Below are 108,392 nucleotides of genomic sequence, written 5' to 3'. Positions count from 1 at the left end.
AAACCCAATAGCGCCGGCCTGGACAAGATCCCCACGATCAACCGCACGGTGATCGATACCATCGCCCGCGTGGGCCATGGCCAGAGCCTGCTGATCGGCGGCATCTACCGCGACGAACTGAGCCAGAGCCAGCGCAAGGTACCCTGGCTCGGCGACATTCCCTATCTCGGCGCGCTGTTCCGCACTACCGCGGACACCGTGCGCCGCTCGGTGCGGCTGTTCCTCATCGAGCCGCGGCTGATCGACGATGGCGTCGGCCATTACCTGGCGCTGAACAACCGTCGCGACCTGCGCGGCGGCCTGCTTGAAATCGACGAGTTGTCGAACCAGAGCCTGTCGTTGCGCAAGCTGCTCGGTAGCGCCCGCTGCCAGGCGCTGGCGCCGGCCAGGGCCGAACAGGAGCGCTTGCGCCAGGCCGGCCAGGGTTCGTTCCTCACGCCCTGCCGGATGGGTGCGCAGGAGGGCTGGCGGGTGACCGACGGCGCCTGTCCCAAGGACGGCGCCTGGTGCGTCGGCGCGGAGCGCGGGAATTAGCATGGCCTGGAAGATCCGCTTCTACAGCGGGCTGAACCAGGGCGCCGAAGTCTCGCTCGGAGAGGGCCGGGTGGCGCTTGGCAGCGATCCGTTGCAGGCCGACCTGGTGTTGCTCGACGAGGGCATCGCGGCAGTCCACCTGGTGCTCGAGGTCGATGCCCAGGGCGTGCGCCTGCTGGAATGGGCGGAGGGCTGCGAGCCTCGCCAGGACGGCCAGGCGCAAGTCGCCGGAGCGATCCTGCAGGCGCTTGCCGGGCAGACCTGCGGCCCGCTGCGCTGGGCATTCTGCGACCCGCAGCGGAGTTTTCCCGAGCGTTTCCCCGAAGCCGAGGTGCAGACCGCGCCAGTGCGCCGCAAGTCGTCCGCCCGTGCCGGCGGGGCCTGGCTGCTCGGCGTCAGCCTGGCGCTGGCGCTGTGTCTGCTGGGCATGCTCGTCGAACCCTGGTCGGCCCGCCAGCACGGCATGGCCGGCGAGGAGCCCCTGGCGAAGGTGCGCGCCTACCTGCGCGAGCAGGGCATGAGCGAGGTGGATGTGCAGCGCCAGGGCGACAGTCTCCTGCTCGGCGGCTACCTGGAGGACAACGCCCGGCGCCTGGCGCTACAGCGCTACCTCGATGGCAGCGGCGTGGACTACCGACTGGAAGCACGGAGCATGGAAGACATTCGCCAGGGCGTGGATTTCATCCTGCAGAAATTCGGCTATCGGCAGATCCTCAGCAGCAACGCGGACAAGCCTGGCTGGGTCCGGCTCAACGGCGAACTGGCGGAACAGGACGAACGCTGGGCGCGGATCGACGCATTGCTGGAGTCCGAGGTGCCGGGCCTGCTCGGGGTGGAAAACCAGGTCCGGGTGGCCGGCTCGCACCTGCGCCGCCTCGAGCGCCTGCTGGCGGACGCCGGCCTCGACCGGCAACTGAGTTTCCGCGAGCGCGGCGAACGCATCGAGTTGAGCGGCACGCTCGACGAGGTCCAGCTCAGCGCCTTCTACCGCCTGCAGCGCGAGTTCCAGCAGGAATTCGGCAACCGCCCGAGCCTGGAGCTGCTCAGTCGCGGCAAGCGCGCCAGCGGCGACGAACTGGAGTTCACGATTCGCTCGGTGTCGCTGGGGCGGGTGCCCTATGTAGTGCTCGGCGACGGCCAGAAATACCCGGTGGGCGCCTCGACATCCCGCGGTGTGCGAATCCTCGCCATCGAGCCGGAGTCGATCCTGGTGGCCCGCGGCAAGCAGCGTTTCATCATCAATCTCAAAGGGGAGGTGCTCCATGATGACAGCCTTGGAAACGCGACTGTCGGTCGCTGACGGCACGCATGCCGCAGCGCTCCGGCAGCGTCTGCAGGCGGCGCTGGCGGAGTGTCGCCGGGAACTGGCCAGAGGCGCCGGCCCGGAGCGTTTCCAGTTCCTGCAACAGCAGGCCCGGGCCCTCGAAGGCGGTCTCGGCATTCTTTCGCAGCTCACAGAGGACTAAGCATGGCGCAGATATTCAACCCCAACCCGGGGAATACCCTCGATACCGTGGCCAATGCCCTGAAGGAGCAGGCCAACGCAGCGAACAAGGACGTCAACGACGCGATCAAGGCCTTGCAGGGGACCGACAATGCCGATAACCCGGCGCTGCTGGCCGAGCTGCAACACAAGATCAACAAGTGGTCGGTCATCTACAACATCAACTCGACGGTGACCCGTGCGCTGCGCGACCTGATGCAAGGCATCCTGCAGAAGATCTGAACATGGACACTTCACTGATACGCGAATTGGCGGAACTGGCGCTGGCCGGCAGCGGGCAGCACTGCCACGAAGAGGCGCTGTGCATCGCCGAGTGGCTGGAGCGCCTCGGACAGGACGAAGCGGCGCGGCTGATCCGGATTTCCAGCCTGGCCAACCAGGGGCGCTATCAGGAAGCCCTGGCCTTCGCCCATGGCAATCCCTGGCCGGCGCTGGAGCCCTGGTTCGCCTTGTGCGAGTGGCACCTGGGGCTGGGCGCCGCGCTGGACCGCAGGCTGGCCGGGCTGGGCGGCAGCAGCGATCCTGCCCTGGCCGACTTCGCCGCCGGCATGCGCGCCCAGGTGCGGACATGAGCCGCATCGACACGCCGCCGGGATTCGCCGTCTATCCGTCGGCCAGTCCAAAGGCGGCGAACCTGCCGGCTGTCGATCAGGTGCTGGCTTTCGAGCAGGCCCTCGGCGGCGAGCCGCCGGCGGCCGGACGCCGCCTGGCCGGGTTGGAGAACGGCGCTCTCAGCGAGCGCCTGCTGCAGCGCTTTGCCCAGCCGCTGCAAGGGTTGGAGGCGGACCGCCTGGAGCTGAAGGCGATGCTCCGTGCGGAACTGCCGCTGGGGCGCCAGCAGCAAACCTTTCTCCTCCAGTTGCTCGGTGCAGTCGAGCATGCGCCGGGCGGCGAATACCTGGCGCAACTGGCGCGTCGCGAATTGCAGGTGCTGATCCCGCTCAACGGCATGCTCGACAACCTCGTGCGCAACAGCCACAAACTCGACCTGGAGTCATGATGGATATCTCTCGGATGGGCGCCCAGGCGCAGATCACCAGTCTCGAAGAACTCTCCGGCGGCCCGGCCGGCGCGGCCCACGTCGCCGAGTTCGAACGGGCGATGGGCGGTGCCGGCAGCCTGGGCGGCGACCTGCTCAGCGAACTGGGGCAGATCAGGGAGCGTTTCAGCCAGGCCAAGCAGGAGTTGCAGGTGGAGCTGTCGACGCCCGGCGACGATCCCAACAGCCTGATGCAGATGCAGTGGTCGCTGATTCGCATCACCATGCAGGAAGAGCTGATCGCCAAGACCGTCGGGCGCATGAGCCAGAACGTCGAAACCCTGATGAAGACCCAATGAGGCGAACGGTGAAAGGTCTGTCGTGCATGGCGCTCCTGGCACTGGTCCTGGCGTTGGGCGGGTGCAAGGTCGAACTCTATACCGGGATCAGCCAGAAGGAAGGTAACGAGATGCTGGCGCTGTTGCGTTCGGAGGGCGTTTCCGCGGACAAGCAGGCGGACAAGGATGGCACCGTGCGCCTGCTGGTGGAGGAATCGGATATCGCCGAGGCGGTGGAGGTGCTCAAGCGCAAGGGCTATCCGCGGGAGAACTTCTCCACGCTGAAGGATGTGTTTCCCAAGGACGGGCTGATTTCCTCGCCCATCGAAGAGCGCGCGCGGCTCAACTACGCCAAGGCCCAGGAGATTTCCCATACCCTTTCCGAGATCGATGGCGTGCTGGTGGCTCGGGTCCATGTGGTGCTGCCAGAGGAGCGCGACGGACTGGGCAGGAAGTCCTCGCCGGCATCGGCCTCGGTGTTCATCAAGCACGCCGCCGACGTGCAACTGGATGCCTACGTGCCGCAGATCAAGCAACTGGTGAACAACGGCATCGAAGGACTCAGCTACGACCGCATCAGCGTGGTGCTGGTGCCGTCGGCCGGGGTCCGCCAGGTCCCGCTGGCGCCACGCTTCGAGAGTGTCTTCTCGATCCAGGTGGCGGAGCACTCGCGCGGACGCCTGCTCGGCCTGTTCGGCCTGCTGCTGGCGTTGCTGCTGGCGAGCAACCTGGCGCAGTTCTTCTGGCACCGGCAACGGGGCTGAGCGGCGCGATGCCATTGACGGCCTACCAGTTGCGCTTCTGCCCGGCCCGCTACATCCACGAGTCGCACCTACCCGCGGTATTGCTGCGGTTGCTGCCGGCGCTGCCGGACTGGCGGCGACAGAGCGTTCTCAACGCCTGGCTGCTGGAGCAACTGGAATTGGACTGCGCGTTCCGCATGCCCGCGCAACTGGGCGGGCTGGCCCTTTACCCGCAGGCGGCGCTGGAACGGACCCTGGGCTGGCTCGGCGCGCTGTTGCACGGCCAGGCCTTGCGGCAGGTGCTGGACGGTGCGCGGGTACGGCGCATCCGCGCGCAGATCGGCGAACAGGGCCAGCGTTTCTGCCTGGAGCAGCTCGACCTGCTCATCGGTCGCTGGCCGCCCGGCTGGCAGCGGGCCTTGCCGGAAAACCCGGAAGAAGGCTATTTCCGGCGCTGCGGCCTGGCTTTCTGGCTGGCCGCCTGTAGCGATGCCGACTGCGGTTTCTCGCGGCGCCTGCGCCTGCGCCTGGAGGCCATGCCGGCCCCGGCGGACTGGACCTTCGACGAACAACGGCGATCCCTGGCGCGGACCCTGTGCCTGAAGGTCGCCCGACAAGCGAGCGATGAATGCTTCCATTTGTTGAACTAGACGCCAGTCGCGTACGGCTGGCCCCCGGGCAGGCCCTGTTGCGCGCCCGCGACTACCAGGACTACCTCAGCGCCAACCGCCTGGTGGAAGCGGCCCGCGAGCGTGCCGCCGAAATCGAGCGCGAGGCCCACGAGGTTTACCAGGAGCAGAAGCGCCTGGGCTGGGAGGCCGGACTGGAGGAGGCGCGTCTGCGCCAGGCCGGGCTGATCCAGGAAACGCTACTGCGCTGCAATCGCTACTACCGGCAGGTCGATCGCCAGCTTGGCGAGGTGGTGCTGCAGGCGGTGCGCAAGGTGTTGCGCCACTACGACGCTGTCGAGCTGACCCTGGCGGCCACGCGCGAGGCACTGGCATTGGTGAGCAACCAGAAGCAGGTGATCCTGCACGTCCAGCCGGAACAACTGGCCGCGGTGCGCGAGCAGGTCGCCCGGGTGCTCAAGGATTTCCCCGAGGTGGGCTACCTGGAAGTGGTCGGCGATGCCCGGTTGGACCAGGGCGGTTGCATCCTGGAAACCGAGATCGGGATCATCGACGCTTCGCTCGACAGCCAGTTGGCGGCGTTGCAGGCCGCATTGACGGAGAGCGTGGCGCGGAGCGGCGAGGAGGAAGGGGACGCCGGTTGAGGGAACCAGGCGCCGCCCCCGGCCCGGGCGTTGGCTCCGGGCCGAGGGCTGAGACGCTGCCGTTCGCCCGCGGCGGCGACGCTGGCGGTGCGGTCGGCGCCTTCAGAGCAGGGTGAAGCTGCGGCTTTCGGTTTGCGCCGAATCCAGGCCGACGAAGACCTTGAACTCGCCCGGCTCGGCCGTGTGCCTGAGCTGGCTGTCGTAGAACTTCAGGTCTGCCTCGCCGAGGCGGAAGACGATCTCCCGCGATTCGCCGGGCTCCAGCATCACCTTGCGGAACCCGCGCAGTTCCTTCACCGGACGGCTGAGGCTGGCGACCGGGTCCTGCAGATAAAGCTGGACCACCGTGGCGCCGGCGCGCTTGCCGCTGTTGCTGAGCGTGACCCGCGCTTCCAGGGTAGCGCCGCGGGCCAGCCGTTCGCTGGACAGGCGCAGGGGCGAGAGACTGAACTCGGTGTAGCTGAGGCCGTAGCCGAACGGGTAGAGCGGGCCGTTGGCTTCGTCGAAATAGCGCGAGGTGTATTTGCCGGGGTTGTCGTGGTCCATCGGCCGGCCGGTGTTCAGGTGGTTGTAGTAGACCGGAACCTGGCCCACCGAGCGCGGGAAGGACATGGTCAGCTTGCCGCTGGGGTTGTGCTCGCCGAACAGCACGTCGGCGATGGCGTTGCCGCCTTCGGTGCCACTGAACCAGGTTTCCAGGATCGCGTCGGCGTTTTCCTGCTCCCAGCCCAGCGACAGCGGTCGGCCGTTCATCAGCACCAGCACCAGCGGCTTGCCGGTGGCCTTCAGTGCCTTCAGCAGCCGCCGCTGGCTGGCCGGGATGCGCAGGTCGGTGCGACTGGAGGCCTCGTGGGCCATGCCCTGCGATTCGCCGACCACGGCGACCACCAGGTCGGCGTCGCGCGCGGTGCGCAAGGCCTCCTCGAGCATCGCCTCGGCGGAGCGCGGATCGACCTCGACTTCCGGGTTGTAGCTGTTCAGGTAGTCGAGGATCGCCTGGTCGCCACTGACGTTGGCACCCTTGGCGTAGAGCAGGGTGGCACGCTCGCCGACGGCATTGGCCAGGCCCTGGTAGACGGTTACCGCCTGGCGTGGCACGCCGGCTGCCGACCAACTGCCGATGACGTCGCGCTGGCTCTTGGCCAGGGGGCCGATCACGGCGATCCGCCCCTGTTTCTTCAGCGGCAGCAGACCGTCGCGGTTCTTCAGCAGGACCAGTCCTTCGCGAGCCACCTCGCGGGCGGCCTGGCGGTGCAGGCGGCTCTCGGCGTTGGTGTCGAACGGCGGGTCGTCCGGCTTGCCCAGGCGCCGGTAGGGATCGGCGAACAGGCCGAGGTCGTACTTCGCCGCCAGCACGTCGCGGCAGGCGCGATCGATGTCGGCCTGGTCGATCTCGCCGGCCGCCAGCAGCTTCGGTAGCCAGGTCGAGTAGAGATCGTCGTTCATGTTCATGTCGACACCGGCCTGGATCGCCAGGCGCGTGGCGTCCCGCTCGTTGCCGGCGAGGCCGTGCTTGATCAGTTCCTTCACCGCGCCGTGGTCACTGATGGTCAGCCCCTTGAAGCCCCACTGCTGGCGCAACAGGTCGGTCAGCAGCCAGCGGTTGGCGGTGGCGGGCACGCCGTTGATGGTGTTCAGCGAGACCATCACCGCGCCGGCGCCGGCGTCCACCGCGGCCTTGTAGGGCGGCAGGTAGTCCTGGAACATGCGCGGCAGGCTCATGTCCACGGTGTTGTAGTCGCGGCCGCCTTCGGCCGCGCCGTACAGGGCGAAGTGCTTGACCGCCGCCATGATGCTGTCCGGGGCGGCCAGGTTGGAGCCCTGGTAGGCACGGACCATCACGCCGGACAGCAGCGAGGTCAGGTAGGTGTCTTCGCCGAAGCCTTCCGAGACCCGCCCCCAGCGCGCGTCGCGGGTGATGTCGACCATAGGCGAGAAGCTCATGTCGAGCCCGTCGGCGCTGGCTTCGAGGGCGGAGATCCGCGCGCTGCGGGCGACCACCTCGGGGTCCCAGCTGGCGGCCAGGCCGAGGCTGATGGGAAAGATGGTGCGGTGCCCGTGGGCCACGTCGTAGGCATGGAACAGCGGGATCTTCAGGCGGCTATGGCGGACCTGGTCCTGCATGGCGCGAATGTCCGGGCGGGTCACGGTATTGAATATGGCGCCGACCTTGCCGGCGCGGATATCCGCCATCAGCGCTTCCTTGGGATGGTCGGCGCCGACGCTGACCAGGCGTAGCTGGCCGATCTTTTCCGCGTTGCTCATGCGAGCCATCAGGCTGGCGATGAAACGCTCCTTGTCGGTGGCCGGCGGATTGCCGGATTCGCCCTGGCCAGCCGCCAGTGCCGGGCTCCCGCTCAGCCCGATGAGAAGCCCCAGTACACACAGCCTGTTCATGCATGTTTTCTCGTTATTGGATAGACGCTCGTCGTGGCGGCGTGACATGTCGCGGCATGCCGCCCGGCGGGCGCGACATAAGGTGTTCGCAGCGCGGGCGGAAGTCAACGAGACGGCGATGGGCGAATCTGCCGGTTCTGACAGGTCCCGTGGCGCGCCGCTGGCGGCGCTCAGGCGACGCTGGCGAGCAACTGCTCGGCCGGCATCGGCCTGCCGAGCAGGAAGCCTTGCAGCGAATTGCAGCCGAGGCGGGTCAGGAACTCCTGCTGGGCCTCGGTTTCCACGCCCTCGGCGACGATCTTCAGGTTCAGCGTGCGGCCGAGGGCGACGATCGCCGAGACGATCGCGGCGTCGTCGCTGTCGTGGGCCAGCTCGTTGATGAAGCCACGGTCGATCTTCAGTTCGCTCGCCGGCAGGCGTTTGAGATACAGCAGGCTGGAGTAGCCGGTGCCGAAGTCGTCGATGGAGATGCCGACGCCCATCGCCGACAACTGCTCGAGGATCACCAGGCTGGCATCGGCATCGCGCATGGCGGTCGATTCGGTCACCTCGAGGATCAGGTGGCTGGGCTCCAGGCTGTGGCGCAGGAGTGCGTTGCGTACCGAGTCGACCAGGCCGGCATGGGCGAACTGCAGGGCCGAAAGGTTCACCGCGATGTTCCAGTCCGCATGTCCGCCGTCCAGCCAGAGGCGCATCTGCCGACAGGCTTCGTCGAGCACCCACTCGCCTATCTGCACGATCAGGCCGGTCTTTTCCGCCAGCGGCAGGAACTGGCCGGGGGTGATCAGCCCGTGTTGCGGATGCTCCCAGCGCAGCAGCGCTTCCACGCCGATCATCGGTCCGTTCGGCGCCAGTACCTTGGGCTGGTAGTGCAAGACCAGTTGCCGGCGCTCCAGGGCCTGGCGCAGGTCATGCAGTAGTTGCAACTGTTCCTGGGCGTTGGCGTTCATCGAACTCTCGAAGAAGCAGTAGCCGTTCCGTCCCTGGTCCTTGGCGTGATACATCGCCGCGTCGGCATTGATCATCAGCTCGTGGCGGGTCTGCCCGTCGCCGGGGTAGAGCGCGATGCCGATGCTCGCCGAGATCCGCACCTCGTGGCGGGATATCTGGTACGGCTGGCTGATCCGCTTCACCAGCTTCTCGGCCAGGGTCGCGGCGTCGGCGGGCTCTCGGGCCTCGATCAGCAGGACGAACTCGTCGCCGCCGAGGCGGGCGATGGTGTCCTGGGCGCGGACGTTGGCGCGGATACGCTCGGCGACTTCGATCAGCAACAGGTCGCCGAGGTGATGGCCGTAGGCATCGTTGACCGCCTTGAAGCCGTCCAGGTCCATGAACAGCACGGCGAACCGGCGATCGTCGCGGATCGCCTGCTGGATCGCCTGCTCCAGGCGGTCGTCGAGGAGCATGCGGTTGGGCAGCTTGGTCAGGTTGTCGTGCAGGGCCAACTGGATCAGCTCGCGGTTGGCTCGTGCGAGGGAGGTGGCGAGCACCGAGGTACGTGCCTCCAGGCGCGAGTCCAGCACCGAGACGATCAGGGCGATGGCGATCACCGCCAGGGTGATCACGATGACCAGCACCGCCAGCCAGCCGTTGTCGATGCCTCGGCCGGCGGCGCCGCAGAAGCTGCCCAGGGGGAACTGCGCGGCGGCCATCCCGGTGTAGTGCATGCCGACGATGGCGCAGCCCATCACCAGGGCGGCGCCGGCGCGGACCAGGACGATGCGCCGGCTGCCATGGCGCAGGCGGAAGGCGATCCACAGCGCGGCGCCGGAGGCGATCACCGCGATCAGGATGGAGAGGCCGAGCCACAGCGGGTCGTAGACGATCCCCGGCATCATCAGCAGGGCGGCCATCCCGGTGTAGTGCATGGCGGCGATGCCGCTGCCCATCAGCAGGGCGCCCAGCGCCAGGCGTTGCCAGGGGAGTTCCGCCTGGCACACCAGCCAGAGGGCGAAGGCCGAACTGCCGACGGCCAGCAGCAGCGACAGCAGGGTCAGGCCCAGGTCGTAGCCGAGCGGGATCGGCAGGCTGAAGGCGAGCATTCCGACGAAATGCATCGACCAGATGCCGAAGCCCATGGCGAAAGCGCCGCCGATCAGCCAGGAGAGCGCCTCGCGGCCTTTCGCCAGGGTCACCCGGCCGGCCATGTCGAGAGCGGTGTAGGACGCCAGGATGGCCACAATCAGGGAAAAGGCGACAAGAACCTGGTTGTAGCTGCTGATAAGCATGAAAGCGTCCGAACGGGATAGCGGGAGAGAAGTGGTTGATATCAACCTGATATTATTGCACGAGTCGCTTTCGCCAATGCCATCGGGCAGGACCAACGGTCGCCGGCGCAGGCGGAATCTTGCTCAACGGCCGGGCCTTTTGTACAGCGCTTTGTCTGCCGCCGGTCGCCGCCCGCCGGGGCAGGCGGCGGAAAGCTCGGCAGCGCTGGCAGGTTGACGCTACCCTGAAAGAAGCCATGGTCGTCCGATCTTCCTCTGGCTTGATCAAAAAACTCTCATGATCGCCGACGATGGCTTCAGCTGAATGGGGAATCGGTGAACTTTCTGAATGTCTCGACAGGAGGTGCGTCTCATGGAAAAGCCCTTCTCGGATGATGTCAGCGTGAATGTCCTGCGTCGCATGAAAGAAGGCGGCTTCGACTTCGCGCGCATCCATCCCATCGACTTCTTCGCCATCTTTCCCAGTGAGCGGGAGGCCCGCCAGGCAGCGGGCCAGTTTCGCGGCGAATCCCTCAGGGCCCAGGTCGTCGCTCGCGACGATGGCTCCTGGAACCTGCAGGTCAGCAAGGTGATGTATGCCACCCATGCCGCCATCGGTGCCTTCGAACACGACCTGGAGGAAGTCGTGGTGCCGCTGGGCGGCGTGCTGGACGGGTGGGGCGTGACCCAGGAGGTCACTTCGCTGCGTCCGTGACGGCGGCGGGACCCCGGCCGCGATCCCGGGCCGGGGCTCCTGCGTCGGGCTTTCCTTCCTCGAAGGCTTTCCTTCAGACTGGGGAAGGAGGTAAGCCATGAGCGATATTCTGATCCTGACCCATGCCGAGTTCTGTCCGCCAGGCCATCTGGGTGCCGTGCTGGCGGCGCGCGGCCTGGACTTCCGCGTGATCCGCGCCGACCTCGGCGAACTCGCCGGTCTCGACGCCGAACGCCCGCGAGCGGTGGCGATCATGGGTGGGCCGATGAGCGTCAACGACGACCTGCCCTGGTTGCGCGACGAACTGGCGCTGCTGCGTCGCTTCATCGAGCGGCGCATCCCGCTGATCGGCCATTGCCTCGGCGGCCAGTTGCTGGCCCGCGCCCTGGGCGCGACGGTGCGGCAACAGCCCTACACCGAAATGGGCTGGCAGCCCATGCAGCGGGAAAGCCGCGACAGTCCATGGCTGGCCGGGCTGCCGGAGCGCTTCTCGATCTTCCAGTGGCATGGCGATGCCTTCGACCTGCCGCAGGGCGCCGAGCGCCTGCTGTCCAGCCCGTGGTGCGAGAACCAGGGGTTTTCCTGGGGTGGTCACGTACTCGGCCTGCAAGGCCATCCGGAAATGACCGAGGAACTGGTGCGGCGCTGGATCGCCGGCTGGCCGCACCTGCTCGATCCCTCCCAGCCCAGCCAGCAATCCGCCGAGGACATGCTGGCCGGGTTGCCTGCCAGGATTGCCGGGCTGAATCGGGTGGCCGAGGGTTTCTACCGTCATTGGCTGTCGCTGATCGATTGACCTTCCCGGCCGCGGGCGCCCCCCTGGCACTACCGCCGGTCCGCTTTATCGCTCGTTCGAGCGAGACGGCTGTCTGCATGGAAGGGAGGGGATAAGCCGTCTCCCTTCCGGGTCTGTTCTAGACTTATCGGTCCCACAGGTCGCTTCGCGATCGGCAGGTCGATGCCGGTCCGTGGCCGCGGGGCGCGCATGCCGTCGAACGGGGCGCCCTTCCTCTCCTTGTGGGCAGGATGCACCAGACTGGGGCGAACCCGCCGCGCCGACCCTGCGAATCGCCGACGAGCCGTGATCCGCGCGCTGGCACGGGCTTTGCGAGTTCCCCATCGTTCGTGACGACAAGGAGTCCGGCATGGCACGCATGTTTTACGACGAGATGCACGATGCTGGCGGCGAATGCCGCTCGCATTATCGGGAATTCGCTCGCTGGCTGGCCGACACCCCTGAAGAGCAACTGCTGCAACGCCGGCGTGAAGCCGACCTGCTGTTCCACCGCGCCGGCATCACCTTCACCCTGTACGGCGACGAGCAGGGCACCGAGCGCCTGATCCCCTTCGACACCATCCCGCGCAGCATTCCCGCGGCGGAGTGGGCGCACATCGAGGCCGGCTGCATCCAGCGCGTCCAGGCGCTGAACCTGTTCCTCGCCGACCTCTACCACGAACAGCGCATCCTCAAGGCCGGGGTGATTCCTGCCGAGCAGGTCCTGGCCAACGACCAGTACCAACTGGCGATGCAGGGACTGGACCTGCCGGGCAACGTCTACGCGCACATTGCCGGGGTCGACCTGGTCCGCGACGGCAGCGGCAACTACTACGTGCTGGAGGACAACCTGCGCACGCCCAGCGGTGTTTCCTACATGCTGGAAAATCGCAAGATGATGATGCGCCTGTTCCCCGAGCTGTTCGTCCGCCAGCGCGTGGCGCCGATCGACCACTACCCGGACCTGCTGCTCGACACCCTAAAGCGGGCCAGTGACGTCGAATCGCCGAGCGTGGTGGTATTGACGCCGGGACGTTTCAACAGCGCCTACTTCGAACACGCCTTCCTCGCCCGCGAGATGGGCGTGGAACTGGTCGAAGGCGCCGATCTGTTCGTCCGCGACGAGCGGGTCTACATGCGCACGACGGCCGGACCGCAACCGGTGGACGTGATCTACCGAAGGATCGACGACGCCTTCCTCGACCCGCTGGCGTTCAACCCGGATTCGCTGCTCGGCGTGCCCGGCCTGCTGGCCGCCTACCGGGCCGGCAACCTGGTGCTGGCCAACGCGATCGGTACCGGGGTGGCCGACGACAAGTCGATCTATCCCTACGTGCCGGACATGATCCGCTTCTACCTCGGCGAAGACCCGCTGCTGCACAACGTGCCGACCTGGCAATGTCGCAAGCCGAAGGAACTGGCGCACGTCCTGGCGCACCTGCCGGAGCTGGTGGTGAAGGAGACCCAGGGTTCCGGCGGCTACGGCATGCTGGTCGGACCGGCGGCCAGCCGGGAGGAAATCGAGCTGTTCCGCGAGCGCCTGAAGGCTCGCCCGGAGGCCTATATCGCGCAACCGACGCTGTCCCTGTCGACCTGTCCGACCTTCGTCGAGAGCGGCGTCGCGCCACGCCATATCGACCTGCGGCCGTTCGTCCTGTCGGCGCCGGATCGGGTTCGCCTGGTGCCTGGCGGGCTGACCCGGGTGGCGTTGCGCGAAGGCTCGCTGGTGGTCAACTCGTCCCAGGGCGGCGGCACCAAGGACACCTGGGTGGTGGAGGAATAAGCATGCTCAGCCGGACCGCTTCCGACCTGTACTGGATGTCGCGCTACCTGGAACGCGCGGAGAACCTCGCCCGCATGCTCGACGTCAGCTACTCGTTGTCGCTGTTGCCGCAGGACCGCAACGGTGGCGGCCTGGACGAACTGGCCATGCCGCTGCTGATCACCGGCACCCTCGACGCCTACCTGGAGCGCCACGGCGAACTGGCCGCCGAGCGCCTGCTGAGTTTCTTCGCCCTCGACCCGGACAACCCGGCGAGCATCTACAGCTGCCTGGCCGCAGCGCGCGCCAGTGCCCATGCGGTACGCGGGCGGATCACCCTGGACATGTGGGAGAACATCAACGCCACCTGGCTGGAAATGCGCGGCATCGCCGCCGAGGGCATCCTGCGCTATGGCATCAGTCGTTTCTGCGAATGGGTGAAGGACCGCTCGCACCTGTTCCGCGGCGCGACCTTCGCCACCAGCATGCGCAACGATGCGTTCCGCTTCATCCGTCTCGGAACCTTCATCGAACGCGCCGACAATACCTTGCGCCTGCTCGATGCGCGCTACCAGACCCAGGGCGAAGCGGCGCTCGCCGGGGCGGACGAGGGCACCGCGCGCGGCTACTACCAGTGGAGCGCGCTGCTGCGGGCGCTATCCGCCTTCGAGGGCTACACCGAGCTGTACCGCGCCTCGCCCAACGCGCGCAACATCGCCGAATTGCTGCTGTTGCGCGAGGACGTGCCACGTTCGCTGCTGTCCTGCATCGAGGAACTGAGCGAGATCCTTTCCGGCCTGCCCGGCGTCAACGGCCGGCCGGCGCAGCGCCTGGCCGCCGAGCTGGAGGCGCGGGTGCGCTACACCGGCATCGACGAGGTGCTGGAACAGGGCCTGCATACCTGGATCACCGACTACATCCTGCTGGTTCGCCAGTTGGCCAACGCCATTCACAGCTCCTACCTGGAGGCCGCATGAGACTCTCGATCACCCACGACACCACCTATCGCTACGAAGACCGGGTGCGCGCCAGCATCCAGTACCTGCGCCTGACCCCGCAGGACAGCGAGCGCCAGCACGTGGTCGATTGGCGCCTGGACCTGCCGCGCCCGGCGCGGCCGCTGCGCGATCCGTACGGCAACATCCTGCACGTCCTGACCCTGGACGAACCGCATGAGTCGGTCCTGATCGCCGCCCACGGCCTGGTCGAGATCGACGAGGAGCGCGAGGTGGAGCACGATCGCCAGTCGCCGTTGCCGTTCCTGCGCAGCACCCGCCTGACCGGCGCCGATGCCGAGATGCGCGCCTTCGCCGAACGCGCCATGGGCGGCCGCAAGGACCGCGGCGGCCTGCTCGACCTGATGCATGCGCTGCACGAGCATATCCTCTACCAGCCGGGGGCGACCCGCGTCGACAGCACCGCCATCGAGGCTTTCGGCGCACGCGCCGGGGTCTGCCAGGACCATGCGCATGCCTTCCTCGCCTGCGTCCGCAGCCAGGGCGTGCCGGGGCGCTACGTCTCCGGCTACCTCTACACCGAGGACGATACGCACCTGGCCAGCCATGCCTGGGCCGAGGCCTGGCTCGGCGACGGCTGGTACAGCTTCGACGTGACCAACCGGCTCGGCCGTCCGGAGCGCCATCTCAAGCTGGCCGTCGGCCTCGACTACCTGGATGCCTGCCCGGTGCGCGGCTTGCGCCGTGGCGGCGGTTGCGAGCAGATGCATGCGAGGGTGCTGGTCAGCGCGCCGCTGCTGCAGGTGCAGCAACAGTGACGATCCATTGCGCGCCTGGCGTTATCGGCGATTGCCTTTACGCTTGAGGGGCGGGGACGGACGGAATAAGGAAGATTCGAGATGACCTACTGTGTCGCGATGCACCTGGCCGACGGCTTGGTGTTCGCCTCCGATTCGCGGACCAACGCCGGGATCGACCATATCGCCACCTTCCGCAAGCTGTTCACCTTCGGCACGCCCGGCGAGCGCCTGCTGGTGGTGCAGACGGCCGGCAACCTGGCGACCTCGCAATCGGTGATCAACCTGCTGCAGCAGCGCATCCGCCGGGACGGCGCCAGCCTGCTCAACGTGCCCTCGGTCTACGACGCCACGGCGCTGATCGCCGAGACCACCCGCGAGGTGATGGCCCGCGACGGCGGCAATCTGGCCGGCAATACCGACCTGAGCTGTTCCTTCCTGGTCGGCGGGCAGATCGCCGGCGGACCGCCGGCGCTGTACAGCATCTACCCCCAGGGCAACTTCATCCAGGCCACGCCGGACACGCCTTTCCTGCAACTGGGCGAAAGCAAGTACGGCAAGCCGATCCTCGACCGCAACCTGACTTTCGACACGCCGCTGGAGCAGGCCCTGCGCTGCGCGCTGGTGTCGTTCGACTCGACCATCCGCAGCAACCTCTCGGTGGGCATGCCGCTGGACCTGCTGGTCTACCACCGCGACAGCCTGATCCTGCCGGAGGGCTACCGGGTCACCGAGGACGACGCCTATTTCAGCGCCATCCGCCGCCAGTGGAGCGCCGGCCTGCACGACTTGCTGGAGCGCCTGCCGTCGCCGCCCTCGGCGTACAACATCTGACGCCGCTTCAGCCGGCCGCGCCCGCTTTGCGGCCGGCCATGTGGCGCAGGTAGCCGATCAGCTGGCGCAACTCCTGGTCGTCGATCACCCGTTCCGGGAACGCCGGCATTTTCGCCTGTGGCCATTGCCGCAGCGCCTGCGGGTCGCGGATGTAGCGGGCGAGGAATTGCGGCTGGAAGTACTCGGTGGGGTTGTACGGCAGGTTCAGGTCCGGGCCGAACTGGGCGTCGCCGGCACCGTTGAGACGGTGGCAGGCCAGGCAGTTCTTCTGGAACACGGCGAAGCCGGCGCGCACCTCCGCGCTGGCGTCGGCGGCCGGCAGCAGGGCCGGGAAGCGTTCGGCCAGAGGGGACTGGTAGCGGATGCGGACGACCTGGAAGGGCCATTGCTCCGGACCGATGCGTTTTTCCTCGGGTTTGCTCCAGACCAGATAGAACGGCCCGGCGGACGGCTTGCCGGCGCCCAGCGGCGGCCAGGGGCGCTGCGGATCCTCTATCGCCAGCCAGGCTTGCGAGCCCTGTTCGGCGAGCAGCGGGGCGGCCGGCAACTCGGCGGCGAAGCCGTCGCTGGCCACGGCCTGCAAATGGTCTTCGGGATGCACGCCTTTCAACAACGCCGCCAGTGGCACGGCGCGGTAGCGCATGTTCCGGCGGTAGGCGACGTCGGCCGGGATGTCCAGGTCGCGGGCCTGCGGATGCCTGAGCAGTTCTTCGCTGCTCCAGGTCTGCGTGCCCCCCGGCAGTTCCAGGCGGAGCTCGGCGGCCCAGGCGGCAGCCACAGGGAAGAGCAGGGCACCTAGCAACGCCAGGCGCGGGAGAGTGACAGGCATGCGGGTTCCTCGTGCATCCGCCGGTTATGGCATGGAGCGAGAGATTGGCACGGAACGGGGGCCTCGCGGTAGCATGCGGGCCATTGCATAGCTGGCTAACCAAGGGGTTCCCGTGCTCGCCGAGTTGTTCGCCGTGATGGCGCCCGTGCTGTTCGGCGCCGGTGTCGGTTACGTCTGGGTCCGTCTCGGACACGCCTATCCGACCGAGTTCGTTTCGCGCATCGTGTTCAACATCGGTTCGCCATGCCTGATCCTCGCCACCCTGGCGCATACCCGGGTGGACCTGCACAGTTTCGGCCGGATGGCCCTGGCCAGCGCGCTGATCTGCGTCTGCATGGCTGCGCTGGGCTGGGCGGCGGCGCGCCTCGGGCGCCAGGAGTGGCAGGTGCTGGTGCCGGCCTACAGCTTCCCGAATGTCGGCAACATGGGCCTGCCGGTGTGCCTGTATGCGTTCGGCGAGGCGGGGATGACCCTGGCGGTGGCGTTCTACCTGATCATGTCGATCGGCAACTTCAGCCTCGGCGTGTTCTGGATGAGCGGCGAGCGCTCCTGGCGCTCGCTGCTGGGCAATCCGATCCTGCTCAGCGTGCTGCTGGCCTTGTTGTTGATGGGGCTCGACCTGCAACTGCCACGCTGGATGGCGAATACCGTCGACCTGATGGCCGGGCTGACCATTCCGCTGATGCTGATCACCCTCGGCGTGTCCCTGGCCAGCATCCGCCCGCGGCAACTGGGCAATGGCTTCTTCTATGGCGGCCTGCGTCTTCTGCTGGGGGCGCTGGTGGGCTGGTCGGTGGCGCTGGCGTTGCAATTGCCGCCGCTGGCGCAGGGGGTGCTGGTGGTGCAGTCGTCGATGCCGGTGGCGGTGTTCAACTATCTCTACGCCTTGCGCGGCAATCGTTCGCCGGATCAGGTCGCCAGCCTGGTGCTGTGTTCGACCCTGCTGTCGTTCGCCTTCATTCCGCTGCTGCTGACCTGGTGGCTGCCTGCGCTGCGCTGACCGCGAGGCGGTGCGCAGCGTGCAGGCAGCAGGTGCCCTAGCGGATCAGACTGTTAAGGTTGGGAAGGATCAGGATGACTGTGGTGGCGAAGACGATGAGGCTCGCTTGCCGCCATCTTTTTGGCTGCTCGTTCAACATGGCCTGTCTGCCTTTCTTGTTGTCGGGTGGCTGCCTGCTCCGCGCTACGGCCCGGCGGAACGGCTTGCCACGCAGTGGCGTACTCTTCGGTCGGCCCGGCATCCCCGGCGTCGACCTCCCTTTCGAACGCTTGCATGAATCAGTCTAAGCCCCGGCCTGCGCGGGCTTAGACCACTTGGATACAAGCTGCTGCGGTCTAGTCATATTCCCTCTATATGACAGCGTGGTGACGGCTCTGGCGTGCGTCTCGACCGTTCGTCCGGTGTCCGGGTTTCCGGTCGAAAGATGGCACGGTGCTATCTTCCCGGCGTTGCAGGCTGAGCTGGGTGGTCAATCAGCCTGAGCGGTTCGGTCATTGTCCCGCCGGCGAGCCTGTTTAAGGTAGGCGGAGGCCCGCTCGGCCGGACGAGAACAGGATAAGAGAGACCGCCATGACCGACGCATTCATTTACGACGCCGTGCGTACTCCCCGCGGCAAGGGCAAGAAGGATGGCGCGCTGCACAGCGTCAAGCCGGTGAACCTGATGGCCGGGCTGTTGCGCGCGGTCCAGCGGCGCAACGACCTGGATACCGCCCAGGTCGACGATATCGTGCTCGGCTGCGTGACGCCGGTGGGCGACCAGGGCGCCGATATCGCCAAGACCGCGGCGCTGGTGGCCGACTGGGACGAACAGGTTGCCGGCGTGCAGATCAACCGTTTCTGCGCCTCCGGCCTGGAGGCGGTGAACCTGGGGGCGATGAAGGTACGCTCCGGCTTCGAGGACCTGGTCCTGGTCGGTGGCGTCGAGTCCATGTCACGCGTGCCGATGGGCTCCGACGGCGGCGCCTGGGCACTGGATCCGGAAACCAACCTGCACACCAGCTTCGTCCCGCAAGGGATCGGCGCCGACCTGATCGCCACCCTGGAAGGCTTCAGTCGCGCCGATGTCGATGCCTTCGCCCTGCGCTCCCAGCAGAAGGCCGCCAAGGCCCGCGCCGAAGGGCTGTTCGGCAAGTCGCTGGTGCCGGTCGCCGACCAGAATGGCATCGTCCTGCTCGACCACGATGAGTTCATTCGCGCCGACTCCACCCTGGAAGGGCTCGCCGCGCTCAAACCGAGTTTCGAGATGATGGGGCAGATGGGCTTCGACGCCACCGCGCTGCGCAAGTACAGCCAGGTCGAGCGCATCGAGCACGTGCATACGCCGGGCAACAGCTCGGGGATCGTCGACGGCGCCAGCGCCATGCTCATTGGCTCCGAGGCCAAGGGCCGCGAACTGGGCCTGAAGGCGCGGGCGCGGATCGTCGCTACCGCGGTGACCTCCACCGACCCCACCATCATGCTTACCGGCCCCGCGCCGGCGACCCGCAAGGCCCTGGCCAAGGCCGGCCTGAAGGTGGAAGACATCGACCTGTTCGAAGTCAACGAGGCGTTCGCTTCGGTGGTGATGAAGTTCATGAAGGACATGGGCGTGGCGGAAAGCAAGGTCAACGTCAACGGCGGCGCCATCGCCATGGGCCACCCGCTCGGCGCCACCGGCTGCATCATCCTCGGCACGCTGCTCGACGAACTGGAGCGGCGCAACCTGCGCTACGGCCTGGCCACCCTCTGCGTAGGCGGCGGCATGGGCATCGCCACCATCATCGAGCGCGTGTGAAGGGAGAACCGGAATGACTGACGCTATCCGTTACGAAAAAGGCCAGGACAACGTCGTCGTCCTGACCATGGACATGCCCGGGCAGAGCGCCAACACCATGAACGGTGTCTACCGCGAGGCGATGGCGAAGACCATCGCACGGCTGGAGGCGGAGAAAGAGGGGATCGCCGGCGTGGTGCTGACCTCGGCGAAGAAGACCTTCTTCGCCGGCGGCGATCTCAACGAGCTGATCAAGGTCACCAAGGCCGACGCCCCGGCCTTCTACCAGGGCATCCTCGAACTCAAGGGCCAACTGCGGCGCCTGGAGACCCTCGGCAAGCCGGTGGTCGCCGCGATCAACGGCGCTGCGCTGGGCGGCGGCTGGGAGATCTGCCTGGCCTGCCACCACCGCATCGCCCTGGACAATCCCGGCGTGCAGCTCGGCCTGCCGGAGGTGACTCTCGGCCTGTTGCCGGGCGGCGGCGGGGTGGTACGTATGGTGCGCCTGCTTGGCCTGGAGAAAGCCCTGCCGTACCTCGCCGAAGGCAAGAAGGTGCGTCCGGCGGAAGCGCTCAAGGCCGGGCTGATCCACGAACTGGCCGACAGCCCCGAGGAAATGCTGGAGAAGGCCCGCGCCTGGATCCTCGCCAACCCGGCGGCGAAGCAGCCCTGGGACAGCGCCGGCTACAAGATTCCCGGCGGTACGCCTGCCAGTCCCAACGTGGCGCAGATGCTGGCCATCGCACCGTCGGTGCTGCGCGACAAGACCAAGGGTTGCTTCCCGGCGCCCGAGAAGATCATGTGCGCGGCAGTGGAGGGCGCCCAGGTCGATTTCGACACCGCGCAACTGATCGAGGCGCGCTATTTCACCGAGCTGACCACCGGCCAGGTGGCGAAGAACATGATCGGCACCTTCTGGTTCCAGCTCAACGAGATCAACGCCGGCAAGTCGCGGCCGCAGGGGTATCCGGTGCGGGCGACGAAAAAGGTCGGCGTGCTCGGCGCCGGGATGATGGGCGCGGGCATCGCCTACGTATCGGCGGCGGCCGGCATCGAGGTGGTGCTCAAGGACGTCTCGCTGGAAGCGGCGGAGAAGGGCAAGGCTTATTCGGCCAGGCTGCTGGACAAGAAAGTTGCGCGCGGGCACCTGTCCGCCGAGAAGCGCGACGCCTTCCTCGCGCGGATCGTGCCGAGCGTCAGCGAAGCCGACTTCGAAGGCTGCGACCTGATCATCGAGGCGGTCTTCGAGGACCGCGCGCTGAAAGGCAAGGTCACCGCCGAGGCCGAGAAACATGCCCTGGCCGATGCGGTGGTGGCGTCCAATACCTCGACCCTGCCGATCACCGGGCTGGCCCAGGCGGTGGCGCGGCCGGAGAAGTTCATCGGCCTGCACTTCTTCAGCCCGGTGGACAAGATGCCGCTGGTGGAGATCATCCGTGGCGAAAAGACCAGCGACGAAACCCTGGCACGCGGTTTCGACTACGTGCTGCAGATCAAGAAAACGCCGATCGTGGTCAACGACAGCCGCGGCTTCTTCACCTCGCGGGTATTCGGCACCTTCACCAACGAAGGCATCGCCATGCTCGGCGAAGGCGTGAGCGCCGCGATGATCGACAACCAGGCGCGCCAGGCCGGTATGCCGGTGGGGCCGCTGGCGATTTCCGACGAAGTCTCGCTGAGCCTGATGACCCACATCCGCAACCAGACCGCCCGCGACCTCGAGGCCGAGGGCAAGGCTCTGCCGACGCATCCTGCGTTCGCCGTGATCGACCTGATGGTCAATGAGTACAAGCGCCCGGGCAAGGCGGCCGGCGCCGGCTTCTACGACTACCCGGCGAACGGCAGGAAACATCTCTGGGCGGAACTCAAGAGCCGCTTCGAGAAGCCCGATGCGCAAATATCCGCCGAGGACGTACGCGACCGCCTGCTGTTCATCCAGGCTATCGAGACCGTGCGTTGCGTGGAGGAGGGGGTATTGCACTCCACCGCCGACGCGAACATCGGCTCGATCTTCGGTATCGGTTTCGCCGCCTGGAGCGGGGGCGCCTTGCAGTTCATCAACCAGTACGGCCTGAAGGACTTCATCGCCCGCGCCCAATACCTGGTCGAACAGTACGGCGAGCGCTTCGAGCCGCCGGCGCTGTTGCTGGAGAAGGCGGCGAAGGGCGAGCTGTTCTGAGTCCTGGCGTCGCATGGAGAGCCGGCCTTCGGGCCGGCTTTCTCGTGGTCGCGTACCGCGGCGGATGACGCCACCCCGGTATCCTCTGGTTCTTGCCAGCCAGGCCGCCACGGGTAGGGCGAATAGCGCCATGGGCGCTATCCGCCGATATGCCGAGGTTCGGCGGATAACCGCGATGCGGTTATCCGCCCTACGCCGCGCGTCGGTACAGGCCCTTGCCTCCAGGCCGCCACGGGCGCTTCCGCCGATGTGCCTACGCGGGACCTGGGTGTTCCTCGCCGGGGTAGCGCAGCAGGTCGATCACGGCGCTCAACGCCGCCGGGTGGTTGCGGCGGTTCGGATAATAGAGATGGAAACCGGGAAAGGGGGCGCACCAATCCGCCAGGACCCGTTCCAGGCGGCCGGCGGCGAGGTGCTCGGCGACTTCCTCCTCGATGGCGAAGGCAATCCCGACATCGGCCAGCGCCGCCTGTAGCATCAGGCGCGGGTCGTCGAGGACCAGCGGTCCGCTCACGGCCACCGAAAGCGCTTTCGTGCCCTTGCTGAATTGCCATTTGTACAGCTCTCCGGAAGACACCTTGCGCCAGCCGATGCAACGGTGGCCGAGCAATTCCTCCGGGCTACCCGGCCTGCCTTGCCGTCGGAAGTAGGCCGGGGTCGCGACGATGGCCAAGCGCAGGTCCGGGCCGACCCGCACGGCGCGCATGCCGTGCTGGAGGTCTTCGCCGAGGCGGATGCCGGCGTCGAAACCGGCTTCGACGATATTGGCGAAACCCTCGTCCGCCACCACTTCCAGGGTGATGCCGGGATAGTCGCGGGCCAGTTCGCCGAAACGTGGCGCGAGGACGAGACCGATGGCGTTTCGCGGTGCGTTGATTCGTACCAGGCCGTGAGGCGTTTCGCGAAAGCGGTTAAGGCTGTCCAGCGCGGCGGCGATGTCTTCGAACGCCGGGTCCAGGTGTGCCAGCAGGTGCTCGCCGGCCTCGGTCGGCGAGACGTTGCGAGTGGTGCGGTTGAGCAGGCGGATGCCGAGCTGGGTTTCCAGTTCGCGCAGGGTGTGGCTGAGCGTCGGCGGGGTTACGCCGAGGGTGGCGGCGGCGCGACGGAAACTGCGTTCGCGAGCGATGGCGACGAAGGCGGCGAGACCGGCGAGATCGGGCTTCTTCATTGGATTATTAAAATAACTCGATCAATGAAAGAGATTTTTCCAGGATAGTTAGCTATTCGGCAGCAATATAGCATCGTCGGGAAACCTGGCTCATGAACAGGGTGGGGCCGGGGAAACCGCTCTTTTCAGAGCCTTTCGACGAGGTCGTACGATGCAGCATGTCCGTCTTGGCAATAGCGGCCTGAAAGTCTCCCGACTCTGCCTGGGGTGCATGACCTATGGCGATCCGGCGTGGCGTCCGTGGGTGCTGGACGAGGAACGGGCGCGTCCGTTCATTCGCGAGGCGCTGGAAGCCGGGATCGACTTCTTCGACAGTGCCGATATCTATTCCACCGGCGAGAGCGAGCGGATCCTCGGACGCGCGCTCAGGGACTTCGCGCAGCGCGAGGACCTGGTAATCGCCACCAAGGCGTTCTTTCCCATGAGCGACAGGCCCAACGCCTGCGGCTTGTCGCGTAAGCACCTGCTTGCCAGCGTGGATGCCTCGCTGCGGCGGTTGGGTACGGACTACCTGGATCTCTTCGTGATCCATCGCTTCGATCCGGACACCCCGATCGCGGAAACCTGCGAAACCCTCGACAGCCTGGTGCGTGTCGGCAAGGTCCGTTACCTCGGCGCCTCGTCGATGCCGGCCTGGCGCTTCATGAAGATGCTCGCCTTCCAGCGCCACCACGGCCTGGCGCAATTCATCTCGATGCAGAGCCAGTACAACCTGATCGTTCGCGAGGACGAGGAGGACCTCGTGCCGCTGTGCCGGGAAGAGGGGATCGCGTTGACGCCCTGGTCGCCGCTGGCGCGTGGGCTGCTGGCCGGAGCGCGAAGCGCCGGCACGCTGCGGACCCGGACGGACGAACAGGCCCCGCGCTGGTACGGCGGCAGGGAGGAAGTCGAGTCGACCCTCGGCGCGTTGGAGAAACTCGCCGCAGCCCGCGGGCTTCCACCGGCGCAACTCGCCCTGGCCTGGCTGCTTGGCCGGAACGGTGTCGCCGCGCCGATAGTCGGCCTGTCCAGGCCGCATCACCTCGAGGATGCCCTCGCGGCGCTGACGCTGGACCTCGCCGAAGAGGAGTGCGCCACGCTGGAGGCGCCGCTCACGGTGCGCGCCCGGACCCCGCGCTGGTAGGGCGCACATCGACGGAGAAAGCATGATGAGACGACAGGCTTCCGTGTTGCTGCTGGTATCCATGGTATCGGCGACCGTCTTGCCGGTTTTCGCCCGTGCGCCGGGCGAGCGCGAGCCGTCCTGCGCCGCGACGAGCATCGTCCTGCCAGCGGGGGCCCGGTATCCCAACGGCATCGCCCATGCCGCCGATGGAACGCTGTACGTCGGTCTGGTCACCAGCGGGCGCATCCTGCGCAAGCCTCCCGGGGGCGAGTGGGAAACCTTCTTCGCCGGCAGCCCGGCGATCTTCGCTGCCACCGCGCTGCGGCTGGACGAGCCGCGTGGCCTGCTCTGGGGCAATTCGCCGGACTTCCTACCCGCTGGCCGGCGCCGGCCGCATGGGGTGTTCGCCCTGGATCTCGCGACCGGTGCCGTGCGCCGATATCTGACCCTGCCCGGCGACGGGATGGGTAACGATCTCGCGGTGGCGCCGGACGGAACGGTCTACCTGAGCGAAACCCGGGATGGCAGCCTGATGCGGCTGCGGCCCGGGGAACCGGCGTTCCAGGTATTGCTGCGCGACAGCCGCCTGGCCGGCCCCGGCGGCCTGGGCGCGGCGGGCATCGTCCGGGTGGACGACGACACCCTGCTGGTCGGCAACTTCGGTAGCGGGGCGATCCATGTCGTCGAAGGGGTCGCCACGCGTCCGCGGCTGCGCGAGATGGAGCTGCCCCGAACGCTGGAGAATCCGGACGGCATGGCGCTGGCTCCGGACGGCTCGCTGATCGTGCTGGAGAACGCCATCCGCAGCGGCGCCGGCAAGGTGCTGCGGATCGCCGAGCCGCTCGCTCCAGGGCGGCGCGGCATCGAAGTGATACGCGAGGGCCTGGAGTCGCCGGTCAACCTGACCGTCACCGGACAGGGTTGCGCCTATGTCAGCGAGTCCCGCATTCGCCACCGCCTGTTGCCGGGGCGCGAGGGCGAGGTGCCGGCGCGTTTCCTGATCCACCGGCTGCCCCTGGACGCGGCCGGGGGCCGTTGATCGGCCGCTCAGGCGTTGGCGAAACGACCTTCCAGATAGGCGATGATCTCGCTGGATTCGTACATCCAGCGCACCTGGCCGTTTTCCTCGATGCGCAGGCACGGCACCTTGACCTTCCCGCCGCCTTCCAGCAAAGCCTGGCGGGCCTGCGGATCGTTCATGGCGTCCTTGAGTTGCATCGGCAGGTTCAGCCGGTGCATGGCGCGGCGTGTCTTCACGCAGAACGGACAGGCGCGGAACTGGTAGAGCGACAGGTTCCGCAGCGCCCGCTCGACCTCGGCCTGGGCCTCGGCGCTGCGCTGCAGCTTGCGGGGGCGGCTGACGAAGTCGGCGAGGATAATCGCCTGACCCAGTCCGTTACGTACTGCCTTGAGCAACATGGCGTGTGCCTCGCGGGAAAACCGCCAGTTTACGTGGCGGTTCCGGGCATGGGGAGTCCTTCCGTCTCCTGTGCAGATTTCTTTACGGCTGGGCGTCTCGGGAATCTTTCTGCCGGCTGCTTGTTTTTTGGCGAATCGTCCGGATATTCCTTTCGAGGCCAGGGCGACGGTTCCCTTGCCCGCGCTCCTGTGTTAATTAAATCAAACGAAAACGACAATAACCCCACTTCTTCAGAGAGTCTTTATGTCGCTCCGCATCTGTATCCTGGAAACCGATATCCTTCGTCCCGAGCTGATCGAGCGCTACGAAGGCTACGGCCGGATGTTCCAGCAACTGTTCGCCAAGCAACCGATCGCCGCCGAATTCGTCATCTACAACGTGGTGGAGGGGCGCTATCCGGCGGACGACGAGCGCTTCGACGCCTACCTGGTGACCGGCAGCAAGGCCGACTCCTTCGGTCCCGACCCGTGGATCCAGACCCTGAAGACCTTCCTCCTGGACCGCTACGAGCGCGGCGACAAGCTCCTCGGCGTGTGTTTCGGCCACCAGTTGCTGGCCCTGCTGCTCGGTGGCAAGGCCGAGCGCGCCAGCCAGGGCTGGGGCATGGGCATCCACCAGTACCAGTTGAACGAACGGGCCGACTGGATGAGCCCGGCGCTGCCGGACCTGACCCTGTTGATCAGCCACCAGGACCAGGTCACCCGGCTGCCGGAAAACGCGCGGGTGATCGCTTCCAGCGACTTCTGTCCCTATGCCGCCTACGCCATCGGCGACCAGGTGCTGTGCTTCCAGGGGCATCCCGAGTTCGTCCACGACTACTCCCGCGAACTGCTCGAACTGCGCCAGCAGCACCTGGGCGAGGAACTCTATCGCAAGGGGGTCGATAGCCTGGCGGGGGACCACCAGGGCGCCGTCGTCGCCGAATGGATGATGCGTTTCGTCGCGCGCCAGCCGACCGGCGCCTGAGCCGGCCCCGCGCCATGCGAGCGCCGCCAGCCTCCCGGGGTTGGCGGCGTTTTCGTTTCAGGCCGGGCAGTCGAGGATGAAGCGCTCCGGGATCCAGCGCTGCGGGCGTGCCGGCGGGGTGCCGCTCTGCAGCTTCAGCGCCAGGTTGGCCGCCAGCGCGCGGACCATCGCCTGGTTGCATTCGATGGTGCGCGCCAGTGCGCCTGCCGAGCCTTGGGCGAGGCCGAGTAGCGAGTAGCCATTGGTCAATATCGCCAGGGCGGCGACGATCCAGAATTTCCGTGTTTGCCTTCTCATGCTGTTTCCCGGGAAAGAAGCCGGCGTTCAACCGGCGCGTCGACTGTTCAACCCCGAGAGCAGGCCTGGCAGGGCCTGGCCGATCTGGTTGGAGAAGGTCGTGGCGGTGTCGTTGTCCGGTGTGGCGTTCCTGGCGCTTTCGGCGCCGGCGACGAGGCTCAACACGACCAGCATGAGGATGGCGTACAGACCCAGGGTGGCCAGGGCGGTGTTGCGGGCGTAATGGCGTGGGCTGCGACGTTTCATGGCGGCTTCCGTGATCGATACCTCGGATGGGCATAGGATCGCGGAGAAGAATTCGATTGGATAACGAATTGTCGCGCTATTAACTATCGACAGAAATGATGCTTTGGCCGAACGACCGGTACGGGTTGCGGGGCCCGGGTTCGGGCCCGATGGATCAGGACGAAGTCGGCGCGAGCAGGCGATCGACCACCTGCCGGGCTCGCTCGAAGGAGGGGTAGCCGCTGCGCGCGACCGGCAGCTCGGCGTAGGCCTGGCGATAGGTCTCGGCCTTGGGAATGTCGGCGCGCGGCAACAGGAAGGGCTCGGCGTAGATCTTGTAGAGCATCGCGTTGGCCAGCGGGTAGCGTCGCTCGGCGGAACGTTCGAGGAGGCGGGTGATGCGCTCGCAATCGCTGGCCTGGCCGTCGCGGCGAGCGATCAGCACGGCCTGGTAGAAGTCCGCCTCGCCGCTGCGGTCGTCGCGCGCCGCGCGCTCCAGCAGGGCCTGGGCCAGCGGCAGGCGATCGCGGTCGTTGGCGACGATGATCAGTTTCGCCTGAAGCATGTCGTTCTCGTACAGCAGTTTTTCCCTGTCGCTGTCCTGGCGGCAGGTGGCGCAGCTTGCCAACAGCGGGATCAGGCAAAGTGCAATCCATTTCGGCATGGCGGTTGTTTCCTTGTCATGGATGAGACGGCACGAGGCTGGAATCCAATGGAGAGGCGAGGCGCCTCCAAGGTTCCCTCGCATGCAGTCTAGTCGGCCCGTAGCGGATGGGACCGGCCGTCTTTGATACGCATCAACTGGCGCCGGCGGGCAAGGCGTACGGTGAAAGATGCAGGGCGGCGCACGAAGCGCCTGTCCCGAAGCCAAGAAGGAAACGCTCATGATTCGTGAAGTTGAAGGTGACATTCTGCTTTCCGGGGCCCAGGTGATCGCCCACGGCATCGCGCCCCAGGACCATTTCGACAGCGGCCTGGCCCTCGCCTTGCGCGAACGCTGGCCGTCGATGGTTCGCGACTACCGGCATGCCGCCCATGCCAGGGCGCCCGAGCCGGGCGGCATCTGGGTCTGGGCCGGGGTCGACGAGCAGGGCAAGACCCAGTGCATCGTCAACCTGATCACCCAGGGCATGCTGCACAGCGGTCGCAGCGCCAAGCCGGGCAAGGCGAGCCTGGAGGATGTCGGCCATGCCCTGCGCGAGCTGGCCCGCTATGTGCGCAGCGAAGGGGTGAGCAGCCTGGCTCTGCCCTGCGTGGCGACGGGAGTGGGCGGGCTGGACTGGTCCGAGGTCAAGCCGCTGGTGGTTCGCCACCTGGGCGACCTGGAGATCCCGGTGATTCTCTACGAGGTCTATCGCAAGGGCGTGGCGGCCGAGGAAAAGCTGGCCTGAACGAGAAGCCCGGCGTGAGCCGGGCTTTTCAGGGTTGCGGGGAAAAGAAAAACGTTCCTGGCAGGCGGCGTTCAACCCTGCGCATCGGTGTCGCTCGCGGTTGGCGCCGTGGCCTGTTGCTGCTGGGCCTGCTCGATGGCGTGCTGGTTCAGTTGGACCATGCGGTTTTCCATCAGGCTGGATTCGTCGGCGAAGCTGGCTTGCACTGCGAGGGTGGTAGCCATGCCGAGGAGAATGGCGGTGAAGACGTTGCGTTTCATGATGACCTCCGGTTTTCCTTGGGAATGTCACCAGGATAATCCGTAATAATTTTTTAAAAATAGCAGTTAGGGAGAGTTACCTTTGCGTAATAAGTAATTATTGGGCGCAAAAAAGCCCGGTACCAACCGGGCTTTCGCTGGCGCGGGCCTTAGCCCAGGTGCTTCTTGTCCAGCTCGATCGCCTGGTCGAGGGTTTCCAGCAGTGCCTTGCGCACCTTGAGCTTGGTATTGCGATGCGCGGTCATGTTGAGTTTCTTCAACTGCTGGGCCGCTGCACGCGCGCTTTCCTGCAACTGGTCGGCGCTGACCAGGGTGTCGAGGAAGCCGGCATCCACCGCAGCGGCCGGACTGAACATCTCGGCATTGATGACCGAGCGGGTGAACGCCGACTTGCGCAGGCGATCGCGGGCCAGTTCGATGCCGACATGGTGCATGGTCATGCCGATGGCGACTTCGTTCAGGCCGATCTGGAACGGCCCGTCGACGCCGATCCGGTAGTCGGCCGAGAGCAGCAGGAAGGCGCCCTTGGCTACCGCGTGCCCGGGGCAGGCGACGATCACCGGATAGGGATGGGAGAGCAGGCGGCGAGCCAGGGTCGAGCCGGCGGCGACCAGGTTGACGGCATTCTCCGGGCCGGAGGTCATGACCTTCAGGTCGTAGCCACCGGAGAGGATGCCCGGCTGGCCGGTGACGATGACCACGGCCTTGTCCTGCAGGGCCTGGTCGAGAGCCTGGTTGAAGGCGTCGATCACCGCCGGGGAGATGGCGTTCACCTTGCCGTTGTTGAGGGTCAGGGTGGCGATGCCGTCTTCGAACTGGTAGCTGATCAACTCGCTCATGGCAGGATTCCTTTTGGTGGAGTGGCGCAGACCTTACTGATGGGCGTCGTCGGCGTAAAGCGCTTTGGCTGACCCGCGGGTCATGCGCGATTGTGCTTGCGCGGGCCTCCCGAGCAGGGCTCCAGTGACGCCTGCGCGTTCCTGGCAGAAGAAACGGTTGAGTCTGGCCGGGGAAGACAGCAATATGGGCCCTATCGTTAGTCCGGCCTTGCATGCGGTGCAGGTCACCCGTTTCGAGGATGTCCGCCAGGCGCGCTCAGCCGCCGGGACGAGAACGGACGAAGTTATCCGGCGGCCTGCTGAAGGCCGGCACGCGGGGGCATCCTCGCGAGGAACCCTATCAATCAGGCGCGGGTCGGGTTACGAACCCGTTGAGGAGATCCAAAGTGAGCGAGTCCCTGTCCATCCATCATGACGTGGGCGGCCATCAGTTCGAGACGACGGTGGATGGCCATCGTGCCTATCTGGCGTATATGGACCTGGGCAAGCAGACGCTGGACATCTACCGGACCTTCGTACCGGATTCGCTGCGGGGTCGCGGTATCGCCGCCGCGCTGACCGAACACGCCCTGCAGTACGCCGACCGCATGGGCTACAGCGTGATCCCGTCCTGCTCCTACGTGGAGCGTTACATCGAGCGTCGCCAGCGTCAGGCCGATCCGGCCGCCTGAGCAGGTGCGCAATGAAAAACGCCGGGCATCAGCCCGGCGTTTTCGTTTCCGCCTCGCTCAGCCGCGCTGGCGTTTCGGCAGCACGTCCTTGAGCTTGGCGTGCATGCTGCGGATGCTCTTCTCGGTGGTCGCCCAGTCGATGCATGCATCGGTGATGGAGACGCCGTACTGAAGTTGGTCGAGATCCTTCGGAATCGGCTGGCTGCCCCAGCCCAGGTGGCTTTCCACCATCAGGCCGACGATCGAGTTGTTGCCTTCGACGATCTGGTTGCTGACGTTGTCCATCACCAGCGGTTGCAGGGCCGGGTCCTTGTTGGAGTTGGCGTGGCTGCAGTCGACCATGATGTTCAGCGGGATTTTCGCCTTGTTCAGGTCCTGCTCGCAGAGCGCGACGCTGACCGAATCGTAGTTCGGCTTGCCGTTGCCGCCGCGCAACACCACGTGACCATAGCGGTTGCCCTTGGTGGTGACGATGGATACGCCGCCCTGCTGGTTGATGCCGAGGAAGCGATGCGGGCTGGAGACCGACTGCAGGGCATTGATCGCCACGGTCAGGCTGCCATCGGTGCCGTTCTTGAAGCCGACCGCGGAAGACAGGCCGGAGGCCATCTCGCGGTGGGTCTGCGATTCGGTGGTACGGGCGCCGATCGCCGACCAGCTGATCAGGTCCTGCAGGTACTGCGGGGAAATCGGGTCGAGCGCTTCGGTGGCGGTGGGCAAGCCTTTCTCGGCGAGGTCGCGGAGCAGTTGGCGACCGATGTGCAGGCCATCCTGGATCTTGAACGAGTCGTCCAGGTACGGATCGTTGATCAGGCCTTTCCAGCCCACCGTGGTACGCGGCTTCTCGAAGTACACGCGCATCACCAGGAACAGCGTATCCGCCACTTCGGCCGCGAGCGCCTTGAGGCGGTCGGCGTATTCGTGGGCGGCCTTGATGTCGTGGATGGAGCAGGGGCCGATCACCACGAACAGACGGTGGTCCTTGCCATCCAGGATGTCGCGCACCACCTGGCGACCATGGGCCACGGTCTGCAGGGCCTTGTCGGTCAGGGGAATTTCACGCTTGAGCTGCTCCGGCGTGATCAGGGTCTCGTTGGAGGCAACGTTAAGGTCGTCGATCTGTAAATCAGCCATCGTGGTACTCAATCAGGTCACGGGCGCCGGCCGCCGGGAGGCCCCCTGCGAAAGGGCGCAGGCATGAAGTTCGCAAACGGGGAGACGAACCTTAACGTGTCGGGCCGGGCCTAGACAATGGGCGGGACGCGGTTCGCCGGTGTTTTCCCCGCTCTGCGCACGTTTTCTTCGTTGCTCCGGGCCAAGGCTGCCAGCGGAGTTGCAGGCGAGGCCGCCGCGGACGATATTGTGCAGGTGCTGCGGAGGGGCGCGCCTTGCGCGTATCCGCTGGCCGAGGAGGGCGCCAGCGCTATCGCAGGAGCCGAAGCATACGGATGATGGTCGGGCCCCATTTCTTCCTTTCTATCGAGGTCAGCAGCGTGCCGTCCCTGGAACTCACCGATCTGGACGCCGACCGGCAGTTGCTTGCCCTGGAAGGGGTTTCGCTGTTGGTATTCACCAGCGAAGGCTGCGCGTCGTGCCGCTGGGCCCGGCGCCATCTCCCCGCGATGGACCTGCCCATCGAGCGCCTGTGCTGGGTGGACGCCGGCCGCAATGGCGGCCTGGTGGAACGCTACGGCGTCTTTCATCTGCCGGCCCTGTTCATGGTCCGCGACGGCCGCTTCCATGGCGCACTGAACGTTCCGCTGCACCAGGAAGCCTTGCGGGGTGCGGTGCTGGCGGGGTCGACCGCTTTACCTGAGGAGTTGCCCTGATGGATTTCAAGCAGCAACGGATCGGCGTCATCGGTACGGGAGCCATCGGCGGCTTCTATGGACTGATGCTGGCGCATGCCGGTCACGACGTGCATTTTCTCCTGCGCAGCGAGTTCGAGGCGGTCAATCGCGCCGGACTCAGCCTGAATAGTGCGGTGCATGGCTCCCGGCGCCTGGCGCCGGTCCAGGCCTACCATTCGGCGCAGGACATGCCGCCCTGCGACTGGTTGCTGGTGGGCGCCAAGACCACCGGCAATCACGAACTGGCACCCCTGATCCGCGCAGCGGCGGCGCCGGGTGCCAAGGTTTTGCTGCTGCAGAACGGTCTGGGCGTGGAGGAGCGGCTGCGGCCGTTGCTGCCGGAAAGCCTGCATCTGCTGGGCGGCCTCTGCTTCATCTGTGTGCATCGCGGCGAACCGGGCGTGATCGAGCACCAGGCCTACGGCGGAGTGAATCTCGGCTATCATTCCGGACCGGCCGACGAGCGACGCCGGCGCGAGATCGTCGAGGAGGGTGCCGCGCTGTTCCGCGAGTCCGGGCTGGAGTCCACGGCGATGCCCGACCTGGAGCAGGCGCGCTGGCAGAAGCTGGTCTGGAACATCCCCTACAACGGGCTGTCGGTATTGCTGAAGAGCAGCACCGCGCCGCTGATGGCCAACGCGGACAGTCGGTCGCTGATCGAGGCGATCATGGAGGAAGTCATCGGTGCTGCCGGCGCCTGCGGCTTCATCCTGCCTGAGGGCTATGCGGACCAACTGCTGGCGGCGACCGAGCGGATGCCCGACTATCGGCCGAGCATGTACCACGACTTCGCCCATGGGCGGCCACTGGAGCTGGCGGCGATCTATGCCGCGCCCCTGGCCCGCGCTGCTGCTGCGGGCTACCGGATGCCCAGGGTCGAGGCGCTGTACCAGGCGTTGCGCTTCCTCGAAGCACAACCGCGCTGAAGGGCCGAGCGCGGCGACCAGCCGGCGCCGCGCTCGCAGGGAGAAAAGGGATTTACCCCAACGGGCCGGAAAAAGCCCGAAACAGCAGGGAACGCTAGGAGAATGGATGCTTGCTGCTAATCTGCTAATGAGGCCCGCCGCGCAGGCTGTCGAGGAGGCCGCATGATTCGTTCGATTCTCTACGCCACCGATCTGGGGCTCTATGCTCCCTATGTCCTGCAACACGCCCTGTCGCTGACCCGCGCCTACAACGCCGAGCTCTATGTCGTCCATGTGGTGGAGCCCCTCGGGCTGTTCGCCGAGTCGGTCCTGCAGACCTACCTTGACACCGAGCGTCTCCAGGACCTGCGGGCGCAAGGGCTGGACAACGTCATGGAAAGCATCGAGAAGCGGGTCCTGGAAGGGTTTCGCGATGAACTCGGCGAGTTGCCCCAGGATGCGGCGCTGGTCAAGAGCGTGCGGGTGGTGCAGGGCGACCCGCCGCAGATGATCCTCGATGAGGCGGAAAAGCTGGCCGTGGACCTGATCGTCGCCGGCAGCCATAGCCACGGCACCCAGCTCGACACGCCGCTGGGCCGGACTGCCGCGCGTCTGGTGCAACTGGCGGAGGTACCGGTGTACCTGGTGCCGATGTTGCAGCACCGTAGTCGCGACCTGTAGGCCAGCGGTCGGCTGGTGAAAAAGCGTGCAAAATCAAAAAAAACGTCTAATTTTATTCCTCAAACCATTAATATGGTTATATACCTTCGGTTCTTGATCGCCGGTCGCGACAACCTTTTCGAGGAATCTCCATGAAGCTTCAGCAATTGCGCTATATCTGGGAGGTTGCGCACCACGACCTCAACGTCTCCGCCACGGCGCAGAGCCTCTATACTTCGCAGCCGGGCATCAGCAAGCAGATCCGCCTGCTGGAGGACGAACTGGGCGTCGAGGTGTTCGCTCGCAGCGGCAAGCACCTGACCCGTGTGACGCCGGCGGGGGAGCGGATCATCCATACCGCCGGCGAGATCCTGCGCAAGGTCGAGAGCATCAAGCAGATCGCCCAGGAATTCTCCAACGAGAAGAAGGGCACGCTGTCCATCGCCACTACCCACACCCAGGCGCGCTATGCGCTGCCCAACGTGATCAGCGGCTTCATCAAGCAGTACCCGGACGTCTCCCTGCACATGCACCAAGGCACGCCGATGCAGATCGCCGAAATGGCCGCCGACGGCACCGTCGACTTCGCCATCGCCACCGAGGCGCTGGAGTTGTTCGGCGACCTGATCATGATGCCCTGCTACCGCTGGAATCGCTGCGTCATCGTGCCCCACGGGCATCCGCTGACCAAGCTGCCGAAACTGACCCTGGAAGCCCTGGCCGAGCAGCCGATCGTCACCTACGTGTTCGGCTTCACCGGCCGCTCCAAGCTCGACGAAGCCTTCAGCCAGCGCGGCCTGGTGCCCAAGGTGGTATTCACCGCGGCCGATGCCGACGTGATCAAGACCTACGTGCGGTTGGGCCTGGGGGTCGGCATCGTGGCGCACATGGCGGTCGATCCGAAGCTCGACAACGACCTGGTGATCCTCGACGCCAGCCACCTGTTCGAGTCCAGCGTGACCAAGATCGGCTTCCGCCGCGGCACCTTCCTGCGCGGCTTCATGTGCGACTTCATCGAGAAATTCGCTCCGCACCTGACCCGCGAGCTGCTGGCCAAGGCCGTGCAATGCCACAACAAGGCCGAGCTGGACGAGTTGTTCGACGGCATCGAACTGCCGGTCTACTGATCGCCTCGGCCCATGAAAAAGCCCGGCCTGGTGCCGGGCTTTTTCATGGCTGGCCCTCAGAGCATGTCGAGATTGTCGCGACCGGCCAGCCTGGCCAGCGCTTCGCGATCAGCGTCCGCGGACTGCTCGGCTCGCGGTTCGAGGACTTCATGGAGGAAGCTCATGAACACGGTGTAGACCTGTTCGCGCCCGTCGTCGTGGCGAACCACGAAGAACGGCGCGGTCTCTACGCCATATTGGGCGGCGACCATCCAGCCTGCGCTGTTCGGGTCGCGTTCGTCGGCCACCAGGGTGCGATGGATGCGCGGCAGGTAGCCGCCTTGTTCCAGGCGTTGCCGGACTTCCTTGCACTTGCGGCAGTCCTCGCCGTTGGCGAGGACTTTCTTGACCATGGTGATGCGCATGCTGGGTCTCCGCTCGGGGTTCGACCTGCACTTTACCCCGATTGCATACGCTCTATCGACGGTTTCAGGCCTTGCTGATCAGGTTGCCGGCGTGCAGCCCGCACTCCTTGTGGGTGGCTTCCTCCCACCACCAGCGGCCCTCGCGCTCGTGCTGGTTGGGCAGCACCGGACGGGTGCAGGGTTCGCAGCCGATGCTGATATAGCCGCGTTCGTGCAGGCTGTTGTAGGGCAGTTCGAGCATGCGGATATAGCCCCAGACCTCCTCGCTGGTCATGGACGACAGCGGGTTGAATTTGTACAGCGGCTTTTCCGGCGTGGAAAAGGCACCGTCGATTTCCAGCACCGCCACCTGGCTGCGCGTGCCGGGGCTCTGGTCGCGGCGTTGGCCGGTGGCCCAGGCGCGCACGCCGGCGAGCTTGCGCTTGAGCGGTTCGATCTTGCGGATGCCGCAGCACTCGCCGTGGCCGTCCCGGTAGAAGCTGAACAGGCCCTTTTCCTTCACCAGGGGTTCGAGCAGGCGCGGGTCGGGGGAAAGCACGTCGATGGCGATGCCGTAGTGTTCGCGGACCTGGTCGATGAAACGATAGGTTTCCGGGTGCAGACGACCGGTGTCGAGGCTGAACACCTTCACGTTGCGGTTGAGCTTCCAGGCCATGTCTACCAGGACGACGTCCTCGGCGCCGCTGAAGGAGATCCACAGCTTGTCGCCGAAGTGCTCGAAGGCGGCTTTCAGGATGTCCTGGGGGGATTTGTCGGCAAGGCTGGAGGCGAGGGCGGGAAGGTCGAAAGGCTGGCTCATCGGGCTGGGGTCCTGGTGCTGGGCGGCGCTGTTGCGCTCTGTGGCGGGAATGGTAGCAAAGGGCGGCATATGGCCCTAAATAACCATTTACCCCTGTCGACCTTGATTCCAGGAATAAGCCGGCGTTGCCTTGCCCTCGGCGAGGGGCTAGAGTGCCGCGTCCGTCGTCACCCCATCGTTCAGAAAATTTCGAGGAGAGTCCTGTGGAAATTGCCTGTCTTGACCTGGAAGGCGTGCTGGTTCCGGAAATCTGGATCGCGTTCGCGGAAAAAACCGGTATCGACGCCTTGAAGGCGACCACCCGGGACATTCCGGACTACGACGTGCTGATGAAGCAGCGCCTGCGCATCCTCGACGAACATGGCCTGAAGCTGGGCGATATCCAGGAGGTGATCGCCACCCTGAAGCCGCTGGAGGGGGCGGTGGAATTCGTCGACTGGCTGCGCGAGCGCTTCCAGGTGGTGATTCTCTCCGACACCTTCTACGAGTTCTCCCAGCCGCTGATGCGCCAGTTGGGCTTCCCGACCCTGTTGTGCCACAAGCTGGAGATCGACGACAGCGACCGGGTGGTCGGCTATCAATTGCGCCAGAAGGATCCCAAGCGGCAGTCGGTGATCGCCTTCAAGAGCCTCTACTATCGGGTGATCGCCGCCGGCGATTCCTACAACGACACCACCATGCTTTCCGAGGCCCACGCCGGCATCCTGTTCCATGCCCCGGAAAACGTGATCCGCGAGTTTCCCCAGTTCCCCGCGGTGCATACCTACGAAGACCTCAAGCGCGAGTTCCTCAAGGCTTCCAGCCGTTCGCTGAGCCTGTAGCCGCGCCGCCGATGAAAGAGCCCGCGGAACGCGGGCTCTTTTCTATTCCGGGGACGCTGTCCCGGCCATTCCTTCCAGGGTTTCCAGCAGCACCCGGACCTTGTCCAGGGTTTCCTGGTACTCGTCCTCCCAGTGCGAGTCGGCGACGATGCCGCCGCCGCCCCAGCAACTGACCTGGCCGTCCCTGACCAGCAGGGTGCGGATGGCGATCGAGCTGTCCATCTCGCCGCGCACGTCGAGGTAGAACAGGCTGCCGCAGTAGATGCCGCGTCGGCTCGGTTCCAGCTCGTCGATGATCTGCATGGCGCGAATCTTCGGCGCGCCGGTGATCGAGCCGCCGGGGAAGCTGCCTTCCAGCAGGTCGAGGGCGTCCTTGCCCGGCGCCAGTTCGCCGGTGACGCTGCTCACCAGGTGATGCACGTTGGGATAGCTTTCCAGGGCAAACAGCTCCGGTACCCGTACGCTGCCAGGTTGGCAACTGCGTCCGATGTCGTTGCGCAGCAGGTCGACGATCATCAGGTTTTCCGCGCGGTCCTTGGGGCTGGCCAGCAGCGACGCCGCCAGCGCCATGTCCTCCTCGGGCGTCTTGCCGCGCGGGCGGGTGCCCTTGATCGGCCGGGTTTCCACCTTGCCCTTGCCGAGCTTGAGGAAGCGCTCCGGCGACAGGCTGAGGATCGCGCCGTCGGCCAGTCGCAGGTAGCCGGAGAACGGCGTCGGGCAGGCCTCGCGCAGGGCGCGATAGGCCGGCCACGGCGAGCCGCTGCAAGCGGCCTGGAAGCGCTGGCTATAGTTCACCTGGTAGCAGTCGCCTGCCTGGATGTAGTCCTGGATGCGGCGGATCGCCTGCCGATAGTCGGATGCGCTGATGCTCCGTCGGAATTTTCCCAGAAGCTTGAAGTTGCCGGCCGTGCCTTGCGTTTCCTCGCTGAACAAGGCGATCAGGCGCTGGCGTTCGCGCTCGTCCAATCGCGGGTGGAATACCAGTTGGCTGGTGCCGGCCTGGTGGTCGCTGATCAGCGCCCAGGCATACAGGCCGACGGAGGCCAGCGGCAGGCCCAGGTCATCGCGGGCGTGTTCGCCGATGCGCTCGATGCGCCGACCCAGGTCGTAGGATAAATAGCCCAGCAGACCGCCGGCGAAGGGCAGTTCGTACGGCGCTGGCAGCTGCGCGGGGCCCAGGCTTCCGGCCGCTTCGCGTAGGCGGGCGAAGAAGCGGTTGGCCGATTCGTCGGGCAGCGGCGCCAGTTCTGCCAATGGCCAGGCGCTCATAAGGTCATAGCGTCCACGGGTAGCGATGGGGCGACCCGAATCGAGCATCACCGCACCGGGCGCCTCATGGATGATGGCAAAGAGACAGCTTGGGTCGCTATGGTAGGGCAGGGGGTGAACATGACAACTGGGCATGGAAAGTGGGGGTAGTGGGACAGTCAGGAATTCTAGTTCGCCGGAATCGTCGATCCTAGAGCCATTTCTTCAGTTTACGTAAGAAGGGTGATCTGCTAATTATGGAAATATCCCACGGAGATTTGGCTCCGTACCACAATGATAATGACACAGGGATACAGGCCGTGGATGCAGTACAGGATCCAGCAGCCGGCAGCCTTTCGCGCTCCAGAATAGTGCCGCCTCAGGTGCCAGCCGAATATTCTCTTCGCCCCGCGATCCGCAACCTGCTGGATCGCAATCCCCATTCACGCGTTCTGATGTTTTCCGCACCTGCCGGCTTCGGCAAGACCTGCGCGCTCGCCGCCCTGGCCAGGGAGCGCACTGTAGCAGACCAGGCGGTGGCCTGGCTGTCGCTGGCCGAAGAAGACGACGACCCCGCCCGTTTCTGCCGGCAGCTCATCGAGGCGCTGGGCGAAGCCGTGCCGCAGCTTGGCGACGACGCCCAGACCTACCTGCAGAACACCATGCGGGTCCCGGTGGTGGCGGTGATCGAAAGCCTGCTCGGCGATCTCGATCGCTATGCGCGGCCGTTGCTGCTGGTGCTGGACGACCTGCACCTGGTTAGCAACCCGGACATCTTCACCGGCCTCAACCGCCTGGTGCAGTACGCACCGCCCGGGCTGGTCCTGGCCCTGGGCACGCGTTCGCAGCCGGCGCTGAGCCTGGCTACCTGGCGGGCCAAGGGACTGTTGCTGGAAATCGGCCTCGAGGAGCTGCGCCTCGGCTTCGAGGAAACCCGCGAATACCTCGAGCGCAGCGGTCTCTATCTGGACGAGCCCTGCCTGAAGGCGCTCTATGGCCAGACCGAAGGCTGGGTGGTGGGCGTGCATCTCGTCAGCCTGTGGCTGCGCCAGCAACCGCAGGTGCAGGAAATGGCCCTGCTCGACGGCGACAAGCAGGCGGTCAGCGCCTATCTGCTGGCGGCGGTCTTCGAACGCTTGCCTGGCGACCTGCAGGAAGCGCTGCTGGCCCTTGGCGTTGCCAGCCAATTGAGCGGCGACCTGGCCAACGCCCTGACCGGGCGCCAGGACGGCCAGGCGCTGCTGGAGCGCCTGGAGTCCATGCAATTGTTCCTCCTGCCGCTGGATCGCGAACGCCAGTGGTATCGCTTCCACCTGCTGTTCGCCGACTTCCTCCGCAACCGCCTGCGCGACTCCGATCCGGACCGTTTCAAGCAACTGCATTTCAACGCCAGCCTGTGGTTCACCAACCACCACATGCCGACGTTCGCCATCGAGCATGCCTGTGCGGCGGAAGACCCGGAGATGATCGCCGCGCTGGTCGACGGATGCGGACTGGAGCTGATCAACCGCGGCCAGCTCAGCCTGATCTACCGTTGGCGCAAGCATGTGCCGGACGAAATCGCCGAGCGCTATCCGATCCTGGTCCTTACCGATGTCTGGTCGCGGGCCAGCGACCTCAGCCTGGGCGAGGCCAACCGGATCATCGACGAACTGCTGGCGCGCTGGGGGGAGAGCCGCGGCGATGGGCCGATGGGCGACCAGTACCTCTCCGCGCTGGCGGTGAAGGCGGTGGTGGCGTTGCAGAAGGACGATCTGGAACTGTGCATCGCCCTGGCTCGCCGGGTCGAGGTCCAGCTCGGGCAGAACGCTGCCTTCCTCGAAGTGGCGGTGTTGATCACCGCCGCGCTGGCCCAGGTGGTCCGTGGCCAGGGCGACCAGGCGCGGCGCCTGCTGGGACTGGCGCAGCAGCGCAATCATTTCCTCGAAGGGCGCTACCTGGACATGCAACTGGCCAACGTCGAGGTGATCCTCGCACTCGAGCAGGGCCAGGTGAAGCAGGCGCAACTGCTCATCGAGCGGCTCCGCCAGCGTGCCCGGCCGCTGTTCGAGAAGTCCAGGAGCGCGCTGGCGCTGCCGACCATCACCGAGGCCCTGACCGCCTACTACAGGATCGAGCTGGACGGGCTGGAAGAGCGCCTGGGCTGGGCGCTCGGGCATGTGGATGTGATCAATCCGATCGATTTCTATGCCCAGGGGCAGATCTGCCTGGCGCGCACCCAGCGCTTGCTGGGACGGCCGAAGGAGGCGCTGGCCAGCCTGGCGACGATGCAGGCCCTGGCCTCGCGCAATCAGTCGTGGCGCTTCTTCGCCCAGGCCATGGCCGAAGAGATCAACCTGATCCTCCAGGACAGCGGCCCCGACCGCCTGAAGCGCGCCGAGCAGCGGTTGAAGAGCGTGGACTGGAACAAGATGGCGGCACACTACCGCAACATGGCCTTCAACCCGGTCAACTGGTCGCTGGGCGTGAGCCGCGTGCGCCTGTTGCAGGGGCGAGGACATTTCAGCGAGGCGCTGCACGAGATCACTCAGTTGCGCGGCACCTTGCAGCCCGGCTGGCACGGCCTGCAGCGCCTGCGCCTGGATATCCTGGCGGCGCTCAGCTATCAGCGCCTGGGCTACCAGGAACGGGCCAACAGCCTGCTCGGCGAATGCCTGATTAATGCCGAACGGGAAGGGGTGCGCAGCCTCTTCATCGAGGAAGGCGACGGTATTCGCCAGTTGCTCCAGCAACTCGAATCCACCGAGCGCCAGCCGGCGCTACAGACCTTCATTCGCGGCCTGCTCGGCATCTGGCCCGGGCAGGGCGTGCGCAAGCCCCAGGATGCGCTCGAGGAAGGCCTGACGGAGCGCGAGCGCGAAGTGGTCTGCCTGGCCGCACAGGGCCTATCCAACGAAGAAATCGGCCAGCGCCTGTCGCTGGCCCTGGGGACCGTCAAATGGCATCTGCACAACATCTACGAAAAGCTCAAGGTGCGCAATCGCACCCAGGCGATCCGGCGAGCCCGCGAGCTGAGCCTGCTCTGACCATGGGCCATCGCGACGGGGTTCCCGCCAGCACCATCCCGCTGTTGCAGACCAAGCTGTTCCCGCCAGGCGCCGGAGGGCTGCCGCTGCTGCCCCGCCAGGCGCTGATCGACCGCCTGTACGAGGCCCGCGGGCGACGCGCGATGGTGCTCAGCGCGCCGGCCGGCTTCGGCAAGAGCACCATCCTCTGCCAGTTGCGCCTGCGCCTGCTGGAGCAGGGCGCGGCGGTGGCATGGTTGTCCTGCGACGAGACCGACAGCGAACCGCAGCGTCTGATCCAGTACCTGCTGGCGAGCATCCAGCGAGTGGTCCCGGCATTCGGCGGCAATACCGCCAATCTGCTCGGCACCGACGTCGCGGTGCCGCTGGAGGGCATCCTGGATGCCTTCCTCGCCGACCTGCGTCGCCTGGAAGGCCCCTTGTACCTGTTCCTCGACGATTTCCACCGCATCCGCCACGCCGCCTTGCCGCATGGGGTTCGCTACCTGATCGAGAACCTGCCCGATCACGTGCGGGTGGTGGCCTCGACCCGCTTCCGCCCGCGCTTCCTGGTCGACGAACCGACCCTCAAGCCCTGGACCTTCTGCCTGAGCGCGGAAGACCTGCGACTTTCGCGCGAGGAGAGCGATGCGTTTCTCCTCGACCTCAAGGGGCTGGAGCTGGGCGAGCGCGAGCTGAAGCTGCTGTTCAAGCGCACCGAAGGCTGGATCACGGCGTTGCACCTGGCGGCCCTGGCCCTCAGTCGCAATACCGACCGGGAAGGTTTCCTCCGCGGGCTCTCCGGGACCGAACGGAACATCGCCGACTACCTGGCGGAAGACGTGCTGGCCAGCCTGCCCGCCGACCTGCAGCTGTTCCTCGACCAGACCTCGGTGCTCGATGAGTTCAATGCGGAACTGTGCAATGCGCTGACCGGGCGTCGCGACGGCCTGGACATGCTCATGCGCCTGCAGAACGAGCAGTTGTTCGTCATCGCCCTGGACGACCAGCGCGAATGGTTCCGCTACCACCATCTGTTCGCCGAGTTCCTCCAGGGGCGGCTGTCCCGGCATGCCGATCCGACCCCGTTGCTGCATGCGGCGGCGCGCTGGTGTGAGGGGCGCGACCTGGCCGACCGGGCGATCAAGTACGCCCTTCGCGCCCGCGACTACCTGTTCGCCGCCGAGTTGCTGGAGCGCCAGGGCGCGCGCCTGATCGCCGGTAACCGGGTGTACGGCATCCTCGGCATGCTCAACGGCATTCCCGCCGAGGTGATCCGCGAGCATCCGGTGTTCCAGATCTTCTACGCCTGGCAACTGGCGTTCGAGCAACGCTTCGCCGAGGCCGAGGCGTTGATCGAGGAGGTCAGCCACCGTCTCTTGCAGGGGCGCGGCAAGGTCATGCACTTCGGGCTCGGCGAGTTGCTCGCCGCCGCCCAGGTGCTCAAGGCCCTGGTGTTGCTCTACCAGGACAAGCTCGAAGCCTGCCTGAAGGTCGCCCGTCACTGGCTGTCCATGGTCCCGAGCAACCAGCCGGTGTTCCGCGCCAGCCTGCTCTGCGTGCAGGCTTCGGCGCATGCGCTGCTCGGCGACTACGCCGAGGCCGCCGGCGCCATCGGTTCCGCGCGGGAGGACCTGAAAGTCGCCGACAGCGAGTACCTGCAGGTGGTGACCAGCCTGATCGAATCCCTGATCTGCAAGGAGAGTGGCGACCTGGAGCGGGGCAGGGCGATCGCCGAGTCGGCGCGCAACCGGGTCGAGCAGGTATTCGGCCGGCGCAGCCGGGTCGGCGGACCCTTGTCGCTGGCCTATGCCGACCTGCTCTACGAGCAGGACCGGCATGCCGGCGTGCTCGCCGAACTACCGCTGGCGACGGTCTGGCGGGATGTCGCGACGCCGGTGGAACTGCTCAGTCGCGGCCAGTTGGTCATGGCCAAGGCGCGCTTCTTCTCCGGCGCCGCCGAGCAGGGGCTGGCGCAACTCGACGAATGGCTGAGCGGTCTGCTCTCGCCCGGCTACGAGCGTGTCTATGCTCACGCCATGAGCTGCAAGGTGCAGTTCCTGCTGTGGCTGCGCCGTCCGAACGAAGCCGAACGGGTCTGCCTGCAACTGGAGCGGCATCTTGCCGGGCTCTCCGGCGAGCGGCATGCCGACGCACAGACCGCCCTGGTCCTGGCGGAGGCTCGGCTGGCATTGTCCGAGCGTCACGCGGAACGCGCGCAGAGCAAGCTGGAAAGCTGTCTGGCCGGCTACTCTTCCGCTTACCAGAGGGATCGGCGGCTGCGTTTGTCCTTGTTACTTTCTGTGGCGTATTGGCAGAAAGGTAACAGCGAAAAAGCCATCGGCCTGTTCCTCGCCACGCTCGAGGAAGCCTGGAATCTCGGCTACCGCCGGCTGTTCCAGGACGACGCGTTGTGGCTGTTGCCGATGTGGGAAAGCTGGAGGGAAGCGGAACCCAAGCGTGCCGCGGCCTGGCAGGGGCTGGCCGACCTGCTCCGCGAGCAGTGCCGGAAGCTCTCCGTGGACCCGGAAAGTTTCGATGAAAATCAGGATGTTAGCCATCGCGAACGGGAAATCCTGCGGCTGGTGGCGGCGGGCTTGTCGAACCGCGATATCGCGCAGGCGGTGCACCTGTCGGAAGCTACCATCAAGTGGCACCTGCACAACCTGTTCGCCAAGCTGGGTGTGAAGAGCAGAACGCAGGCCGTACTAAAGGGTAAAAGCCTGGGACTGCTGAGCGAGGCGTGAGCGGCAGCCGCCATCGCTCCATCCCTTGGATGGGCTGGCGGCGGAAGGGGTGGCCCAGTAGCTTGGAATCCAGGACGAGAGAGCATGAGGCTCTACCGAATCCATGTCCGGGACACCTAGGGAAGCAGTACCGGACCTGGAGACCGGCGAGATGCCGGTCGATCTGCCGGGGACAGGATGCAAACGGCAGTGCCCTGGGGCAAACCACACCTGAACACTGGAGAAATAACAATGAAAAAGCACCTGTTCCTTGCAACTGCTGTTCTGGCTGCTCCCTTGCTGGCGCATGCCGACCTGAAAGCCATGGACGATGGCGCGCTGTCCGACGTGACCGGCCAGGCAGGCATCAGCATTTCCGGTACTTTCCAGGGCTCCGTCGGGGCCGTGACCTACACCGATACCGACACCAACGGCGGCTCCCTGCGGCTGGAGAACATCAGCCTGCCGGCGCTGACCATCGACGATACCAAGCCGCTGACCATCGACGTCGTCACCACCGATATCGGCGGCAAGTCGACCCAGCAACTGGCCATCGGCCTGCCGGCCATCACCGGCGACGTGACCGTTGGCGCCATCAAGGTGGGCGACACCAGCGCCGCCAGCATCGGCTCGCTGACCGTCTCCGGGCTGAACATGGCCGGTTCCACCATCAAGGTCTGGGGTCACTGATCCAGGAACCGAGTCGAGACGCGAAGACCTCGCCGAGGCATCGGCGGGGTCTTTCTCCGAAAGAGGTACGACGGGGCGATGTTCGAGATTTTGCTGGGAAGTCTGATCGGGCTGTTCGGGTTCACCCAGACGGTCGATACCAAGCCGCAACCGCAGGGCACGGTCAACCTCAGCCAGCCTCTGACCCCCAATGGACCCTACCGCGAATCGGTGCAGCTGGAGCCGATGAGCCAGTTGCAGTTCCGCAACGTCATCCGCCAGGCCTATGACTACAGCTGCGGCTCGGCGGCGCTTACCACGCTGCTGGACTACTACCTCGGGCGCAACCTCGAGGAACGCCAGGTCATGGAAGGGCTGCTGCGCTATGGCGAGGCCGATAAGATCGTGCAGCGCCGCGGTTTCTCGCTGCTCGACATGAAGCGCTACGCCGCTGCGCTGGGCTACAAGAGCGGTGGTTTTCGCGCCGAGTTCAGCGACCTGGACGCTCTCGAGCATCCGGCGCTGGTCCCCATCCACTATGCCGGCTTCAAGCATTTCGTGGTGGTGCGCGATGTCTACAACGATCACGTCTTCGTCGCCGATCCGGCCTTGGGCAACATCAGCTTCACCCGGACGCGCTTCGAGGAAATCTGGGACCAGAACGTCCTGTTCGTGATCTTCCCGAGTGGGCAGGAGCCCCGCAACGCGCTGGCGCTGAACGATCGCGACATGCGCCTGGTGGACGACCGCACCGTCAGCCTGCTGGCGTTCCGCGAGTTTCCGCAGATCAACAAGATCACTGAAAACCAGGTCCGTGAGCTGGGCACTGGTGGCGACGTCATACACCTGCGCACCAAGTAGCAGATACCCAAAAACAAGAACAATCTCTGGGGATAGCGCCATGAGAATCAGGGGGTACACATGCGCGGCGGCGCTGATGCTGTCTATCAGCGGTTTGTCCGTTGCCGAGGAAGCCTCGGTCGACCAGGCCCGTGACGCGCTGGCCAAGAAGAATGACGATGCCGACAGCGCCAAGGCGCTGGAGGAGGTCTTCCAGGCCGCCGAGAAGAGCTACACCTTGCTGAAGAAGGGCGAGCGGACCCTGACCTACGGTTTCGACTACGCGCTGGTGCGCGACCAGCGGCTGACCCTGGTGCCGCTGACCAAGACCAGCGGCGGCACGCAGATCTACGGCCTCGCCGGCCGGCAGAGCCAGTCCCAGCACACCTTCACCAACTCCTTCACCTTCGACTACGGGATCTGGGACAACCTCACCTTCAGTTTCCGCCTGCCGCTGGTAGCCAAGTACGACACCGAGATGGATACCCACGCCTACAGCCTCGGCGACGTTTCCGCGACCTTGCGCTGGCAGCCCTGGGCGGCGGTGCGCGGGCGGCCGGTCACCACGCTGTATACCACCATCGGCCTGCCGACCGGCGACAGTCCCTACAAGACCAACCTGGACAAGGACATCTCCACCGGCAACGGCTACTACAGCCTGGGCTTCGGCGCGAACATGTCCTATGTGATCGACCCGGTGGTCCTCTACGGCTCGCTCGGCTACACCTGGAACCTGCCGGTGGACGACGTGCACCAGACCCTGGCCGACAACTCCCAGCTGGAGAAGGTCTCGCCCGGCAACACGATCAACTTCAACATGGGCATGGCCTACGCGCTGTCCTACGACGTCTCGCTGGCGACTTCGTACCAGATGGCCTACACGCTGAAGAACCGCTACCACACCACTGCCGGTACGTTCGAGTCGTCCGAACAGACCAGTAGCATCATGAACTTCTCGCTCGGCTTGCGGACGTCACCGGACTACATCGTCAACGTCAACGCCGGTTTCGGCCTCACGGAAGACTCGCCGGATGTACTGCTGGGGTTATCCGTACCCCTCGATATCAAAGGGCTGAAGGCCCAGTAACCCGCGAGCGAGGCCTGTTATGAAGATGCGCATTGCGCCGCTCTGGCTGGCGCTGGCAGGGGTGTGCCTGGCCTGGATTCCGCCGGCCGGCGCGCAGATGGCCAACGACCTGACCATCGGCAACCCGAAAGCCATGGCCCTCGGCAACGCCGTGACCGCCGACGAGACCGGCATCGATTCGGTGCACTACAACCCGGCGGCGCTGACCAGGATGAAGGGCCGCCAGGCGACCGTGAAGCTGCTCACCGGGGTGATGGACATCCGCGCCGGCTTCAAGGCGCCGCCGAACTACGGCGAAGGCACCTTCGGCCTGCGCGACGACCCGGTCGCCAACAGCCACAGCCGGACCCTGACCCCGACCATGTACCTGCCCGGTCTCGGCGGCATGACCGACGTGCCGTTGCTGGTGGCGCCGCTGGCCGGGATCTCGATCAACCCGCCGGGCTCCAAGTTCACCTTCGCCACCAACGTCTACACCCCGCAAGCGCTGGGCTACAGCCGCGATTCCGATAGCGATCCGGCGCGCTACCAGGGACGCGAGGTGTCGTTGCAGCGGCTCACCTACTTCTCGCCGACCCTGGCCTACCAGGTCAACGACGAGCTGTCGGTCGGCCTGTCGGTGGGTTTCTCCCACCAGGCAGTAGCGTTGAACGAGGATTTCCGGGCGCCGAACCAGTTGCTCGGGCTGTTGCAGCAGACCAAGGAGATCGGTTGCCTGCCGGGAATGCAGGAGATCCTCGAGGTGTTCTTCAACGTCTGCGGCGGCAACATCGGCCCGTTCCAGAACCTGGCCAATATCGACCTGGACATGCAGCAGTCGCTGTCGCCCAGCTTCAACCTCGGCGTGCTCTGGGAGCCCACCGACTGGTTCGCCTGGGGCGCGACCTATCAGAGCGAGTCGCGGATGAGGCTCAAGGGCAAGTACCGGGTCGACTACGGCCAGGGCTGGCAGGGTTTCTGGACCGGGGTGCACAAGTCGCTCGGCGGTGCGATCCTCGGCCAGATGTTCCCTTACGGGAACGTCGATGAAGAGCATGGCAACGCCACGATGAACATGGTCTATCCGGATGCCTTCTCCACCGGCGTGAAGCTGCGCCCGTTCAAGAAGTGGCAATTCAACTTCGACCTGAAATGGAACGGCTACAGCGACTGGAACGAGTTCAAGATCGAGTTCGACCGCGAGCTTGACCTGCTGCGCATCGCCAAGTACCTCGACTCGAAGGACGCCACCAGCCACAGCATCACCCTCGACCGCGGCTACCGCGATACCTGGAGCTGGGCCATGGGCGTGCAGTACGACGTCAACGACCGTTTGCAGCTGCGCGCCGGCTACGAATACCGGCCTTCGGCGATCCCCAAGGGCCAGGCGGACATCCTGGTGCCGATCGGCGATGCCAATCTCTACGGCCTGGGGCTGGGCTACCAGTGGGACAAGGACACGGTGATCGATGTCGGTTTCAACTACTTCGTCACCAAGCAGAGCGTCAAGGCCGATACCAGCTGCAACCTGAACTGCACCGGGCTCGACAACCTGGTGTACAACCCCTACGCGGGACTGGACGTGGACACCACGGTGAAGGCCTATATTTTCGCCATGACCTACCGTACGACCTTCTGAGGGCTGGAGCATGATGCGCGCATCCATCGTACTTTGCGTCTTCTCCCTGGCGCTGCCGGCATCTTCGCCGGGCTGGGCCTCCGGCGGGCGCTACCTGACCTGGGTGGACGACAATGGCGGGGTGCACAACACCTTCGTCGACGGCCAGTTCGACCGCCAGCAGCGCCAGGCGCGGCAGCGCATCGGCCAGAGCGACCAGGCGCGGGTGCTGAACAAGGCGGACAACGCCACGCAGTGGCCGGGGAACAGCAGCGGAGGGGAGAGCAAGCGTCGCTACTACACCTGGATCGATGCCAACGGCAACGTGCAGAACAGCTTCTATGCCGGCGCCCAGGTCGCCGGCCAGCGCGCCGACTACGTCCTGCCCAACGGCGAGCACTCCGCCGAATACATCGATGCCGAGGCCTTCGAGGGCAAGGGTTTCGTTCGCAGCGAGAACGGCAGTCCCTACTACACCTGGGTGGACGAGAAGGGCCGCATGCACAACTCGCAGATCCCGCCCGAGGAGCGCGCGGCGCGCTTCAAGCGGGAGGCCGCACCTTCGTCGCAGATCGCCTTCACCGAGGGCCGGCAGATCGAGTTCAAGCAGCGTCCGGCGGCGTTGCCCGGCCTGGATGGCGCCGGCCAGCAGAGCGATGCGCTGAAGGCTTTGCTCAAGGGCACCGAGATGACCATCGACGATCTCTACCAGGACCTGCAACGGCGCTGCTGCGAGCAGATCGCCGAGAGCGACTTCACCGAACTGGATGCCGACGAACCGCGCTACGAGGAGTTGAACCGCTTCTCGCCGAGCTTCGACTTTCCCATGGGCAGGAGCTTCTACGCGGCGATCCGGCTGCCGCGCTCCCAGGGGGTCTACGGCCTGCGCATCCGCAGTTTCGCCAACCGCCAGGTGGTCTACCCGTCGCTGCTGTTCCTCGACGAGCAGAAGCGTCCGACCCGGCTGGTCAGCGACGCGGTGTACAAGCTGAACCCGGAAACCTGGTATCGCTACGCTTTCATCGAGGGTACGGTGCCGGTGCGAGCCAATCGCGGCGAGCGCTACGTGCTGCTGCTGACTACCGACGAGGACCGCTCGCTGCAAACCCTCGACAACAAGCCGTTCAAGCGTCCGCTGCAGGACCTGGCGGTGAACGAGGCGGGTATGCAGGTGCATGAGCACGCCCGGCAGGGCGGCTTCGAGCTGGCCGTGGTGCGTTGAAATCCGAGACATGAAAAAGCCCGGCCGGAGCCGGGCTTCTTCATACCGGAAGCACGTCAGCCCTGGTGCTGCTGGACGTGGCCGAACAGCTGCTGGGAGAAGCGTACGCGCTCTTCCGCGGACTCTTCGATGCCTTTCGCCTTGAGTTCTTCCAGTCGCGCCTCGACGGCGTGGCAGCGGTGCACCAGGCCGCTGTCGTTGGCGATCTGGATGTTCAGGCCCGGGCGGGCGTTGAGTTCGAGGATCAGCGGGCCTTTCTCCTGGTCGAGAACCATGTCCACGCCGATGTAGCCGAGGCCCGACAACTCGTAGCAACCGGCCGCCAGCTTCATGAAGCCGTCCCAGTTCGGCAGTTGCACGCCGTCCACCGCGTTGGTGGTGTCCGGGTGCTTGGCGATCTTGTTGTTCAGCCAGGTGCCGCGCAGGGTGACACCGGTGGCCAGGTCGACGCCCACGCCGATGGCGCCCTGGTGCAGGTTGGCCTTGCCGCCCGACTGCCGGGTCGGCAGGCGCAGCATGGCCATTACCGGGTAGCCCATCAGTACGATGATGCGGATGTCCGGCACACCTTCGTAGCTGATGCTCTTGAAGATCTGGTCGGGGGTCACCCGGTACTCGATCAGTACGCGGTCGCGATGGCCGCCGAGGGAGTAGAGGCCGGAGAGGATGCTCGAGATGTGGTGCTCGATCTCCTCGTGGCTGACGATCTTCCCCGATACGGTCTTGTAGCGGCCCTCGAAGCGGTCGGCGATCACCATGATGCCGTCGCCGCCGGCGCCCTGCGCCGGCTTGATGACGAAATCGTTGTGCTCGCCGATGATCTCGTTGAGCTTGTCGATGCCTTTCTCGGTCTCGATGATGCCGTACATCTCCGGCACGTGGATGCCGGCCTCGAGCGCGCGTTCCTTGGTGATGATCTTGTCGTCCACCACCGGATACAGGTGCCGCTTGTTGTACTTCAGGACGTAATCGGCATTGCGTCGGTTGATGCCCATCACGCCTTTCGCGGTCAGGTCTTTCCAGGTCTTCCAGATCGACATGGTTCAGTCCTTGAGCAGGGCCTTGAAGCGGAACAGCTCGGTCAGGCGGTAGCCGCGGTAGCGGCCCATGGCGAGCATGAAGGCGACCAGGATCAGCAGCACGGCCGGGAAGGTGAAGATGAAGTACACCAGTTCCGGGATGCGCATGAGGATGTGCGCCAGCGATGCCGCGAACAGGGTGCCGATGGCCACCTTCATCGCATGGCCGCCGCCGCGCTCTTCCCAGGTGATCGACAGGCGTTCGATGGTCATGGTCAGGATCACCATCGGGAACAGGGCGATCGACAGGCCGCTCTCGAAGCCGAGCTTGTGGCTGAACAGGCTGATCACCGCGATCATCACCACCACGAAGGTCAGCACCACCGAGAGGCGCGGCAGCATCTGCAGCTTCAGGTGCTCGAGATAGGAGCGCAGCGACAGGCCCAGGGCGGTGATCACGGTGAACAGGGCGATACCCCATTGCAGGCCGGTCTCGCGGAAGGCCAGGGCGATCAGAACCGGGGTGAAGGTGCCAAGGGTCTGCAGGCCGATCAGGTTGCGCAGGATCAGGATCACCAGCACGCCGATCGGGATCATGATCATGATCTGGAAGGTCTGCTGGGTGGACAGCGGCAGGCCGTACAGGGAGTACTCGAGGAAGGCCGCCTCGGTGTTCTCGTCGGACAGCTTGGCCAGGCGGATGGCGTTCATCTCGCTGCTGTTCAGGCTGAAGCTGACCTGGGCCTTCTTGCCGCCGTCGATGGTCATCAGCGGCTCATCGCCAAGCCACCAGATCAGGCGATCGGAGGGCAGGCCCTGTTCGCCGGTGACCACGTTGAAATACAGCCAGTTCTCGCCGTTGAAGCTGCGCAGCCACAGTTCCGGGCTCTGTTGCAGGTCGGCGACCAGGCGGATGGTATGGACCCGCTCCATCGGCACGTGGGCGATGGACAGCAGGGTTTCGACGATATGCGCTTTCTTTTCCAGGCTGGTGTCGCCGGCCATCAGCAGCTTGACGTTGTCGTCGTTGCCGTTGTTGGCGCGCTTGATGGCTTCGCTGACGAAGGTCTCGACGTCGGCCGAGTGCTGGCGAATGGGGGCCAGCAGGGCTTCTGCGGCGATCTTCTCCGGGCCTTCCAGGGGCAGGCTGTCGCGGAAGATCGGGCCTTTCTCCTTAGTCTTCTCGCCGGTGTAGCGCTTGGTCAGCACCAGGCGGTAGTACAGGGTCTGCTTGCCGTTGGCGCGGCGGGCGGACCAGGTCACCTTGCGATTGCCGTCGGCGCGATTGATGCTGACGCCGTAATTGTTGGAGACGAAGCTTTCGTTGAGGCTGACGTAGTCCTGGCTCAACGGCGGAACGAACATCTGCACCTTGACCGGGGTTTTCGGCGTGGCGACGAAGTCGACCTTGGCATCGATGTTCCAGAGGTCATCGGTTTCGGCTTCGGTAACGGGAATACCCTGGACGAAAATCTGATAGGCGGTGATCGCCACACCCAGGGTCAGCAGGATGGCGATCAGGACTTTCAGATGCAGGTTGAGAGAGCGCATGTCGTTTACTCAGCAGGTTTTGCATCAGGTTTGCAGCCGGGTTTCCCGGCCGAGTATTTCAAGCTCGGATCGACCAGTGCGTCGAATTTCTTCAAGGCCTCCGAGCCGATCAAAAGCGGGTATTGGAATGCACTTCGGTCGGTCAGGTTCACTTCGATGGTGCGAATCGCCTTGCCCATGCAGACCTGCAGCTCGATCACCGGACGGGCGGTATAGGCCTTGCCCTCGTCGGGGTTGAAGTCGCCATGGCGGCGCTTGATCTTGCTGATCCGCGCCAGGGGCTTCTCGATCGGGGTGTCGTCGGCGTTGTCGGTGGCCAGGTAGAAGCGCACCCAGGTTTCGCCGTCGCGCTTGAAACGCTTGATGTCGCGGGCGCTGAGGGAGGCGGTCTTGGCGCCGGTGTCGAGCTTGGCGGCCAGCTGGATGTCCGGGTCGTTGATGCGCGCGTATTCGTTCAGGCCGTAGACCGTCTTTTCGGCGGCTACGCTCAGGCCTGGTACGGCGATGAATAGGCAGAGCAGGGGAGCTAAGGGCTTGAGTTTCATAAGTCCTGGTTGGTGTCGCGTTCGGCGGGTCGATCTTGCGATCGCTGTCCAGTCCGTGACGGAAAACCCTGCGTCATCGACCTGCGCTCGGCAGGCCGGGCATGCCGGGCGCCCCGCCAGGCGCATGCGGGCCGCATTCTATCACGCGGTTTTTCGGCAGCGACAGCCGCTTATACCACTTGGTCGGGGTTTTGCCCCTGGGATGAAACGAAATTCCATCCTGGGGCTCGAAGCGTTACCGGAAGCGGGCAAGGGACCTTGGCGGTGCCGAGCCGCTGGCCCCGGAGCGGTTATTTGAAGCGCCGTTCCACGCCTTTTTCGACGAGGATCTTTGCGGAAATCTCCTCCACCGAGAAATGCGTGGAGTTGATGTAGGCGATGTTTTCGCGGCGGAACAGGCTTTCGACCTCGCGTACCTCGAATTCGCACTGGGCGAAGCTGGCGTAGCGACTGTTGGGCTTGCGCTCGTTGCGAATCGCGGTGAGGCGATCGGGGTCGATGGTCAGGCCGAACAGCTTGTGCTTGTACTGCTTGAGGGCGTTCGGCAGTTGCAGGCGCTCCATGTCCTCTTCCGTCAACGGGTAGTTGGCGGCGCGGATGCCATACTGCAGGGCCATGTACAGGCAGGTGGGCGTCTTGCCGCAGCGCGAGACGCCGACCAGGATCAGGTCGGCCTTGTCGTAGTAGTGGGTGCGGGCGCCGTCGTCGTTGTCGAGGGCGAAGTTCACCGCCTCGATGCGATCCATGTAGTTGGAGTTGTGGCCGATGGAGTGGGACTTGCCGACCGAATAGGACGAGTCGGCCGAAAGCTCCTGTTCCAGAGGCGAAAGAAAGGTGGCGAAGATATCGATCATGAAACCGTTGGATTGCGCCAGGACCGCCCGGATGTCGCGGTTCACGATGGTATCGAAGATGATCGGGCGGGCCCCGTCCGACTCGGCAGCATTATTGATTTGCTGTACCATGGCGCGCGCTTTTTCTTCGGTATCGATGTACGGTCTCGTCAGTTTGACGAAGCTGATGTTCTCGAACTGTGCCAGAAGGCTTTGGCCCAGGGTTTCGGCGGTGATACCGGTGCCGTCCGAGATGAAGAATGCGGTTCGTTTCATTTGCACCGAAAGCCTTAAGGTAGGAACGATTCTTGGCTATGATAGGCCGCGCGTTGTCAGAGGCCTTTCTGTCGCAGCATTGTCACTTATTTCTAAGGGCCAGGCCAGAATCCAGCGGAGCTGCTCCTGGCCCCGCTTGAGCTTTTCCAATTCAATAGTGGAGAGATCACCTTGGTAGAGTACGTAGTTTCCCTCGATAAGCTCGGCGTCCATGATGTAGAGCATGTGGGGGGCAAGAACGCATCCCTCGGCGAGATGATCAGCAACCTGGCCGGTGCCGGCGTTTCCGTACCCGGCGGATTTGCCACCACCGCCCAGGCCTACCGTGACTTCCTCGAGCAGAGTGGCCTCAACGACCGTATCCACGCGGCCCTGGACGCCCTGGACGTCGACGACGTCAACGCCCTGGCCAAGACCGGCGCGCAGATCCGCCAGTGGGTGATGGAAGCCGAGTTCCCGGCCCGTCTCGACAGCGAGATCCGCCAGGCCTTCGCCGCCCTGGCCAACGGCAACGACAACCTCGCCGTGGCAGTGCGTTCCTCCGCTACCGCCGAAGACCTTCCGGACGCCTCGTTCGCCGGCCAGCAGGAAACCTTCCTCAATATCCGCGGCGTGGACAATGTGATCCGCGCAGCAAAAGAGGTCTTTGCCTCCCTGTTCAACGACCGCGCCATCGCCTACCGCGTGCACCAGGGCTTCGATCACAAGCTGGTCGCCTTGTCCGCCGGCGTGCAGCGCATGGTCCGCTCGGAAACCGGCACCGCCGGGGTGATGTTCACCCTGGACACCGAATCCGGCTTCCGCGACGTGGTCTTCATCACCGGTGCCTACGGCCTGGGCGAGACCGTGGTTCAGGGCGCGGTGAACCCCGACGAGTTCTACGTCCACAAGCCGACCCTGGAAGCCGGGCGTCCGGCCATCCTGCGCCGCAACCTGGGTAGCAAGGCGATCAAGATGATCTACGGCGACGAAGCCAAGGCCGGTCGCTCGGTCAAGGTGGTGGACGTCGATCGTGCCGATCGCGCCCGCTTCGCCCTGAGCGACGCCGAGGTCACCGAGCTGGCCAAGCAGGCCATGATCATCGAGAAGCACTATGGCCGCCCGATGGACATCGAATGGGCCAAGGACGGTGACGACGGCAAGCTGTACATCGTCCAGGCACGCCCGGAAACCGTGAAGAGCCGCGCCAGCGCCACGGTCATGGAGCGCTACCTGCTGAAAGAGAAGGGGACCGTCCTGGTGGAAGGGCGTGCCATCGGCCAGCGCATCGGTGCCGGTCCGGTCAAAGTGATCAACGACGTGTCGGAAATGGACAAGGTCCAACCGGGTGACGTCCTGGTCTCCGACATGACCGACCCGGACTGGGAGCCAGTGATGAAGCGCGCCAGCGCCATCGTCACCAACCGCGGCGGGCGCACCTGCCACGCGGCGATCATCGCTCGCGAACTGGGCATCCCGGCGGTGGTCGGTTGCGGCAACGCCACCCAGATCCTGCAGGATGGCCAGGGGGTGACCGTTTCCTGTGCCGAAGGCGATACCGGCTTCATCTTCGAAGGCGAACTCGGTTTCGATGTGCGCAAGAACTCGGTCGACGCCATGCCCGACCTTCCGTTCAAGATCATGATGAACGTCGGCAATCCCGATCGCGCTTTCGATTTCGCCCAGTTGCCGAACGAAGGCGTGGGCCTGGCCCGCCTCGAATTCATCATCAACCGCATGATCGGCGTGCATCCCAAGGCGTTGCTGAACTTCGCCGGCCTGCCGGCGGACATCAAGGAAAGCGTGGAGAAGCGCATCGCCGGCTATCCCGACCCGGTCGGCTTCTACGTCGAGAAGCTGGTGGAGGGCATCAGCACCCTGGCCGCGGCGTTCTGGCCGAAGAAGGTCATCGTGCGCCTGTCCGACTTCAAGTCCAATGAGTACGCCAACCTGATCGGCGGCAAGCTCTACGAGCCGGAAGAAGAGAACCCGATGCTCGGCTTCCGTGGCGCCTCGCGCTACATCAGCGAGTCGTTCCGCGACTGCTTCGAGCTGGAGTGCCGTGCGCTGAAGAAGGTCCGCAACGAAATGGGCCTGACCAACGTCGAGATCATGGTGCCCTTCGTGCGCACCCTGGGCGAGGCGAGCCAGGTGGTCGAGCTGCTGGCCGGGAACGGCCTGAAGCGCGGCGAGAACGGCCTTAAGGTCATCATGATGTGCGAACTGCCGTCGAACGCCCTGCTGGCCGACGAGTTCCTCGAGTTCTTCGATGGCTTCTCCATCGGTTCCAACGACCTGACCCAGCTGACCCTGGGCCTGGATCGCGATTCCGGCATCGTTGCCCACCTGTTTGACGAGCGCAATCCGGCGGTGAAGAAGCTGCTGGCCAACGCCATCGCTGCCTGCAACAAGGCCGGCAAGTACATCGGCATCTGCGGCCAGGGTCCGTCGGACCACCCGGACCTGGCCCGCTGGCTGATGGAGCAGGGCATCGAGAGCGTCTCGCTGAACCCCGACTCGGTGCTGGATACCTGGTTCTTCCTTGCCGAGGGGCAAGACCAGGCCTGATCGGTCCTCGCTGTATCCGGAAAGGGCGGGTAACACCGCCCTTTTTCGTGCCTCCTGTACAAGACAAGCATGCAAAGCAGTAGTCGCCTCTTTCCTGTCGCCCTGGTCAGCGCCGAGTTGCGCGCCGACCTTACCGAAGACATCTACCGCCTGAAGCCCGGCAACAGCCCCGATGCCAGCGTCGAGCTGGTCGTAACCCGGCTTGGACAGCAGGCCGCCGGCGAGCGGCGCGGACCGCCTGTGATCCTCCTGCACGGGAGTTTTTCCAACCGCCGCTTCTGGTACTCGCCGCGTGCGCTCGGACTAGGTCCTTACCTGGCGCGGGCGGGGTTCGATGTCTGGCTGCCGGAAATGCGCGGCCATGGCCTGTCGATTCGCAACGATGGTTACCGGGACAACCGGGTCGCCGACTACGCGCGCTACGACCTGCCGGCGCTGGCCTCCTTCATCCACGAGCAGTGCGGGCAGCCGGCGCACTGGATTGGCCACTCCCTCGGTGGGGTGGTGCTGGCGGCGGGACTGGGCGGGGGCTACCTGGACCAGGCGCGGATCGCTTCCGTGGCGTTGTTCGGTAGCCAGGTCAGCACCGCGCACTGGCTGTTCAGGTTGCCCATGGCAGGCATCCTCGCGCGCCTGCTGCTGCGCCGCGTCGATGCGCTGTCCGGAAGCCGTTGGCGGCAGGGGCCGGAAGACGAGCCGGTCGGCCTGGCGCTGGAGGTCCTGCGTTGGCATGGGCTGTTCGGCCGCTTCGGCGAGCCGGGCAACGACTGGTGGAAGGGGCTCGCCGCAGTCGACGTACCGCTATTGGCGGTCGCCGGGGCTGGGGACCGGCAGGACCCGTCCTGGGCCTGTCGCAAGTTGTTCGAGCAGTTCGCCTCGTCCGAGCGCGAATACCTGTTGCTCGGACACGAGGCTGGCTACGCCGAGGACTACGGGCATATCGAGATGCTGATCGGCAAGGCGGCCCAGCTAGAGGTCTGGCCCTTGGTGGAGCGCTGGCTGCGCCAGCGATCGCCGGCGGGCGACGAATCCGCGTGGAGCGAGGCGCTAGACGTATCGGAAGCCGGAATCAGCGGCTAACATGTGACGCAAATGGCGGCTCCGGTCACGCCGGCGCCGCCGGGGCGGGCGGCCGATGTTCCTCCGGAGCTGCCCGAGCCGATCCCTTCACCCACAGGAGCTTCCCATGCATTACGTCACTCCCGATCTGTGCGATGCCTATCCTGAGCTGGTCCAGGTCGTCGAACCCATGTTCAGCAACTTCGGCGGCCGCGACTCCTTCGGCGGCGAGATCGTCACCATCAAGTGCTTCGAAGACAACTCGTTGGTCAAGGAGCAGGTCGACAAGGACGGCAAGGGCAAGGTCCTGGTCGTCGATGGCGGTGGTTCGCTGCGCCGCGCCCTGCTGGGCGACATGCTGGCCGAGAAAGCGGCGAAGAACGGCTGGGAAGGGATCGTCGTGTATGGCTGCATCCGTGACGTCGACGTGATCGCCCAGACCGACCTTGGCGTCCAGGCCCTGGCCAGTCATCCGCTGAAGACCGACAAGCGCGGCATCGGCGATCTGAACGTCGCCGTGACCTTCGGCGGCGTCACCTTCCGCCCCGGCGAGTTCGTGTATGCCGACAACAACGGCATCATCGTTTCTCCGCAGGCCTTGAAGATGCCCGAATAGGGCTTTTTAACAGCCGTTCCGGCCCCGGTGACGCAGGCAGCGTCCCGGGGCTTTTTGCTGGAATGAACCCGGGGTGCGCATACGGGTCTCAGGACTGGCTTTAAGGTTGTGCCGCAAGTCCATGAATTGACTGGTACCGGACTTGTGTTTTTACTGTCGAAATGGTCGTTTTACCAAGGGAAGCGCAATGCAAGCGTACGAGTCGGGTGACGAGCGCGGCCTGATCTATGGCTACGTCCTCAACGGGCGCGGCGGCGGACGCCGTGTCGGACGCAACCAGATAGCGGTGCTCGACCTGCTGCCGGAGGAAAGTCTTTGGCTGCACTGGGACCGCGGCGTACCGGAGGCACAGGCCTGGCTGCGGGATTCCGCGGGGCTCAGCGAGTTCGCCTGCGATCTGCTGCTGGAGGAGGCGACCCGCCCCCGTTTGCTCGATCTCGGGGCCGAAAGCCTGCTGGTGTTCCTCCGTGGAGTGAACCTGAATCCGGGCGCGGAGCCGGAAGACATGGTTTCGCTGCGGGTATTCGCCGACGCGCGCCGGGTGATCTCGCTGCGCCTGCGGCCGCTGAAGGCGGTGGCCGATCTGCTCGAGGACCTGGAGGCGGGGAAAGGGCCGAAGACAGCATCCGAGGTCGTGTACTACCTCGCGCACTACCTGACCGATCGCGTCGACACGCTGATCAGCGGGATAGCCGACCAGCTCGATGCTGTCGAGGAGCTGGTCGAGGCGGACGAGCGCGCCAGTCCCGACCAGCACCAGTTGCGTACCCTGCGCCGCCGGTCGGCGGGGTTGCGGCGCTACCTGGCGCCGCAGCGGGACATCTACTCGCAACTGGCGCGCTACAAGCTGTCCTGGTTCGTCGAGGACGACGCCGATTACTGGAACGAGCTGAACAACCGGCTGACGCGGAATCTCGAAGAACTCGAGTTGATACGGGAGCGCATCAGCGTCCTGCAGGAAGCCGAGTCGCGGCGAATCACCGAACGGATGAACCGCACCATGTATCTCCTTGGTATAATCACCGGCTTTTTCCTGCCGATGAGCTTCGTCACCGGCCTGCTGGGAATCAATGTCGGCGGCATTCCAGGGGCGGATGCACCGCATGGGTTCTGGCTGGCCTGCCTGCTGATCGGCGGGGTCGCCACCTTCCAGTGGTGGGTATTTCGTCGGCTGCGCTGGCTCTGACGTGACCTGGAGTGAGGAGAGGGCGTCACTCCCTCGTACAGACATGAGGTGCGCATGCACGATCCGTTCGAAGAGTCCCTGCGGGACCTGCTCAAGGCTTCGGCTCCCCAGCCGGACGACGACGCGCGTCTGGGACGGGTGCTGAAGACCGCCAATCGCCAGGTCGGCGCCGGTGACCTGTTCAGCCTCATGGGGCACTGGCTGCAGGCGCTGATGATCGGCATCAACAACGGTTCGCCGCATCTGGCGCCGGTTTCCCGTATTTCCGCGAAAAACGCATCTTCTGCTGACAAGGCTGAGTGAACATGCAATTCGATATCTGGACCCAGAGCTTGCTGACCGCGATGAACACCCTGTGGGGCAAGCTGGCAGGCTTCATCCCCAACCTGCTCGGCGCCCTGGTGGTCGTTCTGCTCGGCTTCGTCATCGCCAAGCTGCTCGATGCGCTGCTTTCCAAGCTGCTGGCCAAGCTGGGCCTGGACCGGCTGATGGGTGGCACCGGCCTGACCAAGCTGCTGGCCCGGGTCGGCATCCAGGTTCCGGTCTCGACGCTGGTCGGCAAGATCGTCTACTGGTTCGTACTGCTCGTCTTCCTCGTATCCGCCGCCGAGTCGCTCGGCCTGCAGCGGGTATCCGCCACGCTGGACGTCCTCGCCCTGTACCTGCCCAAGGTGTTCGGCGCGGCCCTGGTGCTGATCGTCGGCGTGCTCCTGGCGCAACTGGTGAACAGCGTCGTGCGCGGCGCGGCGGACGGCGTCGGCCTCGAATACGCGAACGGCCTGGGGCGGATCGCCCAGTGGCTGGTCATCATCATCAGCATCTCGGTGGCGGTGGGGCAGCTCGAGGTCAAGACCGACCTGCTCAACTACATCATCGCCATCGTCCTGATCACCGTCGGCCTGGCCGCTGCGCTGGCCCTGGGCCTGGGCAGCCGCGAGGTCGCCGGGCAGATCATTGCAGGAATCTACGTCCGCGAGCTGTATCAGGTCGGACAACAGGTGAAAGTGGGTGACGTTGAAGGCACTATTGAAGAGATAGGTACGGTAAAGACCATCCTGCTGACGGAAGAGGGAGAGCTTGTGTCGCTGGCCAACCGTCTACTGCTCGATCAGCGAGTTACCAGCCGCTGATCCGGGAGAGATAATGGACGTGGCTGCTCTGCAGGGCGGCCCGGCTTACGATATGACTGGCCTGATCTCACTTGAATAAGCCTCACCCCCTGTCACAGCGGTATGACCCACGCCAGCTTTCCGATGAAGAGCTGGTCGAGCGTGCGCACTCGGAGCTGTTCCACGTGACGCGCGCCTATGAAGAATTGATGCGGCGTTACCAGCGCACGCTGTTCAACGTCTGTGCCCGCTACCTGGGCAACGACCGCGACGCGGACGACGTGTGCCAGGAGGTGATGCTGAAAGTCTTGTACGGGTTGAAGAACTTTGAGGGCAAGTCGAAGTTCAAAACGTGGCTATATAGCATCACGTACAACGAGTGCATCACGCAGTACCGCAAGGAGCGCCGCAAGCGCCGATTGATGGATGCGCTCAGCCTCGACCCGCTGGAGGAGGCTTCCGAGGAGAAGTCGCCGAAGGTTGAGGAGCGGGGCGGATTGGATCGTTGGCTCGTCCATGTCAATCCGATAGATCGGGAGATTCTGGTTCTTCGCTTCGTCGCGGAACTGGAGTTTCAGGAGATAGCGGATATCATGCACATGGGTCTGAGTGCGACGAAAATGCGCTACAAGCGGGCACTGGACCGCCTGCGCGAAAAGTTTTCAGATGCGACCGAAACATAGTTGGGTAAATATTGTCTCTCTATGCGGGAAGTTCTGATAAACTTGCCACCCAAGTTGTGCGGCTGATTGTTGGACAACTAACTGACCATCAAGATGGGGATTTAACGGATGAAACTGAAGAACACCTTAGGCGTTGTCATCGGCTCGCTGGTTGCCGCTTCGGCAATGAACGCCTTTGCCCAGGGCCAGAACTCGGTAGAGATCGAAGCCTTCGGCAAGCGCTACTTCACCGACAGCGTTCGCAACATGAAGAACGCGGACCTGTACGGCGGCTCGATCGGTTACTTCCTGACCGACGACGTCGAGCTGGCGCTGTCCTACGGTGAGTACCATGACGTTCGTGGCACCTACGAAACCGGCAACAAGAAGGTCCACGGCAACCTGACCTCCCTGGACGCCATCTACCACTTCGGTACCCCGGGCGTAGGTCTGCGTCCGTACGTGTCGGCTGGTCTGGCTCACCAGAACATCACCAACATCAACAGCGACAGCCAAGGCCGTCAGCAGATGACCATGGCCAACATCGGCGCTGGTCTGAAGTACTACTTCACCGAGAACTTCTTCGCCAAGGCCAGCCTCGACGGCCAGTACGGTCTGGAGAAGCGTGACAACGGTCACCAGGGCGAGTGGATGGCTGGCCTGGGCGTCGGCTTCAACTTCGGTGGTTCGAAAGCCGCTCCGGCTCCGGAACCGGTTGCCGACGTTTGCTCCGACTCCGACAACGACGGCGTTTGCGACAACGTCGACAAGTGCCCGGATACCCCGGCCAACGTCACCGTTGACGCCAACGGCTGCCCGGCTGTCGCCGAAGTCGTACGCGTACAGCTGGACGTGAAGTTCGACTTCGACAAGTCCAAGGTCAAAGAGAACAGCTACGCTGACATCAAGAACCTGGCTGACTTCATGAAGCAGTACCCGTCCACTTCCACCACCGTTGAAGGTCACACCGACTCCGTCGGCACCGACGCTTACAACCAGAAGCTGTCCGAGCGTCGTGCCAACGCCGTTCGTGACGTACTGGTCAACGAGTACGGTGTAGAAGGTGGTCGCGTGAACGCTGTTGGTTACGGCGAGTCCCGCCCGGTTGCCGACAACGCCACCGCTGAAGGCCGCGCTATCAACCGTCGCGTTGAAGCCGAAGTAGAAGCTGAAGCCAAGTAATCGGCTGAGCCTCTAAGGAAAAACCCGGCTCAGGCCGGGTTTTTCTTTGCCTGGAAAAAGACCGCTCGTCAGGCGCTCAGGGAAATCGGTTGCGACACGATGTCGCGGGTTACTTCGCCGATCACCAGGATCGCCGGGCTTTTCAAGGCGAAACGTCCGGCGTCCCGCAGTAGCTCGCCGAGGTTGCTGCGGCATTCGCGCTGGTTGCCCAGGGTGGCGTTCTCGATCATCGCCAGCGGCGTATCCTCGGCCATGCCTCCAGCCAGCAGCCCGGCCTGGATCTCTGCGAGACGGGCGACGCCCATGTAGACCACCAGCGTGGTACCGCTGCGTGCCAGGGCTTCCCAGGCCAGTGGGCTGTCGTCCTGGGTATGCGCGGTCACCAGGGTCACGCCACGGCTGATGCCGCGGTAGGTCAGCGGTATGCCGCAGGCAGTGGCGCCAGCCAGCCCGGCGGTGATGCCGTTCACTATCTCGCTGTCTATCCCGTGCCGGGCCAGCCATTCGGCTTCTTCGCCGGCGCGGCCGAAGATGCATGGATCGCCGCCTTTCAGGCGCACCACGCTGCGTCCCTGGCGGGCATGCCGCAGCATCAGGCGCTGGATGAAGTCCTGCGGTGTGGAGCGGCAGCCGCCGCGTTTGCCGACCCGGACCAGCCGGGCGGACGGACAGTGCTCCAGTATGCTCGGGTTGACCAGATCGTCGACCATCACCACATCCGCGTCCTGCAGGGCGCGAACTGCCTTCAGGGTCAACAGTTCCGGATCGCCGGGACCCGCACCCACCAGCCAGACCTTACCGCTCATCGTCGTTCTCCTCAGGCATTCGCCGCCATGGGCCGGGGGGCCGCCAGCAGTCTCTTGATTTCCGGTACGCAGGAGCCGCAGCCGGTGCCGCAGCCGAACTCGCGCTTCAATCCGTCCAGGTCCAATCCGCGGGCGATGCCGCCGAGCACCGTTTGCTGGCTGACGTTCTGGCAACTGCACAGGGTCTTGCCGCCCGCACCCTGGCTGGGTCGTCCCGGTGCCGCGCCGAGTGGGGCGAGCAGCCAGCGGCGTAGCTCGCTATCGGCCCGGCCGGTAAGCCAGAGCTCTTTCAACCAGTCTCGGGCGAGGGTTTCGCCGGCGAGCCGGACGGCGACGATGCGCCCGTCTTCGAGGCGCACGCGCTTGCCGATGGCGCGCCGTGGGTCGTCGTAGGCGAGGATCGGCCCGTCGAGCAATTCGAGTTGGCGATCTATCCGCTCCAGCAGGTCTGCGCCAGGTGCCTCATGGTGTGCGGCGCTGACCAGCAGGGCGGGGCGCTCGCGTCCGGCGAGACTGAAGCTGGCGTGGTCGAAGACTTCGCACAGCGCACGGAGGGCCTCGAAACGCGCCTGGATATCGGTTTCCACCAGCGCGAACAGGCGCCAGGGCAGTTCGACGGACTCGACCTGAACCCCGGCGTGCTTGAGTTCGGGTTGTTTCGACAGGGGGTCGAACGCCGGCAGGGTCAGGACATTGCAGCCCAGGCCCTTGAGGAAGCGATCGCCCCAGTGCATCGGCAGGAAGGCCTGGCCGGGGCGCACCGAGTCGTCTGCGCTCACCGGCAGGACCAGGGCGCCACGCCGGCTCTTCAGGCGCACGAGCTGCCCGTCCCGCAGTTGGCTGCGGCGCAGTTCCTCGGGATGCAGGTGCACCAGGGCCTCCTCTTCATGGCCGAACAGGCGTGCGCAGGTGCCGGTCCGGCTCATGCCGTGCCACTGGTCGCGCAAGCGTCCGGTATTGAGGGTCAGCGGGTAGCGCGCGTCGCGTTTTTCCTGGGCGGCGCGGTAGGGTTCGGCGACCAGTTGCGCGCGTCCCGAGGCGGTAGGGAAGCGGCCGTCTGCATAGAGCCGTGCGGTGCCTTGCTCCGCGCCAGTGGGAAATGGCCATTGCTGCGGCCCCAGGCGGTCGAGCAGTGCGTAGCTGAGGCCGGAAAGATCGAGGTCGCGCCCGGCGGTGAGCAGCTTGTATTCGTCGAACAGGCTGCGGCTGTCGGCAAAGGCGAACAGGCCGGGTTTAGCGGGCCGCAGGTGCCCTTCCAGGCGGCGCGCGAAGTCGCAGACGATGTTCCAGTCCTGGCGTGCTTCCCCGGGGGGCGGAACGGCCCGACGGACATGACTGACCCGCCGTTCCGAATTGGTCACGGAGCCTTCCTTTTCTCCCCAGGATGCGGCTGGAAGCAAAAGGTCGGCGTATTGGCAGGTTTCCGTGCCGGCGAAGGCTTCCTGGACCACCACGAAGGGACAGCGGGCAAGGGCCTCGTGGATCTTGCGCTGGTCCGGCAGCGATTGCGCGGGGTTGGTACAGGCGATCCAGAGCGCCTTGATCCGGCCGTCGTGGACCGCATCGAACAGCTCGATGGCGCTGAGACCGGGGGACGTGGGCAACTGTTCCACACCCCAGTAGTGCGCCACCTCGGCGCGATGGCCGGGATCGGCGGCTTCGCGGTGGCCGGGCAGCAGGTTGGCCAGGCTGCCGGTCTCGCGACCGCCCATGGCGTTCGGCTGGCCGGTGAGGGAAAACGGCCCGCATCCGGCGCGGCCGATCTTGCCGGTGGCCAGGTGCAGGTTGATCAGCGCGCTGTTCTTGGCGCTGCCGGCGCTGGACTGGTTGAGCCCCATGCACCAGAGCGAAAGGAAGCGCGGCGAACGGCCGATCCATTCGGCGCAGCGCTGCAGGTCGGCGCGGTCGATGCCGCAGATGTCGGCGACGGCGGCCGGGGTGTAGTCGCGCACCAGTTCCTTCAGGTCGGCGAAACCTTCGGTATGCTCGGCGATGAACGAACGGTCGATCCAGTCCTCCCAGAGCAGGATATGCAGGATGCCGTGGAACAGTGCGACGTCGGTGCCGGGCAGCAGCGCCAGGTGCAGGTCGGCCAGCTCGCAGGTGTCGGTGCGCCGCGGGTCGATCACGACGATGCGCATCTCCGGCCGAGCGGCCTTGGCGGCCTCCAGGCGACGGAACAGGACCGGGTGGGCGAAGGCCATGTTGCTGCCGGCGATCAGCACGCAATCGGCGCAGTCGAGGTCTTCGTAGCTGCAGGGCGGTGCGTCGGCGCCCAGGCTGCGCTTGTAGCCAACCACCGCCGAGGACATGCACAGGCGCGAATTGCTGTCGATGTTGTTGGTGCCGACCAGGGCCCGCGCCAGCTTGTTGAAGGCGTAGTAGTCCTCGGTCAGCAACTGGCCGGATATATAGAAGGCCACGCTGTCCGGCCCGTGTTCGCGAATGGTCTCGGCGAAACGCCCGGCGGCATGTTCCAGGGCACTCTCCCAGTCGCTGCGAGCCCGCGCCAGTTGCTTGCCGAGGCGCAGTTGGGGGTACAGCGCGCGGGCCTGGAGGTCGCCGGTCAGGTGCAGGCTGGCGCCTTTGCTGCACAGTCTGCCGAAGTTGGCCGGGTGCCGAGGATCGCCTTGCACGCCGAGGATGCGTTCGCCGTCGTGTTCGATCAGGACGCCACAACCCACGCCGCAATAGCAGCAGGTCGAAGCGGTGGTGCGCAGCGGGGAATCTGTCGACATGCTCGGCTCCTGTTATCGGCGAGAGATCAGGCGCACAGCGCCACGCTGTCCAGGCCGAGCAGCACCCGTCCGTTCTCCACCCGCACCGGGTGGCGATGGGCGCAGCCCTGGTCCGGGGCCACGGCTTCGCCGCTCTCCAGTTCGATCTGCCAGTTGTGCAACGGACAGGCCACTCGCTTGCCGTAGATCAGGCCCTGGGACAGCGGGCCGCCCTTGTGCGGGCAGCGGTCATCGAGGGCGAAGACCTGGTCGTCGGCGGCGCGGAAGATGGCGATGTCGCCTTTCGGGCCGGCGACCACGCGCGAGCCCAGCGGGTTGATTTCATCGAGGGCGCAGATATCCAGCCAGTTCATCGGTTCACTCCGGTAGGGGGAGGGCCGCCGTGGGACGGCCCGGACAAGGGATTCAGACGTTTTCCAGTTGCTTGAGCGGAATCCGTTCGAACTCCTTCTTCAATTGCGGCTGTTCGATGCGCTGCTTCCATGGGTCCTGCTCGAAGGACAGGGCGAATTGCAGGCGGTCGTTGAGCGCCTTGCGGTTTTCCGCGTCCTCGACCACCGCCTTGCGGATGTGCTCCATGCCGACCCGCTGCAGGTAATGCACCGTGCGCTCCAGGTAGAAGGCTTCCTCGCGGTAGAGCTGGAGGAAGGCGCCGTTGTATTCGCGCACCTCTTCGGCGGTCTTGAGCTTGACGAAGAACTCCGCGACCTCGGTCTTGATCCCGCCGTTGCCGCCGATGTACATCTCCCAGCCGGAGTCCACGCCGATGATGCCGACGTCCTTGATCCCGGCCTCGGCGCAGTTGCGCGGGCAGCCGGAGACCGCCAGCTTGACCTTGTGCGGCGACCACATGTTGAACAGGTCGTGTTCCAGATCGATGCCCAGCTGCGTCGAGTTCTGCGTACCGAAGCGGCAGAATTCGCTGCCGACGCAGGTCTTCACGGTGCGGATGGATTTGCCGTAGGCATGTCCGGAGGGCATGTCGAGGTCTTTCCAGATGGCCGGCAGGTCGTCCTTCTTCACCCCCAGCAGGTCGATGCGCTGGCCACCGGTGACCTTGACCATCGGCACCTGGTACTTGTCGGCGACGTCGGCGATGCGCCGCAACTCGGCGGCGTTGGTCACGCCGCCCCACATCCGCGGTACCACCGAGTAGGTGCCGTCCTTCTGGATGTTGGCGTGGGCGCGTTCGTTGATCAGGCGCGACTGCGGATCGTCCTTGGCTTCTCCCGGCCAGGTCGAGATCAGGTAGTAGTTCAGGGCCGGGCGGCAGGTGGCACAGCCGTTCGGGGTCTTCCAGTCCATGAAGCGCATGGCGGCGTCGAGACTGGTCAGCCGGTGTTCGCGAATGGCCTTGCGGATCTGCCCGTGGTTGAGGTCGCTGCAGCCGCAGATGGCCTTCTCGCTCTTCGGCTTGACGTCGGCGGCGCCGCCGACGGTGCTGATCAGGATCTGTTCCACCAATCCCGCGCAGGAACCGCAGGAGCTGGCGGCCTTGGTGTGTTTCTTGACTTCGTCGACGCTGAACAGGCCGTGTTCTTGTATCGCCTTGACGATGGTGCCCTTGCAGACGCCGTTGCAGCCGCATACTTCGGCCGTGTCGGGCATGCTCGCGGCGCTGTTCTGGCCCTGGTGGCCGACATCGCCGAGGGCGTTCTCGCCGAACATCAGGTGGTCGCGGATCTGCGCGACGTTGTGGTTCTCGCGGATCTGCCGGAAGTACCAGCCGCCGTCGGCGGTGTCGCCGTAGAGACAGGCGCCGACCAGTACATCGTCCTTGATCACCAGCTTCTTGTAGACGCCGCCGATGGGGTCGGAAAGGGTGATGGTCTCGCTGCCTTCGCCGCCGATGAAGTCGCCGGCGGAGAACAGGTCGATACCGGTCACCTTGAGCTTGGTCGAGGTCACCGAGCCCTGGTAGCGGGCGTAGCCGAGATGAGCCAGGTGGTTGGCGCAGACCTTGGCCTGCTCGAACAGCGGCGCAACCAGGCCGTAGGCGATGCCACGGTGGTTGGCGCATTCGCCGACCGCATAGATGCGTGGGTCGTAGGTCTGCAGGGTGTCGTTGACCAGGATGCCGCGGTTGCAGGGGATGCCCGCGCTTTCGGCCAGCTCGGTATTGGGGCGGATGCCGGCGGCCATTACCACCAGGTCGGCGGGAATCACGTCGCCGTCGTTGAACTGCACGGCACAGACCCGGCCGCTGCCGTTGTCCATCAGTTCCTGGGTCTGGGTGTTCAGGCGGAAGCGGATGCCGCGGGCTTCCAGCGCGCCTTGCAGGAGTTTGCCGGCGGTGCGGTCCAGTTGGCGTTCCAGCAGCCAGTCGGAGAGGTGCACGACGGTCACGTCCATGCCGCGTTGCTTGAGGCCGTTGGCCGCCTCCAGGCCGAGCAGGCCGCCGCCGATCACCACCGCGTGGCTGTGGGTCCGGGCGCAGTCGATCATGGCCTGGGTGTCGGCGATGTCGCGGTAGCCGATCACGCCCTGCAGGCGATTGCCGGGTATCGGCAGGATAAAGGGGACCGAGCCGGTGGCCAGCAGCAGGCGGTCGTACTCGGCCTCGCTGCCGTCCGCGGCGACCACCCTGCGGCGGACCCGGTCGATCTGCACCACCTTGCGGTCGAGGAGGAGCTTGATGCCGTTTTCCGCATACCAGTTGAGGTCGTTGAGGACGATTTCCTCGAAGGTCTGCTCGCCGGCCAGCACCGGGGACAGCAGGATGCGGTTGTAGTTGGGATGGGGCTCGGCGCCGAACACCGTGATGTCGTAGAAGTCCGAGTTGAGCTTGAGCAGTTCTTCCAGGGTACGGACCCCGGCCATGCCGTTGCCGACCATCACCAGCTTGATCTTCTTCATGCGGAGTAGCTCCTGCATAAGGTTGGCGCAAACAAAAAAGGCGTCCCGCTGTTGCCAGCAGGACGCCTTTGTCCAGGTCCCGTTCGGTCGGGAAACGCCGCCTCGTCGTTGAGGCAGGCGCTTTGTTGTCGATTGTCGGGAGAACCCAAGCAGGCGCCGTGCCAACTTGCGCTATTGCCTATCTCCATGGCCTTGCAGGGATAACGCGGGGCCTCCCCGCGGTCTTTCTGCCCCGTGCCGGGGCGTATCGCACCGGGCTGGTGCCTCTCAGCCCTTCAGCCAGACCAGGAGCAGCGCCAGGTTGGCGGCCAGGGACAGCAGGGCGATGGCGCGCCAGGTCTGCAGCGGTTCGCGCTCCAGCAATGGGCGGGTTGCCGCGGCCGGCAACGCTTCTCCCTGTTGCAGCGAGAGCAGCCATTCCTCGGCGGTCTCGAAGCGCTGTGCGGGGTCGCAGGCGACGGCGCGCAGCAGCAGGTCGTCGATCCAGGCCGGCAGGTCGGGGCGATAGCGGCTGGGCGGGACGGGGCGACCGAAGCGCGGGTGCTGGAAGGCTTCGATCTCGCCATAGGGATAGCGCCCGGTCAGCGCCTGGTAGAGGCAGACGCCGGTGGCGTAGAGATCCTGGCGCACCGAGGGCGAGGTGCCGGAGAAGCACTCCGGCGCCAGGTAGCTGGGCGTACCCGGTAGCAGATGGGGGTCTTCGCGCGACAATCCCGGACACCAGGCCAGGCCGAAATCCAGCAGGCGCAGCTCGCCGTCGCGGCCGAGGTGGAGATTTTCCGGCTTGAGGTCGCGGTGCAGCAGGTTGCGTCGATGCAACTGGCCAAGCCCGCGCAGCAGCTGGTTGGCCAGCCCCAGCCACTCCGGCAGCGACAGCGGGCCATGGTTGCGCAAGCGCTCGGCGAGAGTCTCTCCGGGGTGCTCGCGCATCAGGTAATACAGATGCTGGCGTTGCGCCAATCCGTGCAGCTCGGGGAAATGCCGGCCCTGGACGCGGCGCAGGAACCATTCCTCGAGCAGCAGGGCCTGGGTTGCCAGCGGATCGTCGGCACGTGCGGCGGGAAGGGTCTTCAGCAGCCAGGGTTGGCCCTGGCCATCCTCGACCCGGTAGAGCAGGGACTGGCGGGATTCGCCGAGCAACTGCCGGACCCGCCAGCCTTCGAAGAGCTGGTCGGGCTTCAGCGGTGGCGGCAGTGGCCAGTGGCCCAGTTGCGCGAGGGCGTCGCCGAGGCTGCCTGCGGGCACGGCTTCCACGCGCACCAGCAGGGCGCTGGCGTTGTCCTGGCTGCCTGCCAGGTGGGCGGCGCGAACCAGAGCCTCGGCGCTGCGCTGCGGCTCTTCGGCGTTGCGCAGGATGCTGCGGATGCCGCTGTCGCCCAGCGTCGCCCAGACGCCGTCGCTGACCAGTAGCCACTGGCTGCCGGGCTCCAGATCGCCTTCCAGATAGTCGACCACCAGATGCTGGTCCAGTCCCAGGGCGCGGGTCAGCACGTGTTGCATGTGCGGCTGTTCCCAGACGTGGTCGCTGGTCTGCCGGAGCAACTCGCCGTCGCGCCACAGGTAGGCCCGGCAATCGCCGACGTGGGCCAGGGTGTAGCGGGTGCCGCGCAGCACCAGGGCGGTGAGGGTGGTGAGCAGCGGCTGGCCGCCGCCGTTGGCCTGTAGCCAGCGGTTCTGCGCCAGCAGCAGGCGGTCCAGGGACTGCACGATGGCCCAGGTTTCCGGAGTCGCATAGTAATCCAGGGCCAGCGCTTGCAGGCTGCTGCGCGCCGCCAGGCCGCCATCGGCGCACTGGCTGACACCGTCGGCGATGGCCAGCAGGTGTCCCTTGCTGGCGGCCAGGGCCGGCGCCGGGGTGACCACCCGCAGCGCGTCCTGGTTTTCCGTGCGAGGCCCGCAGGCGCTGGCCTCGCCGATGCTCAGTCGCAGCCCCACGCTCAGACCCGCGCGGCGGTAACCGCGGCCGAGCCCCAGGTGGTGCGCCAGCGCCGCTTCACCCCGTGGAGGCCGAACCAGGCCAGCACGCCGAGACTGGCGAACAGCCACAGGCCGAGCTGGTAGTCGCCGGTGCTTTGCTTGATCGCGCCGAGGCCGGCAGTCAGGCAGAAGCCGCCGATGCCGCCGGCCATGCCGATCAGCCCGGTCATCACGCCGATTTCCTTGTGGAAGCGCTGCGGTACCAACTGGAACACCGCGCCATTGCCGGCACCGAGACTGAGCATGGCGACCACGAACAGGCCGAGGGCGGCCATCGCGCTGGTCAAGTGGAAACCGACCGCGGCGATGCAGATGGCGGCCAGGGTGTACACCATCAGCAGGCTGCGGATGCCGCCGATGCGATCGGCGAGGGCGCCGCCGAGCGGGCGCATCAGGCTGCCGGCGAAGACGCAGGCGGCGGTGTAGTAGCCGGCGGTCACCGGGTTCAGGCCGTACTGGTCGTGGAAATAGCCGGGCAGGGTGCTGGCCAGGCCGAGGAAGCCGCCGAAGGTGACGCTGTAGAAGAACATGAACCACCAGCTGTCGCGGTCGCCGAGGGCTTTCAGGTAATCGCCCATGGCCTTGGGCGCCGGCCGCTGCGGGGCGTTGCGCGCGACCATGGCGAACACCAGGAGGGTCAGGACGAGCGGCAGCAGGGCGAAGCCGAACACGTTGTTCCAGCCGAACGCGGCGGCCAGGCCGGGGGCGAAGAGGGCGGCGAGCACGGTGCCGGAGTTGCCCGCGCCGGCGATGCCCATGGCCTTGCCCTGGTGTTGCGGCGGGTACCATTGCGATGCGAGCGGCAGGGCCACGGCGAAGGATGCCCCGGCGAAGCCGAGGAACAACCCCAGCAGCAGTGCCTGCGCATAGCTGTTCACGCCCAGCAGCCAGGCGGCCGCCAGGGCGGCGATGACGATGACCTGGGCGAGGATGCCGGCGCTCTTCGGCGACCAGCGATCGGCCAGCAGGCCGAGCAGGAAGCGCAGTACGGCGCCGGCGAGGATCGGCGTGGCGACCATCATCGCGCGCTGTTGGGTGCTCAGTTGCAGGTCGCCGGCAATCTGCACCCCCAGCGGGCCGAGCACGTACCAGACCATGAAACTCAGGTCGAAATAGAGAAACGCCGCGAACAGGGTCGGCGCATGGCCGGCCTTCCAGAAGCTGTTGTTCATCGAACACCTCGTATCCAGCGGAATCGGGGCGGAACGGCCGCCCGGCGGAAGTTGCATCGCTACAAGGTGAGCGTCCGACAGCGGACCACCCACCCGCCCCGACGCTGGGGCGAAACGACGAAGACGCCACGGGCCTCTGCCGGGAAGGAGAGGCCGCGCGACGTCTTTGTCGGGGATGGGTAACCGCCGTTGGCTACCGTCAGGCAGGACGTAGCAAGCTCTTTGCCAAGTTGTCGAAAGCGCGGCGTAGAGCGGTTGCAGGGACAACCATGGCGTCGGGCGTGCACGCCGCGGTGGCAGGCGTCGGGGGCTTGCACAGGGCTGGGGCGGCGCGTCCGTGCGCCGTCGGCGGTTCAGCGATGGGCGGTGTTCAGGTGGTAGATGGTCACGCGGCTGCCTTCGCCGCTGTCGCCGGCGTTGTCGTTCACGTAGGCGCCGGCCTTGAAATAGAGCAACTGGTCGTTCCAGGCGCTGCCGAGGGTCTGGTAGTAAGCGTCCTCTTCGCCGTCCTGGCTGCGCGCGCGCACCGCCAACTCGCCGCTGGAGGTGACGCGCAGGCTGTAGTTGAAGCGCTCGCCCAGGCGTACCTGCTCGAGGATCGACACGTTGCGGCTATAGGAATCGTCCGGGTGGTTGCGTACCAGTGCCTCGACCCGGCCGAGGCCTTCCTCGGGCTTGTAGTAGTACTGCAGCTTCACCAGAGGTTCGCCGTCGTCGGTCTGTGGCGACTTGCTGTGGATCTGGCCGATGATCACCTTGTTCTTCGAGGGGACCTTCTCGACGCTCATGGTCACCCGCAATTCGTTGTCGGCCTGCCAGTAGTACCAGTTGTCGAGGCTGCCGTCGGCCTGGGTTTCGCGCAGTTCGGTGCGGGGATAGGTGCTGTCCTCGGTGTGCGAGCCGTCGATGGGCACCCAGAAGACCAGGCCGCCATCGTTGCCTTGCTGGAAGTACTGGCTCTGGTAGCCGTTGTTGAGTTGCTGGGTGGTGATCACCTGCGGGGTGGGTTCGGTGGGAATGGTAAGGTTCCAGGTGCTGAGATCGATCATGCTGAGCATCTCCTGACCGCTGAGTCGGCGGTGCGGTTCGGGCGGACGCCTGCGGCTCCTAGCCCTGGGCGTCCACTGCGGGCCTCCCTGGTCATGCTAGTCGAGGGTGGCGAGGGGGTAGCTCCCAGAACGGATAGGGCCGTTCCGGGCGCACGAGCATAGCCGCGCCGCTCTGCGCCGGGGGCCAGCAGGGTGGCTGGCGATATGATCGCCAGCTGCCCAGCCGGATTCAGCCGCCGAGCATGTCGTGCATGGCGATGATCTGCTCGGCGACCTGGATCAGCTTCTGCTGGCGGCTCATGGCCTGGCGCCGCATCAGCGTGTAGGCCTCCTCCTCGCCGCAATGCTTCATCTTCATCAGCAGGCCCTTGGCCAGCTCGATGCGCTTGCGCTCGGCCAGCTGCGCCTCGCGCGCCTGCAGTTGAGCGCGCAGCGCCTGGTCGCTCTCGAAGCGCGCCATGGCGACGTCGAGGATCGGTTGCAGGCGGCTGGCCTGGATGCCTTCGACGATGTAGGCGCTGACCCCGGACTGGATGGCGCGGCGCATCACTCCCGGATCGTGCTCGTCGGTGAACATCACGATCGGGCGCGGCTGGTCGCGGCTGACCAGGCAGACCTGCTCCATCACGTCGCGGCCGGGAGACTCCGTGTCGATCAGGATCACGTCGGGACGCAGCGCTTCGACGCGCGCCGGCAGGTCGATGGTCAGCCCTGACTCGTCCACCACTTCGAAACCGCTCTCGAGCAGGGCGGCCCTGAGGCGTCCGACTTTCTTCGGCGTGTCGTCGATCAGCAGGATACGCAGCATGGCGGGCGCACCAGGGTCAGAGGTCGATGCCCTGGCCGGTTTCGGCCAGGGCGTGGATCGGGAAGCTGCGGGCGTAGCCGGCGGGGTCGCTGCCGTCCCAGGTGCGCCCGTCGATCAGTGTCGAGCGGCGCATGTCGGCGCCGTCCAGGCACAGGCCAAGGGCCGTCGCGGCATCGCGGTACAGCGCGGTCTGCTGGACCCTCCGGGCGATGCCCAGGTAGTCCGGGTCTTCGCGCAGCAGGCCCCAGCGGCGGAATTGGGTCATGAACCACATGCCATCCGAGAGCCAGGGCCGGTTGACTTCGCCGTCGGCATAGAAACGCAGCGGATGCGGGTCCTGCCAGGCGTTGCCGAGGCCGTCCTGGTAGCGGCCGAAGAAGCGCGGCTGGATCGCGCCGAGCGGAGCGTCGACATAGTCGCGGCCGCTGATCAGTTGCGCGGTGCCCAGGCGGTTCTCGGCGTTCTGTTCGATGAAGCGGCTGGCGTCGAGGACCGCCATGACCAGCGCGCGGGCGGTGTTCGGGTAGGCGTCGACGAAGGCGCGGGTAGTGCCGAGGACCTTTTCCGGGTGGTCCGGCCAGATCGCCTGGCTGGTGGCGATGGTGAAGCCCTGGCCCTGGTCCACGGCCAGGGCGCCCCAGGGTCCGCCGGCGCAGAACCCGTCGATGCGCCCGGCCTGGAGATGGCCGACCATCTGCGCCGGTGGAACCACCACGCTGTGCACGTCGTGCAGCGGATGCAGACCGATGCTCGCCAGCCAGTAGTTCAGCCAGAGCGCGTGGGTACCGGTGGGAAAGGTCTGCGCCAGGGTCAGGCGTGCACCATTCTGGCGCCGATGCCGGAGCAGTGCCTCCGCACTGGTCACGCCAGCCTGCTTCAGCGGTTCGGAAAGATTGATCGCCTGGCCGTTCTGGCACAGTCCCATGAGCACCGCCATCTCGCTTGCCGCGCTGCCGCCGAGGCCGAGCTGGACGCCGTAGACCAGCCCGTACAGGCACTGCGCGGCATCCAGCTCGCCGCTGAGCAGTTTGTCGCGCAAGGTGGCCCAGGACGGTTGGCGCCTGAGATTGAGCGTGAGGCCGTAGGGCTGGGCGAAGCCCTGGGTGGCGGCCACGATCAGCGAGGCCGAATCGGTCAGCGCCATGAAACCGATGTCCAGGGCGCTCTTTTCCGGTGCGTCGGAACCGCCGGCCCAGGCCTGGCTGCGTATCGCTCTGTCTGTCATCACCACCTCGAGTGCGGGAGAGCGGCGCGGGCCGTCCCGTTTTCCAGTGCGCCGGCGCCGTCGTCGGCGCGCTTTTCCATAGCTGCCACAGCAAGCGCTATGCCAGGCGGCGCGGGGGTTTTCGCCGGGCAAGAAAAAGCCCCGCACGGGGCGGGGCTTGTTCGACGCGTCGCTGGATCAGGCCTGGACGACCGGGATCTTGGCGTTCGCAGCCGCTTCGCGGAACTCGGCGATCTGGTCGAAGCTCAGGTAGCGGTAGACGTCGGCAGCCATGCTGTCGATGTCCTTCGCGTAGGCCATGTACTCCTCCACGGTCGGCAGTTTGCCGAGGATCGAGGAGACCGCCGCCAGCTCGGCCGATGCCAGGAACACATCGGTGGCATCGCCCAGACGGTTCGGGAAGTTACGGGTCGAAGTGGAGACCACGGTGGAACCGGTCTGGACGCGAGCCTGGTTGCCCATGCACAGCGAGCAGCCCGGCATTTCCATGCGCGCGCCAGCCTTGCCGTAGATGCCGTAGTAGCCTTCCTCGGTCAGCTGGTGGGCGTCCATCTTGGTCGGCGGAGCCAGCCACAGACGGGTCGGGATGCCGCCCTTGACCTTGTCCAGCAGCTTGCCGGCGGCGCGGAAGTGACCGATGTTGGTCATGCAGGAGCCGATGAACACTTCATCGATCTTGCGGCCCTGTACGCTCGACAGCAGACGCGCGTCGTCCGGATCGTTCGGCGCGCAGAGCACTGGCTCCTTGACGTCGGCCAGGTCGATCTCGATCACCGCGGCGTACTCGGCGTCCTTGTCGGCTTCCAGCAGCTCCGGCTTGGCCAGCCAGGCTTCCATCGCCTGGGCGCGACGCTCCAGGGTGCGCGGGTCGCCGTAGCCTTCGCCGATCATCCAGCGCAGCAGGGTGATGTTGGACTTCAGGTACTCGGCGATCGCCTGTTCCGGCAGCTTGATGGTGCAGCCGGCGGCGGAACGCTCGGCCGAGGCGTCGGACAGCTCGAAGGCCTGCTCCACGGTCAGGTCGTTGAGGCCTTCGATCTCGAGGATGCGGCCGGAGAAGATGTTCTTCTTGCCCTTCTTCTCGACGGTCAGCAGGCCCTGCTGGATCGCGTAGTAAGGGATCGCATGGACCAGGTCACGCAGGGTGATGCCCGGTTGCAGCTTGCCCTTGAAGCGCACCAGCACCGACTCCGGCATGTCCAGCGGCATCACGCCGGTGGCGGCGGCGAAGGCCACCAGGCCGGAGCCGGCCGGGAACGAGATGCCGATCGGGAAGCGGGTGTGCGAGTCGCCGCCGGTACCAACGGTATCGGGCAGCAGCATGCGGTTCAGCCAGCTGTGGATGATGCCGTCGCCCGGGCGCAGCGACACGCCGCCACGGGTCATGATGAAGTCGGGCAGGGTGTGGTGGGTCTTGACGTCGATCGGCTTCGGATAGGCCGCGGTGTGGCAGAAGGACTGCATCACCAGGTCGGCGGAGAAGCCGAGGCAGGCGAGGTCCTTCAGTTCGTCGCGGGTCATCGGGCCGGTGGTGTCCTGGGAACCGACGGTGGTCATCTTCGGTTCGCAGTAGGTGCCCGGGCGCACGCCCTGGCCTTCCGGCAGACCGCAGGCGCGGCCGACCATTTTCTGCGCCAGGGTGAAGCCCTTGCCGCTATCGGCCGGTGCTTCCGGCTTGCGGAACAGGTCGGAGGCGCCCAGGCCCAGCTCGGCGCGGGCCTTCTCGGTCAGGCCACGGCCGACGATCAGCGGGATACGGCCGCCGGCGCGGACTTCGTCGAGCAGGACCGGGGTCTTCAGCTCGAAGGTGGTGACCACTTCGCCGCTGTCGTGGCGAACGACCTTGCCTTCATAGGGGTATACGTCGATGACGTCGCCCATGGCCAGGTTGGTGCAGTCGAACTCGATCGGCAGGGCGCCGGCATCTTCCATGGTGTTGTAGAAGATCGGTGCGATCTTGGTGCCGAAGCAGAAGCCGCCGGCACGCTTGTTCGGCACGAACGGAATGTCGTCGCCGAAGAACCACAGCACCGAGTTGGTGGCGGATTTGCGCGAGGAACCGGTGCCGACCACGTCGCCGACGTAGGCGACCGGGAAGCCCTTGGCCTTGACCGCTTCGATCTGCTTCAGCGGACCGACCGAACCCGGCTGGACCGGCTCGATGCCGTCGCGGGCCATCTTCAGCATGGCCAGGGCGTGCAGCGGGATGTCCGGGCGCGACCAGGCGTCGGGGGCCGGGGAGAGGTCGTCGGTGTTGGTTTCGCCGGGGACCTTGAATACGGTGAGAGTCAGCTTTTCCGGGACTTCCGGCTTGGCCTTGAACCACTCGCCATCGGCCCAGGATTGCAGCACGGACTTGGCCGCGGCATTGCCCTTCTTGGCGCGCTCGGCGACGTCGTGGAAGGCGTCGAACATCAGCAGGGTGTGCTTCAGCTGTTCGGCGGCGGTGTTGGCCAGTTCGGCGTCGTCCAGCAGCTCGACCAGGGTGGCGATGTTGTAGCCGCCCTGCATGGTGCCCAGCAGCTCGGCGGCACGTTGCTTGTCGATAAGGGGGGAGGTGGCTTCGCCCTTGACGATGGCGGAAAGGAAACCGGCCTTGACGTAGGCGGCTTCGTCGACGCCCGGCGGTACGCGGTTGGTGATCAGGTCAAGGAGGAATTCTTCTTCGCCGGCCGGCGGGTTCTTCAGCAGCTCGACCAGGCCTGCGGTCTGTTCGGCGTTCAGCGGTTGGGGCACGACACCCTGGGCGGCACGCTCTTCTACGTGTTTGCGGTAGGCTTCAAGCACAGTATTTCCCTCATCAGTGGTCCCGGGGGACACGTATCCAGGAACCGACGCAGATCCGCTCGTCAGGCCCAGGTGGACGGTAATCCACCAACCTACGAGGGCATCGGCAGGTTCCAGACAGAAGCTGTTTTCAAAGTTTTACGCCGGCGGGCTGGGGTGGGGCTGGCGAGACGCTTGAGGGAGGCGCCGTCGCCAGCGTACCTGCCGGAAACTGTGCTCGTGACGCTTTGAAAACAGCTTCTAACGGACATTGGCGCCTAAAAAGGCGGGCCAATGTTACTGGAAACTCGACGCAAAGTTAAGTCGGAAACCCTAGGAACCACAGGGTGAACTTGATTAGACAAAGGGCTAAGATGCCGCTTTGTTTTCGTTGTCCCGGCCATGTCTTCGCAAAGAATCAAAACCCCCTGCGTAGGGCTTTGCTCCACGGTATACGGCGACCTGGTATGCCGTGGCTGCAAGCGTTTCCACCATGAGGTGGTCAACTGGAACCTCTACGACGCCGAGGAAAAGCGGGCTGTCTGGAGTCGCCTTGAGCAGTTGCTGGCCCAGGTGATGGCCGCCAAGCTGGAAGTCTTCGACGCCGCGCGCCTGCGCCTGCAACTGGAGCAGCGGCAGATCCGCTTCGTCCCCGAGCAGTCTCCCTATTGCTGGGCCTACCAGTTGATCGCCCGCGGTTCCCGGCTGATCAACCAGATCGAAGCCTACGGCGTGGCACTGCTGCCGGAATTCCGCGACTGGAGCCTGCCGGACCTGCGCGATGCCATCGACCGGGAATTCTTCCTGCTGTCGGAAGCGCATTACCAGCGCTACATCGCGCCCTCGTTCCTGCAGGCGATCGACAGATAGGCGGTGTCTCCAGCGAAAAAGCCGCCCTTGGGCGGCTTTTTCGTCCGACCAGCGGTCACTCCTTGCTGGCCAGTTCCTCCAGGTGGGCGATGATGTCGTCCGGCTTCAACACCAGCACGTCGCTTTCCAGGGTATCCAGCACCACTTCCGCGGTATTGCCGATCAGCGCGCCGGACAACCCGGTGCGCGCCACGGTGCCGATCACGGTGACCACCGCGTCGAGCTTCTGCGCGGTGCGCGGGATCAGCACGTCGGCCGGACCTTCCTCGATGTGCAATTGTTCGTCGCTGAAACCGTACTCGGCCTGGAAGGTGCGGCAGGCCTCGCGATAGCGGGCCTCGATGGTTTCGCTGAGCTGGAAGGTTGGGTCGGCGGAGGAGAGCATCGGCGAGGGGTGGGCGCTGATCACGTGCAGCGTGGCCTTGGCCAGGCCGGCGATGTCGTAGGCATGGCTGATGATCCCGGCGTGCAGGGAGCGGTGCTCGCCGTCGTTGTTGCCGACGTCGACCGCGGCGAGGATCTTTCCGCCCGTCCAGGGCCGGGCGGTCTTGGTCATCAGTACCGGGCAGGGCGCGAAGCGCAGCAGTTTCCAGTCGTCCGGGGTGAGGATGGCCTTTTTCAGCGGGTTGTCGGGAAAGTGCTGCTTGATGATCAGCCCGCAGCCTTCGGCCTGTTGCTCGGCGATGATGGTCTGGTGCAGGGAGTCCTTCCAGGCCTGGTTGGTCGAGACGCTGTAGCCTTCCTCGCGCAGTTCCTGGGCCAGGTCGTTGAGGGCGGCGCTGTGGTCGCGGCGCTTCTCGCAGACCAGCAGGTGCAGGTGCGACTGGGTCACGCCGGCGATCAGTTGTGCCCGTTTCAGGGCGAGACCTTCCAGCTGGTCCGGTTCAATCACCACGAGGATGCTGCGAATGGCTTGCATGATCGTCTCCCTGAGTGCTTGTGGTTATCGCTGAAACAACTCTAGACGCAATCCAGCCGCTGCTCTTGATGCATATCAAACGGGTCGGCCTGCCCGACCACCGCAGCTTCCGTATAATGCTCCGCCTTTCCTGCCCCGACCAGCGTCGTGGCAGGCCCTTTCCAGAATGAGTGACCTGCACCATGTTGCCCGAGATCGACCAATTCCTTGCCTGTTCCACTCCCGCCGCCTGGGTCGAGGCGGCCCTGGAGCGCCAGGACGTCATGCTGCTGGACCACAAGGCCTGCGAGATGAAGGCCGCGGCTACGGCGATGCAACTGATCGGCAAGTACTCCGGCCGCCTGGACCTGGTGAACAAGATGAGCCGCCTGGCGCGCGAGGAGCTGCGCCACTTCGAGCAGGTGCTGGCGATCCTGAAGAAACGCGGTATCCCGGTGGTCAATGTCAGCGCCTCCCGCTACGCCTCGGCGCTGCGCGACCTGGTGCGCAAGCAGGAGCCGCAGCGGCTGACCGATACGCTGGTGGTCGGCGCCTTCATCGAGGCGCGTTCCTGCGAGCGCTTCGCCGCCCTGGTGCCGCACCTGGACGCGGAGCTGGCGAAATTCTACGGCGGTTTGCTGAAGTCCGAGTCGCGGCATTTCCAGGACTACCTGAAGCTGGCCTACCAGTACGGCGACGAGGCCGACGTGGAGCGGACGATCGAGGTGGTGCGGGCCAAGGAGGCCGAGCTGATCAGCAGTCCGGACAACGAGTTCCGCTTCCACAGCGGCCTCCCGGTGGACCTGGTGGCCTGAGCCGGAAACAAGAAAGCGCCCCGCGGGGCGCTTTTTTTGCTGCCTGGATCAGTCCTTGACCTTGAGGTCGAGAGCCAGGTCGCGGGCGGCCTTGGTCGCCAGAACGCCCATCAGCTGGCCGATCTCGTCCTGGCGGCTCGCCGCGCCGTTGGCGCCGGCGCCCATCATTACGCTGGGGACGGGGGCCTGGGCGGCGGCTTCGGCCCAGACCTTGTTGATCGCGATCAGCGCGTCGAGCTTCGGCTGCAACGCGCCGTCCGCCTTGATCACCGCTTCGCGGGCGTAGGCCTCGGCGTCGGCGGTGATCTTGGTGGCCTGGGCGGTCACCGTGGCCTTGTCGCGCAGCAGTTCGGCGGTCTGCTTCTCGATCTCGGCGCGCTGCTTCTCGCGCTCGGCGTTGATCACCGCCAATTGCTTGTCGGTTTCCGCCTGGGTGGTGCGTTCGATCTGGTCGCGCAGGGTTTCCTGGCGCTTGGCCTCGACTTCCTTCTCGCCGCGGGCGGTGACCAACAGCTTTTCCTCTTCTTCCTTCAGGCGGTTCTGCCGCGCCACCGCCAGCTCGGCGAGCGCCTGCTGGACCTTGACCATGCGCTGCTTGTACTGCGGGTTGGGATCGACGTTGGTGATCCGCGCTTCCACCACCTCGACGCCGAACTTGCGGAACTGCTGTTGCTTGCGTACCGGGATGCCCTTGGCATCGGTGACCTTCTCGGTGACGAACTGGCTGGCGTTGTTGTCGCCGAACGCTCCCTGCTCGGTGCCGGCCTGGAGGATCGCGGTCTGGTGCGGAATGGCGCCGCGCGGCCCGCGGACTTCCTTGCGCTTGATCAGGTACAGGCCGTCGTTGAGCTGGTTCTCGAACTCGGCGGCGAATTCGCTGCGGGCTCCGGCGTAGTAGTCGTCGGCGCTCATCAGCGAAGCGGTGGCCTGGAGGGTTTCCTTGATCGCCGGCACCAGTGCGGTGCGGATGAAATTGTCCGGGTTGCGGTATTCCTGGGCCATCTTCAGGAACGGCTCGCCGCCGGGCAGGCGAAAGCGCGCGGAAGATTCGACCTTGGCGTCGACGTTGCCGAGGAACACGATCGGGAAAGCCTCGATGGTGGCGCCGAGGCCGTCGTTGTCCGGATTGGTGTCGTTATCGTCCATGACCAGTACGGACTGCACGCTGATGGCCTTCTTCCAGGTGGTGGCGCGACCGAACCACTTGGTCGCGTAGCCGACGTCATCGACGATCTTCTCGTCGCCGAAGATGGTCCTTACGTGGGTCATGAAGCCGGCTTCGTTATAGAAGAACACGCCGTTGAACAGGCCGAAGCCGAGGGCGAGCACGCCGAGGGGGGCGGCGACGAACTTGATCAGGTTTCCCTTCGAGATGATCACGATCATTCCTTGATGCGGGGTGGGGGAGCGCGATCCTGCTGAAAGGTGGCCCGCGACGTCAAGATGGACGGCGGAAAAAATGCGAATCGCATAATGTTTCTGAAAGGCCCGCATGGCGGGCCTGGGGTGGGTCAGAGCGGGAAGGGCGCCTGGCGATGGCCGTTGGCGTCGATCTCCAGGGCCCAGCCCTGGCGGTCCCAGTCGCCGAGCACGATGCGCCGGGCGGGCTGGCCGTCGATGTCCAGCGGGTGTTCGGCCGGCCGATGAGTGTGGCCGTGGATCAGGGTACGCACGCCATGCCTGCGCATGACCCGGGGCACTTCTTCGGGTGTGACATCGATGATGTCGACGGCTTTCATGCGGGTCTGCGCGCGGCTTTCCTTGCGCAGCTTGCGTGCCAGCTTGTGCCGGGTGGCCAGCGGCAGGTGGCGCAGTACCCAGAGCGTGAGCGGGTTGCGCAGCCAGCGGCGCAGGCGCATGTAGGCCTCGTCGCGGGTGCACAGGCTGTCCCCGTGCATCAGCAATACCGGCTCGCCGTACAGGTCGATCACGCTCGGGTCGGGCAGCAGCGTGCATCCGGCCTCGCGGCAGAACGCCTTGCCGATGAGGAAGTCGCGATTGCCGTGCATCAGGTAGATGCGCGTACCGCCGTCGGCCACCTGGCGCAGGGACTGGGCGATGGAGCGCTGGAAGGCGTCCATGCCGTCGTCGCCGATCCAGGCTTCGAAGAAGTCGCCGAGGATGTACAGGGCCTCGGCCCGGCGGGCGCGCTCATCGAGGAAAGACAGAAACGCCCGGGTGATGTCCGGGCGTTCCGCTTCGAGATGCAGGTCCGAGATGAACAGGACGCTCATCGCTTCATTCTTCGACGATTTCGGCCTTCTCGATGATCACGTCCTCGGCCGGCACGTCCTGGTGGCCGCTGCGCATGGTGGTGGCCACGCCCTTGATCTTGTTGACCACGTCCATGCCCTCGACCACTTCGCCGAAGACGGCATAGCCCCAGCCCTGGGTGGTGGGGGCGGTATGGTTGAGGAAATCGTTGTCGGCGACGTTGATGAAGAACTGCGCGCTGGCCGAATGCGGGTCCATGGTACGAGCCATGGCGATGCTGCCGACCTTGTTGGTCAGGCCGTTGTTGGCTTCGTTCTTGATCGGTGCGCGAGTGGGCTTCTGCTTCATGCCCGGCTCGAAACCGCCGCCCTGGATCATGAAGTTGTTGATCACGCGGTGGAAGACGGTGTTGTCGTAGTGGCCGCTTTTCACGTACTCCTTGAAGTTCGCCGCGGTTTCCGGGGCTTTCTCTTCATCGAGCTTCAGGGTGATGACGCCATGGTTGGTATGCAGCTTGATCATGTGGGTAATCCGCTTTGTCGTGAAAATCGAAGGCCTGTCAGGGGGTTGACAGCTTCGGCTATGATAAGCGCTTTGATTTGCCCGGCCTACCCTGGTCGGGCGAGAGCATGACCAAGGATCCCATGAGCAAGCCAGAGACCACCGCCGCCCCGAACTTCCTGCGCCAGATCGTTCAAGCCGACCTGGATGCCGGCAAGCACGCGAAGATCGTCACCCGTTTCCCCCCGGAGCCCAACGGTTACCTGCACATCGGCCACGCCAAGTCGATCTGCCTGAACTTCGGCCTGGCCCAGGAATTCGCTGGCGATTGCCATCTGCGCTTCGATGACACCAACCCGGCCAAGGAAGACCAGGAGTACATCGATGCCATCGAGGCCGACATCAAGTGGCTGGGCTTCCAGTGGTCCGGCGAGGTCTGCTATGCCTCCAACTATTTCGACCAGTTGCATGCCTGGGCCATCGAGCTGATCAAGGCCGGCAAGGCGTTCGTCTGCGACCTCGGTCCCGAGGAAATGCGCGAATACCGCGGCACCCTCACCGAGCCGGGCCGCAACAGCCCTTACCGTGACCGTTCGGTGGAGGAGAACCTCGACCTGTTCGCCCGCATGAAGGCCGGTGAGTTCCCCGACGGCGCCCGTTCGCTGCGGGCGAAGATCGACATGGGTTCGCCGAACATGAACCTGCGCGATCCGATCCTGTACCGCATCCGCCATGCGCATCACCACCAGACCGGCGACAAGTGGTGCATCTACCCGAGCTACGACTTCACCCACGGTCAGTCGGACGCCATCGAGGGCATCACCCATTCGATCTGCACCCTGGAATTCGAAGACCATCGTCCGCTCTACGAGTGGTTCCTGGCCAACCTGCCGGTACCTGCGCAACCGCGCCAGTACGAATTCTCCCGGCTCAACCTGAACTACACCGTGACCAGCAAGCGCAAGCTCAAGCAATTGGTCGACGAAGGCCATGTCAGCGGCTGGGACGATCCGCGCATGTCGACCCTGTCCGGCTATCGCCGCCGCGGCTACACCCCGGAGTCGATCCGCAACTTCTGCGAGATGATAGGGGTGAACCGTGCCAGCGGCGTGGTCGACATCGGCATGCTCGAGTTCAGCATCCGCGACCACCTGGACGCCACCGCGCCGCGTGCCATGTGCGTGCTGAAACCGCTCAAGGTGGTGATCACCAACTACCCCGAAGGGCAGGTGGAGAACCTCGAGTTGCCGCGTCATCCGAAGGAAGACATGGGAGTGCGCGTACTGCCGTTCGGTCGCGAGCTGTTCATCGATGCCGGTGACTTCGAGGAAGTCCCGCCGGCCGGCTACAAGCGCCTGATCCCCGGTGGCGAGGTGCGTCTGCGCGGCAGCTACGTGATCCGTGCCGACGAAGCGATCAAGGATGCCGACGGCAATATCGTCGAACTGCGCTGCAGCTACGATCCGGACACCCTGGGCAAGAACCCGGAAGGCCGCAAGGTCAAGGGCGTGATCCACTGGGTGCCGGCCGAGGGCAGCGTCGAGTGCGAAGTGCGCCTGTACGATCGGCTGTTCCGCTCGGCCAATCCGGAGAAGGCGGAAGAGGGCGGCAGCTTCCTCGACAACATCAACGCCGACTCCCTGCAGGTACTGGCCGGCTGTCGCGCCGAGCCGTCGCTGGGCCAGGCGAACCCGGAGGATCGCTTCCAGTTCGAGCGCGAAGGCTATTTCGTCGCCGACCTGAAGGACTCCAGGCCGGGCAAGCCGGTGTTCAACCGTACCGTCACCCTGCGTGACTCCTGGGGACAGGGCTGAGGAAAGACCGTGCTGCAGATCTACAACACGCTGAGCAAGACCAAAGAAGTCTTCACGCCGCTGGTCGGCAACCAGGTACGCATGTACGTGTGCGGCATGACCGTGTACGACTACTGCCATCTGGGCCACGGCCGCAGCATGGTGGCGTTCGACGTGATCACCCGCTGGTTGCGCCACCGTGGCTACGACCTGACGTACGTGCGCAACATCACCGATATCGATGACAAGATCATCAATCGCGCCAACGAGAACGGCGAGCCGTTCGATGTGCTGACCGAGCGCATGATCGCGGCGATGCACGAGGACGAGGCCCGGCTGAACATCCTCAAGCCGGACCAGGAGCCACGCGCCACCGATCACATCGCCGGCATGCACGCGATGATCCAGACCCTGATCGACAAGGGCTATGCCTACGCGCCGGGCAACGGGGACGTGTACTACCGGGTCGGCAAGTTCGCTGGCTACGGCAAGTTGTCGCGGCGGCGGGTCGAGGACCTGCGCATCGGTGCGCGGATCGAGCCGGGCGAAGCGAAGGAGGATCCGCTCGATTTCGTGCTCTGGAAGGGCGCCAAGCCGGGCGAGCCGAGCTGGTCGTCGCCCTGGGGCGAGGGGCGCCCGGGCTGGCACATCGAATGCTCGGTGATGTCCACCTGCTGCCTGGGCGATTCCTTCGACATCCATGGCGGTGGCAACGACCTGGAGTTCCCTCACCACGAGAACGAGATCGCCCAGAGCGAGGCCGCGACCGGCAAGCCCTACGCCAAGTCCTGGCTGCACTGCGGGATGATCACCATCAACGGCGAGAAGATGTCCAAGTCGCTGGGCAATTTCTTCACCATCCGCGAAGTGCTGGAGAAATATCACCCCGAAGTGGTGCGTTACCTGCTGATCGCCAGCCATTACCGCAGTCCGATCAACTACTCGGAGGAGAACCTGCGCGAGGCCAAGGCGGCCCTGGACCGTTTCTACAACGCGCTCAAGGGGCTGCCCGAGGCGGCGCCGGCGGAAGCGGTGGAGTATGTCGAGCGCTTCGCCGCGGCGATGGACGACGACTTCAATACCGCGGGTGCCTGCTCGGTGCTGTTCGAGCTGGCGCGGGAGGTCAATCGTCTGCGCGAAAGCGACCTGTCGGCGGCTGCCGCGCTGGCCGCGCGCCTGAAGCAGTTGGCTGGCCTGCTGGGGGTGCTGCAGCTGGAGCCGGAAGCCTTCCTGCAGGCGGGCGCCGAGGGCAAGGTCGATGCGGCCGAGGTCGAGGCGCTGATCCAGGCGCGCCTGGAGGCGCGGGCGGCGAAGAACTGGGCGGAGTCCGACCGGATTCGCGACCAGCTCACCGCCATGGGCGTGGTGCTGGAGGATGGCAAGGGCGGCACTACCTGGCGCCTGGCCGACTGAACCCGCAGCGATAAATGAAAAGCCCCGCGTTCGCGGGGCTTTTCATTACCGGCGACCTCAGTCGTGCAGGTGTTCGGCGGCGTGCAGGGTATTTTCCAGCAGGCAGGCGCGGGTCATCGGCCCGACGCCGCCCGGCACCGGGGTGATCCAGCTGGCGCGTTGTGCCGCCACCTCGTATTCCACGTCGCCGACCAGGCGGCCGTCGGCCTGGCGGTTGATGCCGACGTCGATGACGATGGCGCCTTCCTTGATCCACTCGCCCTTGACCAGTCCCGGCTTGCCGGCAGCGACCACCACCAGGTCGGCGCGCGACACATGGTCGGCCAGGTCGCGGGTGAAGCGGTGGGTCACGGTGACGGTGCAGCCACCCAGCAGCAACTCCAGAGCCATGGGCCGGCCGACGATGTTCGAGGCGCCGACCACGACCGCGTCCATGCCGTACAGGTCGGCGCCGGTGCTGGCGAGCAGGGTCATGATGCCTTTCGGGGTGCAGGGGCGCAGCAGGGGCATGCGCTGGGCCAGGCGGCCGATGTTGTAGGGATGGAAACCGTCCACGTCCTTGTCCGGGTGGATACGCTCCAGCAGCAGGGAGGCGTCCAGGTGGGCGGGCAGGGGTAGCTGGACCAGGATGCCGTCGATGGCGGGATCGTCGTTCAGGCGGTCGATCAGGGCCAGCAGGTCGTCCTGGCTGGTTTCGGCGGGAAGATCGTAGGCCTGGGAGAGAAAGCCGACTTCCTCGCAGTCCTTGCGCTTGTGCGCCACATAGACCTGAGAGGCCGGATCGGTGCCGACCAGGATCACCGCCAGGCCGGGAACGCGCAGGCCTTGCTGGCGGCGCTCGGTCACGCGTTGGGCTATCTGCTGGCGAAGGTTGGCGGCGATCGCTTTGCCGTCGATCAGTTGTGCGGTCATGTCGGAAGGGTAACCATCGAATCGGGTGGAAAAAGGACGCGCATTTTCGCATGGACGCCGCCCGGGGCAAAGGAGGCGACCCGCGGATTTGCCGTAACTCCTTTATATAGCTGAATTTTTTTAAAAAACCCGTTGACGGCCTTTCGCCCCCTGTATAACATGCGCCCCGCTTGCCGAGCACAGCCGGACGCAGGGTAAGAGGTAATGCAAGTCGGTTGCTGACTTTGTGATTGCCAGAGCTTAAAGTTTGCGCTCAGCATTGAATGCAGATGAATAAAGCGCCCGTAGCTCAGCTGGATAGAGCATCCGCCTTCTAAGCGGATGGTCGCAGGTTCGAGTCCTGCCGGGTGCGCCATTCGGCGAATCGGCAAGAAGCAGGCGATGTTTTACCGCAAGTCGTAATATGGTGGGCGTAGCTCAGTTGGTAGAGCACAGGATTGTGGCTCCTGGTGTCGTGGGTTCGATTCCCATCGTCCACCCCATATTCCGAAGCGCCAGGCCCGAGGCCTGGCGTTTTCATTTCCAAGCAGTGTCCCGCGGACGTGGTGGAATTGGTAGACACACTGGATTTAGGTTCCAGCGCCGCAAGGCGTGAGAGTTCGAGTCTCTCCGTCCGCACCACCTTCTAAATCAAGTGTTTACGAGCTTCAGCGGCCCTCCATGTAGATGCGCTGGATTATCAGCGTGAACAGAACGTGAAATGCGGCTTTCACGGACTTGATCAAGAACCCCAACAGCATCCCTTACCCTGGCCGGAGCAAGATGGGCATATCGTTCAGTCATCGCGACTGTCGAGTGTCCGAGCAGATCCCGTACATCCGCCAGCGGAACGCCGGCGCTGACCAGCCATGCCGCGCAGGTGTGGCGCAGGTCGTGAATCGTAAAGTCCGCAATCTTCGCTGCCTGGCAGGCCTGCTTGAAGCCGGCCGAAAGCGATATCACTCGATCACCGTTAGCGCGCGCAAAGACCCAGGGGCATTCCGGGCTGGTCTCGGACCTGAATGCCATTCGTCGCTTTAGTGCTGCCATCGCCCCTTCGTTGATCGGGATGCTCCGGCGCTTGCCTGCCTTCGTGTGGGATGCCTCCAAGTAGATCAGTCGATTTGCGAAATCGACCCTGCGCCACTCCAGGCCAAGCATTTCCTCCCGCCGGCACCCTGTGTTGACGGCCAGGCGGATAAAGTCCTCCAGCATCGGGCCAAACTTCTGCCCGCGCGCGGCTCGGCACAGGGCCTCGACCTCTGCCCTTGTCAGCCAACGATCACGCCCCTCTGCCTCGCGCATCTTCCGTCCCTTAACGGGATTCGGGAGGGCCCACTCCAGTTCTGTGTTGCAGTGGTTGATCGCCGCGGAGAGGGCGGCGAGTTCTCGGTTGATGGTTGCCGGGGATGCGCCCGCATCCAATCTGTGCGAACCGTATCCCCGGATGTCCTGGCCCCCTAGATCGTTGACCACGCGTCCGGCAAAATACTCGCGCAGCGGCTTTATGCGGTGCACGGTCGTTTCGTAGCTGCGCTGATGCTGGCGAGCGTGCTGCAGGTACGGAATGATCACCTCCTCAAAGGTCCTGGGCGGATTCACGCCCATTTCCTTTTCCTTCCACGCTTTCGCGCGCTCCTGTTGCTCTAGTGCTTTCGCCGCCGAGTAGTCGGCAGTTCCAGAAGAGCGTCTAACAAGCTTTCCTGTTGCTGATTTGAAAGAGATCCACCAGTAGGCGGAGTCGTTTCTCTTGTACGGCATACTTCCTCCGGTACGCCGACCGCGTCGCGCATGCTAGCAGCGGCTTCCTCTTCAAGCATCTGTTCGAGCTTTTCCTTGTGGACCCGGATGGTCTTTTTGAACCTGACCACCGGGATCAGCTTTTCGTCCGCGTAGCGGTACGCGGTCCTGCGGCTCACGCCGAGAATGCCGGCGGCCGCCTCAACTGAAATCAAAGACATAGCGAGACCTTGGCCGATCAACGGCATCGGGTTGGCGGGTAGAATTCGTGGAGGCTTGGCCGGGCAGGGCGCCCGAATCGGGCAATATGGGGGTTAACTGCTCGGTCAGGCCTTCTGGTAGGATTTGAACGCCCAGCCGGGCGGGCCTCAGGAAGAGGCCCTAGTGGGCTCGGCTGGGTTACTTGATCTTGATTTCGCCGTTGAACGGGATAAGGAGTTCCCGGAACTCACGCATCTCAGGGACTGTTACGCCATATCCGAGCAGCTCTCCATTCTCCCTGATGAACATGTGAGCGGCGATGCGTAGTCTCAGCTTCTCCAGAGCATGAAGCCTTCCGATGTAGTCGAGGTCCATCCTTGCCTCGGCTGATGGCGCCGGCTCGAATAAATCCACCACCAATTGACATCCATCCCAAGCGGCCTGTGTGTGGCTGTCCGAATATCGGATGTTTCCCTGGCTGTCCACGTGGGCGGACAGGTCGAATATGCCGGTCATTCGTTTCTCGAATACCTCCCGCATTTCGCTCATTCCCCACCTCCCATAGACTTGCCGATCTCGGCGGCGGCGCGGACTTGCCCAGCCTGGTATGCCTCGCACAGAAGGGCGTGCAGAGACACAAGCTCACCATTACGCTCCAGCCTGAACAGCGAAATATCGCTGCCTTGGCATAGTTTCTGGTCGGTAATCCAGCGCTCACACGCCGCCCGCGCCGCCAGTTCGAGTAGTGTGCGGTCGTTCATTGCGTTGCTCCTTTCCCCAAGGCCTTGATGATCTTCGGCCACAGGGTGTTGTCGTTGCTGCGCCAGGTTGGATCATCCACTACGGCCTGTAGCGCTCCCCGCAGCGCCTCGTTCTCCGCCTTGAGCCCGTCGATCTCGTCCAGCAGGGCGAGGAGGGCTTTGGGGTTGGCGGATGCGATGTATTTCAAATTCTCTGCGGGCGCTACTATGTCAGGCCAGCCATCATGCGGGTGCGTGCATGGACGAAGTACATCTCCATCACCGCTGTCGGTTCCGATGCGGCGCCAACTGCACCCGGTTTGAACACGCCAAGGCCCAGGCGTTGCCGCCTTAGCCAGCCTCCGCAGCTCTGCGTGGTCGGTCATGATCTGGTCCGCCTGCTTCACGCTTTCCAGCAGTTCGTTGAAAAGTGGCTCATCCATTTTCCTTCACCTCGATTCCGGCTTGCTGGAGGGCTTGAGTGATCCGGTCAGTCGCATAGCAGTAGCCGGTATCGAAGTTGTCACGGCAGGAGTTCTGCCAGTCACGTTGACAGTCCTCAATGCCGTCGTCCGGCAACTCCACCCTCAGAGCCGCGCGGCTGGCTTTCCAGGCCAACCATCTATCGTTTATCCGGTAGTCGGAGTACATGCCGTCGGGGTTGGTGTTCAACTTCGCGCCGTAACGAGTGCAGACTTTTCTGCCTGATACCCACGCTTCAAACTCTTCTCTCATGTCAGGCACGGTCAGGACTCCTTTGGGTGGCCACGAAGCCGGTCGGCCAACTCCATCTCGGCGTAATAGGCGCTCATGCTTTCGGCATCGTTGAGATTCAACGTTCCGTAGACATGTCGGTTGTAGAATTGCGTGGTGCCTAGGCAAGGCTTCGACAGGTTCAGGGTGTAACCGCGCTTGTCGGCCAGGAACTTAGCGACTGCGGCGGATCGGCTCATGCCTGCTTGGCAGTGGACGATGATCGGCTCATCGCCGCACTCGTTCACGAAGTCGTGGATCTGCTTGGCGTCAATGTGGCTGAATACCAGAAAGCCATCGCTTCCCAAGTACCCGTCGACGTCATCAAACTCCACCCGGAGAACGCGTTTGTGATCGCAGGCAAAGGCATACCAATCGCCCTTGCTGCCGATGCTGATCACGTTGCTCGGTATCTCGACCTTGCTGGCATCCACGGCGGAGAGGAATGTCACCTCCCGCCTGTTCATTGCTTGCTCCATCTGCTCAACTCCTGTCCTTTCAACTCGGTCTGCCTGTAGAGTTCCTGCATATCCCCGACGACCCGGAAGATTCCCAGGACGAAGAGAACGATGACTATCACTGCCAATATGGTTTCGTTGTCGTTGTCCACGGTTGTTCCTCCGGGGTCGGATGCGTTGGTTTCGTTGTTGGGAGTCGATGCCGGAATCCCGGCATCGGAGGGAAATCAGAGGGTTACTCTTGCTCGCTCAGCAGGGCGCGCAGTGGTCTCCCGTGATCGTCGTATTCTGGCCTCTCTGGCGGGTAGGCTTCGGCGGTCATAGCCTGATCGATTGCGGCGCGCAGGTTCTCGGTATAGCTCTCGCCAACAACCCGGATGTGCGGTGCACCCTGATAGTACCCAACGATCTCGATACCGATGCTGCTGTCGCCGGCGTGGGCATTTGAGCTGCTGCCGTGGCGCACGTCCCAGCAGTTATCCTCGATCGCGTCGAGCCTCGCCTTGTCCCTGCGCAGTGCTGCGACTTCCTCCCTTAGCGCCTGGGCCTCGGCTTCTAGCTTGGCGTAGTCGGCATATCTGACGTACTGGCCATGCTCTGACGCATACGGAACAACGCTCTCGAACTGGGACACGGTGAAATTCAAGCGCTTCACCTTACTCATGACCTACCTCCTTGCCGGGCGCGGCGGCGAGCATGGCAGCGATGGCAGAATGCAGCTTCGACTCGTCGTATGGCTGCTCGCTGATGCGCTTGATGTTCAGTTGGTTCCGCGCGCCTTGGAGGACAGGCCACTTGAAGATTAGGGCATCGGCGATCTGTTCAGCAGGCAGTTTCGCTGTCGAGTAGCGCAGGCCGTCCAGCTCGCAATAGAGCTTGGCCAGGAAGCGGCACAGGTCGGATGTGCCATCCGGCACGCTGTGCTGAGCCTGGGCTACAGGGGCTGTGTAGAGCTTCGTGCCCGGCTGCATGTCTTGCAGGTCGCGATGGAAATCAAGGCTGTTCCAGTCTTCACCCGGCACCTTCGCAACGGTCGCCACCGGCTCCTGCTTCTCCAGTTCCTGCAATCGCGCATCGGCGTCTCGCCAACGGTTTTCCCAGTAGCGTTCTGCTCCGCCTTGGCCGAGACGGACGCAGTGGGCTTCAAGCTCCGCGACCCTGGCCATGGCGGCGTCGCGCTGTTGCTCCACACGATTGAACATTTCTGCCCAACGGGCGACGCTGGCTGCATGCTGCGCGACAGTCATCAGTTCATCGTTTGCATTGAGCGGACCGCACTGGCCGAGGACGACAGGATTCGAATGCACGACGCGAGCCACCACCTCCGGCCGCTCCGCCTCTGCCTGCTCCGCCTGCGCTGGGGAGGGTTGTGCGCACATATCGCACGGCTCGGTTTCATATTCGGGGGGTTGGAACTCGCCCTGGTAGTGGGGGCCGCTGACGACGATCTGGCCGGAGTCATTGCATGTCGCGCACTTCGGGGAGGGTTGCGCCAGGGCGGCGCGGGCTTGCCAGCCAGTCCATCCGCCGTCATCGAATGGGGTTCCGTAGGCGTCCTGGTCGTAATCAGCACGACATACCGGCCTACCCATTGCAGCAAAAGCAGCCTCAAACGCAGCGCGCTCATCCCCGCCTGCCTGCTCTACCGATTCCTTGTTCAGTTCGCTCATTTCACTGCCTCCCACACCTCGGCATTGCCGAGCGCATCGATTGATGTGTACGTGCTGTGCCCGCTGGCTTCTTGAAGCTCAACTGATCCGCCGGCTTCGAGAACAGCGATGTATCTGCGATTAGTTGGCTTGTGCCGGAAGATCTTTCCGACGACGCACTGCGCGTTGATATGTCGGACCTGGTAGCTGTCGGCGAAACAGCCGTGTTCGTGCATGCTCATGCTGCTACCCTCGGGGCTATGCCCATGTCTCTGTCGTGGTGTCCTGCGAGCCATAACGAACGCTCATAGAGCATGTGCAGTCCGTAGGGGCAGGCCTGTAGACGTTCGCCGCGGTCGCGTGCTTCGACGCCCTCGCGGTATTCGTCTGTCGATTCGGGGAACTCAAGCCGCTGCTTTTTCATCTTGCGTCCCATGCTTCTTGGAAGCCTTCTCGATGGCGACGCATGCCTTGCATCGGGTGCAGATTCCAGCGTGCGAGTCCTTTTTCGCGTGATACTCAGTAACTGGTTTCGTCTCACGACAGGCTGAGCAGCGCTTGACCATCACGCCGTCGATCTTTGCGATCTGCCCGTGGTCTAGCTTCCACTGCTCGTCTCGGATGACCTTGAATCGTTGGCGGCAGTCTTTTCGCTCCGGTGCACGGATCTTGTCCGCCCGTTTGTCTCGCCCGAAGTAGTTCGAAAGGAGGCGCTGAAGCACGTAATCCCGGATACCAAGCGCGTCGGCGGCCCCCTTGCGGTCCGGGCAGCAATCGAGCAGGACATCAAGAGCAGCAACAAATGGTTCGTCCTTGATCTCCTGGGCGGTTTGCTTGCCCATAGAACGGATACGTCCGTTGAACATTGCTGGAGCCGAGTCTCCGGATACTCCTACCGGGATTTCCTTAATGGCCCCTCCCGACGACATGAACTCCGAAACCATTCGGTCGATATCCTCATGCGTCATGCTGTGCGGAACTGCTACCGGCTTCAGCCAAGCATCTGCCGGGATATAGATTTCAACGGGTGCAAGATCGGTGTTCATGGCTTTCTCCGGGCAAAATAAAAGGCCCTCAATAGGGCCTTTAATTTCGCGTAACTTGTTGATTTAGAACGGGATATCGTCGTCGAAGCTGTCGTTAGCCTGAGCTTGTCGAGGCGCGCTCTGCTGTTGTTGAGGCTGATCCTTCTTCGGCTCGAACAGCGCAAGCCAGACTCCGCCATCGTCTGATCGTTGCGGGCAACCTGCCGGGTTGAAGCAGGCATCGAGTTTCAGCCGGTACCCTTTCTGCGTGCTGACGATCACGCCGACCTTGCGGTTCAGGTACTTGACCTGGCCGTCCTTCTCGTACTGGCCAACGCTGGCCACGACGTCGTATTTCACGCTCATGCTTCAGTTTCTCCGTAGTAAGCCTTGCGGAACTCGCTGGACTTCATGATTTCTCGTTCTTTCGTGGTGAAGCATCCGCCTTTGCTGGGCGCCTTCCACAGCTTGGTTTTGGTTTCTTCGTCCAGGGTGAACCACTCTTCAGCGGCAGTGCTGTAGTCGCCCTCCATGATCCCCAGCTTGATGGCGTCCACGCTCGCCTGGTATTGCTTTACGAGGCGCTCATAGTCGTTCTCCGCTGCTGCGGCAGTGAACGCATCGTCGTCCTCACCGTGCGTGGTGAAGTTCAGCAGGGCGCCCGCGGTATAACGCTTTCCGTAGCTGACGGAACTGGCAACAGCCTGGACGGCGTTCTTGTTGCCGCTGGTGTCTGCCGGCAGAACGATCGTTGTGCGCTCACTGTGTCCTGCGCGATGAGTCAGAACTCCCTCCACCTCGATTCCTTTGTCGCAGCGCGGCATGCGGAAGCTGATGGAGAAGCCGTGCTTCGCCAGGATCGGCTTGAGCTTCTCGTTGATGTCTTCCCAGAGGGCGTAGGTGTATCGACCTGCTGCGTTTCCCCGCTCGCCGATGGCGGGCAGTTCCTGCTGCATGGCCGCCATGGCATCAGCGTATTGCTGTTCGGCCTGCTTGGCTTGCATACGCTCGTGCATGGCCATCAGGCGCTCGAGCTTCTCGATATCGCAGGATGGGTCGGATGCAGCTTTCTGGATTACCTGAAGCACTGTCGTTGCTTCGTTGGCTTGGATGACGGCAGCACTTTCCTGCCGCTGTGCAACTGCGTTGCTCATCGGTTGTACCTCGGTATCAGGAGTAGGCCGCGCATGCGCAGCCAGTGAAGGTGGTTAGGCGGTTGCTTGAGCGATGGCGTGGTCCGCAGCTTCGCTGAATGCGTAAGAGAAGCCGTACTGCGTCCAGTGTTCTCCGGGGATGACATCCGAGTATTTCTTCACAACTTGAACCCGCCACTGCGGATGAAGAAAGCCGCAGTCTTTGATTCCCATCGCGAAGGCATCTTCAGACGTATCTCTTAGCTGTACAGTCCCGTCTGAAAAGCTCTGGTAGTCATGGGACACAACGGCGGTTAAGCCATCGGTCGGGGTCCACGTTTCAAGGTCGGTGCCAAGATAATCGCCGTGCCAGACGATCACTATGTCGCCCGTGTGGATTTCGACTGGATCGCCCCAGGTGCTTTTTGCTTTAACTGGGATGCCGACATCGCAAAGGCAGCATTTTCCAGAAAAAACGCGCAGAGCACCGATTGTGTGCTTGCTCATATCGTTCTCCAGGTAGAAGGGAAAAGGCGCTTACGGCGCCACTCGGCAGCGTCACCCCCGCGGGATGAATAGCGTTGCGCTAGAAGCCGCTGCTGCGGGTGTTTTCTTCATGCCGCCCACCGCCCGCTGGGGAAGCCGCAGTTATCCGGATTACCGGCCTGCTGCGGACAGGTGCGTAGATTCTGCGGTGATGATTCCGCCCCAGATCGGGCCGGCTGCCAGGATGAAGAGGTACAGCAGGCCGCCGAAGAGGCTTCCTAGCCAGATTGATGTTCGACGAGTTCTCATGCTGCCTCCTTATGCGAGCGCAAGAAGCACCAGTGCTGTCGCAGCCACGATTGGAATTTGGCCATTTCCAGTGGACTTGAATCGCTCCATCCTTCTGGCCATCCCATTAGCCACTCTTGGTTCTCCGGGCTTGGCCTGCCAAACGCCATGACGAAAGCCCGAGCTGAAGGCCATTTCTGCATTGATTGCGCGGCGTAGTTTGCTTTTGTCGTCGGCGTATGCAAGTAGCCAATGTCTTTCCCGAATGTGGTCACCACCCAGGTCAGACGCTCCAAGGGAAATGGCTTGGGTGCGGTAACCCATAGCCCGACAGTCTTCTGCGGCATATTCGATTGCGACTTCCGAAACGTTTTCGGCGAAGACGTACCAGGGAGCAACATCTGCCACGACTCTCCGCATCTCCGGCCAAAGGTCTTCAGCGTTGTTTCGTCCAGAAGGGGCAGTGCTGTACTTCTGGCAGGGAAATCCTCCAGATACGAGTCCAGCTCTTCCGCGGTAGGGTCTTCCATCAAACGTTCGGATGTCACTGAAGATTGGGAAGTGTGGGACTGCTCCGTCTCTCTGACGCTGAGTGAGCACCCTTCTTGAGTGTGCTCTGTACTCAACAGCGCCGATGCACCGGATGCCGAGCAGCATTGATGCGAGCAGTCCGCCCCCGTCGCCAGTGAAGAGTGATAACTCATTCATCTGTCCTCCTCATAGCCCCGCAACCTCAACAAACGCCACGGCAAAGGCCAGGATGCTGCCCAAGAAAAAGGCCGCGAAGAACGTTGTCTTGGCGGCCTTGGTCAGGTCGATGGTGATTGTCATGTGGATGACTCCTGGCGGCGGTAGCCGGCGTCATAGAGTGCGTAAAGCGTAGGGTACTGATATGGAACTCCTTGAATTGACATAGCCATATCACCGACTGCCTTCTCCCGCTCCTCGGCGGCGATCTGCTCGGGGGTGTTCGCATACTCGCCGTGCGATATTTCCCGCTGCATGGCCAACCAGCTAACAGCTTCTGTCAAAGTGCGGAAGGTTTTAACTGCGCGAGAACCGTCACTAAGCTTGACGCGCGCTTGGTAATTTCCGGAAGGACGAAGCCGAACACCCTTTACCCCAAGAACGTTGTCTATGCGAACGTTTGAGTTCTGCTGGTTTTGCTGTTGGTTGGCTAGTCGCAGATTTTCTAACCTGTTGTCGTCACGCATGCCGTTGATGTGGTCAATCTCGCAATCTGGCAGTTCACCATGATGCATCAGCCAAATGATCTGATGAGCATGCAGCTTAGTCTTGCCGACGTTTACGCGACGGTAGCCGTGATGGGTGATGAAACCAGCCACGCGCCCTATGAATCGCTTTTGCTGATTCTCTTTCCACCTCAAGCATCCGGTTTCTGGGTCGTAAGAAAAAATCCGCTTCATTTCCTGCTGTAACTCACACACCGTCCCAATCGGCGGCAGGCCCTGGCCGTCCCATGGTTTATCTATCCATTCCCAATACTCAGAGAACACGTGATAGGGACCATCCTCGCCTTCTCCCTCGTATCCTTCTCTGCTCATATAGTCAGATGGACGCTTAGAAAATACAAAGAATGCAGTTTTACTTATGATACGGGCGAATGCTCCGATACATCCCTCCGGTGCCTTGCTCCAGTCAATGCTCATACTCGTCTCTCCCTAACCAGCTTCTCAGCGTTCTCGATAAGCGTGGATTCGAATGCGCGGAACCAGATGCGTTGGGCCAGTTCCAGGTCGCCTCGGCGGACGGCTAGGAGTAGCTGAGTCATCGGGCACTCTTTGCTGTCGACTTCCGCTAGCCACTCAGGGACGAATCCGGCGAATCCGTAGACCGTAAACTCAGGGCCGATAAAGGGCCTTTCTTTCCGATCATGGAACGGCACGCAATCACCGTCCTCGCAGTTCAGAAGCTTGCCGACTTGCTTAGTGACATACTCGCGGTCGCCGTCATAGTCGGGCGGTAGCGCGTTGTCCCAGCGTTCCTGTGCGTATTTCAATGCAGTGTTCATGGCTAAATCTCCATCGCTTCGATCAGATCAACAGCTTCACTGGTCGGGTCGAACTTCGTGCAAATAGGACCACAGAAGAAAGGGGCGTTCTCTTTGTCATCCACCCAGCCATCACACCATTCACTTTCATCCCGGTTAAGAGTGCAGTACCCACAACTTGCAATCTGATTAGCAGGCTGCCCGTTCACAAACGGGAAAACTTCGCTATATGACTTTGATCCGTTACTGCCAACTTCTACGTGCGGACGGAATTCAATTTTCATGTCTCACCTCGCGTTCGCGTGCATGCGGCAGCGTTCCGAATCGCTGTCGTCATACAGGCGAAAAAATGCCCGGACTTGCCGGGCTAATGAGGGGTAGGGTGGGGATGGCCTGGATGCCAGCCAGGCAAGCGGTGCAAAACGTCAACAGTGGCGTCACCATTGGTGGAGAGGACAACAGCTCGCCGCTATTCGTACGCCCGCCTTGGCAGGCCCGCTTACTCATCCCCATTGAAGGGTGGCGTCCTTGCCGGGGAAGTCAGGCGCTGCTCTTCTCTCGCACAACAATCTCGTGTGTCGCCAGGCAGTCCCGACAGATAGCAGCGATGTCGCCGCAGTAGTCGAGCTTGCAATTCGTACCGAGCATCATCTCGTCAGCAGGGATGTGGTAGCCCCACGAGTCGTTGCCGTTCTTATCTGGCCACTCGTAGTTCAGGTTCGCGTCGTAGAAGCATTTCCCCCCGCAGACGTCGCACGAGTAGTAGTCACCAGCTGCCATATCTTGCCTCCAGTGTGTGTATGCGCCAGGGCGCGGTTAGGCGGTGGCCTTGAGTTCGTTGAACATGGCTCTAGCGCCGTCATGCTGTGAATCTGCATGAGCACGCCAGCCGGCAGAGTTGAGCCGTTCAATGAACGCGTCAGCCGATTGCATCCACTCAGGCCCGACGCCTTGAAGCTTCGTATTAGGATCTCCTTCAAATATCGGCACCCACAGGTAGTTCTCCGCCCTCCAGCCAATGAGCTTGCTCATTCTGTCCTCCTCCTGTCAGGCGTCTTGCGGTTGAATAGGGCGACGCTTCAAACGGATCGGCAAAAACATCGTCAGAAGCAGAATTCCCCACATTGCAGCGAACTCAAAAAGGGTTGGCATGGATTCCTCTCTTGCCCGGAGGCGGTGTTCGTTGATGCCCCGGCGAACCGGGGCGTGGTGGTTAGGCAGGGAAAATTTCAGCAACCGTGAAGGCGTCCTTGCGTCCGCTGTTCAAGGTGACGAACACCGGGAATGCGCAGTTCTCGCGGATTTCGCTGATGACGCCGTGGCCTCCACCTTGTGCGTACACCTTTTGCCCAACCGACAGTTTTTTGAGGGTGTCGCTAAAAACTACGGTCTTCATCGTCTTGCCCTCCAGGGCGTGTTGACTTCCTCGATGCCCCTCTTGCGAAGGGCATCTGAGAAATCGTTTATTCATGGGTTTATGCTGAGTAGAGATACCAAGGGTTTAAACCGTCCTTGTGCCTCCAGATGAATCGGTCAAGCTCATGCGAACATGGCGGCTTGAAAATGCAGATATTCCCGTCGACTTTCTCGCACCAACCGATAAGCTCGCCGGCTGGCTTGGTCATGTGCTGCTCACTGGCGAAGATGCGGCAGCCCTGCATCGGCTTGAAGAACTGGGATATCACGCGTGCATCCTCACGGTGATGTAGCCGTTGCTGGCAACAACGTGGTCCCAGTGGTTGAACCAGATGAGGTCGCCGAACTTCTTCATTGCGGCCTGGCGTACCTTGATCAGCACGTCATCCGGTGTCTCGTTGCATTCCGGCAGAGCAATCCAATCCAGGCGTTTGCCGTTGCTCAGGTGCGCATCGACATTGAATTGAGCCATTTCAGTCTCCTTACCAGGGTTTCCCAGCGTTGATGTATGCGCTTCCTGCGAGTTGCGTGAGCGCAACTAGCTCCATCGAATCGACCTCACCGCCGTAGTACAGGCCGCGCAGCATTCCAACCGTTTCGTGGTACGAAATGAGCGCCTCGCGATCGTCTTCCTCCTTGCGGAGGATCCGAAGTGCCTGGCGTACAGCATTTGAGGATTTTTCATTCATTTTCTGCTCCTCCAGGGCGTTGACTTCTTCGATGCCCCTCTTGCGAAGGGCGACTGAGGAAATCTCAAAACCGCTTCTTTGCGTTCTCATTCACTTCGCGTTTCCTGCTATTCAGCTCTACGAGCCGCTCGGCTTCATCGTCTTCGTTGATCCAGTTGAATGCCGCAAGAACTAGGCGCGAGTATTCGCGCCCGTCTGCTTTCAGGCTTGCGGGCGCAGCCTTTGGTCTGATCTTCATGCGACCCCCTCAAACGTCGTGCTCGATGCGGAAACGCCAAAGCGCGCCCAGTTGCCCGGCGAGTAGAACTGAACAACCTTTGCAATCTTGATGATGTGTTCAGCACCGAAGCGAAAGGACTTGCCCTGATGCAAGCGCGGCTTGGTCAGCTTTTTGTCGAGGCAGGTGGCGCCCACAAGCCTGCCGTCGCTAAGACGGATTCCGTGCCTCAGGGCGCGCCCACAGTGCTCGCAATTGCAGTCGCTTTCGTAGCCTACTATTGAGATCTGGCTCATTGCTGTTTCCCTCGTTTGATTTCCCGTCTTGCCCTCCAGGGCGTGTTGACTTCTTCGATGCCCCTCTTGCGAAGGGCATCTGAGAAATCGGTGTTTCTCCCGCGTTCGCCTAACTGGGCTTCTACAACTCGCGGGTGGTGTGTCCTCACCACTGCCGATAGCAGCTCGGACTCGATGTGTTTGGCCTTGGGCTTCCCTCGCAACGCCTTCAATCGGCATACAGCGCTGGTCATGGGGTATCAGTGTTACTCCGCGCTTGAGTGCAGCCCGGCGGCCCGTTGAGTAGGGCACGTACGCGCGGATTGCCGACCCGAACATCGGCTGGGCTTAGTACTGCATTGGCTGTTTCCTCCTATCGGTGTCATCTCGGTCGCTTCTCCTTGTCGGGGTTCGTTCCCACTCCTGCGTTCGCTTCTTTGGTCTATTGGCAGGTGACTTGAGCGACGTCGCGTGCAACGCATGGGCTTGCACGGCTGGACTGTCCGGCCCAGCTCGGGCTGCGTCTTTTGCCTCTCCCAGCGTCTCGCGACGTTGGCGCAGCAGAGGGTTCCCAAATTGTCGAAAGAGCGGTCGGCTCGGTGGCCTGTGCCAGCGGTGTTACGCCTTCGCTGTATTGCTTGTGCTGTTTACAATCCGGCTTGCATTTATAAAAGCATGCTTGTTTTTATAATGCAAGCAGCCTTGTGATTATTTTTAATACTGTATGAATGAACAGTGCAAGGAGGGGCTTATGGCCAAGCAGAAGAAAGCGCAGCAACCCCGGCAGGAGATCACGGCTGCGGATCGCCTAGGACTGAGGGTGTCGGCAATGATCAATGCGCCGAAGGCGCAGCTAGAACGCGCGGTGACTGTTCACCGGCTAGATACTGATACGGACGAGGCGTGGGAGGCCGTGATGGAACTGATCGCGGAGGAGGATGGGGTTGAGCTGATTTTCAACGATGACGGCTCAGTGACCCTGCGGTGGGCGCTTCGGAACGAGAGTGAGCATCAAGCTATCTATCCCGAGGTTGAGCCTGTGGAGGAGATCATGAGAGAGGATGAGGCCCCATTCTGACTCCATGAAAAAGCCCGCGCTAGGCGGGCTGTGCGATCACGGTCAGGGGAGGCTAGAGCTTGGAGGCATCACTCTTGGTTTTTTCAGCGGCGGCCCGAGAGTTGGCCTCTGCGGCCGGCTTGTTGAGCACTATTGCGCCGAAGGTATTTATGTCTGTCGAGAATCGCTCAAGCGTAATGCTGACGCGCGCACCATCCCATACCAGAGTGTCGTTGGTGAAGGATGCCCCGGCCTTGGTTTTCACTGATGGTGCGGTGCGGGATGTGGGCTTTCCGTATTTCTCGGTGAAAAGCTCGGTCACTTTATCGAAATCATCGGTATTACCCGTAAGCATGAAGTATTCCACCTGGCCTTGGTTCAGCTTGGCGGAAAGGTGATAGTTGTACCGAAGACCGATCGAGGGCTTTCCCTCAATCGTGTAGATATTGCCATATGGTTTTTCCCGGCAAAGCTGTGTCTGCTGGAAACCAATCACGCCTGGCGCGCACTGAGGGAGCGCCATGATGCTGCTACTTTCGAAGGTCAGACCAAGGAAACTTGATGGCTCATGGGTCCATGCCTTTGCGGATGGCTTTGCGGCAAAGGCCGAACCTGATGCGAGGATAACTGCAAGGATGACTGCTGACTTCATAGGTACCTCCCTGTGAATTGAACCGCCATCCTACCACCCTGGCTCGTCGCCATCACGCGGGCGCGGACCTGCTCAGGTAGGCTCAGGATTCGGTGTCAGGCGGGAGGGGCCGCGCTGGGGCGAGTTCAGCGCCTGGGCATGGCTGTCGTCAGTTCAGTGCAGAGCAGGGAGGGAAGGGCAGGGAGGAACGAAAAGGCCGCGCCGGGGAAGGTTCCGGCGCGGCCTAGTCCTTTCGGTGTTGTGCCTTCAAGGACGCCTCAATGTAACAAATGCGCGGCTGATGTGAAAAGGCCGCGCTGGAGTCGAGGCGCGGCCTGTTGCCGAGCTGCTGTCATCCCTGGCCGGCGGAGGGAATCTGTCAAAGGCGGGCAGGGACCAAAAGCCCGTAGTGCAGGGCTTCGTGTCACTGAATCTGTCTGGGAGTGTACATAGAGCCGATATGAAGAGCTTCTTCTTTTCCACCCTGAAGTAGGTGAGCTTTCTTCAGGATGTACGCTGGGAACTTGGTCACCAAGTAATCATTCCTGAACCACCTTCGGAATTCAGCAAGCGCAGCGTTCGGATAAGCCTTAGCTTCCTGTGGGTTGCTTTGCGCTTGCGGATAGCGCGGCGGGAAATTGTGTTTCCACGAAATTCGCTCGCCATGCTGTGCCGCCAAGTTGTTTTCCTGCCAGTGCTTCGCCCACATCTGGCCAACGCTGATGTCCGGAATAGTCTTGTGATTAACGGTTAGATCAGCCGTGATCAGGTCGACAATCAAGCCGGTAATCTCGTGGAAGACGATGAAATAACCATCCGGCGAACTATTGGCCAGCAGGGATACACGCTCGTGATGATACTGCCACCTGTCGCCGGGTGTGTAGTTGAGAGATTCGTAGATGTATCGCTGCAGGCCAAACTCAGCGAAGCGTCGATAGCTATCGATGGCCTGCCTTCCTGGGCTTCTGGTCTCGAATGCGTAGTACTCCAGTATCGCCATGCATACGATATCTGGGTAGGCGTAGTGAGGACTTCCGTCCCTCGTGGTCTCGATGAAAAGCTTGCGGTCGGTGTAGCCGCGATCGAACAAATACTGCTTGATGAACGATATTCTGTCTTTCGACAGGATATCGTCATCGTAGTGTTCTTCCCATTCCTGAGTGATCTCCTGAATAGCGCTTCGCGGAGCCCCAGTGACGAGCGCAAGGCCGCGCTGGGTTAGGAATGGAATACCGTTCTCCAGAATACCCATTTCCACGCCATTGACATCGCGCTGAACCTCGATACCCAGATCTAGAGCGAATTGCTTTGGGGTGGCCGGCAAAGACCTTCTTTTCACATATAACTCCTTGATTAATAATGAAAATTTGGCGGCCTGCTCAGCCATCAGATACATGACCCGCCCATAGCTACAGATCCCCACCCCGCCAGATGACCTTGCCTATGATGCGGTGCCTCTGCCCATCACAGCCTTTTCGCGTTCCAGACCAGCAACACTCTGGCCTGAATGTAGGTTTCATCCACTCGAATATCCTCTGGAGGGTGGCTTGTATTGTCCGAGATCATCTTGAAGTGGTCTGACCCTTTCAACTGTAGGCGCTTGATATAGAAGAGTCCCTGCCAGGTGAACGCGTAGATACCGTCGCCGGTGAACTCGCGAATGCTGGCATCGACGATTAGCGGATCTAGGTTCTGGATGGTCGGGGCCATCGACTGTCCGTCGCCAGTGATTATCTTCAGATGTGATGGATCCTTGTACTTAACGCCAAGTTCGCGCAGATGCTGCTGGCTGACCGTGACATCGCGGAACATCTCTGGGAAATCTTGAACAACCTTTCCATTGCCCATCGCCCCCTGAACATCGTAATGAGCGATGCGAATCTCATCGCCCACCAGTGGCTTGCGGGAGAAGTCGGCGATGATCACATTGTCTGCGGCCTCCACCACGGGCTGATCATCCAGAGTGTCTAGCACTGCCTGCTCCAAGCGCTGCTGCTGATCGGGACGAAGCTTTTTGCCTTGCAACATTTGAAGGAACTTCTCTGCCGCACTGCTCGTTGCTTTTCGTCTAGGTGGCTCTCCTGAACCAGATAGAAGCCAGTCCACCGTCGTGTCATAGCCCTCGGCCAGAGCGGTCAAATTTTCATTTCTGATGTTTTCAGTGTCGCCGGCAAACCATTGCCTCACGGCCTCATAGCTGATGCCGCACGTGTTGGCGATATCTCGCTTTACCCCGCGGGGGCCGATCTCCGGCTTTCTGGCGAGTACGAGCTTGGTAATCCGGTCTGTGGTTTTCATGTTGAGAAATCTACAAGGTAGCTTGCCAAGCATGCTTGCTTTGTAATTGCAAGCATGCTTGAATTGGTGCGAGTGAACTGGAGTCGCCTATGACCAAGACCCAAGTGATCAGCCACTTCCGCGGCGTTTCGAAGGTAGCCAAAGCCCTCGGCATTACCTATGAGGCGGTGCGCCAGTGGCCAGAAGAAATTCCAAAACTCCGCCAGTACGAGATTGAGCGCATTACGAAAGGCGCCCTGAAGGTCGCTACTGAGCAGTCCGCCGCCTAACCCGATCCAATCTACCGGCCGGGAGGCCAGCCATGACCGAATTCATGCAAATCCTGATCTTTGGGGCCTCGTTGGCGATGGCCTATTTCCTGGGCGCCACGTCGTCGAGGAAGAGCTCCAGTGAAATCCGGCTGATCGACAAGTGGCCAACGGCCTACATCCAGTTCGACTCAGGCATGAGCCAAGAGGATGCGCTGCGCTTCCTCGAGCTGGCCCGCGAAATGGTTCTGGACGGGCCAGAGAAAGTGACTGCCGAGAAAGCGCTGAAGGATGACGAGGAGAGCCGAGACGCTTTCTGGGCGCAGTCTCTCAAGACTGGTTTGGCCTCGTTCGAATCGCGTTCCAAGTCTTCACATAACCCTCGAGACCCCCAATGACTTCGTCCGGCAGTTGCGAGTACGCCAAGAACGATCGCATGTGCGCAATTTCGTTATCGAACCCGTCGAGAACCCTCCCGAGTTCCGCAGGTGTTAGCGAGCGTGCCATTGCCATAAGGAAGGCGTTGATGCCCATCAGTTCGCCTTTCTGCGCGTTGATCGTCGCAACGATCTTGTCGATTTCGTCAGTCATGTCCGGCCTCCGCGGCCTTTTCGTGTGGAAGCAAAAAGCTACCACGGTTGCGCCGGACTCCACATTCGAAGCGCTGGCTTTCGCCGTCCCCTCAATTCACGGCTGACAGCGTATAGCACCGACCTCATGGGAAGAACTAGAGCATGAAAACGCCCGTACTAGAGACCCGCAGAAAGGTAATGACCACGGTAGCCAATGCTTATCCGGGAGGTCGCGATTGCGCTGCTGCGCGACTGGGGATTCCGCTGAAGCGCCTGGAGAACCAGATGTACGAAACGGCGGGCGTGAAGCCCCTGAGCGACGGCGACCTGTACGTCCTGGAGCAGGAGATGGGGACTTCCTATCTGCCGGACTACATCTGCGCGATGTACGGGGGAGTGTTTGTGCGGACGCCGGAAGCGGGCGATCTGGACAACGTAGACCTGCACCACCGTTCGCTGCGTACAGCGGTTAAGCGTGGCCGGGTTGATCAGATGATCGCTCTGGCCCTGGAGGACGGGGAGATCAGCGCCGATGAGGCGAAAGAGATTTTGGCCTTGCATGCCAAGCACATGGCCGCCAGGCATGAAGAGGTTCGGGCCGTGCTCGAACTGCACAGGGCGAAGTGACTATGCGCCCTCATCTCACGAACTCTGACTACGCCGCAATGGCTAACGCTGCTGAAGAGCTGGCGGGTATGGGTTCGAGTGATTGGAGGCGCAGATACAACAAAGCCCTGAGCGACTACTACAGGGCTTTGTCGGTGCGTGGATCGGTGGCAGCCGAATCACGCTTGGGGAAACAACATCAGGTGACAGGTGAATTATGCAACCTCGAACGCTGACTTACAACGCCTTGGAGCTTCGTCCGGCGAAGAACTCCATTGCCATCTGCCAAGGTGATCAGGTCGTGACCATCACTCTGGATCAACTCCACCAGTTCACAAGCGATCTCTGCATCCTCGCCGCCTCCATGCGCGAAGACATGCGCAATCCGCTGGAGGGCGAGGAATGAACTTCTATCCGTTCCATCCTGGCGACTACATGCTCCGCACTGCCCACTTGGAGCCTATGGAGGACCTGGCGTATCGCCGTCTGTTGGACCTGTACTACGTCGGCGAAAAGGCCATTGAAGGCACCGCTGAATCCATCGCGCGCGTCATCCGCATGCGCTCAAGCGTTGCTGAAGTGGCTGCTGTGCTCGGCGAATTCTTCGTGGAAGAGGGTGGCTGCTGGAGCCACAAGCATTGCGATGAGGTGATCGCCAAGTACCGCGAAAAGGCGACCATAGCTGCTGAAAACGGCAGGAAAGGCGGGCGTCCGCGCAAGCGAGAAGAGAGCCAACAGGAACCAGAAAATAACCCAGGGAAAACCCATCCGGTTATTTCTGGGTTGCAAGAAGAAAGCGGATCGAAAACTAACCAAGAACCAAAACCAAATAACCAAGAACCAAAAGATAACCCCCCCAACCCCCCTGCCGGGGGCGGCGAGGATTCGAGCGGTTATCCGCAGGAATTCGAAGCGTGCTGGGCGAAGTACCCGAAGCGTGCTGGCGGTAATTCCAAGAAGGCCGCCCACAAGGCCTGGGCAGCGCGAATCCGGGAAGGTGTGACAGCCGAGGCACTGGATACCTGCGGATTCCACGGTCATCTGGCCACCCATTCCATGAGCATCTGACCACCGATTCCACGGTGATCCGGCCACCCATTCCACGCGCATCCGGCCACTGATTCCACGGCCATCCGGCCACTCAACCGGGCAGGCAGTAACGCAGGATTTCTTCACTACCATCGACCTCTTTTTCGAAGCAGAGAGGTCGTCGTGGAGCGTTTATCCATGCGTAAGATTCGCGAAGTACTACGTCTCAAGTTCGAGGTCGGACTATCGGCTCGCCAGATTGCGGTCAGCGTGCAGGTCGGTCGTGTCACCGTCGGCGACTACCTCAATCGTTTTGCCGCCAGCGGTCTCAGTTGGCCCTGTTCGTTGTCCGATGCCGAGTTGGAGCAGCAACTGTTCCCGCCGGCCCCGGCGGTTGCCAGTGAGAAGCGGCCTTTACCCGATTGGGCATGGGTGCATGCCGAACTGCGCCGCCCCGGGGTGACCCTGGCGCTGCTCTGGCAGGAGTACCGCCTGAGCCAGCCTCAGGGCTTTCAGTACAGCTGGTTCTGTGAGCACTACCGAGCCTGGCAGGGCAAGTTGGACGTGGTGATGCGTCAGGAGCACCGCGTCGGCGAGAAGCTGTTCGTCGACTATGCCGGCCAGACGGTGCCGGTTATCGATCGCCACAGCGGCGAGATCCGCCAGGCGCAGGTGTTCGTCGCGGTGCTCGGCGCGTCCAGCTACACCTTCGCCGAAGCCACCTGGTCGCAGCAGCTGCCGGACTGGCTAGGCTCCCATGCCCGCTGCTTCGCCTTCCTCGGCGGCGTGCCGGAGATCGTGGTGCCGGACAACCTGCGCAGCGCGGTGAGCAAGAGTCACCGCTACGAGCCGGACATCAACCCCAGCTACCGCGATCTGGCCGAGCACTATGGCGTGGCGGTGGTGCCGGCGCGGGCACGCAAACCGCGCGACAAGGCCAAGGCCGAAGTCGGCGTGCAGGTGGTCGAGCGTTGGATCCTCGCCGCACTGAGGAATCGGCAGTTCTTCTCCCTGGATGAACTCAACACGGCCATCGCCGGGCTGCTGGAGCGGCTCAACCAACGCCCGTTCAAGAAGCTGCCGGGCTCCCGGCAGTCGGCCTTCGACAGCCTGGATCGTCCGGCGCTGCGCCCCCTGCCGGAGCAACCCTACGTCTACGCCGAGTGGAAGAAGGCGCGGGTGCACATCGACTACCACGTCGAGGTCGATGGGCATTACTACTCGGTGCCGTATCAACTGGTGAAGAAGCAGCTGGAGGTGCGCCTGACGGCGCGCACCGTCGAGTTTTTCCACGCCAACCAGCGAGTGGCCAGCCACCTGCGCTCAATGCACAAGGGCAGGCACAGCACGCAGGCCGAGCACATGCCCAAGAGCCATCGCGAGCATGCCGAGTGGACGCCGCAACGGCTGATCCGCTGGGCCGAGCAGACCGGGCCGAACACCGCCGGCGTGATCCGGCACATCCTCGAACGGCGCATCCATCCGCAGCAGGGCTACCGGGCCTGCCTGGGCATCCTGCGCCTGGGTAAAACCCACGGTGAGGCGCGTCTGGAGTTGGCCTGCCGTCGCGCCATCAGCCTCGGCACGTGCAGCTACAAGAGCCTCGAATCGATCCTGCGCCAGGGGCTGGAAAACCTGCCGCTAGCTCAAACCAACCTGCCGCTGCTGCCGGACGACCACGCCAACCTGCGCGGATCCGCCTACTACCACTGACCCCAAGGAATCCCACCATGCTGCCCCATCCGACCCTGGACAAGCTGCAAACCCTGCGCCTGCACGGCATGCTCAAGGCGCTGAATGAACAACTGAAAACCCCGGACATCGACAGCCTGAGCTTCGAAGAACGCCTCGGCCTGCTGGTCGACCGCGAGCTGACCGAACGCGATGACAAGCGCCTGAGCAGCCGCCTGCGCCAGGCCCGGCTCAAGCACAACGCCTGCCTCGAAGACATCGACTACCGCAGCCCGCGCGGACTGGATAAGGCGCTGATCCTGCAACTGAGCAGTGGCCAGTGGCTGCGCGACGGCCTCAACCTGATCATCGGCGGCCCCACCGGTGTCGGTAAAACCTGGCTGGCCTGTGCCCTGGCCCACCAGGCCTGCCGGGAGGGCTACAGCGTGCGCTACCTGCGCCTGCCACGTTTGCTGGAAGAACTGGGTCTGGCCCATGGCGACGGCCGCTTCGCCAAGCTGATGAGCAGCTACGCCAAGACCGACCTGCTGATCCTCGACGACTGGGGCCTGGCCCCGTTCACCGCCGAACAGCGGCGCGACATGCTGGAGCTACTGGACGACCGCTACGGCCAGCGCTCGACCATCGTCACCAGCCAGATGCCGGTGGACAACTGGCACGAGCTGATCGGCGACCCGACCCTGGCCGACGCCATCCTCGACCGCCTGGTGCACAACGCTTATCGGATCAATCTGAAGGGTGAATCAATGCGCAAACGGACGCAGAAATTGACGACGCCGGGCACCTCAGACTAACAATGCCACCCCTGCGTCGCTGCGCTCCGACTGCCCGGCCGGATGGCCGTGGAACAGGTGGCCAGATGGCCGTGGAATGCCTGGCCAGATGAGCGTGGACTGGGTGGCCGGATGGTGTGGAATCCGCA

Annotated in this window: 118 protein-coding genes and 3 tRNA genes (1 of these 121 running past the window's edge); 59 read left to right on the top strand and 62 right to left on the bottom strand. The window is 64.0% G+C overall.

The window, feature by feature from the left end:
* The 10 genes in view from pscC to pscL are tightly spaced (at most 8 nt apart) and all read left to right on the top strand, a layout consistent with a single transcriptional unit that may run on beyond the window.
* Positions 1-534, top strand: partial view of a SctC family type III secretion system outer membrane ring subunit PscC gene (gene pscC / locus ACTJJX_RS10105; protein WP_003109511.1) — the 3' end only. 1,269 nt of this gene lie to the left of the window's left edge; 534 of the gene's 1,803 nt are visible here — the last part of the coding sequence; its start codon lies off the left edge, out of view; it ends in the stop codon at positions 532-534.
* 1 nt (position 535) lies between these two features.
* On the top strand, positions 536-1,834 hold the full coding sequence (gene pscD / locus ACTJJX_RS10100) for a SctD family type III secretion system inner membrane ring subunit PscD (protein WP_003100752.1): 1,299 nt from the start codon (positions 536-538) through the stop codon (positions 1,832-1,834).
* Positions 1,797-2,000 (top strand): YscE family type III secretion system co-chaperone PscE, encoded by a 204-nt coding sequence (pscE, locus tag ACTJJX_RS10095; protein ID WP_003100751.1) that lies wholly within the window; start codon positions 1,797-1,799, stop codon positions 1,998-2,000. The genes pscD and pscE overlap by 38 nt, the downstream gene beginning before the upstream one ends.
* A 2-nt stretch (positions 2,001-2,002) precedes the next feature.
* Positions 2,003-2,260 carry a type III secretion system needle filament protein PscF gene (gene pscF / locus ACTJJX_RS10090; RefSeq protein WP_003087729.1) on the top strand — a complete coding sequence of 86 codons (258 nt, stop codon included), beginning with the start codon at positions 2,003-2,005 and terminating at the stop codon, positions 2,258-2,260.
* Positions 2,261-2,262: 2 nt separating this feature from the next.
* Positions 2,263-2,610, top strand: coding sequence for a YscG family type III secretion system chaperone PscG (gene pscG / locus ACTJJX_RS10085; RefSeq protein WP_003100735.1), 348 nt, complete (start codon positions 2,263-2,265; stop codon positions 2,608-2,610).
* Entirely contained in the window at positions 2,607-3,038 is a 432-nt protein-coding gene (pscH, locus tag ACTJJX_RS10080) for a YopR family T3SS polymerization control protein PscH (protein ID WP_003122856.1), read from the top strand. Before pscG ends, pscH begins: the two co-directional genes overlap by 4 nt.
* Positions 3,038-3,376 (top strand): SctI family type III secretion system inner rod subunit PscI, encoded by a 339-nt coding sequence (gene pscI, locus ACTJJX_RS10075; RefSeq protein ID WP_016851759.1) that lies wholly within the window; start codon positions 3,038-3,040, stop codon positions 3,374-3,376. Before pscH ends, pscI begins: the two co-directional genes overlap by 1 nt.
* Positions 3,373-4,119, top strand: a complete 747-nt coding sequence (gene pscJ / locus ACTJJX_RS10070) for a SctJ family type III secretion inner membrane ring lipoprotein Psc (protein WP_016851758.1) — start codon at positions 3,373-3,375, stop codon at positions 4,117-4,119. The genes pscI and pscJ overlap by 4 nt, the downstream gene beginning before the upstream one ends.
* A gap of 8 nt (positions 4,120-4,127) precedes the next feature.
* Positions 4,128-4,748, top strand: a complete 621-nt coding sequence (gene pscK / locus ACTJJX_RS10065) for a SctK family type III secretion system sorting platform protein PscK (RefSeq protein WP_003100720.1) — start codon at positions 4,128-4,130, stop codon at positions 4,746-4,748.
* Positions 4,727-5,371, top strand: a complete 645-nt coding sequence (pscL, locus tag ACTJJX_RS10060) for a SctL family type III secretion system stator protein PscL (protein WP_003120328.1) — start codon at positions 4,727-4,729, stop codon at positions 5,369-5,371. The genes pscK and pscL overlap by 22 nt, the downstream gene beginning before the upstream one ends.
* A 102-nt stretch (positions 5,372-5,473) precedes the next feature.
* Here pscL and bglX read toward each other — a convergent pair whose 3' ends face one another.
* Entirely contained in the window at positions 5,474-7,768 is a 2,295-nt protein-coding gene (bglX, locus tag ACTJJX_RS10055; protein WP_003113557.1) for a beta-glucosidase BglX, read from the bottom strand.
* Positions 7,769-7,938: 170 nt separating this feature from the next.
* Positions 7,939-9,996: a putative bifunctional diguanylate cyclase/phosphodiesterase gene (locus tag ACTJJX_RS10050; protein ID WP_003113558.1), complete on the bottom strand. Its 2,058-nt coding sequence runs from the start codon at positions 9,994-9,996 to the stop codon at positions 7,939-7,941.
* A gap of 352 nt (positions 9,997-10,348) precedes the next feature.
* Between ACTJJX_RS10050 and ACTJJX_RS10045 the strand changes: the two genes are divergently transcribed.
* The 6 genes from ACTJJX_RS10045 to ACTJJX_RS10020 all read left to right on the top strand — a co-directional run bounded on the left by ACTJJX_RS10045 (position 10,349) and on the right by ACTJJX_RS10020 (position 15,814).
* Complete coding sequence (locus tag ACTJJX_RS10045; protein ID WP_003087738.1) at positions 10,349-10,690, top strand: ribonuclease E inhibitor RraB; 342 nt, start codon at positions 10,349-10,351, stop codon at positions 10,688-10,690.
* A 97-nt stretch (positions 10,691-10,787) separates the two neighbouring features.
* A complete protein-coding gene (locus ACTJJX_RS10040; RefSeq protein WP_023082570.1) occupies positions 10,788-11,486 on the top strand; it encodes a type 1 glutamine amidotransferase in 699 nt (232 codons plus the stop codon).
* 349 nt (positions 11,487-11,835) lie between these two features.
* Entirely contained in the window at positions 11,836-13,248 is a 1,413-nt protein-coding gene (locus tag ACTJJX_RS10035; RefSeq protein WP_003087741.1) for a circularly permuted type 2 ATP-grasp protein, read from the top strand.
* Between the two features lie 2 nt (positions 13,249-13,250).
* On the top strand, positions 13,251-14,204 hold the full coding sequence (locus tag ACTJJX_RS10030; protein WP_003087742.1) for an alpha-E domain-containing protein: 954 nt from the start codon (positions 13,251-13,253) through the stop codon (positions 14,202-14,204).
* Complete coding sequence (locus ACTJJX_RS10025; protein WP_003100717.1) at positions 14,201-15,001, top strand: transglutaminase family protein; 801 nt, start codon at positions 14,201-14,203, stop codon at positions 14,999-15,001. Before ACTJJX_RS10030 ends, ACTJJX_RS10025 begins: the two co-directional genes overlap by 4 nt.
* Before the next feature lie 81 nt (positions 15,002-15,082).
* Complete coding sequence (locus ACTJJX_RS10020; protein WP_003100716.1) at positions 15,083-15,814, top strand: peptidase; 732 nt, start codon at positions 15,083-15,085, stop codon at positions 15,812-15,814.
* Between the two features lie 7 nt (positions 15,815-15,821).
* Here the strand turns inward: ACTJJX_RS10020 and ACTJJX_RS10015 are convergent, their stop codons facing one another.
* Positions 15,822-16,643, bottom strand: a complete 822-nt coding sequence (locus ACTJJX_RS10015) for a cytochrome c (protein WP_003100707.1) — start codon at positions 16,641-16,643, stop codon at positions 15,822-15,824.
* A gap of 112 nt (positions 16,644-16,755) precedes the next feature.
* Between ACTJJX_RS10015 and ACTJJX_RS10010 the strand changes: the two genes are divergently transcribed.
* From ACTJJX_RS10010 to ACTJJX_RS10000, 3 genes are all read left to right on the top strand, one after another.
* Entirely contained in the window at positions 16,756-17,643 is an 888-nt protein-coding gene (locus ACTJJX_RS10010) for an AEC family transporter (protein ID WP_003087746.1), read from the top strand.
* A 570-nt stretch (positions 17,644-18,213) separates the two neighbouring features.
* Complete coding sequence (locus tag ACTJJX_RS10005) at positions 18,214-19,419, top strand: acetyl-CoA C-acetyltransferase (protein ID WP_003087747.1); 1,206 nt, start codon at positions 18,214-18,216, stop codon at positions 19,417-19,419.
* A gap of 13 nt (positions 19,420-19,432) precedes the next feature.
* Complete coding sequence (locus ACTJJX_RS10000; RefSeq protein ID WP_003140029.1) at positions 19,433-21,577, top strand: 3-hydroxyacyl-CoA dehydrogenase NAD-binding domain-containing protein; 2,145 nt, start codon at positions 19,433-19,435, stop codon at positions 21,575-21,577.
* Positions 21,578-21,830: 253 nt separating this feature from the next.
* On the opposite strand, the gene ACTJJX_RS09995 is transcribed toward ACTJJX_RS10000, so the two are convergent.
* Entirely contained in the window at positions 21,831-22,745 is a 915-nt protein-coding gene (locus ACTJJX_RS09995) for a LysR family transcriptional regulator (protein ID WP_003087749.1), read from the bottom strand.
* 151 nt (positions 22,746-22,896) lie between these two features.
* Between ACTJJX_RS09995 and ACTJJX_RS09990 the strand changes: the two genes are divergently transcribed.
* Together ACTJJX_RS09990 and ACTJJX_RS09985 are read left to right on the top strand one after the other, a co-directional pair.
* Positions 22,897-23,868, top strand: coding sequence for an aldo/keto reductase (locus ACTJJX_RS09990; RefSeq protein ID WP_003144750.1), 972 nt, complete (start codon positions 22,897-22,899; stop codon positions 23,866-23,868).
* Between the two features lie 22 nt (positions 23,869-23,890).
* Positions 23,891-24,889, top strand: a complete 999-nt coding sequence (locus ACTJJX_RS09985) for a Vgb family protein (RefSeq protein WP_012614291.1) — start codon at positions 23,891-23,893, stop codon at positions 24,887-24,889.
* A gap of 8 nt (positions 24,890-24,897) precedes the next feature.
* Here the strand turns inward: ACTJJX_RS09985 and ACTJJX_RS09980 are convergent, their stop codons facing one another.
* Positions 24,898-25,269: a glutaredoxin family protein gene (locus ACTJJX_RS09980; RefSeq protein WP_003087752.1), complete on the bottom strand. Its 372-nt coding sequence runs from the start codon at positions 25,267-25,269 to the stop codon at positions 24,898-24,900.
* 244 nt (positions 25,270-25,513) lie between these two features.
* On the opposite strand from ACTJJX_RS09980, the gene ACTJJX_RS09975 reads away from it, so the two are divergent.
* A complete protein-coding gene (locus tag ACTJJX_RS09975) occupies positions 25,514-26,236 on the top strand; it encodes an amidotransferase (protein WP_023082569.1) in 723 nt (240 codons plus the stop codon).
* Positions 26,237-26,293: 57 nt separating this feature from the next.
* On the opposite strand, the gene ACTJJX_RS09970 is transcribed toward ACTJJX_RS09975, so the two are convergent.
* The 3 genes from ACTJJX_RS09970 to ACTJJX_RS09960 all read right to left on the bottom strand — a co-directional run bounded on the left by ACTJJX_RS09970 (position 26,294) and on the right by ACTJJX_RS09960 (position 27,422).
* A complete protein-coding gene (locus ACTJJX_RS09970; RefSeq protein WP_003087754.1) occupies positions 26,294-26,533 on the bottom strand; it encodes a hypothetical protein in 240 nt (79 codons plus the stop codon).
* Positions 26,534-26,560: 27 nt separating this feature from the next.
* Entirely contained in the window at positions 26,561-26,779 is a 219-nt protein-coding gene (locus tag ACTJJX_RS09965; protein ID WP_003098091.1) for a hypothetical protein, read from the bottom strand.
* Positions 26,780-26,933: 154 nt separating this feature from the next.
* On the bottom strand, positions 26,934-27,422 hold the full coding sequence (locus tag ACTJJX_RS09960; protein ID WP_003087756.1) for a hypothetical protein: 489 nt from the start codon (positions 27,420-27,422) through the stop codon (positions 26,934-26,936).
* A 220-nt stretch (positions 27,423-27,642) separates the two neighbouring features.
* Between ACTJJX_RS09960 and ACTJJX_RS09955 the strand changes: the two genes are divergently transcribed.
* Positions 27,643-28,149, top strand: coding sequence for a macro domain-containing protein (locus ACTJJX_RS09955; protein WP_003087757.1), 507 nt, complete (start codon positions 27,643-27,645; stop codon positions 28,147-28,149).
* A gap of 71 nt (positions 28,150-28,220) precedes the next feature.
* On the opposite strand, the gene ACTJJX_RS09950 is transcribed toward ACTJJX_RS09955, so the two are convergent.
* Complete coding sequence (locus ACTJJX_RS09950; RefSeq protein ID WP_003098088.1) at positions 28,221-28,409, bottom strand: hypothetical protein; 189 nt, start codon at positions 28,407-28,409, stop codon at positions 28,221-28,223.
* A gap of 149 nt (positions 28,410-28,558) precedes the next feature.
* Positions 28,559-29,248, bottom strand: coding sequence for a crotonase/enoyl-CoA hydratase family protein (locus ACTJJX_RS09945; protein WP_003087759.1), 690 nt, complete (start codon positions 29,246-29,248; stop codon positions 28,559-28,561).
* A 386-nt stretch (positions 29,249-29,634) separates the two neighbouring features.
* Here ACTJJX_RS09945 and ACTJJX_RS09940 point away from each other — a divergent pair, with 386 nt between their 5' ends.
* Entirely contained in the window at positions 29,635-29,919 is a 285-nt protein-coding gene (locus ACTJJX_RS09940) for a GNAT family N-acetyltransferase (RefSeq protein WP_003087762.1), read from the top strand.
* 57 nt (positions 29,920-29,976) lie between these two features.
* On the opposite strand, the gene ACTJJX_RS09935 is transcribed toward ACTJJX_RS09940, so the two are convergent.
* A complete protein-coding gene (locus ACTJJX_RS09935) occupies positions 29,977-31,053 on the bottom strand; it encodes a 3-deoxy-7-phosphoheptulonate synthase (RefSeq protein WP_003087765.1) in 1,077 nt (358 codons plus the stop codon).
* Positions 31,054-31,370: 317 nt separating this feature from the next.
* On the opposite strand from ACTJJX_RS09935, the gene ACTJJX_RS09930 reads away from it, so the two are divergent.
* The 4 genes from ACTJJX_RS09930 to cysB all read left to right on the top strand — a co-directional run bounded on the left by ACTJJX_RS09930 (position 31,371) and on the right by cysB (position 34,461).
* Complete coding sequence (locus tag ACTJJX_RS09930; RefSeq protein WP_003120319.1) at positions 31,371-31,748, top strand: thioredoxin family protein; 378 nt, start codon at positions 31,371-31,373, stop codon at positions 31,746-31,748.
* Positions 31,748-32,695 carry a putative 2-dehydropantoate 2-reductase gene (locus ACTJJX_RS09925; RefSeq protein WP_003098083.1) on the top strand — a complete coding sequence of 316 codons (948 nt, stop codon included), beginning with the start codon at positions 31,748-31,750 and terminating at the stop codon, positions 32,693-32,695. Before ACTJJX_RS09930 ends, ACTJJX_RS09925 begins: the two co-directional genes overlap by 1 nt.
* A gap of 162 nt (positions 32,696-32,857) precedes the next feature.
* Positions 32,858-33,355 (top strand): universal stress protein, encoded by a 498-nt coding sequence (locus ACTJJX_RS09920; protein ID WP_003087770.1) that lies wholly within the window; start codon positions 32,858-32,860, stop codon positions 33,353-33,355.
* Between the two features lie 131 nt (positions 33,356-33,486).
* Positions 33,487-34,461, top strand: a complete 975-nt coding sequence (cysB, locus tag ACTJJX_RS09915; protein ID WP_003087775.1) for an HTH-type transcriptional regulator CysB — start codon at positions 33,487-33,489, stop codon at positions 34,459-34,461.
* Positions 34,462-34,517: 56 nt separating this feature from the next.
* Here the strand turns inward: cysB and ACTJJX_RS09910 are convergent, their stop codons facing one another.
* Positions 34,518-34,865, bottom strand: a complete 348-nt coding sequence (locus tag ACTJJX_RS09910; RefSeq protein WP_003098081.1) for a hypothetical protein — start codon at positions 34,863-34,865, stop codon at positions 34,518-34,520.
* A 64-nt stretch (positions 34,866-34,929) separates the two neighbouring features.
* Positions 34,930-35,733, bottom strand: a complete 804-nt coding sequence (locus ACTJJX_RS09905; RefSeq protein ID WP_016851757.1) for a phosphoadenylyl-sulfate reductase — start codon at positions 35,731-35,733, stop codon at positions 34,930-34,932.
* A gap of 134 nt (positions 35,734-35,867) precedes the next feature.
* Between ACTJJX_RS09905 and thrH the strand changes: the two genes are divergently transcribed.
* Positions 35,868-36,485, top strand: a complete 618-nt coding sequence (gene thrH, locus ACTJJX_RS09900) for a bifunctional phosphoserine phosphatase/homoserine phosphotransferase ThrH (RefSeq protein ID WP_003098078.1) — start codon at positions 35,868-35,870, stop codon at positions 36,483-36,485.
* 42 nt (positions 36,486-36,527) lie between these two features.
* Here the strand turns inward: thrH and pabB are convergent, their stop codons facing one another.
* Entirely contained in the window at positions 36,528-37,889 is a 1,362-nt protein-coding gene (gene pabB / locus ACTJJX_RS09895; RefSeq protein ID WP_003140013.1) for an aminodeoxychorismate synthase component I, read from the bottom strand.
* 164 nt (positions 37,890-38,053) lie between these two features.
* On the opposite strand from pabB, the gene ACTJJX_RS09890 reads away from it, so the two are divergent.
* The 7 genes from ACTJJX_RS09890 (at position 38,054) to ACTJJX_RS09860 (ending at position 48,879) form a co-directional block, all read left to right on the top strand.
* Positions 38,054-40,759 carry a LuxR C-terminal-related transcriptional regulator gene (locus tag ACTJJX_RS09890; RefSeq protein ID WP_016851756.1) on the top strand — a complete coding sequence of 902 codons (2,706 nt, stop codon included), beginning with the start codon at positions 38,054-38,056 and terminating at the stop codon, positions 40,757-40,759.
* Positions 40,760-40,761: 2 nt separating this feature from the next.
* Positions 40,762-43,485: a LuxR C-terminal-related transcriptional regulator gene (locus ACTJJX_RS09885; protein ID WP_003087788.1), complete on the top strand. Its 2,724-nt coding sequence runs from the start codon at positions 40,762-40,764 to the stop codon at positions 43,483-43,485.
* 231 nt (positions 43,486-43,716) lie between these two features.
* The gene (locus tag ACTJJX_RS09880; protein WP_003098074.1) at positions 43,717-44,154 is read left to right on the top strand and encodes a DUF6160 family protein; all 438 of its coding nucleotides are present in this window, start codon (positions 43,717-43,719) and stop codon (positions 44,152-44,154) included.
* Positions 44,155-44,232: 78 nt separating this feature from the next.
* Positions 44,233-44,994 (top strand): C39 family peptidase, encoded by a 762-nt coding sequence (locus ACTJJX_RS09875; RefSeq protein WP_003098072.1) that lies wholly within the window; start codon positions 44,233-44,235, stop codon positions 44,992-44,994.
* Between the two features lie 40 nt (positions 44,995-45,034).
* The gene (locus ACTJJX_RS09870; protein WP_003120313.1) at positions 45,035-46,060 is read left to right on the top strand and encodes a transporter; all 1,026 of its coding nucleotides are present in this window, start codon (positions 45,035-45,037) and stop codon (positions 46,058-46,060) included.
* A 19-nt stretch (positions 46,061-46,079) separates the two neighbouring features.
* Positions 46,080-47,678 (top strand): outer membrane protein transport protein, encoded by a 1,599-nt coding sequence (locus ACTJJX_RS09865; protein ID WP_003098070.1) that lies wholly within the window; start codon positions 46,080-46,082, stop codon positions 47,676-47,678.
* 13 nt (positions 47,679-47,691) lie between these two features.
* Entirely contained in the window at positions 47,692-48,879 is a 1,188-nt protein-coding gene (locus tag ACTJJX_RS09860; protein WP_016851755.1) for a MalM family protein, read from the top strand.
* 56 nt (positions 48,880-48,935) lie between these two features.
* On the opposite strand, the gene ACTJJX_RS09855 is transcribed toward ACTJJX_RS09860, so the two are convergent.
* The 4 genes from ACTJJX_RS09855 to ppsR all read right to left on the bottom strand — a co-directional run bounded on the left by ACTJJX_RS09855 (position 48,936) and on the right by ppsR (position 53,103).
* Positions 48,936-49,919, bottom strand: coding sequence for an alpha-L-glutamate ligase-like protein (locus tag ACTJJX_RS09855; protein WP_003087807.1), 984 nt, complete (start codon positions 49,917-49,919; stop codon positions 48,936-48,938).
* Positions 49,920-49,922: 3 nt separating this feature from the next.
* Positions 49,923-51,449, bottom strand: a complete 1,527-nt coding sequence (gene rloB, locus ACTJJX_RS09850; RefSeq protein WP_003087809.1) for an osmotic stress tolerance membrane protein RloB — start codon at positions 51,447-51,449, stop codon at positions 49,923-49,925.
* A 5-nt stretch (positions 51,450-51,454) separates the two neighbouring features.
* On the bottom strand, positions 51,455-51,994 hold the full coding sequence (gene rloA / locus ACTJJX_RS09845) for a retropepsin-like aspartic peptidase RloA (RefSeq protein WP_003087811.1): 540 nt from the start codon (positions 51,992-51,994) through the stop codon (positions 51,455-51,457).
* A 290-nt stretch (positions 51,995-52,284) separates the two neighbouring features.
* Entirely contained in the window at positions 52,285-53,103 is an 819-nt protein-coding gene (gene ppsR, locus ACTJJX_RS09840; protein ID WP_003087813.1) for a posphoenolpyruvate synthetase regulatory kinase/phosphorylase PpsR, read from the bottom strand.
* 171 nt (positions 53,104-53,274) lie between these two features.
* Between ppsR and ppsA the strand changes: the two genes are divergently transcribed.
* The 8 genes from ppsA to oprF all read left to right on the top strand — a co-directional run bounded on the left by ppsA (position 53,275) and on the right by oprF (position 61,464).
* Positions 53,275-55,650 carry a phosphoenolpyruvate synthase gene (gene ppsA, locus ACTJJX_RS09835; protein WP_003098065.1) on the top strand — a complete coding sequence of 792 codons (2,376 nt, stop codon included), beginning with the start codon at positions 53,275-53,277 and terminating at the stop codon, positions 55,648-55,650.
* 69 nt (positions 55,651-55,719) lie between these two features.
* Positions 55,720-56,730 (top strand): alpha/beta fold hydrolase, encoded by a 1,011-nt coding sequence (locus tag ACTJJX_RS09830; RefSeq protein ID WP_003113577.1) that lies wholly within the window; start codon positions 55,720-55,722, stop codon positions 56,728-56,730.
* Positions 56,731-56,836: 106 nt separating this feature from the next.
* The gene (gene rraA, locus ACTJJX_RS09825) at positions 56,837-57,325 is read left to right on the top strand and encodes a ribonuclease E activity regulator RraA (RefSeq protein ID WP_003087823.1); all 489 of its coding nucleotides are present in this window, start codon (positions 56,837-56,839) and stop codon (positions 57,323-57,325) included.
* Positions 57,326-57,512: 187 nt separating this feature from the next.
* Positions 57,513-58,511: a zinc transporter ZntB gene (locus tag ACTJJX_RS09820; protein ID WP_003098062.1), complete on the top strand. Its 999-nt coding sequence runs from the start codon at positions 57,513-57,515 to the stop codon at positions 58,509-58,511.
* Positions 58,512-58,559: 48 nt separating this feature from the next.
* Entirely contained in the window at positions 58,560-58,814 is a 255-nt protein-coding gene (locus ACTJJX_RS09815) for a hypothetical protein (RefSeq protein ID WP_003120308.1), read from the top strand.
* Positions 58,815-58,816: 2 nt separating this feature from the next.
* The gene (locus tag ACTJJX_RS09810; RefSeq protein ID WP_003087830.1) at positions 58,817-59,641 is read left to right on the top strand and encodes a mechanosensitive ion channel family protein; all 825 of its coding nucleotides are present in this window, start codon (positions 58,817-58,819) and stop codon (positions 59,639-59,641) included.
* Positions 59,642-59,712: 71 nt separating this feature from the next.
* Positions 59,713-60,303 carry an RNA polymerase sigma factor SigX gene (gene sigX / locus ACTJJX_RS09805; RefSeq protein WP_003098059.1) on the top strand — a complete coding sequence of 197 codons (591 nt, stop codon included), beginning with the start codon at positions 59,713-59,715 and terminating at the stop codon, positions 60,301-60,303.
* Positions 60,304-60,411: 108 nt separating this feature from the next.
* Entirely contained in the window at positions 60,412-61,464 is a 1,053-nt protein-coding gene (gene oprF / locus ACTJJX_RS09800; RefSeq protein WP_003087843.1) for an outer membrane porin OprF, read from the top strand.
* A gap of 68 nt (positions 61,465-61,532) precedes the next feature.
* Here oprF and cobA read toward each other — a convergent pair whose 3' ends face one another.
* The 10 genes from cobA to acnB all read right to left on the bottom strand — a co-directional run bounded on the left by cobA (position 61,533) and on the right by acnB (position 76,882).
* Positions 61,533-62,270 (bottom strand): uroporphyrinogen-III C-methyltransferase, encoded by a 738-nt coding sequence (cobA, locus tag ACTJJX_RS09795; RefSeq protein ID WP_003087845.1) that lies wholly within the window; start codon positions 62,268-62,270, stop codon positions 61,533-61,535.
* 11 nt (positions 62,271-62,281) lie between these two features.
* A complete protein-coding gene (locus ACTJJX_RS09790; RefSeq protein ID WP_004342948.1) occupies positions 62,282-65,008 on the bottom strand; it encodes a nitrate reductase in 2,727 nt (908 codons plus the stop codon).
* Between the two features lie 26 nt (positions 65,009-65,034).
* On the bottom strand, positions 65,035-65,361 hold the full coding sequence (gene nirD, locus ACTJJX_RS09785) for a nitrite reductase small subunit NirD (RefSeq protein WP_003098054.1): 327 nt from the start codon (positions 65,359-65,361) through the stop codon (positions 65,035-65,037).
* Positions 65,362-65,413: 52 nt separating this feature from the next.
* Complete coding sequence (nirB, locus tag ACTJJX_RS09780) at positions 65,414-67,864, bottom strand: nitrite reductase large subunit NirB (protein ID WP_003098052.1); 2,451 nt, start codon at positions 67,862-67,864, stop codon at positions 65,414-65,416.
* Between the two features lie 267 nt (positions 67,865-68,131).
* Complete coding sequence (locus tag ACTJJX_RS09775) at positions 68,132-69,727, bottom strand: bifunctional protein-serine/threonine kinase/phosphatase (protein ID WP_004342954.1); 1,596 nt, start codon at positions 69,725-69,727, stop codon at positions 68,132-68,134.
* Positions 69,728-69,801: 74 nt separating this feature from the next.
* On the bottom strand, positions 69,802-71,013 hold the full coding sequence (locus ACTJJX_RS09770) for an MFS transporter (protein WP_003098047.1): 1,212 nt from the start codon (positions 71,011-71,013) through the stop codon (positions 69,802-69,804).
* A 353-nt stretch (positions 71,014-71,366) separates the two neighbouring features.
* The gene (locus ACTJJX_RS09765; RefSeq protein ID WP_003098044.1) at positions 71,367-72,062 is read right to left on the bottom strand and encodes a polysaccharide lyase family 7 protein; all 696 of its coding nucleotides are present in this window, start codon (positions 72,060-72,062) and stop codon (positions 71,367-71,369) included.
* Between the two features lie 229 nt (positions 72,063-72,291).
* A complete protein-coding gene (locus ACTJJX_RS09760) occupies positions 72,292-72,870 on the bottom strand; it encodes an ANTAR domain-containing response regulator (RefSeq protein ID WP_003087868.1) in 579 nt (192 codons plus the stop codon).
* A 16-nt stretch (positions 72,871-72,886) separates the two neighbouring features.
* Complete coding sequence (locus ACTJJX_RS09755) at positions 72,887-74,095, bottom strand: CmpA/NrtA family ABC transporter substrate-binding protein (protein WP_003098042.1); 1,209 nt, start codon at positions 74,093-74,095, stop codon at positions 72,887-72,889.
* 177 nt (positions 74,096-74,272) lie between these two features.
* Positions 74,273-76,882 (bottom strand): bifunctional aconitate hydratase 2/2-methylisocitrate dehydratase, encoded by a 2,610-nt coding sequence (acnB, locus tag ACTJJX_RS09750; RefSeq protein ID WP_003087875.1) that lies wholly within the window; start codon positions 76,880-76,882, stop codon positions 74,273-74,275.
* A gap of 381 nt (positions 76,883-77,263) precedes the next feature.
* Between acnB and ACTJJX_RS09745 the strand changes: the two genes are divergently transcribed.
* Positions 77,264-77,731 carry a DUF1289 domain-containing protein gene (locus ACTJJX_RS09745; protein WP_003098041.1) on the top strand — a complete coding sequence of 156 codons (468 nt, stop codon included), beginning with the start codon at positions 77,264-77,266 and terminating at the stop codon, positions 77,729-77,731.
* A gap of 55 nt (positions 77,732-77,786) precedes the next feature.
* Here the strand turns inward: ACTJJX_RS09745 and ACTJJX_RS09740 are convergent, their stop codons facing one another.
* The gene (locus ACTJJX_RS09740) at positions 77,787-78,650 is read right to left on the bottom strand and encodes a universal stress protein (RefSeq protein ID WP_003087881.1); all 864 of its coding nucleotides are present in this window, start codon (positions 78,648-78,650) and stop codon (positions 77,787-77,789) included.
* A 170-nt stretch (positions 78,651-78,820) separates the two neighbouring features.
* Here ACTJJX_RS09740 and ACTJJX_RS09735 point away from each other — a divergent pair, with 170 nt between their 5' ends.
* Positions 78,821-79,444 (top strand): tRNA isopentenyl-2-thiomethyl-A-37 hydroxylase MiaE, encoded by a 624-nt coding sequence (locus ACTJJX_RS09735; RefSeq protein ID WP_004342965.1) that lies wholly within the window; start codon positions 78,821-78,823, stop codon positions 79,442-79,444.
* A 48-nt stretch (positions 79,445-79,492) separates the two neighbouring features.
* Here ACTJJX_RS09735 and ACTJJX_RS09730 read toward each other — a convergent pair whose 3' ends face one another.
* The 3 genes from ACTJJX_RS09730 to ACTJJX_RS09720 all read right to left on the bottom strand — a co-directional run bounded on the left by ACTJJX_RS09730 (position 79,493) and on the right by ACTJJX_RS09720 (position 82,180).
* Positions 79,493-80,824: an SPFH domain-containing protein gene (locus ACTJJX_RS09730; RefSeq protein ID WP_003087885.1), complete on the bottom strand. Its 1,332-nt coding sequence runs from the start codon at positions 80,822-80,824 to the stop codon at positions 79,493-79,495.
* 131 nt (positions 80,825-80,955) lie between these two features.
* The gene (gene lpxH / locus ACTJJX_RS09725) at positions 80,956-81,678 is read right to left on the bottom strand and encodes a UDP-2,3-diacylglucosamine diphosphatase (protein ID WP_003087888.1); all 723 of its coding nucleotides are present in this window, start codon (positions 81,676-81,678) and stop codon (positions 80,956-80,958) included.
* 4 nt (positions 81,679-81,682) lie between these two features.
* Positions 81,683-82,180, bottom strand: a complete 498-nt coding sequence (locus tag ACTJJX_RS09720; RefSeq protein ID WP_003087890.1) for a peptidylprolyl isomerase — start codon at positions 82,178-82,180, stop codon at positions 81,683-81,685.
* Positions 82,181-82,302: 122 nt separating this feature from the next.
* Between ACTJJX_RS09720 and ACTJJX_RS09715 the strand changes: the two genes are divergently transcribed.
* Both ACTJJX_RS09715 and cysS read left to right on the top strand, forming a co-directional pair.
* Positions 82,303-83,973: a glutamine--tRNA ligase/YqeY domain fusion protein gene (locus ACTJJX_RS09715; RefSeq protein WP_003098032.1), complete on the top strand. Its 1,671-nt coding sequence runs from the start codon at positions 82,303-82,305 to the stop codon at positions 83,971-83,973.
* 9 nt (positions 83,974-83,982) lie between these two features.
* Positions 83,983-85,365, top strand: a complete 1,383-nt coding sequence (cysS, locus tag ACTJJX_RS09710; protein WP_016851753.1) for a cysteine--tRNA ligase — start codon at positions 83,983-83,985, stop codon at positions 85,363-85,365.
* A gap of 57 nt (positions 85,366-85,422) precedes the next feature.
* Here cysS and folD read toward each other — a convergent pair whose 3' ends face one another.
* The gene (gene folD, locus ACTJJX_RS09705) at positions 85,423-86,277 is read right to left on the bottom strand and encodes a bifunctional methylenetetrahydrofolate dehydrogenase/methenyltetrahydrofolate cyclohydrolase FolD (RefSeq protein ID WP_003087898.1); all 855 of its coding nucleotides are present in this window, start codon (positions 86,275-86,277) and stop codon (positions 85,423-85,425) included.
* Between the two features lie 278 nt (positions 86,278-86,555).
* On the opposite strand from folD, the gene ACTJJX_RS09700 reads away from it, so the two are divergent.
* The 3 genes from ACTJJX_RS09700 (at position 86,556) to ACTJJX_RS09690 (ending at position 86,898) form a co-directional block, all read left to right on the top strand.
* Positions 86,556-86,632, top strand: a tRNA-Arg gene (locus ACTJJX_RS09700).
* Positions 86,633-86,683: 51 nt separating this feature from the next.
* Positions 86,684-86,759, top strand: a tRNA-His gene (locus ACTJJX_RS09695).
* A gap of 54 nt (positions 86,760-86,813) precedes the next feature.
* Positions 86,814-86,898 (top strand) — tRNA-Leu (locus ACTJJX_RS09690).
* 9 nt (positions 86,899-86,907) lie between these two features.
* On the opposite strand, the gene ACTJJX_RS09685 is transcribed toward ACTJJX_RS09690, so the two are convergent.
* The 26 genes from ACTJJX_RS09685 to ACTJJX_RS09560 form a co-directional block, all read right to left on the bottom strand.
* Entirely contained in the window at positions 86,908-88,017 is a 1,110-nt protein-coding gene (locus ACTJJX_RS09685; protein WP_023082564.1) for a tyrosine-type recombinase/integrase, read from the bottom strand.
* Positions 87,903-88,217 (bottom strand): helix-turn-helix domain-containing protein, encoded by a 315-nt coding sequence (locus tag ACTJJX_RS09680; RefSeq protein ID WP_003124828.1) that lies wholly within the window; start codon positions 88,215-88,217, stop codon positions 87,903-87,905. The genes ACTJJX_RS09685 and ACTJJX_RS09680 overlap by 115 nt, the downstream gene beginning before the upstream one ends.
* 178 nt (positions 88,218-88,395) lie before the next feature.
* Complete coding sequence (locus ACTJJX_RS09675; RefSeq protein WP_023082563.1) at positions 88,396-88,746, bottom strand: hypothetical protein; 351 nt, start codon at positions 88,744-88,746, stop codon at positions 88,396-88,398.
* On the bottom strand, positions 88,743-88,958 hold the full coding sequence (locus ACTJJX_RS09670) for a hypothetical protein (RefSeq protein WP_023082562.1): 216 nt from the start codon (positions 88,956-88,958) through the stop codon (positions 88,743-88,745). Before ACTJJX_RS09670 ends, ACTJJX_RS09675 begins: the two co-directional genes overlap by 4 nt.
* Positions 88,955-89,380: an ead/Ea22-like family protein gene (locus ACTJJX_RS09665; RefSeq protein ID WP_023082561.1), complete on the bottom strand. Its 426-nt coding sequence runs from the start codon at positions 89,378-89,380 to the stop codon at positions 88,955-88,957. Before ACTJJX_RS09665 ends, ACTJJX_RS09670 begins: the two co-directional genes overlap by 4 nt.
* A complete protein-coding gene (locus ACTJJX_RS09660) occupies positions 89,373-89,681 on the bottom strand; it encodes a hypothetical protein (protein WP_023082560.1) in 309 nt (102 codons plus the stop codon). Before ACTJJX_RS09660 ends, ACTJJX_RS09665 begins: the two co-directional genes overlap by 8 nt.
* Before the next feature lie 2 nt (positions 89,682-89,683).
* A complete protein-coding gene (locus ACTJJX_RS09655) occupies positions 89,684-90,169 on the bottom strand; it encodes a dual specificity protein phosphatase family protein (protein WP_023082559.1) in 486 nt (161 codons plus the stop codon).
* Complete coding sequence (locus ACTJJX_RS09650) at positions 90,154-90,300, bottom strand: hypothetical protein (protein WP_023082558.1); 147 nt, start codon at positions 90,298-90,300, stop codon at positions 90,154-90,156. The genes ACTJJX_RS09655 and ACTJJX_RS09650 overlap by 16 nt, the downstream gene beginning before the upstream one ends.
* A gap of 83 nt (positions 90,301-90,383) precedes the next feature.
* Positions 90,384-90,812, bottom strand: coding sequence for a hypothetical protein (locus tag ACTJJX_RS09645; protein WP_023082557.1), 429 nt, complete (start codon positions 90,810-90,812; stop codon positions 90,384-90,386).
* A complete protein-coding gene (locus ACTJJX_RS09640) occupies positions 90,805-91,818 on the bottom strand; it encodes a hypothetical protein (protein WP_023082556.1) in 1,014 nt (337 codons plus the stop codon). Before ACTJJX_RS09640 ends, ACTJJX_RS09645 begins: the two co-directional genes overlap by 8 nt.
* Positions 91,815-92,039 carry a hypothetical protein gene (locus ACTJJX_RS09635; protein ID WP_023082555.1) on the bottom strand — a complete coding sequence of 75 codons (225 nt, stop codon included), beginning with the start codon at positions 92,037-92,039 and terminating at the stop codon, positions 91,815-91,817. The genes ACTJJX_RS09640 and ACTJJX_RS09635 overlap by 4 nt, the downstream gene beginning before the upstream one ends.
* Before the next feature lie 162 nt (positions 92,040-92,201).
* Entirely contained in the window at positions 92,202-92,843 is a 642-nt protein-coding gene (locus ACTJJX_RS09630) for a hypothetical protein (RefSeq protein ID WP_023082553.1), read from the bottom strand.
* A 63-nt stretch (positions 92,844-92,906) separates the two neighbouring features.
* Entirely contained in the window at positions 92,907-93,188 is a 282-nt protein-coding gene (locus ACTJJX_RS09625; protein ID WP_023082552.1) for a hypothetical protein, read from the bottom strand.
* Complete coding sequence (locus ACTJJX_RS09620; RefSeq protein WP_023082551.1) at positions 93,185-93,976, bottom strand: ERF family protein; 792 nt, start codon at positions 93,974-93,976, stop codon at positions 93,185-93,187. Before ACTJJX_RS09620 ends, ACTJJX_RS09625 begins: the two co-directional genes overlap by 4 nt.
* A 54-nt stretch (positions 93,977-94,030) precedes the next feature.
* On the bottom strand, positions 94,031-94,462 hold the full coding sequence (locus ACTJJX_RS09615; protein WP_023082550.1) for a hypothetical protein: 432 nt from the start codon (positions 94,460-94,462) through the stop codon (positions 94,031-94,033).
* Positions 94,463-94,759: 297 nt separating this feature from the next.
* On the bottom strand, positions 94,760-95,386 hold the full coding sequence (locus ACTJJX_RS09610) for a DNA cytosine methyltransferase (protein ID WP_352230779.1): 627 nt from the start codon (positions 95,384-95,386) through the stop codon (positions 94,760-94,762).
* 170 nt (positions 95,387-95,556) lie between these two features.
* A complete protein-coding gene (locus ACTJJX_RS09605) occupies positions 95,557-96,399 on the bottom strand; it encodes an HNH endonuclease (protein ID WP_023082547.1) in 843 nt (280 codons plus the stop codon).
* Complete coding sequence (locus tag ACTJJX_RS09600) at positions 96,396-96,761, bottom strand: hypothetical protein (RefSeq protein WP_023082546.1); 366 nt, start codon at positions 96,759-96,761, stop codon at positions 96,396-96,398. The genes ACTJJX_RS09605 and ACTJJX_RS09600 overlap by 4 nt, the downstream gene beginning before the upstream one ends.
* 2 nt (positions 96,762-96,763) lie before the next feature.
* Complete coding sequence (locus ACTJJX_RS09595; protein ID WP_124073812.1) at positions 96,764-97,024, bottom strand: hypothetical protein; 261 nt, start codon at positions 97,022-97,024, stop codon at positions 96,764-96,766.
* Positions 97,025-97,280: 256 nt separating this feature from the next.
* On the bottom strand, positions 97,281-97,520 hold the full coding sequence (locus ACTJJX_RS09590; RefSeq protein ID WP_023082544.1) for a hypothetical protein: 240 nt from the start codon (positions 97,518-97,520) through the stop codon (positions 97,281-97,283).
* 36 nt (positions 97,521-97,556) lie between these two features.
* Entirely contained in the window at positions 97,557-97,772 is a 216-nt protein-coding gene (locus ACTJJX_RS09585) for a hypothetical protein (RefSeq protein WP_023082543.1), read from the bottom strand.
* Positions 97,773-97,953: 181 nt separating this feature from the next.
* A complete protein-coding gene (locus tag ACTJJX_RS09580) occupies positions 97,954-98,136 on the bottom strand; it encodes a hypothetical protein (protein ID WP_023082542.1) in 183 nt (60 codons plus the stop codon).
* Positions 98,137-98,421: 285 nt separating this feature from the next.
* On the bottom strand, positions 98,422-98,628 hold the full coding sequence (locus ACTJJX_RS09575; protein WP_023082540.1) for a hypothetical protein: 207 nt from the start codon (positions 98,626-98,628) through the stop codon (positions 98,422-98,424).
* A gap of 10 nt (positions 98,629-98,638) precedes the next feature.
* Positions 98,639-98,935, bottom strand: a complete 297-nt coding sequence (locus ACTJJX_RS09570) for a hypothetical protein (protein ID WP_171950529.1) — start codon at positions 98,933-98,935, stop codon at positions 98,639-98,641.
* Positions 98,910-99,083, bottom strand: coding sequence for a hypothetical protein (locus tag ACTJJX_RS09565; protein WP_023082538.1), 174 nt, complete (start codon positions 99,081-99,083; stop codon positions 98,910-98,912). Before ACTJJX_RS09565 ends, ACTJJX_RS09570 begins: the two co-directional genes overlap by 26 nt.
* Positions 99,080-99,358 (bottom strand): hypothetical protein, encoded by a 279-nt coding sequence (locus ACTJJX_RS09560; protein ID WP_023082537.1) that lies wholly within the window; start codon positions 99,356-99,358, stop codon positions 99,080-99,082. Before ACTJJX_RS09560 ends, ACTJJX_RS09565 begins: the two co-directional genes overlap by 4 nt.
* Positions 99,359-100,088: 730 nt before the next feature.
* On the opposite strand from ACTJJX_RS09560, the gene ACTJJX_RS09555 reads away from it, so the two are divergent.
* Positions 100,089-100,415, top strand: a complete 327-nt coding sequence (locus ACTJJX_RS09555) for a DUF1654 domain-containing protein (RefSeq protein WP_023082536.1) — start codon at positions 100,089-100,091, stop codon at positions 100,413-100,415.
* Between the two features lie 52 nt (positions 100,416-100,467).
* On the opposite strand, the gene ACTJJX_RS09550 is transcribed toward ACTJJX_RS09555, so the two are convergent.
* From ACTJJX_RS09550 to ACTJJX_RS09540, 3 genes are all read right to left on the bottom strand, one after another.
* Entirely contained in the window at positions 100,468-101,046 is a 579-nt protein-coding gene (locus ACTJJX_RS09550) for a hypothetical protein (RefSeq protein ID WP_031668859.1), read from the bottom strand.
* 403 nt (positions 101,047-101,449) lie between these two features.
* A complete protein-coding gene (locus ACTJJX_RS09545) occupies positions 101,450-102,412 on the bottom strand; it encodes a hypothetical protein (RefSeq protein WP_023910165.1) in 963 nt (320 codons plus the stop codon).
* 77 nt (positions 102,413-102,489) lie between these two features.
* Positions 102,490-103,323: an XRE family transcriptional regulator gene (locus ACTJJX_RS09540; RefSeq protein ID WP_031657199.1), complete on the bottom strand. Its 834-nt coding sequence runs from the start codon at positions 103,321-103,323 to the stop codon at positions 102,490-102,492.
* A gap of 89 nt (positions 103,324-103,412) precedes the next feature.
* On the opposite strand from ACTJJX_RS09540, the gene ACTJJX_RS09535 reads away from it, so the two are divergent.
* The 7 genes from ACTJJX_RS09535 (at position 103,413) to istB (ending at position 108,264) form a co-directional block, all read left to right on the top strand.
* The gene (locus ACTJJX_RS09535) at positions 103,413-103,592 is read left to right on the top strand and encodes a Cro/CI family transcriptional regulator (RefSeq protein ID WP_023082532.1); all 180 of its coding nucleotides are present in this window, start codon (positions 103,413-103,415) and stop codon (positions 103,590-103,592) included.
* A gap of 32 nt (positions 103,593-103,624) precedes the next feature.
* Complete coding sequence (locus ACTJJX_RS09530; protein ID WP_023082531.1) at positions 103,625-103,969, top strand: hypothetical protein; 345 nt, start codon at positions 103,625-103,627, stop codon at positions 103,967-103,969.
* 128 nt (positions 103,970-104,097) lie between these two features.
* Complete coding sequence (locus tag ACTJJX_RS09525; RefSeq protein ID WP_023464591.1) at positions 104,098-104,268, top strand: hypothetical protein; 171 nt, start codon at positions 104,098-104,100, stop codon at positions 104,266-104,268.
* 37 nt (positions 104,269-104,305) lie between these two features.
* Positions 104,306-104,770 (top strand): YmfL family putative regulatory protein, encoded by a 465-nt coding sequence (locus tag ACTJJX_RS09520; RefSeq protein ID WP_003140700.1) that lies wholly within the window; start codon positions 104,306-104,308, stop codon positions 104,768-104,770.
* A 381-nt stretch (positions 104,771-105,151) separates the two neighbouring features.
* Positions 105,152-105,817, top strand: a complete 666-nt coding sequence (locus ACTJJX_RS09515; RefSeq protein WP_440781968.1) for a YdaU family protein — start codon at positions 105,152-105,154, stop codon at positions 105,815-105,817.
* Between the two features lie 159 nt (positions 105,818-105,976).
* Complete coding sequence (gene istA / locus ACTJJX_RS09510; protein ID WP_146537839.1) at positions 105,977-107,491, top strand: IS21 family transposase; 1,515 nt, start codon at positions 105,977-105,979, stop codon at positions 107,489-107,491.
* Between the two features lie 17 nt (positions 107,492-107,508).
* Positions 107,509-108,264 (top strand): IS21-like element ISPpu7 family helper ATPase IstB, encoded by a 756-nt coding sequence (gene istB / locus ACTJJX_RS09505; RefSeq protein WP_045107743.1) that lies wholly within the window; start codon positions 107,509-107,511, stop codon positions 108,262-108,264.
* Positions 108,265-108,392: the final 128 nt, after the last annotated feature.

The sequence above is a fragment of the Pseudomonas sp. 22490 genome (assembly GCF_052044465.1).
Lineage (GTDB): Bacteria > Pseudomonadota > Gammaproteobacteria > Pseudomonadales > Pseudomonadaceae > Pseudomonas > Pseudomonas aeruginosa.
Note: the sequence above shows the minus strand (reverse complement) of the source record. Positions and strands in the feature narration are given on the sequence as shown.

Excerpts from the sequence above, each read along its gene's own strand:
- pscD (WP_003100752.1), top strand. The coding sequence starts at position 536 with ATGGCCTGGAAGATCCGCTTCTACAGCGGGCTGAACCAGGGCGCCGAA.
- pscE (WP_003100751.1), top strand. The coding sequence starts at position 1,797 with ATGATGACAGCCTTGGAAACGCGACTGTCGGTCGCTGACGGCACGCAT.
- pscF (WP_003087729.1), top strand. The coding sequence starts at position 2,003 with ATGGCGCAGATATTCAACCCCAACCCGGGGAATACCCTCGATACCGTG.
- pscG (WP_003100735.1), top strand. The coding sequence starts at position 2,263 with ATGGACACTTCACTGATACGCGAATTGGCGGAACTGGCGCTGGCCGGC.
- pscH (WP_003122856.1), top strand. The coding sequence starts at position 2,607 with ATGAGCCGCATCGACACGCCGCCGGGATTCGCCGTCTATCCGTCGGCC.
- pscI (WP_016851759.1), top strand. The coding sequence starts at position 3,038 with ATGGATATCTCTCGGATGGGCGCCCAGGCGCAGATCACCAGTCTCGAA.
- pscJ (WP_016851758.1), top strand. The coding sequence starts at position 3,373 with ATGAGGCGAACGGTGAAAGGTCTGTCGTGCATGGCGCTCCTGGCACTG.
- pscK (WP_003100720.1), top strand. The coding sequence starts at position 4,128 with ATGCCATTGACGGCCTACCAGTTGCGCTTCTGCCCGGCCCGCTACATC.
- pscL (WP_003120328.1), top strand. The coding sequence starts at position 4,727 with ATGCTTCCATTTGTTGAACTAGACGCCAGTCGCGTACGGCTGGCCCCC.
- bglX (WP_003113557.1), bottom strand. The coding sequence starts at position 7,768 with ATGAACAGGCTGTGTGTACTGGGGCTTCTCATCGGGCTGAGCGGGAGC.
- ACTJJX_RS10050 (WP_003113558.1), bottom strand. The coding sequence starts at position 9,996 with ATGCTTATCAGCAGCTACAACCAGGTTCTTGTCGCCTTTTCCCTGATT.
- ACTJJX_RS10045 (WP_003087738.1), top strand. The coding sequence starts at position 10,349 with ATGGAAAAGCCCTTCTCGGATGATGTCAGCGTGAATGTCCTGCGTCGC.
- ACTJJX_RS10040 (WP_023082570.1), top strand. The coding sequence starts at position 10,788 with ATGAGCGATATTCTGATCCTGACCCATGCCGAGTTCTGTCCGCCAGGC.
- ACTJJX_RS10035 (WP_003087741.1), top strand. The coding sequence starts at position 11,836 with ATGGCACGCATGTTTTACGACGAGATGCACGATGCTGGCGGCGAATGC.
- ACTJJX_RS10030 (WP_003087742.1), top strand. The coding sequence starts at position 13,251 with ATGCTCAGCCGGACCGCTTCCGACCTGTACTGGATGTCGCGCTACCTG.
- ACTJJX_RS10025 (WP_003100717.1), top strand. The coding sequence starts at position 14,201 with ATGAGACTCTCGATCACCCACGACACCACCTATCGCTACGAAGACCGG.
- ACTJJX_RS10020 (WP_003100716.1), top strand. The coding sequence starts at position 15,083 with ATGACCTACTGTGTCGCGATGCACCTGGCCGACGGCTTGGTGTTCGCC.
- ACTJJX_RS10015 (WP_003100707.1), bottom strand. The coding sequence starts at position 16,643 with ATGCCTGTCACTCTCCCGCGCCTGGCGTTGCTAGGTGCCCTGCTCTTC.
- ACTJJX_RS10005 (WP_003087747.1), top strand. The coding sequence starts at position 18,214 with ATGACCGACGCATTCATTTACGACGCCGTGCGTACTCCCCGCGGCAAG.
- ACTJJX_RS10000 (WP_003140029.1), top strand. The coding sequence starts at position 19,433 with ATGACTGACGCTATCCGTTACGAAAAAGGCCAGGACAACGTCGTCGTC.
- ACTJJX_RS09995 (WP_003087749.1), bottom strand. The coding sequence starts at position 22,745 with ATGAAGAAGCCCGATCTCGCCGGTCTCGCCGCCTTCGTCGCCATCGCT.
- ACTJJX_RS09990 (WP_003144750.1), top strand. The coding sequence starts at position 22,897 with ATGCAGCATGTCCGTCTTGGCAATAGCGGCCTGAAAGTCTCCCGACTC.
- ACTJJX_RS09985 (WP_012614291.1), top strand. The coding sequence starts at position 23,891 with ATGATGAGACGACAGGCTTCCGTGTTGCTGCTGGTATCCATGGTATCG.
- ACTJJX_RS09980 (WP_003087752.1), bottom strand. The coding sequence starts at position 25,269 with ATGTTGCTCAAGGCAGTACGTAACGGACTGGGTCAGGCGATTATCCTC.
- ACTJJX_RS09975 (WP_023082569.1), top strand. The coding sequence starts at position 25,514 with ATGTCGCTCCGCATCTGTATCCTGGAAACCGATATCCTTCGTCCCGAG.
- ACTJJX_RS09970 (WP_003087754.1), bottom strand. The coding sequence starts at position 26,533 with ATGAGAAGGCAAACACGGAAATTCTGGATCGTCGCCGCCCTGGCGATA.
- ACTJJX_RS09965 (WP_003098091.1), bottom strand. The coding sequence starts at position 26,779 with ATGAAACGTCGCAGCCCACGCCATTACGCCCGCAACACCGCCCTGGCC.
- ACTJJX_RS09960 (WP_003087756.1), bottom strand. The coding sequence starts at position 27,422 with ATGCCGAAATGGATTGCACTTTGCCTGATCCCGCTGTTGGCAAGCTGC.
- ACTJJX_RS09955 (WP_003087757.1), top strand. The coding sequence starts at position 27,643 with ATGATTCGTGAAGTTGAAGGTGACATTCTGCTTTCCGGGGCCCAGGTG.
- ACTJJX_RS09950 (WP_003098088.1), bottom strand. The coding sequence starts at position 28,409 with ATGAAACGCAACGTCTTCACCGCCATTCTCCTCGGCATGGCTACCACC.
- ACTJJX_RS09945 (WP_003087759.1), bottom strand. The coding sequence starts at position 29,248 with ATGAGCGAGTTGATCAGCTACCAGTTCGAAGACGGCATCGCCACCCTG.
- ACTJJX_RS09935 (WP_003087765.1), bottom strand. The coding sequence starts at position 31,053 with ATGGCTGATTTACAGATCGACGACCTTAACGTTGCCTCCAACGAGACC.
- ACTJJX_RS09930 (WP_003120319.1), top strand. The coding sequence starts at position 31,371 with ATGGTCGGGCCCCATTTCTTCCTTTCTATCGAGGTCAGCAGCGTGCCG.
- ACTJJX_RS09925 (WP_003098083.1), top strand. The coding sequence starts at position 31,748 with ATGGATTTCAAGCAGCAACGGATCGGCGTCATCGGTACGGGAGCCATC.
- ACTJJX_RS09920 (WP_003087770.1), top strand. The coding sequence starts at position 32,858 with ATGATTCGTTCGATTCTCTACGCCACCGATCTGGGGCTCTATGCTCCC.
- cysB (WP_003087775.1), top strand. The coding sequence starts at position 33,487 with ATGAAGCTTCAGCAATTGCGCTATATCTGGGAGGTTGCGCACCACGAC.
- ACTJJX_RS09910 (WP_003098081.1), bottom strand. The coding sequence starts at position 34,865 with ATGCGCATCACCATGGTCAAGAAAGTCCTCGCCAACGGCGAGGACTGC.
- ACTJJX_RS09905 (WP_016851757.1), bottom strand. The coding sequence starts at position 35,733 with ATGCCGCCCTTTGCTACCATTCCCGCCACAGAGCGCAACAGCGCCGCC.
- pabB (WP_003140013.1), bottom strand. The coding sequence starts at position 37,889 with ATGCCCAGTTGTCATGTTCACCCCCTGCCCTACCATAGCGACCCAAGC.
- ACTJJX_RS09885 (WP_003087788.1), top strand. The coding sequence starts at position 40,762 with ATGGGCCATCGCGACGGGGTTCCCGCCAGCACCATCCCGCTGTTGCAG.
- ACTJJX_RS09880 (WP_003098074.1), top strand. The coding sequence starts at position 43,717 with ATGAAAAAGCACCTGTTCCTTGCAACTGCTGTTCTGGCTGCTCCCTTG.
- ACTJJX_RS09875 (WP_003098072.1), top strand. The coding sequence starts at position 44,233 with ATGTTCGAGATTTTGCTGGGAAGTCTGATCGGGCTGTTCGGGTTCACC.
- ACTJJX_RS09870 (WP_003120313.1), top strand. The coding sequence starts at position 45,035 with ATGAGAATCAGGGGGTACACATGCGCGGCGGCGCTGATGCTGTCTATC.
- ACTJJX_RS09865 (WP_003098070.1), top strand. The coding sequence starts at position 46,080 with ATGAAGATGCGCATTGCGCCGCTCTGGCTGGCGCTGGCAGGGGTGTGC.
- ACTJJX_RS09860 (WP_016851755.1), top strand. The coding sequence starts at position 47,692 with ATGCGCGCATCCATCGTACTTTGCGTCTTCTCCCTGGCGCTGCCGGCA.
- ACTJJX_RS09855 (WP_003087807.1), bottom strand. The coding sequence starts at position 49,919 with ATGTCGATCTGGAAGACCTGGAAAGACCTGACCGCGAAAGGCGTGATG.
- rloB (WP_003087809.1), bottom strand. The coding sequence starts at position 51,449 with ATGCGCTCTCTCAACCTGCATCTGAAAGTCCTGATCGCCATCCTGCTG.
- rloA (WP_003087811.1), bottom strand. The coding sequence starts at position 51,994 with ATGAAACTCAAGCCCTTAGCTCCCCTGCTCTGCCTATTCATCGCCGTA.
- ppsR (WP_003087813.1), bottom strand. The coding sequence starts at position 53,103 with ATGAAACGAACCGCATTCTTCATCTCGGACGGCACCGGTATCACCGCC.
- ACTJJX_RS09830 (WP_003113577.1), top strand. The coding sequence starts at position 55,720 with ATGCAAAGCAGTAGTCGCCTCTTTCCTGTCGCCCTGGTCAGCGCCGAG.
- rraA (WP_003087823.1), top strand. The coding sequence starts at position 56,837 with ATGCATTACGTCACTCCCGATCTGTGCGATGCCTATCCTGAGCTGGTC.
- ACTJJX_RS09820 (WP_003098062.1), top strand. The coding sequence starts at position 57,513 with ATGCAAGCGTACGAGTCGGGTGACGAGCGCGGCCTGATCTATGGCTAC.
- ACTJJX_RS09810 (WP_003087830.1), top strand. The coding sequence starts at position 58,817 with ATGCAATTCGATATCTGGACCCAGAGCTTGCTGACCGCGATGAACACC.
- oprF (WP_003087843.1), top strand. The coding sequence starts at position 60,412 with ATGAAACTGAAGAACACCTTAGGCGTTGTCATCGGCTCGCTGGTTGCC.
- cobA (WP_003087845.1), bottom strand. The coding sequence starts at position 62,270 with ATGAGCGGTAAGGTCTGGCTGGTGGGTGCGGGTCCCGGCGATCCGGAA.
- ACTJJX_RS09790 (WP_004342948.1), bottom strand. The coding sequence starts at position 65,008 with ATGTCGACAGATTCCCCGCTGCGCACCACCGCTTCGACCTGCTGCTAT.
- nirD (WP_003098054.1), bottom strand. The coding sequence starts at position 65,361 with ATGAACTGGCTGGATATCTGCGCCCTCGATGAAATCAACCCGCTGGGC.
- nirB (WP_003098052.1), bottom strand. The coding sequence starts at position 67,864 with ATGAAGAAGATCAAGCTGGTGATGGTCGGCAACGGCATGGCCGGGGTC.
- ACTJJX_RS09770 (WP_003098047.1), bottom strand. The coding sequence starts at position 71,013 with ATGAACAACAGCTTCTGGAAGGCCGGCCATGCGCCGACCCTGTTCGCG.
- ACTJJX_RS09765 (WP_003098044.1), bottom strand. The coding sequence starts at position 72,062 with ATGATCGATCTCAGCACCTGGAACCTTACCATTCCCACCGAACCCACC.
- ACTJJX_RS09760 (WP_003087868.1), bottom strand. The coding sequence starts at position 72,870 with ATGCTGCGTATCCTGCTGATCGACGACACGCCGAAGAAAGTCGGACGC.
- ACTJJX_RS09755 (WP_003098042.1), bottom strand. The coding sequence starts at position 74,095 with ATGACAGACAGAGCGATACGCAGCCAGGCCTGGGCCGGCGGTTCCGAC.
- ACTJJX_RS09745 (WP_003098041.1), top strand. The coding sequence starts at position 77,264 with ATGTCTTCGCAAAGAATCAAAACCCCCTGCGTAGGGCTTTGCTCCACG.
- ACTJJX_RS09740 (WP_003087881.1), bottom strand. The coding sequence starts at position 78,650 with ATGCAAGCCATTCGCAGCATCCTCGTGGTGATTGAACCGGACCAGCTG.
- lpxH (WP_003087888.1), bottom strand. The coding sequence starts at position 81,678 with ATGAGCGTCCTGTTCATCTCGGACCTGCATCTCGAAGCGGAACGCCCG.
- ACTJJX_RS09720 (WP_003087890.1), bottom strand. The coding sequence starts at position 82,180 with ATGATCAAGCTGCATACCAACCATGGCGTCATCACCCTGAAGCTCGAT.
- ACTJJX_RS09715 (WP_003098032.1), top strand. The coding sequence starts at position 82,303 with ATGAGCAAGCCAGAGACCACCGCCGCCCCGAACTTCCTGCGCCAGATC.
- folD (WP_003087898.1), bottom strand. The coding sequence starts at position 86,277 with ATGACCGCACAACTGATCGACGGCAAAGCGATCGCCGCCAACCTTCGC.
- ACTJJX_RS09685 (WP_023082564.1), bottom strand. The coding sequence starts at position 88,017 with ATGCCGTACAAGAGAAACGACTCCGCCTACTGGTGGATCTCTTTCAAA.
- ACTJJX_RS09680 (WP_003124828.1), bottom strand. The coding sequence starts at position 88,217 with ATGTCTTTGATTTCAGTTGAGGCGGCCGCCGGCATTCTCGGCGTGAGC.
- ACTJJX_RS09675 (WP_023082563.1), bottom strand. The coding sequence starts at position 88,746 with ATGAGCGAAATGCGGGAGGTATTCGAGAAACGAATGACCGGCATATTC.
- ACTJJX_RS09670 (WP_023082562.1), bottom strand. The coding sequence starts at position 88,958 with ATGAACGACCGCACACTACTCGAACTGGCGGCGCGGGCGGCGTGTGAG.
- ACTJJX_RS09665 (WP_023082561.1), bottom strand. The coding sequence starts at position 89,380 with ATGGATGAGCCACTTTTCAACGAACTGCTGGAAAGCGTGAAGCAGGCG.
- ACTJJX_RS09655 (WP_023082559.1), bottom strand. The coding sequence starts at position 90,169 with ATGGAGCAAGCAATGAACAGGCGGGAGGTGACATTCCTCTCCGCCGTG.
- ACTJJX_RS09645 (WP_023082557.1), bottom strand. The coding sequence starts at position 90,812 with ATGAGTAAGGTGAAGCGCTTGAATTTCACCGTGTCCCAGTTCGAGAGC.
- ACTJJX_RS09640 (WP_023082556.1), bottom strand. The coding sequence starts at position 91,818 with ATGAGCGAACTGAACAAGGAATCGGTAGAGCAGGCAGGCGGGGATGAG.
- ACTJJX_RS09635 (WP_023082555.1), bottom strand. The coding sequence starts at position 92,039 with ATGAGCATGCACGAACACGGCTGTTTCGCCGACAGCTACCAGGTCCGA.
- ACTJJX_RS09630 (WP_023082553.1), bottom strand. The coding sequence starts at position 92,843 with ATGAACACCGATCTTGCACCCGTTGAAATCTATATCCCGGCAGATGCT.
- ACTJJX_RS09625 (WP_023082552.1), bottom strand. The coding sequence starts at position 93,188 with ATGAGCGTGAAATACGACGTCGTGGCCAGCGTTGGCCAGTACGAGAAG.
- ACTJJX_RS09620 (WP_023082551.1), bottom strand. The coding sequence starts at position 93,976 with ATGAGCAACGCAGTTGCACAGCGGCAGGAAAGTGCTGCCGTCATCCAA.
- ACTJJX_RS09615 (WP_023082550.1), bottom strand. The coding sequence starts at position 94,462 with ATGAGCAAGCACACAATCGGTGCTCTGCGCGTTTTTTCTGGAAAATGC.
- ACTJJX_RS09610 (WP_352230779.1), bottom strand. The coding sequence starts at position 95,386 with ATGCTGCTCGGCATCCGGTGCATCGGCGCTGTTGAGTACAGAGCACAC.
- ACTJJX_RS09605 (WP_023082547.1), bottom strand. The coding sequence starts at position 96,399 with ATGAGCATTGACTGGAGCAAGGCACCGGAGGGATGTATCGGAGCATTC.
- ACTJJX_RS09600 (WP_023082546.1), bottom strand. The coding sequence starts at position 96,761 with ATGAACACTGCATTGAAATACGCACAGGAACGCTGGGACAACGCGCTA.
- ACTJJX_RS09595 (WP_124073812.1), bottom strand. The coding sequence starts at position 97,024 with ATGAAAATTGAATTCCGTCCGCACGTAGAAGTTGGCAGTAACGGATCA.
- ACTJJX_RS09590 (WP_023082544.1), bottom strand. The coding sequence starts at position 97,520 with ATGGCAGCTGGTGACTACTACTCGTGCGACGTCTGCGGGGGGAAATGC.
- ACTJJX_RS09585 (WP_023082543.1), bottom strand. The coding sequence starts at position 97,772 with ATGAGCAAGCTCATTGGCTGGAGGGCGGAGAACTACCTGTGGGTGCCG.
- ACTJJX_RS09580 (WP_023082542.1), bottom strand. The coding sequence starts at position 98,136 with ATGAAGACCGTAGTTTTTAGCGACACCCTCAAAAAACTGTCGGTTGGG.
- ACTJJX_RS09575 (WP_023082540.1), bottom strand. The coding sequence starts at position 98,628 with ATGGCTCAATTCAATGTCGATGCGCACCTGAGCAACGGCAAACGCCTG.
- ACTJJX_RS09570 (WP_171950529.1), bottom strand. The coding sequence starts at position 98,935 with ATGAGAACGCAAAGAAGCGGTTTTGAGATTTCCTCAGTCGCCCTTCGC.
- ACTJJX_RS09565 (WP_023082538.1), bottom strand. The coding sequence starts at position 99,083 with ATGAAGATCAGACCAAAGGCTGCGCCCGCAAGCCTGAAAGCAGACGGG.
- ACTJJX_RS09560 (WP_023082537.1), bottom strand. The coding sequence starts at position 99,358 with ATGAGCCAGATCTCAATAGTAGGCTACGAAAGCGACTGCAATTGCGAG.
- ACTJJX_RS09555 (WP_023082536.1), top strand. The coding sequence starts at position 100,089 with ATGGCCAAGCAGAAGAAAGCGCAGCAACCCCGGCAGGAGATCACGGCT.
- ACTJJX_RS09550 (WP_031668859.1), bottom strand. The coding sequence starts at position 101,046 with ATGAAGTCAGCAGTCATCCTTGCAGTTATCCTCGCATCAGGTTCGGCC.
- ACTJJX_RS09545 (WP_023910165.1), bottom strand. The coding sequence starts at position 102,412 with ATGGCTGAGCAGGCCGCCAAATTTTCATTATTAATCAAGGAGTTATAT.
- ACTJJX_RS09540 (WP_031657199.1), bottom strand. The coding sequence starts at position 103,323 with ATGAAAACCACAGACCGGATTACCAAGCTCGTACTCGCCAGAAAGCCG.
- ACTJJX_RS09535 (WP_023082532.1), top strand. The coding sequence starts at position 103,413 with ATGACCAAGACCCAAGTGATCAGCCACTTCCGCGGCGTTTCGAAGGTA.
- ACTJJX_RS09530 (WP_023082531.1), top strand. The coding sequence starts at position 103,625 with ATGACCGAATTCATGCAAATCCTGATCTTTGGGGCCTCGTTGGCGATG.
- ACTJJX_RS09525 (WP_023464591.1), top strand. The coding sequence starts at position 104,098 with ATGCCCATCAGTTCGCCTTTCTGCGCGTTGATCGTCGCAACGATCTTG.
- ACTJJX_RS09520 (WP_003140700.1), top strand. The coding sequence starts at position 104,306 with ATGAAAACGCCCGTACTAGAGACCCGCAGAAAGGTAATGACCACGGTA.
- ACTJJX_RS09515 (WP_440781968.1), top strand. The coding sequence starts at position 105,152 with ATGAACTTCTATCCGTTCCATCCTGGCGACTACATGCTCCGCACTGCC.
- istA (WP_146537839.1), top strand. The coding sequence starts at position 105,977 with ATGCGTAAGATTCGCGAAGTACTACGTCTCAAGTTCGAGGTCGGACTA.
- istB (WP_045107743.1), top strand. The coding sequence starts at position 107,509 with ATGCTGCCCCATCCGACCCTGGACAAGCTGCAAACCCTGCGCCTGCAC.